Annotated in this window: 102 protein-coding genes, 3 tRNA genes and 2 pseudogenes; 47 read left to right on the top strand and 60 right to left on the bottom strand. The window is 62.5% G+C overall.

The window, feature by feature from the left end:
* Positions 1-122: 122 nt before the first annotated feature.
* Entirely contained in the window at positions 123-803 is a 681-nt protein-coding gene (locus tag ACZYHG_RS20950; protein WP_464610191.1) for a GntR family transcriptional regulator, read from the top strand.
* Positions 804-914: 111 nt separating this feature from the next.
* Positions 915-2087 (top strand): NAD(P)/FAD-dependent oxidoreductase, encoded by a 1173-nt coding sequence (locus tag ACZYHG_RS20945; protein WP_464610190.1) that lies wholly within the window; start codon positions 915-917, stop codon positions 2085-2087.
* A gap of 31 nt (positions 2088-2118) precedes the next feature.
* Here the strand turns inward: ACZYHG_RS20945 and ACZYHG_RS20940 are convergent, their stop codons facing one another.
* Complete coding sequence (locus tag ACZYHG_RS20940) at positions 2119-2643, bottom strand: hypothetical protein (RefSeq protein WP_464614751.1); 525 nt, start codon at positions 2641-2643, stop codon at positions 2119-2121.
* A gap of 163 nt (positions 2644-2806) precedes the next feature.
* The gene (gene tig, locus ACZYHG_RS20935) at positions 2807-4291 is read right to left on the bottom strand and encodes a trigger factor (protein ID WP_464610189.1); all 1485 of its coding nucleotides are present in this window, start codon (positions 4289-4291) and stop codon (positions 2807-2809) included.
* A 377-nt stretch (positions 4292-4668) separates the two neighbouring features.
* On the opposite strand from tig, the gene ACZYHG_RS20930 reads away from it, so the two are divergent.
* Positions 4669-4751: transfer RNA gene (locus tag ACZYHG_RS20930), tRNA-Leu, on the top strand.
* Positions 4752-4805: 54 nt separating this feature from the next.
* Here the strand turns inward: ACZYHG_RS20930 and ACZYHG_RS20925 are convergent.
* Both ACZYHG_RS20925 and ACZYHG_RS20920 read right to left on the bottom strand, forming a co-directional pair.
* Complete coding sequence (locus tag ACZYHG_RS20925) at positions 4806-5390, bottom strand: GDYXXLXY domain-containing protein (RefSeq protein ID WP_464610188.1); 585 nt, start codon at positions 5388-5390, stop codon at positions 4806-4808.
* A complete protein-coding gene (locus ACZYHG_RS20920) occupies positions 5387-6505 on the bottom strand; it encodes a DUF2157 domain-containing protein (protein WP_464610187.1) in 1119 nt (372 codons plus the stop codon). The genes ACZYHG_RS20925 and ACZYHG_RS20920 overlap by 4 nt, the downstream gene beginning before the upstream one ends.
* Before the next feature lie 235 nt (positions 6506-6740).
* On the opposite strand from ACZYHG_RS20920, the gene ACZYHG_RS20915 reads away from it, so the two are divergent.
* From ACZYHG_RS20915 to trmFO, 3 genes are all read left to right on the top strand, one after another.
* Positions 6741-6881 (top strand): DUF1127 domain-containing protein, encoded by a 141-nt coding sequence (locus ACZYHG_RS20915; RefSeq protein WP_013531315.1) that lies wholly within the window; start codon positions 6741-6743, stop codon positions 6879-6881.
* A gap of 49 nt (positions 6882-6930) precedes the next feature.
* Positions 6931-7071 carry a DUF1127 domain-containing protein gene (locus tag ACZYHG_RS20910; protein WP_080680729.1) on the top strand — a complete coding sequence of 47 codons (141 nt, stop codon included), beginning with the start codon at positions 6931-6933 and terminating at the stop codon, positions 7069-7071.
* 583 nt (positions 7072-7654) lie between these two features.
* Positions 7655-9067, top strand: coding sequence for a methylenetetrahydrofolate--tRNA-(uracil(54)-C(5))-methyltransferase (FADH(2)-oxidizing) TrmFO (trmFO, locus tag ACZYHG_RS20905; RefSeq protein WP_464610186.1), 1413 nt, complete (start codon positions 7655-7657; stop codon positions 9065-9067).
* 8 nt (positions 9068-9075) lie between these two features.
* On the opposite strand, the gene ACZYHG_RS20900 is transcribed toward trmFO, so the two are convergent.
* The 7 genes from ACZYHG_RS20900 to yajC form a co-directional block, all read right to left on the bottom strand.
* Positions 9076-11112 carry an SGNH/GDSL hydrolase family protein gene (locus ACZYHG_RS20900; protein ID WP_464610185.1) on the bottom strand — a complete coding sequence of 679 codons (2037 nt, stop codon included), beginning with the start codon at positions 11110-11112 and terminating at the stop codon, positions 9076-9078.
* Positions 11113-11282: 170 nt separating this feature from the next.
* On the bottom strand, positions 11283-12224 hold the full coding sequence (locus tag ACZYHG_RS20895) for a sterol desaturase family protein (RefSeq protein WP_464610184.1): 942 nt from the start codon (positions 12222-12224) through the stop codon (positions 11283-11285).
* A complete protein-coding gene (locus tag ACZYHG_RS20890) occupies positions 12224-12658 on the bottom strand; it encodes a hypothetical protein (protein ID WP_464610183.1) in 435 nt (144 codons plus the stop codon). The genes ACZYHG_RS20895 and ACZYHG_RS20890 overlap by 1 nt, the downstream gene beginning before the upstream one ends.
* A gap of 82 nt (positions 12659-12740) precedes the next feature.
* The gene (locus ACZYHG_RS20885; protein ID WP_464610182.1) at positions 12741-13592 is read right to left on the bottom strand and encodes a phytoene/squalene synthase family protein; all 852 of its coding nucleotides are present in this window, start codon (positions 13590-13592) and stop codon (positions 12741-12743) included.
* A 1-nt stretch (position 13593) separates the two neighbouring features.
* A complete protein-coding gene (locus ACZYHG_RS20880; protein WP_464610181.1) occupies positions 13594-13986 on the bottom strand; it encodes an Mth938-like domain-containing protein in 393 nt (130 codons plus the stop codon).
* 28 nt (positions 13987-14014) lie between these two features.
* Positions 14015-16564 (bottom strand): protein translocase subunit SecDF, encoded by a 2550-nt coding sequence (gene secDF, locus ACZYHG_RS20875; protein ID WP_464610180.1) that lies wholly within the window; start codon positions 16562-16564, stop codon positions 14015-14017.
* A gap of 51 nt (positions 16565-16615) precedes the next feature.
* A complete protein-coding gene (gene yajC, locus ACZYHG_RS20870; RefSeq protein WP_027029287.1) occupies positions 16616-16927 on the bottom strand; it encodes a preprotein translocase subunit YajC in 312 nt (103 codons plus the stop codon).
* Positions 16928-17198: 271 nt separating this feature from the next.
* On the opposite strand from yajC, the gene ACZYHG_RS20865 reads away from it, so the two are divergent.
* A complete protein-coding gene (locus tag ACZYHG_RS20865; RefSeq protein WP_464610179.1) occupies positions 17199-18089 on the top strand; it encodes an ATP-binding protein in 891 nt (296 codons plus the stop codon).
* 172 nt (positions 18090-18261) lie between these two features.
* On the opposite strand, the gene ACZYHG_RS20860 is transcribed toward ACZYHG_RS20865, so the two are convergent.
* From ACZYHG_RS20860 to ACZYHG_RS20800, 13 genes are all read right to left on the bottom strand, one after another.
* Complete coding sequence (locus ACZYHG_RS20860; protein WP_464610178.1) at positions 18262-19779, bottom strand: peptidoglycan DD-metalloendopeptidase family protein; 1518 nt, start codon at positions 19777-19779, stop codon at positions 18262-18264.
* 117 nt (positions 19780-19896) lie between these two features.
* Complete coding sequence (locus tag ACZYHG_RS20855) at positions 19897-20550, bottom strand: protein-L-isoaspartate(D-aspartate) O-methyltransferase (RefSeq protein ID WP_464610177.1); 654 nt, start codon at positions 20548-20550, stop codon at positions 19897-19899.
* Complete coding sequence (gene surE, locus ACZYHG_RS20850) at positions 20547-21305, bottom strand: 5'/3'-nucleotidase SurE (protein WP_464610176.1); 759 nt, start codon at positions 21303-21305, stop codon at positions 20547-20549. The genes ACZYHG_RS20855 and surE overlap by 4 nt, the downstream gene beginning before the upstream one ends.
* Positions 21305-22609 carry a serine--tRNA ligase gene (gene serS / locus ACZYHG_RS20845; protein ID WP_464610175.1) on the bottom strand — a complete coding sequence of 435 codons (1305 nt, stop codon included), beginning with the start codon at positions 22607-22609 and terminating at the stop codon, positions 21305-21307. The genes surE and serS overlap by 1 nt, the downstream gene beginning before the upstream one ends.
* A gap of 103 nt (positions 22610-22712) precedes the next feature.
* Positions 22713-23588: a twin-arginine translocase subunit TatC gene (gene tatC, locus ACZYHG_RS20840; RefSeq protein ID WP_464610174.1), complete on the bottom strand. Its 876-nt coding sequence runs from the start codon at positions 23586-23588 to the stop codon at positions 22713-22715.
* Positions 23585-24361, bottom strand: coding sequence for a Sec-independent protein translocase protein TatB (gene tatB, locus ACZYHG_RS20835; RefSeq protein ID WP_464610173.1), 777 nt, complete (start codon positions 24359-24361; stop codon positions 23585-23587). The genes tatC and tatB overlap by 4 nt, the downstream gene beginning before the upstream one ends.
* A 31-nt stretch (positions 24362-24392) precedes the next feature.
* Complete coding sequence (locus ACZYHG_RS20830; protein ID WP_013895102.1) at positions 24393-24614, bottom strand: twin-arginine translocase TatA/TatE family subunit; 222 nt, start codon at positions 24612-24614, stop codon at positions 24393-24395.
* A gap of 182 nt (positions 24615-24796) precedes the next feature.
* Positions 24797-25561, bottom strand: coding sequence for an SMC-Scp complex subunit ScpB (gene scpB / locus ACZYHG_RS20825; RefSeq protein WP_464610172.1), 765 nt, complete (start codon positions 25559-25561; stop codon positions 24797-24799).
* The gene (locus ACZYHG_RS20820; RefSeq protein WP_015317531.1) at positions 25558-26358 is read right to left on the bottom strand and encodes a segregation and condensation protein A; all 801 of its coding nucleotides are present in this window, start codon (positions 26356-26358) and stop codon (positions 25558-25560) included. Before ACZYHG_RS20820 ends, scpB begins: the two co-directional genes overlap by 4 nt.
* Before the next feature lie 62 nt (positions 26359-26420).
* Positions 26421-27440 carry a beta-N-acetylhexosaminidase gene (gene nagZ, locus ACZYHG_RS20815; protein WP_464610171.1) on the bottom strand — a complete coding sequence of 340 codons (1020 nt, stop codon included), beginning with the start codon at positions 27438-27440 and terminating at the stop codon, positions 26421-26423.
* Between the two features lie 167 nt (positions 27441-27607).
* Positions 27608-31024 (bottom strand): SPOR domain-containing protein, encoded by a 3417-nt coding sequence (locus ACZYHG_RS20810; RefSeq protein ID WP_464610170.1) that lies wholly within the window; start codon positions 31022-31024, stop codon positions 27608-27610.
* 103 nt (positions 31025-31127) lie between these two features.
* On the bottom strand, positions 31128-32885 hold the full coding sequence (argS, locus tag ACZYHG_RS20805; RefSeq protein WP_464610169.1) for an arginine--tRNA ligase: 1758 nt from the start codon (positions 32883-32885) through the stop codon (positions 31128-31130).
* Between the two features lie 62 nt (positions 32886-32947).
* Positions 32948-34162 carry a deoxyguanosinetriphosphate triphosphohydrolase gene (locus tag ACZYHG_RS20800; protein ID WP_464614750.1) on the bottom strand — a complete coding sequence of 405 codons (1215 nt, stop codon included), beginning with the start codon at positions 34160-34162 and terminating at the stop codon, positions 32948-32950.
* 76 nt (positions 34163-34238) lie between these two features.
* Between ACZYHG_RS20800 and erpA the strand changes: the two genes are divergently transcribed.
* The 4 genes from erpA (at position 34239) to ACZYHG_RS20780 (ending at position 36193) form a co-directional block, all read left to right on the top strand.
* On the top strand, positions 34239-34586 hold the full coding sequence (gene erpA, locus ACZYHG_RS20795) for an iron-sulfur cluster insertion protein ErpA (RefSeq protein WP_464610168.1): 348 nt from the start codon (positions 34239-34241) through the stop codon (positions 34584-34586).
* A gap of 4 nt (positions 34587-34590) precedes the next feature.
* On the top strand, positions 34591-34983 hold the full coding sequence (locus ACZYHG_RS20790; RefSeq protein ID WP_464610167.1) for a VOC family protein: 393 nt from the start codon (positions 34591-34593) through the stop codon (positions 34981-34983).
* Positions 34984-34989: 6 nt separating this feature from the next.
* On the top strand, positions 34990-35784 hold the full coding sequence (gene xth / locus ACZYHG_RS20785) for an exodeoxyribonuclease III (protein WP_464610166.1): 795 nt from the start codon (positions 34990-34992) through the stop codon (positions 35782-35784).
* A gap of 91 nt (positions 35785-35875) precedes the next feature.
* Positions 35876-36193 carry a hypothetical protein gene (locus tag ACZYHG_RS20780; RefSeq protein WP_464610165.1) on the top strand — a complete coding sequence of 106 codons (318 nt, stop codon included), beginning with the start codon at positions 35876-35878 and terminating at the stop codon, positions 36191-36193.
* Between the two features lie 104 nt (positions 36194-36297).
* On the opposite strand, the gene ACZYHG_RS20775 is transcribed toward ACZYHG_RS20780, so the two are convergent.
* From ACZYHG_RS20775 to ACZYHG_RS20755, 5 genes are all read right to left on the bottom strand, one after another.
* Positions 36298-37149: a tetratricopeptide repeat protein gene (locus tag ACZYHG_RS20775; protein ID WP_027061147.1), complete on the bottom strand. Its 852-nt coding sequence runs from the start codon at positions 37147-37149 to the stop codon at positions 36298-36300.
* Positions 37136-38860: a dihydroxy-acid dehydratase gene (ilvD, locus tag ACZYHG_RS20770; protein ID WP_464610164.1), complete on the bottom strand. Its 1725-nt coding sequence runs from the start codon at positions 38858-38860 to the stop codon at positions 37136-37138. The genes ACZYHG_RS20775 and ilvD overlap by 14 nt, the downstream gene beginning before the upstream one ends.
* 290 nt (positions 38861-39150) lie before the next feature.
* The gene (locus tag ACZYHG_RS20765) at positions 39151-40374 is read right to left on the bottom strand and encodes an outer membrane protein transport protein (RefSeq protein ID WP_464610163.1); all 1224 of its coding nucleotides are present in this window, start codon (positions 40372-40374) and stop codon (positions 39151-39153) included.
* 363 nt (positions 40375-40737) lie between these two features.
* The gene (locus ACZYHG_RS20760; RefSeq protein ID WP_464610162.1) at positions 40738-41967 is read right to left on the bottom strand and encodes an OmpP1/FadL family transporter; all 1230 of its coding nucleotides are present in this window, start codon (positions 41965-41967) and stop codon (positions 40738-40740) included.
* Positions 41968-42326: 359 nt separating this feature from the next.
* Positions 42327-45110 carry a valine--tRNA ligase gene (locus ACZYHG_RS20755; protein ID WP_464610161.1) on the bottom strand — a complete coding sequence of 928 codons (2784 nt, stop codon included), beginning with the start codon at positions 45108-45110 and terminating at the stop codon, positions 42327-42329.
* Positions 45111-45735: 625 nt separating this feature from the next.
* Here ACZYHG_RS20755 and ACZYHG_RS20750 point away from each other — a divergent pair.
* The gene (locus tag ACZYHG_RS20750; protein ID WP_464610160.1) at positions 45736-46368 is read left to right on the top strand and encodes a bleomycin resistance protein; all 633 of its coding nucleotides are present in this window, start codon (positions 45736-45738) and stop codon (positions 46366-46368) included.
* A 60-nt stretch (positions 46369-46428) separates the two neighbouring features.
* On the opposite strand, the gene ACZYHG_RS20745 is transcribed toward ACZYHG_RS20750, so the two are convergent.
* The 4 genes and pseudogenes from ACZYHG_RS20745 to ACZYHG_RS20730 form a co-directional block, all read right to left on the bottom strand.
* Positions 46429-47292 (bottom strand): PopZ family protein, encoded by an 864-nt coding sequence (locus tag ACZYHG_RS20745; RefSeq protein ID WP_464610159.1) that lies wholly within the window; start codon positions 47290-47292, stop codon positions 46429-46431.
* 273 nt (positions 47293-47565) lie between these two features.
* Positions 47566-48952: pseudogene (locus tag ACZYHG_RS20740) on the bottom strand (TolC family outer membrane protein).
* A 184-nt stretch (positions 48953-49136) separates the two neighbouring features.
* Positions 49137-49805, bottom strand: a complete 669-nt coding sequence (locus tag ACZYHG_RS20735) for a protein-L-isoaspartate O-methyltransferase family protein (RefSeq protein ID WP_464610158.1) — start codon at positions 49803-49805, stop codon at positions 49137-49139.
* A 90-nt stretch (positions 49806-49895) separates the two neighbouring features.
* Positions 49896-49969 (bottom strand) — tRNA-Cys (locus ACZYHG_RS20730).
* A 223-nt stretch (positions 49970-50192) separates the two neighbouring features.
* Here ACZYHG_RS20730 and ACZYHG_RS20725 point away from each other — a divergent pair.
* Positions 50193-50432 carry a hypothetical protein gene (locus tag ACZYHG_RS20725; protein ID WP_464610157.1) on the top strand — a complete coding sequence of 80 codons (240 nt, stop codon included), beginning with the start codon at positions 50193-50195 and terminating at the stop codon, positions 50430-50432.
* Between the two features lie 51 nt (positions 50433-50483).
* On the opposite strand, the gene ACZYHG_RS20720 is transcribed toward ACZYHG_RS20725, so the two are convergent.
* On the bottom strand, positions 50484-50744 hold the full coding sequence (locus tag ACZYHG_RS20720; protein ID WP_464610156.1) for a hypothetical protein: 261 nt from the start codon (positions 50742-50744) through the stop codon (positions 50484-50486).
* 222 nt (positions 50745-50966) lie between these two features.
* On the opposite strand from ACZYHG_RS20720, the gene ACZYHG_RS20715 reads away from it, so the two are divergent.
* A tRNA-Asn gene (locus ACZYHG_RS20715) sits at positions 50967-51041 on the top strand.
* A gap of 118 nt (positions 51042-51159) precedes the next feature.
* Here ACZYHG_RS20715 and ACZYHG_RS20710 read toward each other — a convergent pair.
* On the bottom strand, positions 51160-51393 hold the full coding sequence (locus ACZYHG_RS20710) for a hypothetical protein (protein ID WP_464610155.1): 234 nt from the start codon (positions 51391-51393) through the stop codon (positions 51160-51162).
* A gap of 191 nt (positions 51394-51584) precedes the next feature.
* Between ACZYHG_RS20710 and ACZYHG_RS20705 the strand changes: the two genes are divergently transcribed.
* The 4 genes from ACZYHG_RS20705 (at position 51585) to ACZYHG_RS20690 (ending at position 53977) form a co-directional block, all read left to right on the top strand.
* Entirely contained in the window at positions 51585-52016 is a 432-nt protein-coding gene (locus tag ACZYHG_RS20705) for a cupin domain-containing protein (protein ID WP_464610154.1), read from the top strand.
* A gap of 158 nt (positions 52017-52174) precedes the next feature.
* Positions 52175-52933 (top strand): copper homeostasis protein CutC, encoded by a 759-nt coding sequence (locus ACZYHG_RS20700; RefSeq protein ID WP_464610153.1) that lies wholly within the window; start codon positions 52175-52177, stop codon positions 52931-52933.
* Positions 52930-53418: a GNAT family N-acetyltransferase gene (locus ACZYHG_RS20695; RefSeq protein ID WP_464610152.1), complete on the top strand. Its 489-nt coding sequence runs from the start codon at positions 52930-52932 to the stop codon at positions 53416-53418. The genes ACZYHG_RS20700 and ACZYHG_RS20695 overlap by 4 nt, the downstream gene beginning before the upstream one ends.
* Before the next feature lie 61 nt (positions 53419-53479).
* Positions 53480-53977 (top strand): SRPBCC family protein, encoded by a 498-nt coding sequence (locus ACZYHG_RS20690; RefSeq protein ID WP_464610151.1) that lies wholly within the window; start codon positions 53480-53482, stop codon positions 53975-53977.
* Between the two features lies 1 nt (position 53978).
* Here the strand turns inward: ACZYHG_RS20690 and ACZYHG_RS20685 are convergent, their stop codons facing one another.
* The 4 genes from ACZYHG_RS20685 to ACZYHG_RS20670 form a co-directional block, all read right to left on the bottom strand.
* Complete coding sequence (locus ACZYHG_RS20685) at positions 53979-55001, bottom strand: acyltransferase family protein (RefSeq protein ID WP_464610150.1); 1023 nt, start codon at positions 54999-55001, stop codon at positions 53979-53981.
* Positions 55002-55266: 265 nt separating this feature from the next.
* Positions 55267-56064, bottom strand: a complete 798-nt coding sequence (locus ACZYHG_RS20680; RefSeq protein WP_464610149.1) for an FAD binding domain-containing protein — start codon at positions 56062-56064, stop codon at positions 55267-55269.
* Between the two features lie 12 nt (positions 56065-56076).
* Positions 56077-58428: a xanthine dehydrogenase family protein molybdopterin-binding subunit gene (locus tag ACZYHG_RS20675; protein WP_464610148.1), complete on the bottom strand. Its 2352-nt coding sequence runs from the start codon at positions 58426-58428 to the stop codon at positions 56077-56079.
* Between the two features lie 111 nt (positions 58429-58539).
* Positions 58540-59040, bottom strand: a complete 501-nt coding sequence (locus ACZYHG_RS20670) for a (2Fe-2S)-binding protein (RefSeq protein WP_464610147.1) — start codon at positions 59038-59040, stop codon at positions 58540-58542.
* A 197-nt stretch (positions 59041-59237) separates the two neighbouring features.
* Between ACZYHG_RS20670 and ACZYHG_RS20665 the strand changes: the two genes are divergently transcribed.
* Together ACZYHG_RS20665 and ACZYHG_RS20660 are read left to right on the top strand one after the other, a co-directional pair.
* Positions 59238-60473 carry an FIST N-terminal domain-containing protein gene (locus ACZYHG_RS20665; RefSeq protein ID WP_464610146.1) on the top strand — a complete coding sequence of 412 codons (1236 nt, stop codon included), beginning with the start codon at positions 59238-59240 and terminating at the stop codon, positions 60471-60473.
* 4 nt (positions 60474-60477) lie between these two features.
* Complete coding sequence (locus ACZYHG_RS20660; protein WP_464610145.1) at positions 60478-61818, top strand: hybrid sensor histidine kinase/response regulator; 1341 nt, start codon at positions 60478-60480, stop codon at positions 61816-61818.
* Between the two features lie 123 nt (positions 61819-61941).
* Here the strand turns inward: ACZYHG_RS20660 and ACZYHG_RS20655 are convergent, their stop codons facing one another.
* Complete coding sequence (locus ACZYHG_RS20655; RefSeq protein ID WP_027029384.1) at positions 61942-62625, bottom strand: response regulator; 684 nt, start codon at positions 62623-62625, stop codon at positions 61942-61944.
* A gap of 189 nt (positions 62626-62814) precedes the next feature.
* Between ACZYHG_RS20655 and ACZYHG_RS20650 the strand changes: the two genes are divergently transcribed.
* The 3 genes from ACZYHG_RS20650 to ACZYHG_RS20640 all read left to right on the top strand — a co-directional run bounded on the left by ACZYHG_RS20650 (position 62815) and on the right by ACZYHG_RS20640 (position 65341).
* Positions 62815-63513, top strand: a complete 699-nt coding sequence (locus tag ACZYHG_RS20650) for a fumarylacetoacetate hydrolase family protein (protein ID WP_464610144.1) — start codon at positions 62815-62817, stop codon at positions 63511-63513.
* 10 nt (positions 63514-63523) lie between these two features.
* A complete protein-coding gene (gene maiA, locus ACZYHG_RS20645; protein ID WP_464610143.1) occupies positions 63524-64174 on the top strand; it encodes a maleylacetoacetate isomerase in 651 nt (216 codons plus the stop codon).
* 126 nt (positions 64175-64300) lie between these two features.
* Positions 64301-65341, top strand: a complete 1041-nt coding sequence (locus ACZYHG_RS20640; protein ID WP_464610142.1) for a zinc-dependent alcohol dehydrogenase family protein — start codon at positions 64301-64303, stop codon at positions 65339-65341.
* A gap of 20 nt (positions 65342-65361) precedes the next feature.
* Here the strand turns inward: ACZYHG_RS20640 and ACZYHG_RS20635 are convergent, their stop codons facing one another.
* Complete coding sequence (locus ACZYHG_RS20635) at positions 65362-66225, bottom strand: DMT family transporter (protein ID WP_464610141.1); 864 nt, start codon at positions 66223-66225, stop codon at positions 65362-65364.
* Between the two features lie 105 nt (positions 66226-66330).
* Between ACZYHG_RS20635 and ACZYHG_RS20630 the strand changes: the two genes are divergently transcribed.
* Positions 66331-67749, top strand: a complete 1419-nt coding sequence (locus ACZYHG_RS20630; RefSeq protein WP_464610140.1) for an aminotransferase-like domain-containing protein — start codon at positions 66331-66333, stop codon at positions 67747-67749.
* 2 nt (positions 67750-67751) lie between these two features.
* Here the strand turns inward: ACZYHG_RS20630 and ACZYHG_RS20625 are convergent, their stop codons facing one another.
* Positions 67752-68642 (bottom strand): LysR family transcriptional regulator, encoded by an 891-nt coding sequence (locus ACZYHG_RS20625; RefSeq protein ID WP_464610139.1) that lies wholly within the window; start codon positions 68640-68642, stop codon positions 67752-67754.
* Positions 68643-68769: 127 nt separating this feature from the next.
* Here ACZYHG_RS20625 and ACZYHG_RS20620 point away from each other — a divergent pair, with 127 nt between their 5' ends.
* On the top strand, positions 68770-70218 hold the full coding sequence (locus ACZYHG_RS20620) for an MFS transporter (protein ID WP_464610138.1): 1449 nt from the start codon (positions 68770-68772) through the stop codon (positions 70216-70218).
* Positions 70219-70271: 53 nt separating this feature from the next.
* Here the strand turns inward: ACZYHG_RS20620 and ACZYHG_RS20615 are convergent, their stop codons facing one another.
* The 3 genes from ACZYHG_RS20615 to ACZYHG_RS20605 form a co-directional block, all read right to left on the bottom strand.
* Positions 70272-70769, bottom strand: coding sequence for a MaoC family dehydratase (locus ACZYHG_RS20615; protein ID WP_027029393.1), 498 nt, complete (start codon positions 70767-70769; stop codon positions 70272-70274).
* A 199-nt stretch (positions 70770-70968) separates the two neighbouring features.
* Positions 70969-71397 carry a phasin family protein gene (locus ACZYHG_RS20610; protein WP_464610137.1) on the bottom strand — a complete coding sequence of 143 codons (429 nt, stop codon included), beginning with the start codon at positions 71395-71397 and terminating at the stop codon, positions 70969-70971.
* 98 nt (positions 71398-71495) lie between these two features.
* The gene (locus tag ACZYHG_RS20605; RefSeq protein WP_464610136.1) at positions 71496-72791 is read right to left on the bottom strand and encodes a DUF445 domain-containing protein; all 1296 of its coding nucleotides are present in this window, start codon (positions 72789-72791) and stop codon (positions 71496-71498) included.
* A gap of 341 nt (positions 72792-73132) precedes the next feature.
* Between ACZYHG_RS20605 and rirA the strand changes: the two genes are divergently transcribed.
* Positions 73133-73597 carry an iron-responsive transcriptional regulator RirA gene (rirA, locus tag ACZYHG_RS20600; protein WP_027029396.1) on the top strand — a complete coding sequence of 155 codons (465 nt, stop codon included), beginning with the start codon at positions 73133-73135 and terminating at the stop codon, positions 73595-73597.
* A gap of 28 nt (positions 73598-73625) precedes the next feature.
* Here rirA and ACZYHG_RS20595 read toward each other — a convergent pair whose 3' ends face one another.
* Genes ACZYHG_RS20595 through hemP form a run of 5 tightly spaced genes read right to left on the bottom strand, consistent with a single transcriptional unit; the run spans position 73626 to position 77758 of the window.
* Complete coding sequence (locus tag ACZYHG_RS20595) at positions 73626-74417, bottom strand: heme ABC transporter ATP-binding protein (RefSeq protein ID WP_464610135.1); 792 nt, start codon at positions 74415-74417, stop codon at positions 73626-73628.
* Positions 74418-74435: 18 nt separating this feature from the next.
* A complete protein-coding gene (locus ACZYHG_RS20590; protein WP_464610134.1) occupies positions 74436-75539 on the bottom strand; it encodes a FecCD family ABC transporter permease in 1104 nt (367 codons plus the stop codon).
* Positions 75540-75544: 5 nt separating this feature from the next.
* The gene (locus ACZYHG_RS20585; RefSeq protein WP_464610133.1) at positions 75545-76453 is read right to left on the bottom strand and encodes a heme/hemin ABC transporter substrate-binding protein; all 909 of its coding nucleotides are present in this window, start codon (positions 76451-76453) and stop codon (positions 75545-75547) included.
* Positions 76454-76464: 11 nt separating this feature from the next.
* Positions 76465-77526 carry a hemin-degrading factor gene (locus ACZYHG_RS20580; protein ID WP_464610132.1) on the bottom strand — a complete coding sequence of 354 codons (1062 nt, stop codon included), beginning with the start codon at positions 77524-77526 and terminating at the stop codon, positions 76465-76467.
* A gap of 22 nt (positions 77527-77548) precedes the next feature.
* On the bottom strand, positions 77549-77758 hold the full coding sequence (gene hemP, locus ACZYHG_RS20575) for a hemin uptake protein HemP (protein ID WP_027043821.1): 210 nt from the start codon (positions 77756-77758) through the stop codon (positions 77549-77551).
* Positions 77759-77958: 200 nt separating this feature from the next.
* Between hemP and ACZYHG_RS20570 the strand changes: the two genes are divergently transcribed.
* The 4 genes from ACZYHG_RS20570 to ACZYHG_RS20555 are packed head-to-tail and all read left to right on the top strand — an operon-like array spanning position 77959 to position 82149.
* The gene (locus tag ACZYHG_RS20570; protein WP_464610131.1) at positions 77959-80202 is read left to right on the top strand and encodes a TonB-dependent hemoglobin/transferrin/lactoferrin family receptor; all 2244 of its coding nucleotides are present in this window, start codon (positions 77959-77961) and stop codon (positions 80200-80202) included.
* Between the two features lie 5 nt (positions 80203-80207).
* On the top strand, positions 80208-80651 hold the full coding sequence (locus ACZYHG_RS20565) for a hypothetical protein (protein WP_464610130.1): 444 nt from the start codon (positions 80208-80210) through the stop codon (positions 80649-80651).
* Positions 80652-80685: 34 nt separating this feature from the next.
* The gene (locus ACZYHG_RS20560; RefSeq protein WP_464610129.1) at positions 80686-81774 is read left to right on the top strand and encodes an energy transducer TonB family protein; all 1089 of its coding nucleotides are present in this window, start codon (positions 80686-80688) and stop codon (positions 81772-81774) included.
* 60 nt (positions 81775-81834) lie between these two features.
* Positions 81835-82149, top strand: coding sequence for an antibiotic biosynthesis monooxygenase family protein (locus ACZYHG_RS20555; protein WP_464610128.1), 315 nt, complete (start codon positions 81835-81837; stop codon positions 82147-82149).
* Positions 82150-82155: 6 nt separating this feature from the next.
* On the opposite strand, the gene putA is transcribed toward ACZYHG_RS20555, so the two are convergent.
* A complete protein-coding gene (gene putA, locus ACZYHG_RS20550) occupies positions 82156-85764 on the bottom strand; it encodes a bifunctional proline dehydrogenase/L-glutamate gamma-semialdehyde dehydrogenase PutA (RefSeq protein ID WP_464610127.1) in 3609 nt (1202 codons plus the stop codon).
* A 163-nt stretch (positions 85765-85927) separates the two neighbouring features.
* Here putA and ACZYHG_RS20545 point away from each other — a divergent pair, with 163 nt between their 5' ends.
* Complete coding sequence (locus tag ACZYHG_RS20545) at positions 85928-86380, top strand: Lrp/AsnC family transcriptional regulator (protein ID WP_027029407.1); 453 nt, start codon at positions 85928-85930, stop codon at positions 86378-86380.
* A gap of 1 nt (position 86381) precedes the next feature.
* Here ACZYHG_RS20545 and ACZYHG_RS20540 read toward each other — a convergent pair whose 3' ends face one another.
* Positions 86382-87581 (bottom strand): cytochrome-c peroxidase, encoded by a 1200-nt coding sequence (locus ACZYHG_RS20540; protein ID WP_464610126.1) that lies wholly within the window; start codon positions 87579-87581, stop codon positions 86382-86384.
* A gap of 7 nt (positions 87582-87588) precedes the next feature.
* Positions 87589-88038: a FixH family protein gene (locus ACZYHG_RS20535; RefSeq protein WP_464610125.1), complete on the bottom strand. Its 450-nt coding sequence runs from the start codon at positions 88036-88038 to the stop codon at positions 87589-87591.
* A 151-nt stretch (positions 88039-88189) separates the two neighbouring features.
* Here ACZYHG_RS20535 and ACZYHG_RS20530 point away from each other — a divergent pair, with 151 nt between their 5' ends.
* A complete protein-coding gene (locus tag ACZYHG_RS20530; RefSeq protein WP_464610124.1) occupies positions 88190-89110 on the top strand; it encodes a sugar kinase in 921 nt (306 codons plus the stop codon).
* A gap of 2 nt (positions 89111-89112) precedes the next feature.
* On the opposite strand, the gene ACZYHG_RS20525 is transcribed toward ACZYHG_RS20530, so the two are convergent.
* The 3 genes from ACZYHG_RS20525 to ACZYHG_RS20515 all read right to left on the bottom strand — a co-directional run bounded on the left by ACZYHG_RS20525 (position 89113) and on the right by ACZYHG_RS20515 (position 92828).
* Positions 89113-90135, bottom strand: coding sequence for an aldose epimerase family protein (locus ACZYHG_RS20525; protein WP_464610123.1), 1023 nt, complete (start codon positions 90133-90135; stop codon positions 89113-89115).
* 91 nt (positions 90136-90226) lie between these two features.
* Positions 90227-91684: an NAD-dependent succinate-semialdehyde dehydrogenase gene (locus tag ACZYHG_RS20520; protein WP_464610122.1), complete on the bottom strand. Its 1458-nt coding sequence runs from the start codon at positions 91682-91684 to the stop codon at positions 90227-90229.
* Between the two features lie 193 nt (positions 91685-91877).
* A complete protein-coding gene (locus tag ACZYHG_RS20515; RefSeq protein WP_464610121.1) occupies positions 91878-92828 on the bottom strand; it encodes an AEC family transporter in 951 nt (316 codons plus the stop codon).
* A gap of 111 nt (positions 92829-92939) precedes the next feature.
* Between ACZYHG_RS20515 and ACZYHG_RS20510 the strand changes: the two genes are divergently transcribed.
* From ACZYHG_RS20510 to ACZYHG_RS20475, 8 genes and pseudogenes are all read left to right on the top strand, one after another.
* Positions 92940-95960: a caspase family protein gene (locus tag ACZYHG_RS20510; protein ID WP_464610120.1), complete on the top strand. Its 3021-nt coding sequence runs from the start codon at positions 92940-92942 to the stop codon at positions 95958-95960.
* Between the two features lie 108 nt (positions 95961-96068).
* Positions 96069-96617 carry a histidine phosphatase family protein gene (locus ACZYHG_RS20505; protein WP_464610119.1) on the top strand — a complete coding sequence of 183 codons (549 nt, stop codon included), beginning with the start codon at positions 96069-96071 and terminating at the stop codon, positions 96615-96617.
* Positions 96618-96831: 214 nt separating this feature from the next.
* Positions 96832-97125 (top strand): acyl carrier protein, encoded by a 294-nt coding sequence (locus ACZYHG_RS20500; RefSeq protein WP_027029416.1) that lies wholly within the window; start codon positions 96832-96834, stop codon positions 97123-97125.
* Positions 97126-97180: 55 nt separating this feature from the next.
* Positions 97181-98371: a beta-ketoacyl-ACP synthase gene (locus tag ACZYHG_RS20495; RefSeq protein ID WP_464610118.1), complete on the top strand. Its 1191-nt coding sequence runs from the start codon at positions 97181-97183 to the stop codon at positions 98369-98371.
* A 50-nt stretch (positions 98372-98421) separates the two neighbouring features.
* Positions 98422-99699, top strand: a complete 1278-nt coding sequence (locus tag ACZYHG_RS20490; protein ID WP_464610117.1) for a beta-ketoacyl-ACP synthase — start codon at positions 98422-98424, stop codon at positions 99697-99699.
* A 36-nt stretch (positions 99700-99735) separates the two neighbouring features.
* Positions 99736-100763, top strand: a pseudogene (locus ACZYHG_RS20485) (zinc-binding dehydrogenase).
* A 5-nt stretch (positions 100764-100768) separates the two neighbouring features.
* Positions 100769-101755, top strand: a complete 987-nt coding sequence (locus ACZYHG_RS20480) for a lipid A biosynthesis lauroyl acyltransferase (protein WP_464610116.1) — start codon at positions 100769-100771, stop codon at positions 101753-101755.
* Between the two features lie 151 nt (positions 101756-101906).
* The gene (locus ACZYHG_RS20475; RefSeq protein WP_464610115.1) at positions 101907-102740 is read left to right on the top strand and encodes a class I SAM-dependent methyltransferase; all 834 of its coding nucleotides are present in this window, start codon (positions 101907-101909) and stop codon (positions 102738-102740) included.
* Here ACZYHG_RS20475 and ACZYHG_RS20470 read toward each other — a convergent pair.
* The 3 genes from ACZYHG_RS20470 to ACZYHG_RS20460 all read right to left on the bottom strand — a co-directional run bounded on the left by ACZYHG_RS20470 (position 102725) and on the right by ACZYHG_RS20460 (position 106006).
* On the bottom strand, positions 102725-103930 hold the full coding sequence (locus ACZYHG_RS20470) for an NAD(P)-binding domain-containing protein (protein WP_464610114.1): 1206 nt from the start codon (positions 103928-103930) through the stop codon (positions 102725-102727). The two genes, ACZYHG_RS20475 and ACZYHG_RS20470, sit on opposite strands and share 16 nt — an antisense overlap.
* Positions 103931-104100: 170 nt before the next feature.
* Positions 104101-105129: a carboxylate--amine ligase gene (locus ACZYHG_RS20465; protein WP_464610113.1), complete on the bottom strand. Its 1029-nt coding sequence runs from the start codon at positions 105127-105129 to the stop codon at positions 104101-104103.
* 445 nt (positions 105130-105574) lie between these two features.
* Positions 105575-106006 (bottom strand): L,D-transpeptidase, encoded by a 432-nt coding sequence (locus ACZYHG_RS20460; RefSeq protein WP_464614749.1) that lies wholly within the window; start codon positions 106004-106006, stop codon positions 105575-105577.
* 221 nt (positions 106007-106227) lie between these two features.
* Between ACZYHG_RS20460 and ACZYHG_RS20455 the strand changes: the two genes are divergently transcribed.
* The 5 genes from ACZYHG_RS20455 to ACZYHG_RS20435 all read left to right on the top strand — a co-directional run bounded on the left by ACZYHG_RS20455 (position 106228) and on the right by ACZYHG_RS20435 (position 112785).
* Positions 106228-107505: an acetylornithine deacetylase/succinyl-diaminopimelate desuccinylase family protein gene (locus ACZYHG_RS20455; protein ID WP_464610112.1), complete on the top strand. Its 1278-nt coding sequence runs from the start codon at positions 106228-106230 to the stop codon at positions 107503-107505.
* A gap of 124 nt (positions 107506-107629) precedes the next feature.
* A complete protein-coding gene (locus ACZYHG_RS20450; protein WP_464610111.1) occupies positions 107630-109108 on the top strand; it encodes an ABC transporter substrate-binding protein in 1479 nt (492 codons plus the stop codon).
* Positions 109109-109352: 244 nt separating this feature from the next.
* Complete coding sequence (locus tag ACZYHG_RS20445; RefSeq protein WP_464610110.1) at positions 109353-110300, top strand: ABC transporter permease; 948 nt, start codon at positions 109353-109355, stop codon at positions 110298-110300.
* A complete protein-coding gene (locus ACZYHG_RS20440) occupies positions 110297-111166 on the top strand; it encodes an ABC transporter permease (protein ID WP_464610109.1) in 870 nt (289 codons plus the stop codon). The genes ACZYHG_RS20445 and ACZYHG_RS20440 overlap by 4 nt, the downstream gene beginning before the upstream one ends.
* Positions 111163-112785 (top strand): ABC transporter ATP-binding protein, encoded by a 1623-nt coding sequence (locus ACZYHG_RS20435; protein ID WP_464610108.1) that lies wholly within the window; start codon positions 111163-111165, stop codon positions 112783-112785. The genes ACZYHG_RS20440 and ACZYHG_RS20435 overlap by 4 nt, the downstream gene beginning before the upstream one ends.
* Positions 112786-112800: 15 nt before the next feature.
* Here ACZYHG_RS20435 and ACZYHG_RS20430 read toward each other — a convergent pair whose 3' ends face one another.
* On the bottom strand, positions 112801-113232 hold the full coding sequence (locus ACZYHG_RS20430) for a TerB family tellurite resistance protein (protein WP_027029433.1): 432 nt from the start codon (positions 113230-113232) through the stop codon (positions 112801-112803).
* A 136-nt stretch (positions 113233-113368) separates the two neighbouring features.
* Here ACZYHG_RS20430 and ACZYHG_RS20425 point away from each other — a divergent pair, with 136 nt between their 5' ends.
* Together ACZYHG_RS20425 and ACZYHG_RS20420 are read left to right on the top strand one after the other, a co-directional pair.
* A complete protein-coding gene (locus ACZYHG_RS20425; RefSeq protein ID WP_464610107.1) occupies positions 113369-114151 on the top strand; it encodes a TSUP family transporter in 783 nt (260 codons plus the stop codon).
* 53 nt (positions 114152-114204) lie between these two features.
* A complete protein-coding gene (locus ACZYHG_RS20420; RefSeq protein WP_080680744.1) occupies positions 114205-114375 on the top strand; it encodes a hypothetical protein in 171 nt (56 codons plus the stop codon).
* Positions 114376-114392: the final 17 nt, after the last annotated feature.

Below are 114392 nucleotides of genomic sequence, written 5' to 3'. Positions count from 1 at the left end.
AAGATCAATGATGAAATAGCTTTATATCAAGGTGACTGTCACCTACGCTTGACGCGACAGCCGGAACCCTGCATTCCGGAACGGGTTGTGGCGCGGCCTTTGCGCGGGAAGGTTGATGGGAGATGGCCGGAGCGGCGTTTAGGAAGCCTGGTGTCGAGATCGTGCCCCTGTCCAGGGAGACCCTGCAGGACAGGGTCTATCGCCATGTCACCGAATTAATCCTCGACGGCAGCATCGTGCCGGGCGAGATGGTGACAGTGCAAAGCCTGGCCGACGCCTTCGGCGTCAGCCCGATGCCGGTCCGGGAAGCATTGCGGCGGCTGACCGCGGCCAATGCCTTGATGGTTGTTTCAGGCCGCTCGATCGGCATTCCCGCACTCAGCCGGGCGCGACTCGTCGATCTCAGGAATGTCCGCTTCGAGATCGAGGCGATCGCCGCAGCCTGGGCGGCCGAGCGCATCGACGACCAGGGCATCGTGCAGCTCGGCCTGCATTTGGCAGCACTCGAACAGGCCAATGCGGCGGGAGACGTCAAATCCTATCTGCGCGCCAACTACGCTTTTCATTTCTCCATCTACCGGGCGGCGGGCTCCGAAAACATCCTCAACATCATCGAGAATCTGTGGCTGCAGATCAGCCCCTATTTCAACATGCTGCATGATTCAGGGAACTATTCGACCGCCAACGAACACCACCAGGAGATGTTCGCCGCACTGCGAAATCGCGATGCTGAAGCGGTGCGGATCGCGGTCCGCGCCGACATCGACGCGGCTTTCGACGTGCTGGTCGACCTGCTGAAATAGGGTTACAAAGCCGGCTAAAATAACCGCGCATTTTTGCTCTCTATTGAAGTGAGCCAACTGCCTCCCCAGCATGCGATAGTCGCTACAAAGTATCCAGGATGGACCCGATACATGACCACACAGGCCACCGCGGCTGAAATCGTGATCGTCGGAGGCGGTATCTATGGTGCGAGCCTCGCCTACGAACTGGCGTGTGCCGGCAAGACCGTTGCGCTGCTTGAGGCCGACGACATCGCGGCCGGCGCATCGGGCGGCCCCGGTGAACGGGGCGTGCGTGCAAACAGCCGCGATTTGCGGGAGTTGCCGATGGCGACTGTCAGCTTTCCGCGCTGGGAGAAGTATCAGGAACAATTCGAAGACGGCGTTGGCTACCGCCGGATCGGCGGGCTTCATCTCTTCAACATCCCTCACGGCGCCCATGAGCATGAGGTGCGCGGCAGTATGGAAGCGATGGCCATGGTGCAGAACGCGCTTGGCGTTTCTTCTGAGCTTCTCAGCCGCGACGAAACGCTGGAACGCGAGCCGGAACTGTCGGGGGATATTATCGGTTCCGTCTATTGCCCGAATGACGGCGTGTGCGATCACACCTTCGCCACGCTGGCATTCGCCAAACAGGCGCGCAAGGCTGGAGCGAACCTGCGGGCCGGCGCACGCGTCACCGAAATCCTCCACGACAAAGGGAGGGCAACGGCGGCCAGGCTGGCGAGTGGTGAAATCGTGCCGGTTGGCGAGAAACTCGTTCTCCTGGCCAACAACGGTGTGCTGCCGCTGCTCAAACCGATCCTCCAGCCGCAGGAAATCATGCCCGTCATCAGCCAGATGCCGCAGATGATGTTCGTCACCAACCCACGCGGCAAAAAGATCAATCATCTCCTGGGTCATGCCTACCGCACGCTGTCGGTGAAGCAGCTCCAGGATGGAACGCTGATGCTTTCAGGCGGTCAGAGTGTCGCCCATACGCCGGAGGGCCATTGGAAGGGATCGCTCAGTTCGACAGCGCTCGGCCTCACCAATGCCATCGCGACCTTGCCCTTCATCGACGAGTCCTCCTTCCTCAAGGTCAATGCTTCCCGTATCGAGAGTTGCGCGGTTGACGGCATCCCGATCGTCGACACGCCGGCTGCCTTGCACAACACCATCTATGGGTTTGCCTGGACCGGCCATGGCTTTGCCATCGCCCTTGGCTTCACCAAATACCTTACCGACTGGATCGTCGGCGGGGAGAAGCCGCAAGCGCTTGAGGTCTTTTCGGGAAAACGGTTTCAGGGGCCACTTGCCCACTGATGCATGCCGCCTGAAGCGCCACGAAATCCGGTCAGGGTGGATTCGTCCGGCACGTTCCGGCAATCTGCGTGACCGCCCCTTCAAGCCCGGCAAGGTCGAAATCCGCCTGGCCGCGCCCTGACAACAATCCGAACCGCCAGGAAAGTGACAGCTCGCTTGCGGAGACAAGACGCTTGATGCCGTCGCCGCCGTCGCGCACCAGAACCCTGCCGCGCGGACCGACAGACCAGCTTTCATCAAACTTGCCGCCACCGTTGACAGTGACCGACATGGTGATCTTGCGGCTGGCCGAAACCGCGTCATTCAATTCCAGCCATTCGGTCCAGCGCGGTTCGCCAGCGGCCCGGCAGGCAATGGTCAGCACAGGGCTGTAGCTCAACGCCCCGCCGCCGGTGATCAGTTTGTTGGTGGCATGAAGCGACGCGGTGACGAGGCCGCCATCGTCCGTCCCGAAGCGCCAGTCGCCAGCGATCGCGTCGGCGTGGGCAATGTCACAGGAAAAGGCCAGAACGAGCGCCAGGGCGACAGCACGCCCCGTTTCGAAGAATAAGCTCAACGCCCCCTCCAGGAACCATACGGTTTGCAGCACCAGCGCAGATAATGATCAACGCATGGTGTCGCCAAGTGCCGCCTCCCGCAAAGGCAACCGGCTGTTGCAGTTTCGCAACGAAAAAGGCCGCCTTAAGGGCGGCCTTCGTCGATTCCATCAAATGGGGAGCTTATTCGGCGTCCTTGGCGGCCTTCTTCTTCGGCGCAGCCTTTTTCTTCGGCTCTTCCGTCTCGTCGCCAGCCTCACCAGCCTTGGCCTCAGCCTTCTTGGCCGCGGCCTTCTTCGCCGGCTTGGCCTTGGTCGTGGTTTCGGCTTCCTCGTCGTCGGCCATCAGCTCTTCCTTGCTGACCTTGACGTCGGTGACCGAAATCTGGCCGAGCAGGTGGTCGACCACCTTCTCCTCGAACATCGGCGCCCGCAGCGCATTCAGCGCCTCGGGGTTGCTGCGGTAGAACTCGAAAGCTTCCTGCTGCTGGTTGGCCGGGAAGCGGCGAACCTGCTCGAACAGGCCGCGCTGCAGTTCCTCATCCGATACGGTGACACCGGCCTTCTCGCCGATCTCTGCCAGCACCAGGCCAAGGCGCACGCGGCGCTCGGCAAGACGCAGATATTCGGCGCGGGCTTCTTCTTCCGTCGTCTCTTCGTCAGCGAAGGTACGGCCGGCTGCTTCCAGGTCGCGATTGACCTGTGCCCAGATGTTGTTGAACTCGGCCTCGATCAGCTTCGACGGCGCTTCGAACGAATAGGCCGCGTCGAGCTGGTCGAGCAGCTGGCGCTTGACCTTCTGGCGCGTCATCGAGCCGAACTGGTTCTCGATCTGGCCGCGCACCACGTCACGCAGGCGCTCCAGCGATTCCAGGCCGAGGTTCTTGGCGGTCTCGTCGTTGATTTCAAGCGCGCCGGGCTGGGACACTTCCTTGACGGTGACGTCGAAGGTCGCTTCCTTGCCGGCCAGATGCGCTGCCTGGTAGTTTTCCGGGAAGGTCACGGTGACCTGCTTTTCGTCACCGGCCTTGCTGCCGATGAGCTGATCCTCGAAGCCGGGGATGAACTCCTTGGAGCCCAGCACCAGCGGTTGGTCGGTGCCGGCGCCGCCGGCAAAGGCCTCGCCGTCGATCTTGCCGACATAGTCGATGCTGACGCGGTCGCCTTCAGCGGCCTTGCCGGTCTTCGGCTCGTAGCTGCGCGCCGATTCGGCAACGCGCTTGACCTGGTCGTCGATCTCGGTGTCCGGCACCTCGAACACCTGGCGCGTCACCTTGATGTCGGAGAAATCCTTGATCTCGATCGCCGGAATGACCTCGTAGTTGAGGCGGAACTCGAAGTCGGTGCCGCCGGCCAGGATCTTCTCGGCTTCCTTCTCGTCCTCGGTCATGATGACTTCGGGCTGCATGGCGGCTTTCTCGCCGCGACCCGTGATGATCGAACGGGTCGAATCGTTGAGGATCTCGTTGACCACTTCGGCCATGAACGACTTGCCATAAACCTTGCGCAGGTGCTGCACCGGCACCTTGCCGGGGCGGAAGCCGTTGATGCGGACCTTGTTCCTGGCGTCTGACAGACGCGCCATCAGCTTGGCTTCCATGTCACCCGCCGGCACGGTGATCTTGATCTCGCGCTTGAGACCGGAGTTGAGCGTTTCGGTGACCTGCATCGTAAAACCTTTGTTTTAACCAATGAGACTGCCACGGCCTCTGCCGTTTACAGCCTGCCGGTATATTCTTGCCGGGAATGGCTTTTGGTACGGAACCTGGCGATTTGACCGAAATTACGGCTCAAACTCTCCCAAACTGCGTTCCAAAATGTGAATAAGTTCTTGTTTTTCCTACTTCTTATCACATCTTGTAGAAGCGGATCGTCGCGTCCCGTCACATTTGACACGCCTTTTGTCACAGGCGAGGCTAATTTTCAACAGTCTTCGCGTTTAGGCGAATAACCAACATTTTGGCCATCACCCGACATTTTGGACCTGACCCGACATCTTGAACCTGACATTGACAGAATGATGGCTACATGGGATTGCCGGGCAACGCGGGTATGGCGGAACTGGTAGACGCACCAGATTTAGGTTCTGGCGAGAGATCGTGGGGGTTCGAGTCCCTCTACCCGCACCATCCTTCGCTCTTCGAGCTTCGGGTGGCAGGCCACCTTAGAGCCGACTCCCTGACCTAGTACAGCGGCTCCTCGAACAGCGTCTTGTCGCCGTCGACCAGCGCCTTGATCTGCGCGGTGCCGTCGCTGGCGAGCGCAAGCCGTATCCCGAACGGGCGCACGCGCATGTCGTTCTGGATCGCCATGCCCTGGCCTTCCGGCAGATAAAAGCGCTCGATACCGTAGTCCGGTGCGATCGACGCTCCCTCGCTGCGAAGGTCCCAGCCCTCCGCGACATGGCCTGATATGTCCGCCTCGTCGGCAGCCGCCGGCGCGGACGCCTTGCCGAACCAGGCAGTGGTTGGCGTCCAGTAGCCGTCGGCGCCCTTTTTCAGCCTGACGACAATCGAGGTGTCGTCGCTGGAGAGTTTATCGGCGGGAATGTTGGCGATCATCTTAACCGGTATGCGCGAAATGTCGTAGCCGAGGGTGATGTAATCGCCGCGCAGCAGGTCGCGCGGATCGACGGGTTCGATCTTCAGCAGCACTTCCTTGCCGTCGCGCAGGATCGCCGCCCGGCCGGCGATGATCCAGCTGAGGAAACCTATCTGGACGATCGCCAGCACCAGCGCCGAGATAACAAGCCTCTTTCCGGTCATCATGCCGTGGCTCCCGTGCTGGCTGGACCCTTCATGCGTTTTTCGACGCGGATGATGACGACCGCAAGAATGCCGAGCAGCACCGCGGCGGCAAGGAAGAAGCCGGCCGTGTCGAGCATCGATTGCAGGGTCACGACATAGATGATGGCGAGTTCGAAGGCGAAGCCAAGATAGGCAAGCCAGCGCAGGCCTCGACTTTCTCGCCCCGCGAGCACGATAGCGGCAACGATGCCGGCAAGTGCAGCAACCGAGGCGATGGTGAAACCGCTGTCGTAGGTGCTGTTGTCGGCCAGCTCGAGCTGGATGATGGCGAGGCCGGTGAGGAAGCCGAGTAGCGCGTGCAGGGGTAAGCGCCCGCCAAGCTGCAAGATCCCGTCGACCGGCTCCGGCGCAAAGACGCCAGCCGCGAAGAGCACGATGGAGACAATGACCAGGGGGATCGCCACCGGCAGCGTGGCGTGATTCATCGCCAACAGCACGAGATAGAAGAGCAGCGACAGGATAATCAGGTGTCGCGCAGGCTGGCTGCGGGTCCAGAATGACACGGCAAACAGCACAACCGCCATGACGACGAAGGCATGCGGAAACGCGCTCCGGCTGTAATAATCGAACCCTTTCAGAAACAGCCAGGCATCGGCGATGCCGACCGCTGCGATGGTCAGCGGGTTCGACCGCAGTGCGACCGCCGCCAGCGCCGTGCCGGCGCCCCAGGTGACGAGCGCCGAAGCCTCGTCGCCGGACAAATGATACATCTGGCCGATCAGCGCGATCGAACCGCCGAAAGCAGCCGCCGCCACGATCCACAGCGCCTCGCCAATCGCGGCATGGTCGCGTGTCTTCAAGACCGCGCCGCCGACATAGCCGCCAAGGATGACAATAAAGAGTGCCGCCACGCGCGCCAGGCGCGGGATCGCGTCCCAGTTGGCGGCGACGAAGATCAGGATGGCCGCGCCAAACAGCAGGGCCGCCATCATCGCCAGGATGGAACCGAAGCTGAGCGATTGACGCGCGTTGGCCTCGACGTCACGCCTCAGGGAATCGGCTGTCGCGGCGTCGATCAGGCCTGCCTGCAGCCAGCGCGCAATATCCGACCTCACTCGTGACGAATAGCCCGCCATTCCGCGTCTCCCCCAGTCTGGTCTTTTTTCAGCCGAACCAGCCAAACCGTTGACGTCACGGCACTTTCTGATTCTGGCTTCTTTATGTCAGGTCCGTGAAGCCGCGTTAATGTTGCATTGCACAATTTGCATTGCTGCCATGCAGCCATAGCGCTTTTAAATCGATATAGGCCCGCCTATTTATGGTTCGTACACAAACGGAATGATCCGCAAGAAAGACGAAACGAGAACTACCATGAACCTGATCCGCAACTACCGCAACTGGCGCCGCTACAGGGACACCGTGTCCGAGCTGAGCCGCCTGAGCAACCGTGAACTGACCGACCTCGGCATCAGCCGCAGCGACATTCCTTACGTCGCTCGCAAGGCGGTCTAATTCTTCGGGCCGCGAATGGTCCGAACAAGATTTGAAAAAGAGAACGACAATGAACCTGATCCGCAACTATCGTAACTGGCGCGTTTATCGCGAGACGGTTACCGAGCTGGGTCGCCTTTCGAACCGTCAGCTGCATGATCTCGGTATCGTCCGCGACGAAATCAAGATCATCGCCCGGCAAGCCCTCTAATCAGGATGGCGATCTAACTGAATTTCGCTGGGGTCGACCTCCTCCCCGACCTCCAGCGAACGGTCAGCCCTTATCCTCCTCCCGAGGGTTGACCACCAAAACGGCGCCCGCCGCACCTCCTCCCGCGGCGGGCGCTGTTTCTCCGGAGCAAATTCGATTTGCCCAAAAGGGTTTCGCCCCTTTTCAAAACGCGAAAGAGATTTCGTCGAAGCCGACCTCCTCCCCGGCGATGACGAATAGGCCTAACCTTCACCTCCTCCCGAGGGTTGGCCACCAAAACGGCGCCCGCCGCACCTCCTCCCGCGGCGGGCGCTGTTTCCCCGAGCAAAATGAATTTGCTCAAAAGGGTTTCGCCCCTTTTCAAAACGCGAAAGAGATTTCGTCAAAGCCGACCTCCTCCCCGGCGATGACGAATACGGTCGGCCTTCACCTCCTCCCGAGGGTCGACCCCAAAAACGACACCCGCCGGACCTCCTCCCCCGGCGGGTGTTGTTGTTTTCAGGGCAGGCTTTCCAGATCAGACGTTCCGGTTAACGCCGCGCGACAATTGCAATCGCGGCGGCAAGCGATTATTCCGGCGCTCATGAGCAAAAACCCCATCCACATTATCGGCGGCGGTCTCGCCGGTTCCGAAGCCGCATGGCAGGCGGCGCAAGCCGGCGTTGCCGTTGTGCTGCATGAAATGCGCCCGGTTCGCGGCACCGACGCCCACAAGACCGATAGTCTGGCCGAGCTGGTCTGTTCCAACTCCTTCCGCTCCGATGACGCCGAAAACAATGCGGTCGGCCTGCTTCACGCCGAAATGCGGCTGGCCGGCTCCTTGATCATGAGCGCCGGCGACGCCAACCAGGTGCCGGCCGGCGGCGCGCTGGCCGTCGACCGCGACGGTTTCTCCGAAGCGGTGACGAAAAAGCTCGAAGCGCATCCGCTGATCACCATCCAGCGCGAGGAAGTGCCGGGCCTGCCGCCGGCGGAGTGGGACCAGGCGATCATCGCCACCGGTCCGCTGACCGCGCCTTCGCTTGCCCAGTCGATCGCCGAGACGACCGGTGCCGATGCTCTCGCCTTCTTCGACGCCATCGCGCCGATCATCCATTTCGACACGATCGACATGGACATTTGCTGGTTCCAGTCGCGCTACGACAAGGTTGGTCCCGGGGGCACCGGCAAGGACTACATCAACTGTCCGATGGACAAGGAGCAGTATCTGGCCTTCGTGCAGGCGCTGGTCGACGGCCAGAAGACCGAGTTCAAGCAGTGGGAAGGCACGCCCTATTTCGACGGCTGCCTGCCGATCGAGATCATGGCCGAACGCGGCGTCGAAACGCTGCGCTACGGGCCGATGAAGCCGATGGGCCTGACCAATGCGCACAATCCGACGGTCAAGGCCTATGCCGTTGTCCAGCTGCGGCAGGACAATGCGCTGGGTACGCTCTACAACATGGTGGGCTTCCAGACCAAGCTGAAGCACGCCGAGCAGGTGCGCGTTTTCCGCACCATTCCGGGCCTGGAAAACGCCGACTTCGCCCGCTTGGGCGGCCTGCACCGCAACACCTACATTAATTCGCCGACCTTGCTCGACGCCTCGCTGCAGCTGAAGTCGCGCCCCGGCCTGCGCTTTGCCGGGCAGATCACCGGCTGCGAGGGCTACGTCGAAAGTGCTGCGATCGGCTTGCTCGCCGGCCGCTTCGCCGCCGCCGAGCGGCTCGGCCATGCGCTGTCGCTGCCGCCGCTCACCACCGCCTTTGGCGCGCTGCTCAATCACATCACCGGCGGCCACATCGTTTCCGACGACGAACCGGGCAAGCGCTCGTTCCAGCCGATGAATGTCAATTTCGGCCTGTTCCCGCCAGTGGAAGCGGTAAAGATCGAAGGCAAGCGCCTGCGCGGCAAGGACAAGACGGTTGCCAAGCGGCACGCCATCACATCGCGCGCGCTGGACGATTGCCGGCAATGGCTAGGCTTGCCGGCGCCGGCAGCGCAAGCCGCCGAGTAGAATCCAGCTCAATGCGGCCGCACGTCCGCGACCGTTGGCTGCGGTAGATTGAGCATCGTGCTCGCCGTCGCGAACACTGCATCGGCGATGTGGGAATGGCCTTCCGCGGTCGGATGGAACGGGCCCCCCAAGCAAACCTCGATCAGATCGAGCAAGGCCCATTGCGACGGCGGCGGTGGCGTGCCGCTGGCCTTGGATTGCACGAACAGACAGATGTCGTTGATGGTGCGGAACCAGCGCTCGCGAGGCGCGTATGCACGTGTGTCGCGGGATGCTTTGAAGTCGGTGTCGCGATAGGCGGAAAACGGTTCGAAATCAAACCAGGTCTCCCGTCCCGACCCGTCGAGATAGTAGTAGGGCAGCATCAGACTCTCGGCGGCTGTAACGCCTCCTGACTGCCGCTTTTGCGCACATATGCCGTGCTTCGCGAAGACGTCACGCTGTGCATCGACAAAATGCCAGTTCCCGGCACGAGCAGCATCGCGTGTTGCGGGGTAGAGAACATTGTTGGCAAAATCGCTGACCGGACGCAGCGTCGGCACGTCGATCGACAGCACGCCACCGGCGTTGAAGCCTTCCAGCCTTGCACGCGGAGTGGCTTCGCCGCAGAGCCTTCCATTCTCGTCGAACTCTATCTTCGGGAACGCGGTCAGCACGATGTTGGGCATTCCACCATTGGTCGCGATCGGAAGCGGCGCCAGAGCTTTGCGCAGGGCGGCAAAGCGGGCGGGCAGCTCCAACGCCCGCTGACGCGCAGTGGCAACATCATGGGCCTTTGCCACCCGCGCGACAGTCCGGATGACCGAAGCACCAAGCGCCTCTGCCCGGATCTTGGTATTGAGGTTCGCGTATGGCGGCCTCGTCTTGGTCAAAACGTCCACGATCAGTGGTGTAAAGCCGACATCGTTTCCGCCGATAGATACGATCAACATGTCTATCGGTCGCAAGAACCGGCCGGACTTGCAGTCCAAGAGCTTGGCGCTGCGCAATGTACGTCCCTGCTCATCGGTCAGCGGCGTATCAAAGTTGACAGTGCGCGTTGCCTGGGTGCGTAGAAGATCATCCCGGCACAACTCGACCATCAAACGGTCGATCTGCGGCAAATCCCGACGCTGTCGGCCGCCTGGAGAAAAGTAGGAGCTATTGACCGTCTCAACGCCGGCATAAGGAAACAACAGCCCTTCCGTCACTTCGGCGCCGGAGCACGCGAAGCCCAGAAATGTGACCGCGCTGTGCTTGGGATCAGCAAGCGCGACCTGCAGCGCCGTGCGCAGATGGTAGCTATAGGCCGAACGATGACATTTGCGGTCGGCCGGGACGGATTTGATCGCCTGAGTATCGGGGTCGTAGACGAAAGAGAGGTTGAGGTGCTTTCGCTTCGACAAGGGATCGATCTCGACCGGCGTATCGGGATTGCCCTCCCCCGACGAAAAACTGTCGCCTATGCCGGCAATGAGCCGGTCGCGAACCCAGATGGCGGGTTGTGACAGCTTTGTACCGTCGGGCAGATTTACCGAGACATCGACACCACGTGCCGCTTCCGGGATGTCTGGTTCGAAGGGAACGCGCGCTTTCACGTTCGCGGCGCAGGGTTGCTCCGCTGTCGCCGAAAGCTGCCCGCGCCCAGCGATGAAGATCGGCCGCGCTGCCTCCCATCGGCACATGCCCGAAGGCGCGTCGGTCACCGTGAAGAGCACTGTATGGCCTTGCGGGCGCACATAGTCGGTGCGAAGAGCTGTTCCGAAGCTGTCGCTGGTGCAGGACGAATGCCACTGTTCGCGACTGTCCCAGCAGGTGGAGCGGCGAAGATTGATCGGATTGGCCCAGCCACGCTCGGGCCGGCCCGAGCCCTTTGGATTTGGATAAAGCCCTGTGTCCTGCTTGTACCATTCACGAAGCCAGCGCGGATCGTTGAGCAGCCGCTCAAGATCGGAAACCGCCGTCGCCGTGAAGGCGCCGCCATGCGTCGTCATGACCTCGGCCATGGCCTCGCGCTGCATGTCGAAATCGGTGGTTTCGGTGAAATACCGGAATGGATGCTCCACCCTCCAATCGATAGCTGGTGTCGCGTAAGCCAAAGTCGATATCAATAAAAACAGGCAAGTGATTACAAGACGAAGCATGATCACCACCATAAAATATGACGGCAAATTTTAGTACTTGGACTTCATCGTGTCAAACCAACAAAGGATGGACTTTTACTTTAATCCGCCACTTACCCACTCGGTGCAAGCGGCAACCCTGGCTTGCCTGCCTCACCGGGATTTCGCCTGACATACGCCGCCTTCAGGCTCTCCGAGGTTTCGCGCGAGCCGTCATGGCTCCAGCCGGGCGGCTTGATCAGGTAGTTGACGCGATCGCTGAGCGAAAGGCCCGGCGCGAAAGCGTCCCTGAACATGCCGATCCATTCGTGAAACGCCACTTTCAGCGGGTTGAACGTGCCGAGATTCTTGACGATGCCGTAGCGCGGCCGGTCCTCTTCCAGCTCCGCGACGAAGGTGCCGAACATGCGGTCCCAGATGATCAGCGTGCCGGCATAGTTGGCGTCGAGATAGCGCGGATTGGTGGCGTGGTGGACACGGTGGTGGGAGGGCGTGTTGAAGATGAATTCGAACCAGCCCCACATCTTGCCGATAGTCTCAGTGTGGATCCAGAACTGCCAGACCAGGTTGAAGCCGAAGGTGAAGGCAATCACCGCCGGATGGAAGCCGAGCAGCACCAGCGGCGCCTGCAGCACGAACATGAAAGTGAACAGTCCGGTCCAGCTTTGCCGCAGTGCCGTCGAGAGATTGTAGTGCTGGCTGGAATGATGGTTGACGTGCTCGGCCCACACCCAGCGCACCCGGTGCGCGATACGGTGATAGACATAGTAGCGCAGATCATCGAGCAGGAAGGCGGCCAGAAATACCCAGACCGACAGGCCGAGGTTGAAGACGCGGAACTGCCAGAGCCACAGCAGCGCCCAGTAGGACACGACGCCGAGCAGCAGGCCGGCAACGACATTGCCGGTGCCCATCATCAGGCTGGTCAAGGTATCGCGGGTTTCGAACGAACCCCTTGCGCGACCGGTGCGCACCAGCCAGAGCTCGATCAGGATCGCCGCGACGAAGAACGGAATGGCCAGCTGGGTGACCTGCGGAAAATCATAGCTGTCCATCAGGCGGCCTCCCTGGCGGCATCTGAGTGGCGTGCTTCAAGAGCCTTCAGCAAGGCTTGCGCGTCGGCAGCATTGGCAAGGCGGAAGCGGCCGCCCTTCCAGGTGAAGTCCGTGAGCCGCATCAGAATTGTATTCTTGTCGTCAGAATTGGACACCGAGGCGTCCGCAGCGGTGACGATACGCGTCAAGAAACAGTCACCGACGCTGTGAACGATGCCGATCCGCCCTGATCCAAGGTCCAGAAATGCCGTTTTGGCGTCTGCCGTCAGGCGGACTGTCGCAGCTGCCTCGTCAGGGTAATCCTCGGCGAAGCGGCTCAGAGCCTGATCGCGATCGGCCAGCGTCGCCGTCTTGCTGCCACCGGTGAAATGCACGGCAGCGACAGACAACGCTATGCCAAGGGCGACGATCGCGACCAGTAAAGGCAAGCTCATGGACGGGTATCTCCTCCGATCGGCCTGTCATCTTCGGCGACAGTTCCGGCTCGAGGACTCCTTAACACGATTGACGTTTACGTCAAAGTGCCGGCCAACCCTTGCTCGCGCGACGCAACAGCAGCCAATGCCGGCGCAAGGCCGACAGCCGAACGACGCCGTCGAGCGGTGAATGGCGCGAGCCTTCCATCCTGTCGAGATAGGCGCGCGACAGGGCCAGCGGCAGGAATGCCGGACGCAACGACGCCGGTAGCCCTGCAGCACCCTGCTCGAAAGCGGATAGGTGTTCGCGTGCCAGCGCGATCATCGCCGCCACCGCGCGCTGTGCCCCAGGCCCGCCATCGCCGGCAACAAACTCTTCCGGCGACGAGCCAGCCGCCGCCAGGATGTCGGCCGGGATAAAACACTGCCCGCGCCTGCGGTGCAGCGGCAACAGAAGCAAGAGGCCGGTCATGGCCTGCGCACAGCCCGCCCTGCCCGCCAGTTCGGCAAAGCGCGGCGCCTCGACGGGATCGAGCACCATTGCCGCAAGCTGGATAAGTGCCGCCGCCGTCTCGCCGCAATAGCCTTCCAGATCGGTGCGCGACGGCATCGGATCGTCGTAGAGATCGAAGATGCGCGCTTCGAGCATGTTGTCGAAGGCCAGCTTGGGCAGGCGGTAGGCGGAAATTGTCGCCTTCAGCGCGTCGGCGACCGGATGGCCAATAGCTGCGCCATCATTGTCGGCGGCGATCAGGTCGCGCCACCATTGCAGCCGCACCTCGCCCGGCAACGCTTCATGGATGCGATCGCGAATGCCCGCGATTTCGGCATTGAAAGCATAGAGCGAAAATAGCGGAGCGCGCCTGTCGGCCGGCGCATAGAGCGCCGTCAGATACCGGTCATGGTCGGCGGCGCGCACCGCATCCATGACGATTTCAGCATTCTGCGACATATCAATCGACGGCGATGAGAGCGGCAGCCACTGCGCGATCTTCCGCCAGAAGGACATTGTAGGTGCGCACCGCCGCACCCGTCGACATCGGGTCGGAGGCTATGCCTGCTTCTTTCAGCGCAGCCCGCAGCGCCGCCGGCAACGGCCTCAAATCCCTACCCATGCCCACCAACAGTATTTCGACCTTGTCGGCCTCGGCCAGCAGCCTGTCAAAATCTGCCACAGTAAGCGCCAAGGGATTTGCCGGCTCCCAGCCATGGATGCCGGAGGGCAGGCACAGCAGCGAGCCGCGATGCGACATGTCGGCAAAGCGGAAGCCGCCGTTGCCATAGGCCTCGATCGGCGCGCGGCCGGGAAAATGCGCCTCGCGGATGACGATGCCTTTGCCGGCCATCAAATTGTCACCCCTTCGGGACCGCGCGTCAGGTCGCGACCGCCTTGCCGCCGCTGACCGGCTTCTCCTCGCCGGCCGTGGCCTGCGGCCGCAGCTTGAACAGGATCAGCAGCGGGGCAGCGATGAAGATCGACGAATAGGTGCCGAAGACAACACCGAACAGCATCGCCAGCGTGAAGGAGCGGATCACCTCGCCGCCGAACAGCACAAGCGCCAACAGCGCCAAGCTGGTCGTCACGGAGGTCAGCGTCGTTCTCGACAGCGTCTCGTTGATGGCGTTGTTCAACAGCTGCGGCAGCGGCATTCGCTTGTATTTTCGCAAATCCTCTCGAACGCGGTCATAGACGACGATCGTATCGTTCAGCGAGTAGCCGATGATGGTCAGGATTGCCGCCAGCGATGACTGGTTGAATTCGAGCCCGGTGATGACAAAGAAACCGAGCGTCATGACCACATCGTGCACCGTGGCCACGATGGCGCCGACCGCAAACTGCCATTCGAAGCGGAACCAGACATAGACCAGGATGCCGATCAGCGCGACAATCATGGCGATAGTGCCTTGCTTGGCCAGTTCGCCGGAGACCGTCGGTCCCACCACTTCGACGCGGCGGAAATCATACTGGTCCTGCAACTCGCCGCGTACCTTGTCGATGACGGTCTGCTCGGCATTTTCACCCGCGTCTTGCGTGCCGACGCGGATCAACACGTCGTTAGGTGCACCGAACTGCTGCACCTGCACTTCGCCGATGTTGAGTTCCGTCAATCGGTTACGGATGTTGCCAAGGTCGGCATTACCGGACTTGGCCTGCACCTCGATCAGCGAACCGCCCTTGAAATCGATGCCGTAGTTGATGCCGACGCTCAAGAACAGGACGACGGACAGAATGGACAATCCGCTCGATAGCGCGAACGTCCACCGCCGGATTCCCATGAACGGAATTTTCGTGCCAGGCGGAACGAACGTCACCGGTGCGCGCGGTAATTCCTTCGGACGCGCGCGCCGCAGCCAGATCGAGACCAGCAAACGGGTGAAGGTGAAAGCGGTGAAGACCGTAGTCAGAATGCCGATGGCATAGGTGATGGCAAAGCCCTTCACCGGGCCGGTGCCGAGATAGAACAGCACCACGGTGGCGATCAGCGAGGTCACGTTGGAATCGACGATGGTCGCCAGCGCCTTGGTGAAGCCGGTGTCGATCGCCTGGATCACGGAGCGGCCGGCACGTCGTTCCTCGCGTATTCGTTCGTAGATCAGCACGTTGGAATCCACCGCCATGCCGATGGTCAGCACGATACCGGCGATGCCGGGCAAGGTCAGCGTCGCGCCAAGCAGGGACAGCACACCGACGATCATCGCCACGTGCACCGCCAGCGCGATGTTGGCGAGGAAGCCGAGGAAGCCGTAGGCGACGAACATGAAGGCAACGACGAGAACCGAGCCGATGATGCCCGCGACCTTGCCGGCATGGATCGAATCCTGGCCAAGGCCCGGGCCCACCGTACGTTCCTCGATCACCGTCAGCGTCGCCGGCAGCGCGCCGGCGCGCAAAAGCACGGCGAGATCGTTGGCGCTCTGGGCAGTGAAATTGCCTGATATCTGGCCGGTACCGCCGAGGATCGGTTCACGGATCTGCGGCGCCGAAATCACCTGGTTGTCGAGGATGATGGCGAACAGCTTGCCGACATTCTGCGAAGTCGCCTGGCCAAAGCGCGCGGCCCCCTTCGAATCGAAGCGGAATGAAACCACCGGCTCGTTGTTCTGCGAATTGTACGTTGCTTGCGCGTCGACGAGGTTCTCGCCCGAAACAATGACACGGTTTTCGATCAGGTACGGAACCGGCGGATCGTCCTGGGAATAGAGCACCGACGAACCGGCGGGCGGCCGCCCCTTCATCGCGTCCTGCACCGGCATCGACTGGTCGACCATCTGGAAGGTCAGCTTCGCCGTCTGGCCGAGGATTTCCTTCAGCCGCTGCGGATCCTGCAGGCCAGGCACCTGGACAAGGATGCGGTCGTCGCCTTGCCGCTGCACAATGGGCTCGGTGGTGCCGAGTTCGTTGACGCGGCGCTCGACCACTTCGATCGACTGCGCCAAAGCCGTCGATGTGCGGTATTTGATACCGGCATCGGTGACGGTGAATTTGAGCAGGCCCGGCTCGGATTCGTCCAGCGACATTTCCTGGATCGAGCCGCCGGTGAACAGGCCGGCAGCAACAGGATCGGTCAAGGTCTTCAACGCCGTCTTGGCGGCATCGAGTTGCGTCGGATCCGTGATGCGGACCTGCAAAGTCCTGCCCGTGCCGCCAAGGCCGGTATAGCCGATCTTGGCGTCACGTAGCAGCGTGCGGATTTCGTCGCGCGTCGTCTCCAGCCGATCCTTGATCAGATCGTTCTGGTTCATCTCGAGCAGGATGTGCGAGCCGCCCTGCAGATCGAGGCCGAGCGTCATCTGCCGCTTCGGCACCCAACTGGGCAACTGGGCCAGCACGCTGGCGGGGAACAGGTTGGGCGCGGCGAGGATCACTGTGATGGCCACGGCCACCCAGATCAGGATCATCTTGAAGCGCGAGAAATACAGCATATGGCGTCGTCCGTCAGAGCGTGTCCGCGGATCGCTCCGCCTGGAATTTGGTTATTTCTTGGCGTTCTGGTTGGCCACCGGTTCGCCCTTGACGCGCACATCGGCGATCGTCGAGCGCAATGCCGTCACCTTGGTGCCACCGCCGAGGTCGATCTCGAGCTCGTTGTCGTCGATCACCTTGGTCACCTTGCCGACGAAACCACCGCCGGTGACGACCGTGTCGCCGCGACGGACCGCCGCCAGCATCTCACCGCGCTTCTTCAGCTGCGTGCGCTGCGGGCGGATGATCAGAAAATACATGATCACAAAAATCAGGACAAACGGCAAAATGCTGATGAACATATCGGGAGAGGCGCCGGGCATTGAGGTACTCCTGAATCTTGAAAACGGCCGCGAGCGGCCCCCTTGAAATTTGGCCGGAATATAGTCGGTAAAGTTGTCAATGCAACTGCGCGGCCGGGCAAATCGGCTGCTTTTCCGGCCTGTTGAGGCGTGTTAGAGCATCATCGCGAAAAGCGCGAGCCGGTTTTCCGAAAAGATCACGCTCGAACAAAAGGTTGGAACCGGTTTCGAAGCCGACGGATTCGACCGAGTCCTACTTGCCCACCCCAGGAAACGAACCAAAAGACCTGAAATGACCGACAGCACCATCGACGCCCTCAACAAGAAACTCGACCGCCTGATCGAGGCGGTCGGCCGCCTCGCCCCGCCGGCGGTGCCCACAACCGACCTCACCGAGGCCGACTGCTTCGCCTGGCAGGCCGATCCCGGCTATCTGGAGCCGGTGCGCAAGGTCAACCGCGTCGACATCGGCCTGATCCGCGGCGTCGACCGTGTCCGCGACATCCTCGTCGACAACACCGAGCGCTTCGCGGCCGGCTTTGCTGCCAACAACGTGCTGCTATGGGGCGCGCGTGGCATGGGCAAATCGTCGCTGGTCAAGGCCGTGCATGCAGAGATCAACGCCAAGGCCCAATCACAAAAGGCCAAATCCGACCTGCCGCTGAAGCTCATCGAGATCCACCGCGAGGACATCGACACGCTGCCGAAACTGATGGGCTTGCTGAAGGCAGCCCCCTTCCGCTTCATCCTGTTCTGCGATGATTTGTCCTTCGATCATGACGACACGTCCTACAAGTCGCTGAAGGCAGCGCTCGAAGGCGGCGTCGAAGGCCGCCCGGCCAACGTCATCTTCTACGCCACCTCGAACCGCCGCCATCTGCTGCCCCGCGACATGATCGACAATGAGCGCTCGACCGCCATCAACCCATCGGAAGCGGTCGAGGAAAAGGTCTCTCTGTCCGATCGTTTCGGGCTTTGGCTTGGCTTCCACAAATGTTCGCAGGACGAATATCTCGAGATGATCAACGGTTATGCCAGCCATCATGGCCTCGACATCGACCCCGAGCAGCTGCGCGCGGAGGCGCTGGAATGGGCGACGACACGTGGCGCCCGTTCGGGCCGCGTCGCCTGGCAGTTCACGCAGGACCTGGCCGGCCGGCTCGGCAAGCCGCTGAAGGATTGATGCATTGCCCCAAGGCGTGGTCTCAGTCTTGCGACCACGCCTTTGGGAACAAAGACTTCGGTGAAGAACTGAAAAAGCCCGCTCCTTGCGGAACGGGCTGAGCCGACGGGCCGGACTGGAGGTCAGACGGCCCGCAAATCGCTTTTTTTATTCTATTCGAGATAGCCCCCGACTATTCGAGATAGCCGGAGGGATCGACCGGAGCCGAATTCTTGCGCACTTCGAAGTGCAGCTTCGGCGAGTCTGTCGTGCCGCTCATGCCCGACAGCGCGATTTCCTGGCCGCGCTTGACCTTCTGGCCGCGCTGCACCTCGATCGAGCTGGCGTGGCCGTAGACGGTGACCAGGCCGTTCTCGTGGCGCACCAGCACCGTGTTGCCGAATTCCTTGAGCCCGTCGCCGGCGTAGATGACGACGCCATTCTCCGCCGCCTTGACTGGCGTGCCCGTGGGCACCGCGATGTCGACGCCGTCCTTGCCAGCTCCGAAACTCGAAATCACCCGGCCACGCACCGGCCAGCGCATCTTGCCGATACCCGTTGCATCGGGCGCTACCGCATCATCATCCTCGGCCTGCTGAATGACCTTCGAATCTTTCTTCGGCGGCGTGTACGATGCCAGCGTCTCCGCAGGCGTCGCCTTCGCGGCCGGTTGCGTAGTGGCAGTGGTCACCGGGTCGACCTTCGCCGGCTTGGCGCTGGCGACTGTCGCCGTTCCGCCGGCCGGCACTTTCAGGGTCTGGCCGATCTTGAGCGAGCCATCCTTCATGCCGTTGGCCTGCTTCAGCGCAACGACGCCGACGCCGGTCTTCCTGGCGATCGAGGACATCGTGTCACCCGACTGGACCGTATAGGTGCCGGCAGCACCCGTTGCCTTGGCCACCTGTACGGGCTTGGGCTCCTTGGGCTGGCTTGCTGCGGCCGACGCATCGACCTGAGCGGCGGCCTTGCCCTCCTTGAGCTTCGGCTGCTGCGGCAGGACGGCGACCTTGTCCGGCGCGGTGGCCGGCAGGTCGTGCTTGCCATCCTTCGCCGGCTTGGCATCGGCAACCTTGGGCTCTGCCTTGCTCGAATAGGCATAGGCAGGGATGACCAGCTTCTGGCCGGTCTTCAGCCCTTTGGTTGCGCTCAGGCCGTTCACTTTCATGATGACGTCGGCCGGCACCTTGTAGTGCTGCGCGATGCCATTGATCGTTTCACCGTCCCTGACGACGATTTCGGTCGCATGCGGCCTGCCCGCCTCGGCCATCTTCGGCGCGTCGGGCTGGGCATTTTTGAACGGCTTCGCGGCCGGTTCGACAGTGCCGGTTGCCGTCCTGTCGAGATGGGGAGCGGGCCGAACCATGGCTGGCGCCGACGCGACGCGCACCGGATTGGCGGCCGCGGATTGCGCCTGGGCTGAAACTGGCGGCGGCAACGGCCGGCTCGAAACCGGCTCCAGGCTGGAGCGGCTCACCGACTGCGTGTGGGCGCCGTCAAGCGGAGCAGCGGAGACATCGCCCGGATAGGGCTGCACGGCATCCTGCTTGTTGATGATGGCGCGCTGATTGTTGGTCGAGGACGTGAAGACATCATCGACGCTGTTGAACCGCGAAGCCTGGGAACTGCACCCGGCGGCCGCGCCTGCAATCATGAGAACAGCGCAGCCCCGCGCCAGATTGCGACTGTTTGTCTTCAAAACACTGAGTTGCATCGCACTAACCCGCACAAACTCTCACCAACTGAGACAGGATTAAAGCGCGTTAATGTTACTGGGCGGTTAACCCATTAGAATCCGACGCAAATTTTCTTAAAATATTAGAGGGCCGGCCTAGATGACTGCCGCGACGCTGTGCAGAATCGGCTGCAGCCGGACCATGCCGATGTCCTCACGCTCGAAACGGCTGCCGACCTTGGTCAACTTGGCCAGCACCTGCTCGCCCTCCTCCGGTCCGATCGGCGCGATGACGATGCCGCCGCTCGACAGTTGATCGAGCAGGAAGCGTGGCAGGCTGTCGAAGGCCGCCCAGGCGACGATGCGATCGAACGGTCCTTCGGCAGGCAGTCCGCCGGAACCGTCGGCCTGGCGCGCGATGGCGTTGCCGATACCGAGCGCTTCGAAGCGGTGTTTCGCCTGCTCGGTCAAGGTCTTGTAGCGGTCTATGGTAACGATGCGCGCGGCGAGCCGCGACATCACCGCGGCCGTGTAACCCGAGCCGGTGCCGATCTCGAGCACGCGATTGCCGGGCTCGATGGCAAGGGCGGCGATCACCGCCGCTTGCATGTCGGCACCTTCGATCGCCTCGCCACATTCGATCGGCAGCATGCGATCCGACCAGGCGATCTGGTGGAAGTGGGGCGCCAGGAAGCCGCGCCGTGGTGTCGCCTCGAAAGCCGCGATCAGCGCTTTCGGCACGGTTCCCCTGCCGCGCAGGCGCAAAAGGAAAGCGGCAAATCCCTCGCGATCATCGACTGGGTGGTTCATGCAAGCGCCTTGCTCAGCTGGTCACGGATCTCATGGGCGGTGAGGTCGAGCTGCAACGGCGTCACCGACACCAGACGGTTGCGCAGCGCATAGAGATCGGTGCCTTGCTTGCCTTCGACCGGCTCGCGGCCGAAGCGCAGCCAGTAGTAAGGCAGGCCGCGTCCGTCACGGCGCTCGTCGACCCAAAGGCTGTGCACGAGCTTGCCTTGCGAGGTGACCACCGTGCCGGCGACCTCTTCGGCAAGGCAGTTCGGAAAATTGACGTTGAGCAGCACGCCGTCCGGCAGCGGCGCGGCGACAAGCTTCTTCAGCAGTCCCGGCGCCAGCGCTTCGGTGGTCTCATAGGGAACAACGCGATCCTCGCCGACGTAAGAGTAGCCCTGGCTGAGCGCGATCGAACGGATGCCGAGCAGCGCGCCTTCCATGGCGCCGGCGACGGTGCCGGAATAGGTCACATCATCGGCGATGTTGGCGCCGGAATTGATGCCGGACAGGATCAGGTCGGGCGCGCCAGGCAGAATCTTCTTCACGCCCATGATAACGCAATCGGTCGGCGTGCCGCGCACGGCAAAATGTTTCTCGCCGATCTTGCGCAGCCGCAGCGGCTCGGAGATCGACAGCGAATGCGCATAGCCGGACTGGTCCTGCTCCGGCGCCACCACCCAGACATCGTCGGACAGCGTGCGGGCGACGCGTTCGAGCGACGCTAGGCCCTCGGCATGAATGCCGTCGTCATTGGTCAGAAGAATGCGCATTATTTCGCTTCGATCTTTTCCAGACCGCCCATGTAAGGCCGCAGCACTTCAGGAATGGTTACGCTGCCATCCTCATTCTGGTAGTTTTCGATGACAGCTATGAGTGCGCGCCCGACAGCGGTGCCCGAACCGTTGAGCGTATGGACGAAGCGGTTGCCCTTGCCATCCCTGTCCTTGTAGCGGGCGTCCATGCGACGCGCCTGGAAATCGCCGCAGACCGAGCAGGACGAAATCTCGCGATAGGCGTTCTGGCCTGGCAGCCAAACCTCGATGTCGTAGGTCTTGCGCGCGCCAAAACCCATGTCGCCGGTGCACAGCACCATGGTGCGGAACGGCAGTTCCAGCCGCTTCAGCACTTCCTCGGCGCATTGCGTCATCCGCTCATGCTCGGCTAGCGAGGACTCCTGGTCGGTGATCGACACCAGCTCGACCTTGTAGAACTGATGCTGGCGCAGCATGCCGCGCGTGTCGCGGCCGGCCGAGCCGGCTTCAGAGCGGAAGCACGGCGTCAGCGCGGTAAAGCGCAGCGGCAGTTTCTCATGCGCCGTGATCTCCTCGCGCACGAGATTGGTGAGAGGCACTTCAGCGGTCGGGATCAGGCCAAGCCTACCCTCCCCGTGCTGCACAAAGAACAGGTCGTCCTCGAATTTCGGCAGCTGGTTGGTGCCGAACAACACTTCGTCGCGCACCATCAGCGGCGGGATCACTTCCTCATAGCCGTGCTCGGTCGTGTGCAGGTCGAGCATGAACTGGCCGATCGCGCGTTCCATCCGCGCCAGACCGCTTCGCAGCACGGTGAAGCGCGCGCCTGACAGCTTTGCCGCCCGCTCGAAATCCATCATGCCGAGCGCTTCGCCGATCTCGAAATGCTCCTTCACCCAGTTCGGCCGCGTCGGCACCTTGCCGACAATGTGTTTGACCACATTGTCGTGCTCGTCCTTGCCGACCGGCACATCCTCGAGTGGCACGTTGGGCAGCACCGCCAGCGCATCGTTCAGCGCCTTGTCGAGCTCGCGCTCACGCGCCTCGCCATTCTGGATGAAGGTTTTTATCTCGCCGACTTCGCCTTTCAGCTTTTCGGCAAGGGCGGCATCACCAGAACGCATGGCGTTGCCGATCTCCTTCGAGGCGGCGTTGCGGCGCTCCTGCTTGGTCTGCAGCTCGGTGACATGTTCGCGCCGCGCCTCGTCCCTGGCGATCAAATCATCGACCGTGGACTGCGCCTCGTCAGCCGACCACGAGCGCTTGACCAGCGCCTCGACAAGGGCCTTCGGGTTGTCGCGAATCCATTTGATGTCAAGCATGGTTTATCCGTCCTCAAGCTAGGCCAGAGGGCGTAAACCGCATCCTTGATTGATGCAAGATAGGCTGGGCAGCGACTGTCTTTTTCCGTAGCTGCCCGTTGCCTTACGAAGCAGCCGGCGGTGGAGGCTCGTCCGGCGTTTTATCCGCCACGGTCTCCCCGGCTTCTTCCTTCTCGCGCGCCACCCGCTGTTTTTCCTGATCCCGCTCGATCCACCGCGCGGCCCAGATCGAGACCTCGTAGAGAAGGATGGTTGGAATGGCCAGACCGATCTGGCTCATCGGATCCGGCGGCGTCAGCACCGCGGCAACGATGAAGGCAATGACGATCGCCCATTTGCGTTTTTCCGCCAGCGCCTTGGACGACAGCATGCCGACACGCGTCATCAGGCTGGTCACCACCGGCAGCTGGAACACCAGGCCGAAGGAGAAGATCAGCGTCATGATCAGGCTGAGATACTCGGACACCTTCGGCAGCAGCGAAATCTGCACCTGATCGTCGGTGCCGACCTGCTGCATGGCGAGGAAGAACCACATCACCATCGGCGTGAAGAAGAAATAGACCAGCGAGGCGCCCATCAGGAACAGGACCGGCGACGCAATCAGGAATGGCAGGAAAGCGTTGCGCTCGTTCTTGTAGAGGCCCGGCGCGATAAACTTGTAGATCTGCGTCGCGATCAGCGGAAAGGCGATGACCATACCGCCGAACATGGCGAGCTTGACCTGCGTAAAGAAGAATTCCTGCGGCGCGGTGTAGATCAGCTCGACCTTGTGCGGATCGAGCCCCGCCCATTTCGTCGCCCATTTGAACGGAACGACCAGAAGGTTGAACAGCCGCTTGGCGAAGAAGAAGCAGACCAGGAAGGCAACGAAGAAGCCTCCCAGCGACCAGATCAACCGCCGGCGCAGCTCGATCAGATGCTCCATCAGCGGAGCGGACGATTTTTCGATCTCGTCCTTGTCCTTGTCCGAAACGCTCACTTGGCGGCTCCCGCCGTCTTCTTGGACGCCGGCTTCTTCACTGGCGCGGGTTTCGGTTCGGCTTTCGCCACGGCCTTTGTAGCCGCTGTCTTGGCCGCAGGCTTCGTCACAGCGGCTGGTTCAGGCTTTGCTGCTGCCAGGACCTTTGTCGATGCCTTGGGCGCGGGTGCGGCCTTTGCCGTCACCACGGGCGCGGCTTTTGCCGTCACGATCTTCGCGGAAGTCGCAGCCTTGGGCAGTGCCTTTGCCGCCGGAGCCGTCTTGGCACCCTTCTTGGCGGCCTTTGGCGCCACGGCAGGTTCCTTGGATGCCATCACCACCGATTCATCGGTCATCGCCGGGAAAATCGGCGTTGCGGGCGCGGTTTGCGGCCCGCTGACGCCAGGCATTTCCGTCGCGCCGTTCTTCAGCGGCTCGGCCGCCTGTGGGGTCGACGCAGCGGGCGTTGACGGATCGGCGGCCGGCTTCGGCTTCATCGCAGCATCCACACCGGCACGCACATCGGCTGCCGCCTGCTGGAACGGATCAAGCTGCTTCTTGATCTCGGCAACCGGGCTGAGACCCCTGAGCTCATCGACCGACTTCTTGACGTCGTCGAGCTCGGCTTCCTTCAACGCTTCATTGAACTGTTTCTGGAAATCGGCCGCCATGGCGCGCAGCTTCGCCGTCGTGCGACCGAAGGTGCGCAGCATATTGGGCAAATCCTTCGGCCCGACGACCACGATCATGACGATCGCAATCACCAGCATTTCGGTCCAGCCGACTTCAAACATGGCAATCTGTTCCGACTAGAACTTTTTTAGCTCAGCTCTTGCTGGCTTTTTCCTTCACGGCCGAAACGGTCTCGTCGGCACGGTGTTCGACGGTGCGCTTGTCCTCGGCGACGTCGTCGTCCGCCATGCCCTTCTTGAAGCTCTTGATGCCCTTGGCCATGTCGCCCATCAGCTCCGGAATCTTGCCGCGGCCGAACACCAGCAGCACGATCACCAGCACGATCATCCAGTGCCAAATCGAAAATGAACCCATAGCAAAATCTCTCTCGAATGTTTTCCCTGGCGATGATCTATGCGTTTTCGCGTTGGGATTCAAACACAACAGCGACAGAGTTTCTGAAAGGGTGACGGATGTCACGCTTTTTCGAACTCGCTGGCCCGCTACCAATCGGCGCATCTACGACCTATCGGCGCTCTTGGACAGAGGCCGACGGGTCAATCTTCCGTGACGCGCGGCGTCAGCAGGCCAAGTTCCTCAAGATCGATGTCGGTCAGCGGATCTTCGTCCTCGGTCAATGCATCCGGGTCGGCCGGCGGCTGCGGAATGGAGAAGTTCGACGGCATGCGGCCCGATAGCAGGCCGGCGCCCTTCAGCTCCTCCATGCCGGGAAGATCACGGATTTCCTCGAGCGCAAAATGGTCGAGGAAGGTTTCGGTGGTGCCATAGGTAACCGGACGGCCGGGCGTTTTGCGGCGGCCGCGCATGCGCACCCATTCGGTCTCAAGCAGCGTGTCCAGCGTGCCCTTCGAGGTCTCGACACCTCTGATGTCCTCGATCTCTGCGCGCGTCACCGGCTGGTGATAGGCGATGATCGCCAGCACTTCCAGCGCTGCCCGCGACAGCTTGCGCTGCTGCACCGTGTCGCGGCTCATCAGGAAGGCAAGATCACCAGCGGTGCGGAACGCCCAGGCATCGCCGACCCGCACAAGATTGACGCCGCGCCGCGCATAGATCTGCTGCAAATCAGCCATCGCCGCCGCGATGTTGATGCCGTCGGGAAGGCGCGCCGCAAGCTGCTTTTCGCTCACGGGCTCAGTACTGGCGAACACGATCGCCTCGGCCATGCGCACGGCTTCGGCCATGTGCAGCCGCTCACCAGGGTTCTGCACCTGCTCGGCCGGCTCCTCGGAAAACAGCTCCTGATCCGGCTCGTCCTCGACCTTGAACGGGATCACGGACGCGTTGGCGCGTTCGCTCATGATGCCACCTCGACTGCCTTGATTGCCTGCGTGCGGCCGCGCAGATAGATCGGCGCAAACGTCTGATCCTGCCGCACGTCCATCGTGCCGTCGCGCACCAGTTCCAACGTTGCCGCGAAGGAACTGGCGATAGCCGTGCGCCTCTCCTCGGGACTGGTCATGTAGACGATCAGGAAACTTTCCAGCGTCGTCCAGTCGCTTACGGCCCCAACCAGCCGGGTCAGGATGTCGCGCGCGTCCTTGAGCGACCAGACACCGCGCCTGGCGATCGTCACATTGTTGATCGCCTGCTTCTGCCGCTGCTGGGCATAGGCGGTCAGCAAATCATAGAGCGACGCCGAATAGGCGTTGCGCTTCTCGATGATGACCATTTCGGGCATGCCACGCGCGAAGACGTCGCGGCCGAGCCGGTTGCGGTTGACCAGCCGCGCCGACGCATCGCGCATGGCCTCCAGCCGCTTCAGCCGGAACTGCAGCACCGCCGCCAGTTCCTCGCCGCTTTCGCCCTCTTCGCCCGGCTGCTTGGGGATCAGGAGCTTCGACTTCAGGAAGGCCAGCCACGCCGCCATCACCAGATAGTCGGCGGCGAGTTCGAGCCTGAGCGCCCTCGCCGTCTCGACAAAGGTCAAATACTGCTCGACCAGCGCCAGGATCGAAATGCGCGCCAGATCGACCTTCTGGGTGCGGGCAAGATGCAAGAGAAGATCGAGCGGGCCTTCGAAGCCGGCCACGTCGACGACCAGCGACGGATCGCCGGTGACGCGTGAATCGTCATTCTCGGCCCACAGACGGTCCATCGGTGCGGCCTTCGCGGCCTTGCTTTCCAATGTTTCCGCCACGGCCCTGTTACTTCCTCTGGTTAGGCCACCGCATCGAAATAGGTGGCAAATTCAGCGCGTATCTCGGTTTCTTCAACCGCATCATGTTTCTTTATATAGGTCAGTGCCCGCTTTGCGCGCTCCAGTGACTTGCCTTCAAGCCCCTTGGTGTGCGACGCAATGCCCGCCATCTCCTCGAAAACGCCATTGCAGTGAAGGACCAGATCGCAGCCCGCCGCAAGGATCGAGGCCGCCTTTGTCGGGAAATCCCCAGAAAGTGCCTTCATCGAGGTGTCGTCGCTCATCAGCAGCCCATCGAACCCGATCTCGCGACGGATGATCTCATCGATGACCTTCCCAGAGGTGGTCGCCGGATTGTTGGGGTCGATGGCGCTATAGACGACATGCGCCGTCATTGCCATCGGCAGATGGTTGAGCTCGCGGAACGGGGCAAAATCATGCCGCTGCAGATCGCTCAGCGAGGCGTTGACCACCGGCAGCTCGAAATGCGTGTCGGCAAAAGCCCTGCCATGGCCGGGAATGTGCTTCATCACAGGCAGCACACCACCCGCCATCAGGCCCTCGGCCGCCGCCCGGCCGAGTTCGATCACCGGTCTCGGCTCCTTGCCATAGGCGCGCGCGCCGATGACGTCGCTGGCACCTTCGATCGGCACGTCGAGCACCGGCAGGCAATCCGCCGTGATGCCATAGCGCAAGAGGTCGAAGGCGTGCAGCCGCGCCATCAGCCATGCGGCACGGGCGCCGGCGTCATGATCGTCGCGCCACAGCGCGCCAAGCGCCCCGCCCGCCGGATAGTTTGGCGCCAAGGGCGGCCGCAGGCGTTGTACCCTGCCGCCTTCCTGGTCGATGAAGACGAGAGCGTCCGGACGCCCGATACAATCACGCATCTCTGCCACTAGGTCCCGGATCTGCTCGGTCTCGCTGATGTTGCGGGCAAACAGGATGAACGCCCACGGGCATTCATTGCGATAGAAATTGATTTCCTCGCGGGTGAGCGATTTCCCGGCACAGCCTAGGATCATGGATTTTGATTCGGTCATACTTGGAGTCTAGAGCTTCGCGCGATCAAAGGGAATCGTCTCGGACCCAGACTGTCCAGTGCCAGAATTGCTTCCACATGAAAAACTTCAGGCACATGAAAAACGCTGGGCACATGAAAAAGCCGGCGCGGTCCAGGACCACGCCGGCTTGATTGGTTGAACCGCGTCTAGCGCGAGACGAAGCAGTTACCGCCGGCAGCCTTGTAGCTGGTGCACAGATTGATGGCATCGTTGCGCGACTGGGCCACGACGCGGACGCGATAGAACGTGCCCTTGCCGGCGATCTCGGCCTTGACGATGTTAGCGGTGCGGCCAGCAAGCACGCTGCCATAGCGGCGCTGCAGATCCTGGTAGCTCGACTGGGCGCTTTCGATCGTCGGCTGCGACGCAACCTGCATCGACCACGAACCGCCACCGGCGGCGGCCGGATCGATGGAAGCGACCTGATCGGGCTTGACCTCGCCGACGACGTCGACCGGCTGGTCTGACGGACGCTGCGGCGCGACCGCAACCTTGGCCGGCGTGTTGGCGGATTGTGCCTTGGCGGTGGCTTTGGGCGCGGCAGCGGGTTTGGCCGCCGGCTTTAGGGCCGGCTCGTCATCCGCCTGGACGGCAGCGGTCGGTACCGTGCCGGTCTGGTCGGCATCGGCCTGCGCCGACGGAGCGACATGCTGCGGTGCCGGATCGGTCGGCTCGGTGGCGGCCGCTTGCGGGGCGGCAGGTGCCGGATCCTCGCGTGGCACCAGCGAACCGTCCGACTTGACCACCATGGTCCTCACCTTGCGCGGCGCAACGGCGACGACATCAGTGCCGTTACCTTTATCGGTGTCCTGAAGGACCTGCGCAATGCGATCCTCGGATTTCGGCGCGGGTGCTGCATTGTCGGCGGGCGCGACGCCAGCGGTCGACACGGCATTGCCGTCATCCGTTCCGCCTGCGGCAGCGCTCTGGTCAGCGGAAAGATCGATGGCACGGGCCGGGTCCTTTGCCTGCACATCCACCGGCTGTTCGCTGCTGGTGACCAGCTTTTGCTGAACCGGCTCGGCGGGCTTGGCGCCCTTGATCACCGCGTCGTAGACCTTGTTGTCCTGGTTCGGCACCACCGTGCCGCCCGGATTTTCCGGCTTGACCTTGATCGGCGAATTGTCGGCCTTGACGATGACAGGAGCTTCGCTGCCGTGCTTGCCGCCGAAGGACAGGGCGAAGGCACCGAGGCCACCGGCAACAACGACAGCGCCAACAATCCCGGCCATCAAAAGATCACGCCGTCGCGCGGGCTTGGCCGCCTCGCGTTCGCCGAGCCCCGGAACGGACATTGCCTCGTCCAGTTCGGGATCATAGTCGAGCTCGTCGACAGTGAAGTCATCCGCCTGCGAAACCGGCTGGCTGCCGGGCAGATTATCGAGATCGAAGCCGTCGGAGGCATCGGCATAGCCCGTGTTCGCAGCAGCACGGGCAGGCATTTCCGCCGGCCGTGCCGCATAGGTCCGCGCTTCCGGCTGATAGGCCGGTTTGACCCCGTCATAACCCGGTTTGGGCGCTTCATATGCCTGTGTCTCATAGCCCGGATTGACCGCGTCATATCCCGGATTGACCCTGTCATATCCCGGAATGAATCCGGCATTGTAGAAGTCGTCGGCATAAGCAGCATTGCTCGCGGGAGCAGCAGGCGCGACTTCCACCGAATTCATCTCCGTCAGCAGGCTGGCGAATTCGGCGTCGAGATCGTCATAGCCTGATGCGGCTGGCTCATCTTCCTCGAAATGCAGTTCGGGAATGTCGAGATCGTCCGCCAGCGCCACGACACGCTCCGGCACATCGACCGTCTCGACATCGGGCACCTCTTCGTAGCGCGAGGACTGTCGCGGCTGCGGTGCGGATACGGGGGCTGCATAGGGGACGGCCGCAACCGGCTCGGGCGCACGGTAGGGCGGCACCACAGCGACTGCCGAGGCGACCGCTGGAGCCATTGCCGGCTCGACGGTCCTGGCCGCCATCGAAGAGGCCGGCTGCGCGGCAAATGCCGGCTGCTGGGGAACCGGCGTCACGCGGCTCCACGAACGGGTCGGCTCCGTCGGCGCGGAGCGTTCCGCCAGCCAATCTAGAGAATCAGCCTGGTCCTGCCGGGAGGCTGCCGCGTCGCGCGGATCGAGGCTCCTGGCCAAGGCCGCATCGAATGCGTCATTGTCGAAATCGACATCAGCGGTATCGGCGCTAAGATCATGGCCCTGGAGCTCATCAAGCAGCAGATTGTCGAGATCGACATCTGTGTGAGCGGTGCTGGAGGCATGCAGATCCCCGGGCGCATGCTCATCGAGATCCCAGTCGAGATCGCCAACAAGATCGGCAGGTTCCTCGGCAGCCCTTGCAGGCACGGCGACAGGCGCCTGGACAGGAGCAGCAGCCGGCTGAGCCACAACGGGTTGAACCATGGCTGGCTGAGCAACGGCAGGCTCCTTGGCCGACGGCAGCGTGCGCGCGGTCATGGCGCCCAGAAGCGCATTCAACTCGTCCTCGAGGCTCCGCTCGTTGGCCACGGGCGCCCGCACCGGCTCGGCCATGAATGCTGCCGGAGCCTCTGGTGCCACCGGCTGGACCTCGGCGGCGGCAATTTCGGCGACCGGCTCTTCGGCGAACGCGTCGTCGAGGTGCAGATCGAAGGCATCATCCAACACGGCTTCAGGGTCTGAAATCGCGGCCTTCGCGTCCACGGCATCGGCGAGCACTTCGTGCATTTGCGCCCCGTCAAAAGCCACCGGCTCGTCCGCCTGAACGTCGAAATCCATATCGACATCCGCCAGGGCGTCGTCGAAGTGACCCGCGAAATCCTCGTCGGAAATTGCCTGAGCCTCATTCGTGGCGGCCGGCGCCGGCTCCGGATAGTCGACCGCGGTCGCCGCCGCATGGCGCTGATCCGCTGAGTGGTGGTCAAGTGAATGGTCGTCAAGCATCAGCTCGTCTTCGAGCGAAATCGCGACCGCGTCGTCGAATTCATGATCCGAGGCGGCAGCCACCGGCACTTCGGCGCCAGCCTGCTGGGGCTCTTCGGCCTCGACCTCGATATGGAAATCGTGGTCGAGCGACGCGGCAAGCTCGTCCTCCATCGGCAGATCGTCTTCGAAGGGCGACACGTCTTCGAGCGAACTGGCGACGGCATTGTCGAAATCGACGTCGAAGGCAGGTTCGACAACTGGCGCGGTTTCTACCGCATCAGGGCTCGCATGGCGGGCGTCGGCCGCATGGCCGTCGGCACCCGTGAAGTCCAGATGATGAAAATCGTCGTCGAGCGACACGGCAAAATCATCGTCCGATGCGGTGGCGGCCGCTTCGAATGCCGGCTCATCAGCCTCGACAAGCGGAGCGGCGGCGCTGTCACCAGCGTCGAACTCGCCCATCATTTCCTTTTCGAGGTCGATGTCGAAATCGCCCTCTTGTGCCAACTGATCGGCTTTCGGCTGAGCGGGCAACTGCGGCTTGACCGGCTGGCGTGGGTCGAAGCCCATGATCCTGGTCAGTTCCGCAAACGGATCATCGGCGGCGATGTCGTTGTTGTCGGCTATTCTCAGCTGGGTTCTGTCTGCCATTATTGTTCCCGAACTCGCACTCATTCGGACGCCATGGACGTCGCGCAGGGTTGGCCCATACCAGCGCAATGTGGGCAAAAGGTGACAGGTTTTTTAGTCAAACCTAACGCATTTCGGTGGGCGCAGCGGCTCCGATCAGCGTCAGGCCGGACGTGAGAACGTCCGAAACAGCCTGCACCAGCCCTAGTCTGGCATGCGTCAATTTACGATCGTTAACCTTAACAAAACGTAAGTCCGGATTTTCCGTGCCACGGTTCCAGTGTCCGTGGAGACTGGAAGCCAGATCATAGAGGTAAAATGCCAGCCTATGCGGCTCCAGCGCAAGAGCGGCGGACTCGATTAGGCGTGGATATTCGGCGAGTTTGCGGATCAGGCCAAGCTCGCCTTCGTCAGTCAGCAAATCCACCGCGGCCGCCAGGCTGCTGCGATCGAAATTTGCCTCGCCCAGCTGCTCGCTCGCCTGCCGAAACACCGAATGGCAGCGCGCCGAGGCGTACTGCACATAAAACACCGGATTGTCCTTGGACTGCTCGGTCACCTTGGCAAAGTCGAAGTCCAGTGGCGCATCGCTCTTGCGATAGAGCATCATGAAGCGGATCGCGTCGCGACCCACCTCCTCCACCACTTCGCGCAACGTGACGAAATCACCGGACCGCTTCGACATGCGGACCGGCTCGCCATCGCGAAACAGCTTAACCAGATTGCACAACAGGACGGTGAGCTTGACCTCGTCGCCGGCAATTGCCCGCGCCAGCGCTTCCAGCCGTTTGACGTAGCCGCCATGGTCGGCGCCAAGCACATAGATCAGGTCGACGAAGCCGCGATCCACCTTATCCTTCAGATACGCCACGTCGGCCGCAAAATAGGTGAAGGCACCATCGGACTTGACCAGCGCCCGGTCCATGTCGTCGCCGACCGCGGTCGAGCGGAACAGCGTCTGCTCGCGGTCTTCCCAATCGTCCGGCTTCTCACCCTTGGGCGGCGGCAGCTTGCCCTTGTAGATATGGCCCTTGAGCGTCAGATCGTTGATCGCCGAGCGGATCTTCCTGGCATTGTCGGCATGCAACGTGCGCTCGGAGAAGAACACGTCGTGGTGCACGTTGAGCAGCGCCAGATCCTCGCGGATCATCGCCATCATCGCGTCGATGGTCCGGTCCTTGACGATGGCCATCGCCTCGTCATCGGGCATTTGCAGCAATTTGCGGCCAAATTCCGCGACCAGCGCCTGGCCGACCGGCATCAGGTAATCGCCCGGATAGAGACCGGCCGGTATTTCGCCAATGTCGTCGCCCAGCGCTTCGCGGTAGCGCAGAAAGGCCGAGCGCCCGAGCACATCAATCTGCGAGCCGGCGTCGTTGATCACGTATTCCTTGGTCACGTCGTAGCCGGCAAACGCCATCAGATTGGCGAGTGCATCGCCAACCACGGCACCCCGGCAATGGCCGACATGCATCGGCCCCGTCGGGTTGGCCGAAACATATTCGACATTGGTTTTCCTGCCGGCGCCAACAGTCGAGCGGCCATAATTGCGCCCTTCGCCCAGAAGAGCCGACAGATGGGCGTGCCAGAAGCCGTCCTTGAGCCTGAGATTGACGAAGCCGGGACCGGCGACGTCGGCACCAGCGACATCTTCGTCATCCCGCAGCGCCAGCGCCAGCCTTTCGGCCAGCGCGCGCGGGTTCTGCCCGGTGGGCTTGGCCAGCACCATCGCCGCGTTGGTCGCGAGATCGCCATGGCTGGCGTCGCGCGGCGGTTCGACGGCAATACGCGACAGATCGGGCGAAACGCCGTCCTTGTCTTTCAGATCAAGCGCTTCGACAGCCTTTATGACTCGCGCGGTGAAATCGGCGAAGATGTTCATGGGTATTGCTCTGGCGGCTTTATGGCGAATCCGGCTCGTTGGCCGGCAAAATCGCGCCCGCCCTAGCTCAAATCCGGCGTATGGTCAAACAAACGCCGGTGTTCCTTGAGCGCGTAGGTGTCGGTCATCCCTGCCAGGAAGTCCGCAACGCTGCGCGCCTTGATGCGGTCCTCGGCCCGATCCAGCCCCTCGCGCCAACCGTCCGGCATGGCGCGCGGGTCGGCGAAATAGACCTCGAACAGGTCCTGGACAATCCGCTCGGCGTCGGCGCGCACGCGCATGACCTCTTTGTGCCGGTAGAGGTGCTTGTAGAGGAACGCCTTCAGTTCCTTCTCGGCTGCAGCCATCTTGGCGGAAAAGGTCACCATCGTCTCGCCCGCCGCCCTCACCGCATCGGCGCTCCGCGGCCCGACGCGCTCCAGATTGGCAGTCGTGGAGACGATGACGTCCTCGACCATGGCGGTGATCTGCCGCCGCATCAGCTCATGCCCGGTGCGCACATCATCGAGCGCGGGATAGCGCTCGCGCACGCCGGCCAGGATCGTTCCCGGCAGCGAAACCGTCTCCAGCATGTCGAGCGTCAGCAGTCCCGCCCGCAAGCCATCGTCGATGTCATGCGTGTTGTAGGCAATGTCGTCGGCGATCGCCGCACACTGCGCCTCGATGCCGGCAAACCGGTCGAGCTCGAGATCCTGCAACTCCGAATAATCGCGGATCGCCTGCGGCACCGGCCCTTTCAGACCCTTGCCGCCAGCGTCCGTCAGGGGCCCATTGTGCTTGACCAGGCCCTCCAGTGTTTCCCAGGCCAGATTCAACCCATCGAATTCGGCATAGCGGCGCTCCAGCCGCGTCACGATGCGCAGCGACTGCGCATTGTGGTCAAAGCCACCCCAGGCGGCCATCCTCTCGTTCAGCGCGTCCTCGCCGGTATGGCCAAAGGGCGTGTGGCCGAAATCATGCACAAGCGCCACCGCCTCGGCGAGATCCTCGTCGCCGCGCAGCGCTCGCGCCAAGGCACGCGCGATCTGCGCCACCTCAATCGAATGGGTCAGCCTTGTGCGATAATGGTCGCCTTCATGGGCGATGAAGACCTGCGTCTTGTGCTTCAGCCGCCGGAACGCGGTCGAATGGATGATGCGGTCACGGTCGCGCTGGAACGGCGTGCGGGTTGGGCTTTCGACCTCATCGAACAGCCGCCCGCGCGAGCGCGCCGGATCGGTGGCATAGGCCGCGCGCGGCCGGTAGCCGAATCCGATGTCGCCCAACTCATTGGTCATGGCTGATGCTGCCGCAGTTGACTTGGCCCCTTGCGCTTCATACCTATCATGTGAAACCGAAAGCAAGGTGACGCCCATGGGCGCTGATGCCAAGACCGCCATGAAAGTCGAAATGACCAACTCCGCCGCCAAGCGGATCGCGAAAATCGTGTCGGGCGAAGCCGGCAAGACGGCGCTGCGCGTTTCCGTCGAAGGTGGCGGCTGCTCCGGCTTTTCCTACAAGTTCGATCTGGTCGATGCGCGCAACGACGATGACGTCGCCATCGAGAAGGACGGCGCCACGGTGCTGATCGACGATTTGTCGCTGGTCTATATGGGCGGCTCGGTGATCGACTTCGTCGACGACCTGATGGGCCAGTCGTTCCAGATCCGCAATCCCAATGCGGTCGCCTCCTGCGGCTGCGGCACCAGTTTCTCCATCTAGTGGCATGCCTGCCATCGGCGCGGTCCGTCAGGTCGCGCTGTCGGCCGGACGCAACCTTGATTCGACGCTGGCCTTCTGGCGCGATGTGCTCGGCATGGGCGTTGACGCCCGCTACGATCCCCCCGGTATTGCCTTCATCATGGCGGGCGACGTGCGCCTGCTATTCACCGACGGCGTTCCGGCCGGCACGGTCTATCTCGACATTACAGGCCTCGAAGCCTTCCACGCCGACGCCAAGGCATCGGGCGTCCCCTTCACGGCGCCGCCTGCACTTGTCCATCGCGACACCGAAGGCACATTCGGTCCGGCGGGGGAAAGCGAATGGATGGCCTTCCTAAAGGACCCGGCAGGCAATACGATCGGCTTGGTCGAACGCCACCCGCCGCAGGAAGAATAGGCCGTCATGAAAATCGTCACCTGGAACATCAACGGCGTGCGCGCCCGCATCGGCAACCTCACCCACTGGCTGACCGAAAGCGCGCCCGACATCGTCTGCCTTCAGGAGATCAAGACGGTCGACGAGCAGTTCCCGCGCGCCGAGATCGAGGCGCTTGGCTACAATGTCGAAACCCACGGCCAGAAGGGTTTTAACGGCGTGGCCATCCTGTCGAAGCTGCGCTTTGATGAAGTGAACCGCGGCTTGCCGGGTGACGACACCGACGAACAGGCGCGTTTCATTGAAGGCGTGTTCTCGACCGACAAGGGCGCGCTGCGCGTCGTCTCACTCTATCTGCCCAACGGCAACCCGATCGATGACGAGAAAAAATTCCCCTACAAGCTGTCGTGGATGGCGCGGCTGGAGCGCTGGGCCGAAGAGCGGCTGAGGCTGGAAGAGGCGCTGGTGCTGGCCGGCGACTACAATGTCATTCCCGAGCCGATCGACGCGCGTTTTCCGGAGAACTGGCTGGGCGATGCGCTGTTCCAACCGCAGACGCGGCAGGCGTTCCGTAGGCTGCTCAACCTTGGTTTTACCGAAGCGGTGCGCGCGGTCACCGATGCGCCGGACACCTATACGTTCTGGGACTATCAGGCCGGCGCCTGGCAGAAGAACAACGGCATCCGCATCGACCATCTGCTGTTGTCGCCGGAAGCCGCCAACCGATTCTCGTCGGCCTCGATCGAAAAGCATGTGCGTGCCTGGGAAAAACCATCAGACCATGTGCCAGTGGCGATCGACCTCACCCTGCAGCCGGCCTGACGGAAATCCTTCTGCCGGCGAATCGCCCGGACCCTGTATCGCCACAACGACCTTGTATCGCCACAAATCGGGCGCATGATGGGCAATCATCATGGCGGCCGGGGTTCCCATGACCATTCGATTTGCTCTTTGTCCGGTCGGCGTGGCACTTGCCGTGGCCGCGATCGTGCCGGCCTTTGCCGCCCAGGAATGTCTCGCCAATGGAAAATCCTATCCCGTTGGTCAAGTTGCATGCCTGACGATCGCCGATCAGAGCCATCTGGCCCGCTGCGAGATGGTGCTCAACAACACCTCATGGACGAAGGTCGGCGACAGCTGCCCTGGAAACACGATGGCGCCGCACCTGCACGTCACCCCGATCTCAACGCCCGCGCCCAGCATGGTGCCGACGGAGCCGACCGAGAACTGATTTATCTGATCAGCTGATTTCTCTGAAGAAATGTCCGGCGCACAGAGACGCGCGAAGGATCGCTTGCCCGTTTTCGCCAGGAACCAGCAGCGGGACGTTAGCGCCTACTGGTCCGTGTTGGCGGTGCCCTTGGTCAGGATGTCGTCCGCCAGCGATATCGCGGTACGGCGGTCGGCTTCGCCGGCGGCAGCGAAGGCCTCTTCCTGCATGCCGCGGATCCAGGGCTGGTCCGCCGGCGACGCACGTTCGAGCGCCGCGGTCATCATCGCCAGTCCACGAACGATCTTGCCGCTCTGGAACAAGAGATGACCAAGCGTCGCCTGCGCGCCGGCATGGCCTTTTTCGGCGGCGAGCTGGAACCAGCGCCCGGCCTGCTTGACGCTGGCCTTCACGCCGCCCTCGCCCTTCAGGAACATCTGGCCCATCTCGAACTGGGCGTTCGGATTGCGGTAGTTGGCGGCGGCGCGCATGTAGTATTCCTGGGCCGCCACCTCGTTTTCGGTGACCGGGCTGCCGGGGATGCCGGTGCGCAGATAATCGCCGAGCGCCACCAGCGCGTCGGAGACGTAACTTTCTTCCGGCGAACCCGGCTCGACATCCTGGTCGACGATCTCGGAGAAGAACTTGAACGCCTCGTAGTCGTCGCGGGCCACGCCGTCGCCCTCGGCATACATGCGGGCAAGCTTCCAGGTGGCGCCGATCTGGCCGTTTTCGGCGGCGTACTTGTAGGCTTCGGCGGCCTGTTCCTTGTGGCCGCTCTTGTAGGCGGAGAAGCCAAACTGGAACACCGCCCACGGGCTCGACTGCGGCTTCACGCCGGTCTTGTCGTCAAACACCTTGTCGTCGAAGGCCATGGCTTGGCCCACGGCGCCAAAGATCGCAACAGCGACCAGTGCCGAAAGGACAGATGACCTCAACAACTCTGGTGTTGACTTCAACAACTCAGATATCCGCATAGCAGTGTGTTTCTTTCGCACCGCCCGGATGGGTGACCGCGCCGTCGCGGGCAGACCCGACCGTCTGTGCGTATTTCCATATCGCGCCCGACTGGTAATCGGTCGTGCGCGCCTTCCATGTCTTTGCCCTCGCCGCCAGTTCTTCATCGGACAACGCCACCTCGATCGTGCCGTTCACGGCGTCGATCGAGATCACGTCACCATCCCTCAGCAAACCGATCGGACCGCCCACGGCTGCTTCCGGCCCGACATGGCCGATGCAGAAGCCGCGTGTCGCGCCCGAGAAGCGGCCATCGGTGATAAGCGCCACCTTGCCGCCCATGCCCTGGCCATAGAGAGCCGCCGTCGTCGACAGCATCTCGCGCATGCCCGGACCGCCGCGCGGTCCTTCGTAGCGAATGACGAGAACCTCGCCTTCCCGGTAGTTGCGATGCGTCACCGCCTCGAAACATTCCTCTTCCGAATCGAAGCAGCGCGCCGGGCCGGAGAATTTCAACTCCGTCATGCCCGCGACCTTCACGATCGCGCCTTCGGGGGCGAGGTTTCCCTTCAACCCCACGACACCGCCGGTTTGGGTAATTGGTCTGTTGGCCGGGCGGACCACGTCTTGCTGTTCATTCCAGGCAACGTGTTCCATGTTTTCGGCCAAAGTGCGGCCAGTGACCGTCAGGCAGTCGCCATGCAGGTAGCCGTGGTCGAGCAAGGTCTTCATCAACAGCGGAATGCCGCCGGCCTCGAACATGTCCTTGGCGACATACTTCCCGCCCGGCTTGAGGTCGGCGATGTAGGGCGTCTTCTCGAAGATTTTCGCCACGTCGAAGAGGTCGAACTTGATGCCGGCTTCATGCGCGATCGCCGGCAGGTGCAGCGCTGCGTTGGTCGAGCCGCCGGTGGCCGAAACCACGGTCGCCGCGTTCTCCAGCGCCTTCAGCGTGACGATGTCGCGCGGCCGGATGCTCTTGGCGATCAGCTCCATGATTTTTTCGCCGGAAGCGAAATTGAAGCGGTCGCGCATCTCGTAAGGCGCCGGCGCACCGCAGGAATAGGGCAGCGCCAGACCAATCGCCTCGGCGACCGTGGCCATGGTGTTGGCTGTGAACTGGGCGCCGCAGGAGCCGGCCGACGGACACGCGACCTGTTCGATTTCAAGCAGTTCGGCATCACTGATCGCGCCGACAGAATGCTGGCCGACCGCCTCGAACACATCCTGCACGGTGATCTGGCGGCCGCGATAGCTGCCGGGCAGGATCGAACCGCCATAGATGAAGATCGACGGCACGTTGAGGCGCACCATGGCCATCATCATGCCCGGCAGCGACTTGTCGCAGCCGGCGAGGCCGACCAGCGCGTCGTAGCAATGGCCACGCATGGTGAGTTCGACCGAATCGGCGATCACCTCGCGCGACACCAGCGACGACTTCATGCCCTGGTGACCCATGGCGATGCCGTCGGTGACGGTGATGGTGCAGAATTCGCGCGGCGTGCCGTTGGCGGCAGCGACCCCCTTCTTGACCACCTGCGCCTGGCGCATCAGCGAGATGTTGCAAGGGGCCGCTTCATTCCAGCAGGAGGCAACGCCGACCAGCGGCTGCGCGATCTCGGCGGCGGAAAGCCCCATGGCATAGAGATAGGACCGGTGCGGCGCACGTGCCGGACCGACAGTCACATGGCGGCTAGGGAGCTTAGCCTTGGAAATGACTTTGGCGTCCATTCTCTTCCTTGCCGCGGGCGGTGCGGCCTGCCCCATCGCCGAGCCTTTTGGCGCGTGTCCCGAGACAGGTTCGAGGTGCGCCGGGTTTATGGCGGGAAATGGGCAATTTCCCCGGCCTGACTGCTAGCGCAGGGGTTGTTCAGAAAGTGTTGCCAAAACGTCACAATCGCAGGAGGCGACCACAGTGCGGCTTATATGCAACGCAGCTTGTATGACGGGAGCATCGGCGACGCTGGCGCAAACGAAAAAGGCCGGGCAATGCCCGGCCTTTTATTAGCACTTTCAAAAGCTTAGAACTTGATCTTGACGCCGCCCGATATTGCCGTGACCAGATCGTTGCCGAAGTCGTAAGCGACGTCAGTGCCGGCCGTATAGCCATTCTGGTCGGTCAGCGTACCCGAATGGCCGCTGGTCAGTACACCGATAGCGCCGGCAAGACGAAGTTCGATATTGGGAGTTGGCGTGTAGGCAACACCACCGCCCAGCGTCCAGGTATCGGTCTGATCGCCATAGCCATGCGAGGTGCCACGATCCCACGATATCTGCGCGGCGCCGCTCCACTGCTCGTTGAACTTGTGGCCGAGGCCCGCGGTGACCGTCCAGCCGTCACGATACATCAGATCAAGCGAAGTCGGCCTGATAAGCGGATTCGTAACTCCACTTGAGCACGGAAACGGTTGGGACGCTGTCGTGCAAATCGGAACGCTCTGCAGCACACTCCAATTGACCCATTTGATCGAACCGAAGGCGAGCCAGCCGGGCGCAATGCCGGACTGGAGTTTCAGTTCCAGTGAATCCGGCATCGACTGTGTCGGAGCGTAGATGTTGTTGACGACACCGCCGACGTTCAGGGTGCCCGCAATATTGTCGAGCTTCACCTGCGAATTGTAGACGAGGCTGGCACGCAGCGCGATGTCGGGGATTTCGTAGGCGATACCGGCGCGCCAGCCCCAGCCACTGCTGGTCAGGTCCACACGGCCAATTGTGGTGCCAAGGAACGGGCTGGCGTAGCTTTCCTTGAAGCCATAGACCTCCTGGTAGAAAACGCCGCCAATAAAGCGGAGCTGCCCTTTGCCGGCATCCATCTTGTAGGAGCAGGTGCCGGCGTAATTGTTGCTTTTGATTTGGGTGTTGATGTTGGAATAGGAGCCGTTCCAGATGCCGGGGTTTGAACTCGCGCCCCATGGCTGCGAATAATCCAGCATACAGTCCACGCCATAACCAATCGTCGCCTTGACGCCGACGTACGGCACCCAATAGCCCTCTGTGTTACGGGCAGTGCTCTTGCCTGTCAGTCCGCCGCCGGACGTATCCACCGCGTTCTTGAGATCGCGCTGAGGCATGACATAAGTCCCGCTGACGTCCGAAGCGAATGGGGCCGGATCGAACAACAGGTCGATGTCGTAGCCACCACGTTCCAGGCCGCCGGCATGCGCCGCGTTCATCGCCGTCCCGAGCAAAGTCAGCGAAAAGCACCCCGCCCCCAGCAGCGCTTTAAGACGCAGATTGTTCATGAGTCTCTCCCCGAATTCGAATACAACCCAAGCAAGAACCAATTGCCTGGGTAGTGCAACAACGATTTCAAGAGGCGTACATGTACGTATTTGGGGAAAATGAATTCTGAGGCGGCGAGCATCGACGCGGCCGCACTCGAGACGCCTTCCAGTGTGCAAGGCAGCCGCGAAAACCCTACAAAACCGGCCCAAATGGCCAAATAACACCATCGCCGAAGGCAATGGGCTCACTGTTACATTACGGCAACAATGCGGCAAAAAACTTCCGTTTACGTCAACGTGACGCAGCGGAATTCTTGTCATGAGAGGCGGCAAAAAAAGGCCGGGCAATGCCCGGCCTTTCGCGCAGACTTTTCTAGACGCTTAGAATTTCACTTTGACGGAAGCCGAGCCCGCCAAGAGTAGATCGTTGCCATAAGTATACCTTATGGCATTTGCCGTGTCGCCCACACCAGTGAAGGTCGACGAACCGCTGGTCAGCACGCCGATCGATCCGCCAAGCCTGACTTCCACTTTGTCGTTCGGCGAATAGGAAATGCCCGTCGCCACCGCATATGTGTCCGATTGAAAACCGGATGTCGTCGAAGTCCCACGATCCCATGTCAGCGAAACAAGGCCCGATAGCTGGTCAGTAAACTTGTGACCAATGCCACCCGAAATCGTCCATCCATCGCGATAGAGCAGATCGAACGAAACGGGTGAAGGAGCACCTGTCACGGGACTGCGAACGCCAGTAATTGGGATAATGCCCAGCTTGCTCCACTGCTGCCAACGCACCGAGCCAAAGGCAAGCCAACCTGGAGCGATACCGGTCTGCAGCTTGAATTCGAGAGCTTGGGGTATCTCGGCGGAGGCGGACACCGGATATATTCCGGTCGAGCCCGGTACGAGGTTCGCGGGAAACGTTCCGCTGAAACCTGTCGTATCGACAGTGCCGGAAAGTCCGTCATATTTATAGCTCGAATAATACATCAGGCTCGCACGCAGAGCGATGTCCGGGATTTCATACGCGGCGCCCGCACGCCATCCCCATGCTGAGTCCGTAAGGTGGAATTTCCCGAGGCCTGTATTGCCAAAAGCCAACAGCGTCTGACGAGACAAGAATGCATCGACATCCTGGTAAGAAACGCCGCCGATAAATCTAAAGGCGCCTTTCCCGACGTTGAACTTGTACGAGCAAGTGAGGCCGTAATCGTTCGTTTTGACGGAGTATTTGGTTGCGGTCGGCGAATAAGCGTTGTTCGTTCCATAGTCCGCGTCAGCGCCATAGGGCTGAGAATAACTCGCGAGACAGTCGACAGGCTCGAAAATGTTGGCCTTTATCCCGATACGCGGAACTGCATAGTCGCCGCCAACATCCACAGACGAAGATGACAGAGCGACCGGGTTCGGTGGTGAATCCAGGCGCTGCACATTTTTGAGCTTGCGCTGTGGCGACACGTACGTGACGCCGGCGTCGAACGAATAGGGCGAAGCATCAAACAGCTGGTCGATGTTGACACCCCCACGATCGAAGCCACCAGCGCTCGCCGCCGATACCACCAGTGAAAAGCAGCCTGCCCCCACCAATGCTTTCAGTCGCAAATTGTTCATGAAAATCCTCCCCGAACATCAGTGCACCAACCTAGAACCAATTCAGGTTAACGGTGCAACAACGAATTCAAGAGGCGTACACGTACAGGTTATCTGAACGTATTTTCGACAAAGTGCAGGCGCTCGCTATAGGCCTAAAAACCGGCTTTTGAGCGCAAATCGACAGATTAAATCAGCGAGAACTGCCCAAAACAGGCCAGGAAAAGGCTGTTTTGGCAGATATAACGCCCCATTGTTACATTATGGCAACAATGGGGCGCAAACTTCCTTTTACGTCAAGATTACCGTAACGGAATGCCTGTTTTGAAGGCAGAAACAGCCTGTCTCGAAGGCAGGCTGAAAGCTCCGAATCTGCCCGTTCAACCGGCGTCGCGAACCCTGGTCGAAGCCACCGAGAGCTTCTCCTGGGCGTCGCGGTATTCGGCGAGCTTTTCACGCTCGGCGTCGACGATCTCGGCCGGCGCGCTGGCGACGAACCTTTCGTTGGAGAGCTTCTTGTGCAGGCGCGCGATTTCCTCGGTGACCTTGGCCAGCTCCTTCTGCAGCCGGGCCGCCTCGGCGGCGAGGTCGATCAGGCTGCCGAGCGGCAGGCAGATCGTCGCCTCGTTGAGCACGATCTGCGCCGAGCCCTTGGGTGCCGCGTCAGCCAATGAGATGTCGCCGACGCGCGCCAGCCGCTTGATCGCGGACTCCTCGCGGATCAGCCGCTCGCGCGTCAAATCGTTGGCGCCAACCACGACAAGCGGCGCGATTGCCGCCGGCGGCACGTTCATCTCCGAGCGCACCGAACGGATGCCGGAGACGAGATCGACCAGCCAGTTGATATCGGCGGCCGCTTGCGCGTCCTCGAAGTCCGGCGACGGCCAGGCGGCATGGCAGAGCAGCGAGGAGCGCTCCTTGCCCTCGCCCGCCGTCTGCGCCCACAGTTCTTCCGTCATGAACGGCATCATCGGATGCAAGAGCTTGTAGATCTCGTCGAGCACGAAGGCGACGCAGGCACGGCTTTCGGCCTTGGCCGCCTCGTCCGTACCCATGAAAACCGGCTTCAAGAGTTCCAGGTACCAGTCGCAGAACAGGTTCCAGACGAAGCGGTAGGCAGCCCCTGCCGCCTCGTTGAAGCGGTATGAGGTGATGCCGTCGGTGATCTCGCGCGCGGCGCGTGTCAGCTCGGTCAGGATCCAGCGGTTGACCGCCAGCTTGGCGTCGTTCAGCCAGAAATCGTCATTGCGGGCAACTTCGTTCATCTCGGCAAAGCGCGTGGCGTTCCAGAGCTTGGTGCCGAAATTGCGGTAGCCGGCGATGCGCGCCGGATCGAGCTTCACGTCGCGCCCCTGGGCCGCCATCACCGTCAGTGTGAAGCGCAGCGCATCGGCGCCGAACTCGTCGATCAGATCGAGCGGGTCGATGACGTTGCCTTTCGACTTCGACATTTTCTGCCCGTTCTTGTCGCGCACCAGCGCATGCACATAGACGGTGTGAAACGGTTCCTCGTCCATGAAGTGCAGGCCCATCATCATCATGCGGGCAACCCAGAAGAAGATGATGTCGAAGCCGGTCACCAGCACGTCGGTCTGGTAGTAGGTCTTCAACTCCGGCGTCTGATCCGGCCAGCCCAGCGTCGAGAATGGCCACAGCGCCGAGGAGAACCAGGTGTCGAGCACGTCCTCGTCACGGGTCAGGATCTCGCCCGGCTTGAAGTTCTCCAGCTTGTCCTCGACCCAAGCCTTCCAGGGGCCTTCGAGCGCCAGATAATATTCGATCGCCGCGCCCAGAGCCTCTTCCTCGGTCTTCTCGACGAAGACACGACCGTCCGGCCCGTACCAGGCCGGTATCTGATGCCCCCACCACAGCTGGCGCGAGATGCACCAGGGCTGGATGTTCTCCATCCAGTCGAAATAGGTCTTCTCCCAATTCTTCGGCACGAAATTGGTGCGGCCCTCGCGCACCGAGGCGATCGCCGGCTTGGCGAGTTCGGCGGCATTGGCATACCACTGCTCGGTCAGGAACGGTTCAATCGGCACGCCGCCGCGGTCGCCATGCGGCACGGCGTGGCGATGCGGTTCGATCTTGTCGAGGAAGCCGCCGGCCTCCATCAGCGCGACGATCTTCTTGCGCGCGACGAAACGGTCGAGCCCATCGAGTTCGTCCCAAATGGCCTGGCGCTCCGGCGTCACATCGAGGCCAGCGAGGAAGTCCTCATTGTCCTTCAACTTGATGGCGGCTTCGATGGTGAGGATGTTGATCGCCGGCAGCTTGTGGCGCTTGCCGACCTCGAAGTCGTTGAAGTCATGCGCCGGCGTGATCTTGACCGCGCCAGAACCTTTTTCAGGATCGGAATACGCGTCCGCCACGACCGGGATTTTCCGACCGACGATCGGCAGGACGATGTTCTTGCCGACCAGATGCCGGTATCGTTCGTCGTCCGGATTCACCGCGACCGCCGTATCGCCGAGCATCGTTTCAGGACGCGTCGTCGCCACGATGATGAAGGTTTTCGGATTTTCCGGGTCGAAGGCCTCGCCTTCGATTGGATAGCGGAAGTGCCAGAGATTGCCGTTGACCTCCTGCTGCTCGACCTCGAGATCGGAGATCGCGGTCAACAGTTTCGGGTCCCAGTTCACCAGGCGCTTGTCCTTGTAGATCAGGCCTTCCTTGTAGAGGGTGACGAACACTTCGAGCACGGCCTTGGACAGGCCTTCATCCATGGTGAAGCGTTCGCGCGACCAATCGGCCGAGGCGCCGAGCCGCTTCAGCTGGTTGAAGATGGCGCCGCCGGATTCGGCCTTCCACTCCCACACCTTCTCGATGAACTGCTCTCGCGTCAGATCGCGGCGGTGGATCTGCTTTTCCATCAGCTGGCGCTCGACCACCATTTGCGTGGCAATGCCGGCATGGTCCATGCCGGGCTGCCACAGCACGTTCTTGCCGCGCATGCGCTCGAAGCGGACCAATATGTCCTGCAGCGTGTTGTTGAGCGCATGGCCCATATGCAGCGAGCCGGTGACGTTGGGCGGCGGGATGACGATGGTGAAGGCCTCGGCCCCCTCCTCGGCACCGGCACCGGCGCGAAACGCGTCGGCCTCTTCCCAGACTTTGGCGATCTTCGGCTCGACGGTCTTTGCGTCGTAGGTCTTTTCAAGCATGGGGAAACGGTCCGCGCTGTCGGGATTTTTGCTGGTTCGGTGTAAATCGGAAGGTCTTGGCCAAGTCAACCGCAAGGGCCGCCCCGGGGCATGAGAAGCAGATAGGCGTGGCCTTGGTCATTTCAACGGCAGGCCGTGCCCGCATTCGGCGCAGAACCTCGCCCTTGGCGTTCGGTAGGGCTTTCCGCAGGAGGGGCAGTCGGGGCCGTAATCGGAGCGGCGAACGTAGAACACGTCATATACGGTCCAAAGTTTGAAGCCCGTGAGTTCTGAAATATCTATCTGCCGACGGGTTGGGTAGAGCCGTCCGAGCTTCGTCCAGAGATGCACCGGTTTTGGCTCGATAAGCCATGACCGCGTCTATCGTGGCATGCGCATCGCGCACGACGTCGGCATGCTCCTCATCTGTGAGCATAGGAACCTCTACTCCGAGCCTGTAACTATAGGTCCGCTGGCGATCCATCGATAAACGATAGCAGGACCTTGTTGCCGAGAAAAAGGCGTGGCGCTCGCGCCTTGACCCAAAGGCGTCACGACAATACTCTGCTCACGCTGCTGTAGGGCGCATCGGCTTCCGGCCGGAGGGGCATTGCCCGCCTACGCCATCTCAACTCGCAATGCGCCCATGACGACACTCGAACACCACAAGAAACAGGCCAAGCTCTATCTCAAATGGCACCGCGAGCGGTATTATCCGGTCGCCGCCGTGATTGGATGGCTCTTGCCGCGTTTTCACCATCTCAGCGACAGCCAAATCCTCGATCACGGCTTCAAGCTTGTCGATGCCCAGGAACTCGTTGCCAAGAAGTCAGGTTTCGAGAGCTGGCAGGCGCTGAAGGAAGGCCTTCAAACCGTGACTGACCGCGCAGCACCAGATCTTACAAAACCGCACCTAGCCTTTGCCGAACCGCAGCTCTTTGTCTCCGACATCGAAGCGGCCTGCGATTTCTACCGGCAAAAGCTCGGCTTCCAGACGCGCTTCACCTACGGCGAACCGCCCTTCTACGCACAGATCATCCGCGATGGCGCGCGGCTCAATCTGCGCCATGTCGACAAGCCGCCATTCGCCGGCAGTTCGACCGATGACCTGCTGGCGGCGACGATCATTGTCAACAACATCAAGGCGCTGTTTCTGGAGTATCAGGCGGCCAACACCCCGCTCCATCAGACGTTGCGAACCGAACCGTGGGGTGCCCGCACGTTCATCGTCGGGGATCCCGACGGCAACCTCGTTTGCTTCGCGACCAGCGCCAGCTGACTTCCGCATGAAAAACGCCGCCTCGTGAGCGGCGTTTCGTCGGGTGATCGGGTCCGGAAATTACTGTGCGCCGCGCGCCACGCGCTCGATTTCCTCGCGCACCAGCCTTTCGACCAGCGTCGGCAGATTGTTGTCCAGCCAGTCCTGCAGCATCGGCCGCAGCATTTCCTCGGCCATCTCGTCGAATGTCTTCTTGCTGCGGCTGGCGAAGGCGTCGGACAGCTCGCCGAAGGCCGCGGCAACTTGCCGACCCGTGTGCTCGGAAAGGATTGCCGGACGCGCCACGGGCGCCTCGCTTGCCGCCGCGCGCGCCTGCGAGGTGCTTTCTGGAGCGTCGCTTGAAGAAGGCCGCTCGAATGCAGCCTCCACAACCGGTTGGCTCGCCGGCGCCTCGGGCTGGGCGACCGGCTTGCGGATGTTCCGGTCCGGTATCGCTTTCGCCTGCTCTCCGACCGCCGCGATCTCGCGCCGCCAATCGGCAACGATGGTATCGCTTGTCGCGCTGGCCTGTGGCGCACTGGCCTGCGGCGCCTCAGCCTGCGGGATCATTGGCGCCGCGGTCCTGGCGGCAGGCGCCGGCTCGGCGGCGATCCTGGCGCTGACCTCGGCAAGCGTCATCGACGGCTTGACCGGCGCAGGATCGATGCGCGGCTGCGATTCCATGCGCGCTGGCTCGGGCGACGGCGCCTGGACTTCGGCAAGAACGACCGGTTTCCGGACTTCGGAGGCTGCATGCAGTTCGGCGCGAAAAGCGTCGACGTCAGCGCCTTGAGCGGCGCCCAACGCCGGCTCCAGATCCTGCCGCAGTTCATCGGTCTCATCAGGCTGCTTGCGGCCGTTGTCGCTGTCCTCGATGATCCTCCGGATGGAAGCCAGTATCTCTTCCATGGAAGGTTCGCGCTGTGCGCTGCTTGCCGTTGCCATCGTCACATCCGCCGCCCTTGTGACCTCTGTAGTCTTCCGCTCCGGCAAAAGCCGGATTCGAATCATGGCGACAGCGTAGCCGACGGATCGCCGCGCGAGAATCCCCAATCTGGGGACTTGTGGGATTTCAACAGATTAGAGCAATTTCAGCATAGGCGTGTGACAGGTTTCTGTCCGCGATTGCGTAAAAACACGCAATTGGCCGGGCTAGCCTTTTCTATCAAATGCCGAGCCGCTTGCGACGATGCGATCCGCGCCGTCGCCTACCTGCGGTCAGCGGCCATCCGGTGTGCGCAGGCCGATCCACTTGTCCTTGACGGCGTTATAGTGCTCTTCAGGCTTGTACTTCGTCACCTGCAAGGCGAGCCGTTCGACCGACAAGCGTCCCATCGCCGACAGGATGGCATAGCTCGCCACCACCACATCGTGCTCGGAATTGGCAGAACTGATCTTGGCGGTGATGACAGTGGCCTGCGCGTTGAGCACGTCGAGCGTGGTGCGCTGGCCGACATTGCGCTCTTCGATGACGCCGTTCAACGCCAGCTGCGCGGCGTCGACCACCTGCCTGTTGGCGGAGACGCTCTCTTGCGCAGCGGTGTATTGCGACCATGCCGTGGCAACGGCCTGGCGAACCTGGTCACGGCTGACATCGACCTGGATACGGGCTTCGCCCAGCGATTCCTTGTTCTGCCGCACGACCGCGGAGGTGCGGCCGCCCGAATAGATCGGAATGGTCAGCGTCGCGCCGATATTGGCCGAAGTCGAATTGCCGTTGGAACCGGTGGAGTTCTGGGATTGCGTTGCGATAATTCTCCGAAACACCAGCCGATGCCGACAGCTGCGGCAACAGCGCGCCTTCGGCAGATTTCACAGAAAACGCGGCGGCGTCGACAAGATGCTGGGTGGCGAGAATGGCCGGATGTTCCCTCGATCCGATCTCGATCGCAGCATTGAGGCTCGACGGCAACAACCTGCCCAAGGGCGAAGCCGGCTTGAGCTTGCCCGGCTCGTCGCCGACGACCTGGTGATAGGTTGCCGCACTGGCCAAGGCTTGCGCGCGGGCGGCGCTCAGCGAGGCTACAGCCGAAGCGCGCGACGCATCGGCCTGGGCCACGTCGGTGCGCGTGCCTTCGCCAACCTCGAAACGCGAGCGCGCGGCGCGCGCCTGCTCGGTCAGGAACTGCAGGTTCTGCTCGGTCAAGACAGCGATCTGGCGGTCGCGAATCACGTCCATATAGGCCGTAGCCGCGTTGAACAGCGTGTTCTCTTCAGTGTTGCGCAGGCTTTCCACCGACGCTTTGACCTGCGATTCGGCGGCCGCCACGTTGTTCCTGGTCTGGAAGCCGTCGAACAACGATTGATTAATCTGAATGCCGTAGCTTCCGCTCGTCAGCTTCGAGCTGCCGCCGCCATTTGCCTGGCGGGTGTTGGTATAGTCGATGTTGGCCGATCCCGTTATCGTCGGGCGCCAGCCCGACTTGGCGATGGCGACGCCCTCGTCGGTGACACGCACGCCGGCGCGGGATGAATTCAGCGTGGAATTGTACTGGTAGGCCTTTGCAAGCGCGCCGGAGATGGTTTCGGCTGAGGCGGCCAGGGGCGACAGCGCGGTCGCGGAAACGAGGACGGCGGCAAAGAGACTCTTGGATACAGACGGCACGGGTATATCCCTCATTCGTTTTCCATGAGAACCGCGCCGCGCCAGCTTCTCCCTGGGAGCAGCCGGCGTGGCGTGTTTTAATGTTCCCTGTCGCTCGGTCCCAAAGTGCCCCCAGTCTGGGATGAGCAACGATTGTTCAAATGCAAGCGACCATGACAAAGCCTTCGCTGCAAGGCCAAATCATTCAGAATTCGAAAGCATGCTCACGTTCGAACCCGGGTAGTGGCTTAATTGCCGCATTAAACGCCCGTCTCCCGGTTACAACCCCCCCAGCCTTGAAAAAGAGTCGCGCGACGCCGGAATTGCCCTGCCCTTCGACCGCGACCAGGCGGCCGCCTTCGGCGAGCTGATCGAGCAGCGGCACCGGCACTCTCTCGACGCTGCCGCCGATGAAGATCACGTCATAAGGTGCCTTGGCCGGGTGACCATGCGCCAGTGGGCCCTGGACAACGGTCACATTGCCGTAGCCAAGGCCGGAAAGGGTCGCGGCCGCGGTCTGCGCCAGTGCAGAATCGCTTTCGAGCGCCACGACGGACTTTGCCAACCGCGACAGGATGGCCGACGCGTAGCCGGTGCCGCAGCCGACATCGAGCGCCGAATCGGTTGGGTTGATCTCGGCCAGTTGCATCAGCTTGGCCAGCGGCGATGCTTCCATGAGGTAGCGTGCGCCGTCGGCGCTGTCGGCAATGCGGATGTCTTCGTCGATATAGGCAAGTTCGCGCTGGCGATCGCCGACGAAGAGCTCACGGGGCACGGACAGCATGGCGTCCAGCAGGGGCGCGCTGGTCACGTCGGTGGTGCGGACCTGGCCATCGACCATTTTGACGCGAAGCTCGGAGAAATCAGCGCTCATGTCCCAACCAATCCGCTTGCCGCGTCAACAACGCGGTACACTTCGACCGGAACTTCAAGCTCCAGCGCGGCTGCGCGGGAGCTCGGGTATTGGAGGCCTCGCCCGGAATCGAACCGGGGTGCAAGGATTTGCAGTCCTCTGCGTAACCACTCCGCCACGAGGCCTCGTTGCTCCCGGCGTTCCACCCGGTTCCAATAGGTTGCGGCGAAAATGGCGTCAAGCGGCCACCACGCATTCCCAGCGGTTTCCTCAGCATGATTTCGACCCTCCGCATCGAGCGTCGCGAACCTTACGGCCACGAAGCATATTAGCAGAACGTTAGGTATAGCCGGAGATCGCGAGAAACTCCACGCCGCTGCCGCCGTTGGAAGCGGAAAGGAGTGCGCGATGCGGCCGGCAAGCCCGAACAACGGAACCAACGCCTGGAACGGCTTGTCGCGATCGGCATGCGAGGCGTTGTTGCGCTACGCCATCGACTGCCTTGCAATAGAAGGCAAGCTCTCGCCGCGCGACCGCGCGCGACTTGCCTCGGCTGCCGCCATTCTCAAGGAAATCCGCGAGGATCTGGAAAAAGACACCGGCCGGAAAGCGGATTCGCGAAAATCAGAAACCCGAACAAGGGCATAACACGGGGGGCATAACACGGGGAAGGACAGTGCGGTCGATGTGGATTGGCGTTCAATCCGACCGTCGCCGCCGCTCCCACCAGACGACAAAGCGGCGGCGGTGGCGGCGCACCATGGCGAATTCGTAGGAGAGCACCAGCAACCCGATTGGAACCATCCAGAAGCCAAGAATTGGCAGGAATCCGAGAATGCCGCCGATGGTCAAAAGAATACCGATCGTGATTCTGAGGCCGCGCGATTGCGGCATGGTAAACTCGCGCCCGAAAATCGAGAGCTTTCGTGCCGGTATCCGGTTTTCGTCTGCTGCCGTCATCGCCAATAGCTGCCCGTATGGTCGCTCGAAAATACCTCTTTACGAAATCCGCAACCGCCGTTTCGGTTCCGCGCCCGTCGCCAAGACGGCTAATATGAGGGCGGACCCCGCCGATTGCGAGAAACGCCTGAGCGAAAAAGTCTCGGAAAAATACGAAATGGTTCTTTGCAAAGCCGAAAGGTGTTTGCTATAGGCTGCGCCACTTGCTCAAAGAGCCTCCGTTCCCCGGTAGCTCAGTGGTAGAGCAACCGGCTGTTAACCGGTTGGTCGCTGGTTCGAATCCGGCCCGGGGAGCCAAATATTTTCAAAGACTTACGACTTCTCTGCAATCCCCTTGAATTGCCGTGCCTGCCGTCCAGGGCAATGCCTGGGCAACATCAGGCCGATTCAGATCCTGTGATCCGCAATCAAAGTTTCAGAAGCCGAACTGTTCCTTGCGAAGCGCGTCTTCGTATTTTCTCTTCAATTCCAGAACCTTGCCGCGCACCTCATCCTCGTTGAAATGCGCTGCTTCCCATTTGTCGATCTCGGCCAGCGAATGATTGACCGAGGCAAGTTCTTCTTCCTGCCTGATCGCCGCTATCCATTCCTCCACAGCAGCCTTGTAGGCGCTCTGGAGCTGATCGAGATCTGACGTATCGACTGACATGGCACGCTCCACCGTTGCTGCCACTTTGTAGGTCACCCCAATGAACAAACGAAGACAGCCGCCAGCACCAGTGTGCGGGGGCCGGCGTCTTCCGGTTGATATTTCGGCCCTGTATAGCTGTTGCCGGCAACCGCTCGCCGGCCGCTTGCTCGTGACAAATAGCCGGGCAATGCTGCGCCTCTGGAGGAATCATGCGGAAAATCCTGGTATCGGCGCTGCTGCTTGCAACCGCGCTTTACGCAAACTGCGCTCTGGCACTCGACAGCAGCGGCACGCCTGTCGTCGTCACGCCGCTTGCATCACGCACGACCACTGCCTCCGGCCAGCCGATCACGCTGCCACAGAAGAACGTGCAGGTGCTGGTGTCGACCTACGACATCGCGGTCGGCGCAACCTTGCCGGTGCATAGGCACCCCTTCCCGCGCTACGCCTATGTCGAGGCCGGAACGCTGAAGGTCACCAATGTCGAGACCGGCAACAGCAACACCTACAAGACCGGCGATTTCATCATCGAAATGATCGGCCAGTGGCATCAGGCCACCAACATCGGTGATATCGAGGTCAAGCTCCTGGTGATCGATCAGGTCGAGGAAGGCGCCAAGAACACGGAATTGCGCCAGTAGCCACCAAGCCTATGCCCGCAACGAAGGCGGCGGGAAGGCACTGCACCTCCTGCTTTCCCGGGCTGCTGCCTGGCCCAATGGCGGTGCACCGTTCATGCTTTCCTGGCAACCGGTCCGATGCTAGGGCTTTGCGCAACCATCATGAACAGGATCGCCCCTTGACCGCAGAAACCCGCCCGCCGCTGATCGAAATCTGTGTCGAAGGCATTGATGGCCTGCTCGCCGCGCAGGCCGCCGGTGCCGACCGGGTCGAACTGTGCGCCAGCTTGATCGAAGGCGGCATCACGCCGAGCCTTGGCACGGTGCGCGCCGCGCTCGACCAGGCGACCGTGCCGTTTCACGTCATGGTGCGGCCGCGTGGCGGTGATTTTCTTTACAGCGAGTCCGAATACCGTTCGATGCTGGCCGACGTCGAAGCACTTCGCGATCTGGGCGTACCCGGCGTCGTGTTCGGCTGCCTGAACGCCGACGGAACCATCGACGAGAAGCGCATGGGCGAGTTGACGCAAGCGGCAGGGCTTTTGAATGTTACCTGCCATCGCGCTTTCGACATGACGCGCGATCCGGCCGAGGCGCTGGAAGCGCTGATCCGCTGCAAGGTCGGTCGTGTGCTGACCAGCGGCCAGCGCGACACCGCGATCGAAGGTTTGCTGTTGCTGGCGGCTCTGGTGCAGCAGGCCGGCGACCGCATCATCATCCTCGGTTGCGGCGGGCTCGATCTCGCCAACATCGCCGAGGTGCGCGGAAAGACCGGGCTGGCCGAAATGCATTTCGCGGCGCTGAAGGACGTGCCGAGCGCCATGCGCTACCGCAATGCCAAGGTCGGCATGGGCGGCTCCGATCTCGACCGCGAATACCGCAACACATTGACGGACACACCGCTGGTGGCAGCGACGATCGCGGCGGCCAAGGCATGACCTCCGGGATAGAGCGCATAGCGCCAGGCGACGAAGCAGCCATTCTGGCGCTCAACAATGAGCATGCCGCCGAACTGTCCTGGCTCGAGGCCGAGCGGCTGTCGTTCCTGCTCGGCGAGGTGTTCTATGCGCGCCGCATCGGCGATCTCGAAGCCTTCATCATGACCTTCGACCAGGAGGCGAACTACGACAGCCCGAATTTCATCTGGTTCCGCGAACGGTACGAAGGCTTCATCTATGTCGATCGAGTCGTCGTGGCGGCGCATGCAAGGGGTCGCGGCCATGCACGGCGGCTCTATCAGGACCTTTTCGAGCATGCGAAGCGCGCCGGCCACACGCTGGTCACCTGCGAGGTCAACGCCGATCCGCCCAACCCCGGCTCGGATGCCTTCCACGCCGCCCTTGGTTTCGCCGAAGTCGGTGACGCGGTGATCCATGGCGGCAAGAAAGCGGTGCGCTATTACGCCAGGCAGATCACTGCCTGACCGCTAGAAACATAAAGAAGCTCCACCTAATATAAGGGTTCCGCCAACAGGAGGAACCGCGATGCCAAGCAACGTCTTCCGCTTCGACGAAAGCTGGCACATTCCCGAAGGTACGCCCCAGCAAGTGTGGGACGTGCTCTCCGACGCCGAATTGCTGCCGCTGTGGTGGGGCGACGTCTACAAGGAGGTCGTGCCGCTCGACAAAAAGGGCAAGGCGTCGGTCGGCTCACGGGCAAGGGCACGAGCACGTGGCGCCCTGCCCTATGAATTGAACTTCATCATCGAGGCGGCTGAACTCGACCCTGGCCGGTTGGTCGTCGTGAAAACCTTTGGCGATTTCGACGGAGTGTGGCGGGCGGAATTGTCGCCGTCGGGCGCCGGCACCCATGTTCAGCTGACCTGGCAGGTCACGGTCGAGAGGCCGATCCTAAGATTTCTCGCACCGCTGCTGTGGCCGGCCTTCGCTTGGAACCATCGCTGGACAACACCGCGCGGCGAAGCCGGCCTGCGGCGCTATCTCAGGCTCGGAACAACAGTGCCACGGCGCGATGAGGCCTGAATCACCAGTTGCGGTTGAGCCATTCACGCGCCGGGCGCTCGATGAGGTAGTAGCTGCAGAACGCGCAGGCAAAGACCCCGGCCAGCATCGGCCATGGGTTGCTGCCTTGCTCGTAGACGAATTTGTAGAACGGCTGCTGCCATAGGTAGAGCGAATACGACCACAGGCCCAATGTCGCCATCGGCCAGGACGACAGCAGACCGGAAAAAACCGGAGTGCTGAAATCGAGCGCGTTGACGGCCAGCGCCAGCAGCGGCACCGCCAGGAGATAGTGGATCGGCGTCGGCACCGGGTCCATAAACAGCAGCACCGCGCCAGCCGCCGCTGCCAGGGCGACATAGGGCCCCTTCAGCACCGCCGGCAGTTTGCCTTCGGCCTTGAGCAGGCAGATCGAAGCCGACAGCAGGATCGAGGCGATGTGCACATCGGTGCGCCAGTAAGTGGCCTCATAGTCCAGCTTGAACACCCAGTACGAAATCGCGCCGTTGGCCATGGCGAGCAAGGCCAGCGCCACCAGCAACGGGATGATGCGGTTGCGGCTGGTCACGGTGGCGCTGATCAGCGCCAGGATCACATAGGCATGCTCCTCGACGCAGAGCGACCAGATATGGTCCAGCGCCCCGGCACGGGTGACCAGGATTCCGGCGTAGTTGTAGGTGAAGGTCAGCGCCGTCAGCGCCGCCTTCCATTTGAAGGCGATGAAGGTGCCGGATAGCGCGACCATGGCGATGACGACGAAGACCAGAAGTGCTGGATAGATGCGCGAGAAACGGCGTTTGAAGAATTTCTTCAGCGGATAGCGTTCGATGAACAGGATCTCGCCCATCAGCCGGCCGCTGAGCACGAAGAAGAATTCGACGCCAAGCACGCCGAGATTGATTCCGGGAACCGGAAAAAAGTGCCCGATCAGCACCAGGGCGATCGACAGACCGCGCCAGCCATCGAGATAGGCCAGTCTTGTCCTGGCCGGTCTTTCAGCGACGGACCGGGACGGAACCATATGGGTCGCGGAAATTTCGGACATGCCGATCCCTTCGCATTGGCATGCGAAAGGGCACGGCGATACGCATCCGAACCCGGCTCGCATTCCCGCCCCAGTCCATACTGCAGTGCAATATAAATTTGTGCAAGTGCGAGATTACTGCCAAGGCAGTTCCTTGGGCAGCAAGCCGCCGGATTTGCTTCAAGCAAACGGATGGTGCGCTGACGCAATTCTGGGCAGTACAGGCCGCCGCATGCGAAAAAGGGGCCACGATGGCCCCTTTCCTTGTCGATAACTGCTCGTCGCGTCAGGCGTTGGCTGCCGCGACGGCACGCTTGGCCATGACCGCGATCAAATTGGCGCGGTAGTCGGCGGAAGCGTGGATGTCGCTCATCAGGTTCTTCGCCGGCACCTTGACGCCGGCCAGTGACGCAGCGTCAAAATTCTTTGCCAGTGCTGCTTCGATTTCTTGGGAGCGGAAGACACCGTCGTCGCCGGCGCCGGTTACGGCAACGCTGACACCGTCCTTGCCCTTGGCCACGAACACGCCGACGATCGCGTAGCGCGAGGCCGGATTGCGGAATTTCTCGTAAGCCGCCTTTGCCGGCGCGGTGAAGGTAACCGCCGTGACGATCTCGCCATCCTTCAATGCCGTTTCGAACAGGCCCTTGAAGAATTTGTCGGCCGGTATCTCGCGCTTGTTGGTGACGATGGTGGCACCGAGCGCCAGCAGTGCGGCCGGATAGTCCGCCGCCGGATCGTTGTTGGCGATCGAGCCGCCGATCGTGCCCTTGTGACGCACCGCCGGATCGCCGATCAGCGATGCCAGATGGGCAACCGCCGGACAGGCCTTACGCAGCTTCTCGTCATTGGCGACATCGAAATGCGTGGTGGCAGCGCCGATGGTGACCGTCTTGCCCGACACTTTTATCCCCTGCAAATCCCTTATGCGTGACAGATCGACAAGGTCGGAGGGTGCCGCCAACCGCGTCTTCATGGCTGGGATCAAGGTCATGCCGCCGGAGAGCAGCTTGGCGTCGCCACTCTTCACGAGCTTGGCGGCGTCAGCGACCGAGGCGGCGCGGTGATAGTTGACCGAGTACATGGTTGTTCCTCCTCAGTGCTTCGTCGCGGCGCGGATCGCTGCCCACACGGTGGACGGCGAAGCAGGCATGGCGAGTTCATTGCTGCCGATGGCATCGGTGATGGCGTTGATCACCGCCGGCGGCGAGCCGATGGCACCCGCCTCGCCGCAGCCCTTGATCCCCAACGGATTGCCCGGGCATGGCGTGTTCGAAGTCGAGACCTTGAATGACGGCAGATCGCCGGCGCGCGGCATTGTGTAGTCCATGTAGCTGGCCGTCAGCAGCTGTCCGCCGGCGTCATAGTGAGCCCCTTCCAGCAGCGCCTGGCCGATGCCTTGGGCAATACCGCCATGCACCTGGCCCTCGACGATCATCGGGTTGATAATGTTGCCGAAATCATCGGCGGCCACGAACTGTATGATCTCCGTCGTGCCGGTCTCCGGATCGACCTCGACCTCGCAGATGTAGCAGCCCGCCGGAAAGGTGAAGTTCGACGGGTCGTAGAACGCCGTCTCCTTCAAGCCGGGTTCCATGCCGCCCGGCAGATTGTGAGCAGTGTAGGCGGCAAGCGCCATCTGGAACCACGGCACATTCTTGTCTGTGCCGGCGACCTTCAGCGCACCATTCTCGATGATGATGTCGCCCTCATCGGCCTCGAGCAGGTGGGCGGCGATCTTCTTGGCCTTGGCCTCGACCTTGTCGAGCGCCTTGACGATGGCCGACATGCCGACCGCGCCCGAGCGCGAACCATAGGTGCCCATGCCCATCTGCACCTTGTCGGTATCGCCATGGACGATCGAAACCGAATCGATCGGTACGCCAAAGCGCTCGTTGACCAGTTGCGCGAACGTTGTCTCGTGGCCCTGGCCATGGCTGTGCGAGCCGGTCAGCACCTCGATCGTGCCAACGGCGTTGACGCGCACCTCCGCCGATTCCCACAGGCCGACACCGGCGCCAAGGCTGCCTACCGCCGCCGAGGGCGCGATGCCGCAGGCCTCGATGTAGCAGCTCATGCCGATGCCGCGCAGCAGTCCCTTTTTGGCGGCGGCTGCCTTGCGCTTGGCAAAGCCGGCGTAGTCCGAAGCCTTCATGGCCGCATCGAGCGAAGCCGCATAGTCACCGGCGTCGTAGCACATGATGACCGGCGTCTGGTGCGGAAACGAGGTGACGAAGTTCTTGCGTCGTAAATCCGCCGGCGAAACGCCGAACTGGCGTGCGGCAGTCTCCATCAGGCGTTCCATGACGAACGTCGCTTCCGGCCGCCCTGCCCCGCGATAGGCATCGACGGGTGCGGTGTTGGTGTAGATCGCCTTCACATTGGCGTGGATCGCCGGGATGTTGTACTGGCCCGACAGCAGCGTCGCGTAGAGATAGGTCGGTGTTGCCGACGAGAACAGCGACATGTAGGCGCCGAGATTGGCCTGCGTCTCGACCTTGAGACCAAGGATCTTGTGATCCTTATCGAAGGCCATTTCGGCATGGGTGTGATGGTCGCGGCCATGCGCGTCGGTGAGGAAGCTTTCAGTGCGGTCGGCCACCCATTTCACCGGAACGCCGGTCTTCTTCGAGGCCCACAGGCAGACCAGCTCTTCCGGGTAGATATAGATCTTCGAGCCGAAGCCGCCGCCGACATCCGGCGCGATGACGCGCAACTTGTTTTCCGGCGCGACATTGTAGAAGGCGCTCATCACGAGCCGCGCGACATGCGGGTTCTGCGACGTCGTCCAGCAGGTGTAGTGGTCCTCGGCCTTGTCGTAATGGCCAAGTGCGGCGCGCGGCTCCATGGCATTGGGAACCAACCGGTTGTTGATGATGTCCATCTTGACGACATGGGCTGCCTTCTTGAAGGCGGCGGCGGTGTCGTCGGCATTGCCGATGTCCCAGTCGAAGATCAGGTTGTTTTCGGCCTCCGGATGGATCTGCGGCGCGCCCTTGTCCATGGCCTTCGAGGCATCGACGACAGCCTTCAGTTCCTTGTAGGTGATCTCGACCGCCTCGGCCGCGTCGCGGGCCTGGCCCTTGGTCTCGGCGACCACGATGACCACCGCGTCGCCGACATAGCGGACCTTGTCGAAAGCGAGCGGCGACCACGCCCCCATCTTCATCGGCGAACCGTCCTTGGAATGGATCATCCAGCCGCAGATCAAATTGCCGATGCCGTCGGCCTTGAGCTCCTTGCCGGTCAGCACGCCGATGACGCCGGGCATGGCTTGCGCCTTCTTCACGTCGATCTTCTTGATCTGCGCATGCGCGTGCGGGCTGCGCACGAAGGCCGCATGCTTCATGCCGGGAACCACCATGTCGTCGACATAGCGGCCGGCGCCGGTGATGAACCTTTTGTCTTCTTTGCGCGCGACCCGAGCGCCAACACCTTCAATACCCATAGAAATTCCTCCCGAGATTGTAGGGGAGTAGGTGGGTAGGGCAGTACCGCAGAGGGAAAGATTGGCTCCGGTTCCCTGCTGCCCTACTGCCTTACTGCCCTACTGCCTCGTTCACGCTGCTTGTTTCGCCTTGCTCTTCGACACCTTCGCCATCGTCTTCGATGCGGCGAGGATCGCCTTGACGATGTTGTGGTAGCCGGTGCAGCGGCAGATGTTGCCCTCCAGCTCGGCGCGCACCGTGGCCTCGTCGAGGCCTTCGGGATGGCGGTTGATCATGTCGGTCGCCGTCATGATCATGCCTGGCGTGCAGAAGCCGCATTGCAGGCCGTGATGTTCCTTGAAGGCTGCCTGCACTGCATGCAGGTCGGCACCGTTGGCGAGGCCTTCGATCGTCACAATGGTCGACCCGGAGGCCTGTGCAGCGAGCATGGTGCAGGACTTCACCGCTTTGCCGTCGACATGGACGACGCAGGCCCCGCATTGCGAGGTGTCGCAACCGACATGCGTGCCTGTCAGGCCGAGATTCTCGCGCAGGAAATGAACCAGAAGCGTTCGATCCTCGGCGGCGCCGCTGATTCGCCTTCCGTTCACAACAAACGAAATATCAGACATGAATCCTCCCTGGGTATCAACCTTGGTCGTCACGCTGCCAACGCGCCGCTGGCACTTCGGCCATGCGTTATTCGTACACTGCATAACGGGCAAAAAACAGCGCGCCGAAAACGCTGAACCTTGTACTTTCGGTCATGGCCAAGCCCAAAGTTGCATTGCCAGTCGACCCATTGCCAAAGCACGGATTGGGGGCAACAATGCCGACCGACGCTGGCGCGCCCGACGCGCACAAAAATGCGTCGGAGGAATTTCGGAGAACGCCGCTGGCCAGTTCACGGACACGCTACGCATGCGGCTTGTCGGCGCTGACCACGGACGAGCCCGACCCGGATGTTTTCGCACGCGCGGTGGCCATCGAGGCCGCCGCAATCAACGCCGGCTTTGCCCTCGTCTTCTTTTCCCAGAGCCTTGTCGAGGCCGGGGCCCTGTCGCGGGCACTCATGGCCCACGCGCCAGGACTCCATCATGCCGGCTGTTCCACCGCCGGCGAGATCACGCCGCAAGGGCTCGAGGAAGGCCATATGCTGGCGATGCTGCTTCCCTCGGTCGCATTTACCGCGGTCAGCACCATGGTCGACAATTTGTCCTCGTCGGGCATGGACAGGATCACGGGCGAGGTCGAGGCCTTGCGGCGCACGCTGCGCGGCCGGGTTGACGTGGAGCAGACCAGCAACACCTTCGCGCTCTGCTTCATCGACGGGCTGTCCTATGCCGAGGAAGCGGTCAGCTCCGCCATCCATTGGGGGCTCGACGACATACCGCTGCTCGGCGGCTCGGCCGGCGACGATCTGAAATTCGAGACGACGCGCCTGATCTCCAACGGCAGGGTCACCTCGGATAGTGCCATCATCGTGCTGATATCAACGGAAATTCCGTTCCACGTCTTCAAGACCGACAATTTCGTTCCCACCGACGAAAAGCTGGTGGTGACGGCGTCCGACGCCGATCACCGCATCGTGCGCGAGTTCAACGCCACCAATGCGGCGGAGGAGTATGCCGCTTCCGTCGGCATCATGCCGCAGACCCTGACGCCGTTGAGCTTCGCCTCGCATCCGGTGGTGGTGAAGGTGGGCGGCGAATATTACTGCCGCTCGATCCAGAGGATGCATCCGGACGGCTCGCTGTCGTTCTTCTGCGCCATCGATGACGGTGTCGTGCTGTCGATCGCCCAGCCCAAGGACATGGTCGAATCGACACGCGCGGCCCTGCGCGAAGTCGAGGAGAGGCTGGGCGGGATCGACATGATCCTCGGCTTCGACTGCGTGCTGCGCCGGCTCGATGCGCGCAACCGGCAGGTCTTTCGCGACATTTCGGAGCTCTACCGGGTCAACAAGGTCATCGGCTTTGGCACCTATGGCGAACAGTACCGGTCGATGCATTTGAACCAGACCTTCACCGGCATTGCCTTCGGCGAACGGCAAGCAGCGGAATGACAAGATGCCGCTCAAGGACATAAACGACCTCGAAAAGCTGAAGAAGATCAACGCCGCCCTGGTCAGCCGCGTCGAGCGCTCGATGGACCAGCAAGGCAATGCCTTTTCGCTGTTCCAGACCGCGATCTCGCTGGAAAACCGCGTGCGTACGCGCACGGAAGAGCTGCACTCGACGCTGCGCCGGCTGGAACAATCCAACATCGATCTCAGCGCCGCCAAGGAAAATGCCGAGCTGGCGAACCTCTCCAAGACGAGGTTCCTCGCCGCCGCCAGCCATGACGTGCTGCAGCCGCTGAACGCGGCCCACCTGTCCGTGTCGGCACTCGCCGAGGTCCAGACCAGCGACGAAGGCCGGAAGCTGGTGCGCCAGGTCGAACGCTCGCTGGAAACGATGGAGGACCTGCTGCGCACCTTGCTCGACATCTCCAAGCTCGACGCCGGCGTGGTGCAGCCCGATATCGGTGATGTCAGCCTGGAGGCGCTGTTCTCGTCGCTGCGCTCTGATTTCCAGCCGGTCGCGGAAATGAAAGGCCTGTCGTTGAAGTTCCGGCCGGTCGGTGCCGTCGTCCGTTCCGACCGCACGCTGCTGCGCCGCATCCTGCAGAACATCCTCTCCAACGCGCTGGGCTATACACGTTCGGGCGGCGTCCTGGTCGGCACGCGCCATCGCGGCGACACGATCCGCATCGATGTCGCCGATACCGGCTGCGGCATTCCCGAGGACCAGCGCGAGGCGGTGTTCGAGGAATTCCATCGCGGCACCTCACCGGCCGGTTCGGAACGTGACGGCAACGGTCTCGGGCTCGGGCTTGCCATCGTGCGCCGCATGGCCGGCGCGCTCGGCCATCCCGTGACCTTCTCGTCGAAGGTCGGGCGCGGTACGATCTTCCACATCGATGTCCCCGTCGGAATCGGCGCGCCCGCCGACGCCATCGCCAGCGCCACCAGCCTGGAGCGGTCGCGCGGCTACGGCCTGTTCGGCACCAAGGTGCTGCTGGTCGAGAACGACATCGAGGTGCTGGAGGCCATGACCTTCCTGCTCGAGCGCTGGCAGTGCCTGGTGCGGTCCGCGACCTCGACCGACGATGCAATGGACCTGCTCGGCGACACCGACTGGGTGCCCGACATCGTCATTGCCGACCAGCATCTCGACGGCGGCGATCTCGGCACCGCCACCATATCGGAAGTCCGCGACTACCTCGGCCGCGCCGTGCCGGCGCTGATCGTCACCGCCGACAGTTCCGAGGAAGTCGCCAAGGCAGCCCGCGCCGGCGGCATCGAACTGATGCGCAAGCCGCTGAAGCCGGCGCAGCTAAGGGCGCTGCTGGCGCATCTGCTGGCTTAGGGGCTTACCCTGCCCTTGATGGGGAGGGTCGGCGCGGCGCGCGGGGGTGGGGTGCAGCGCTAAGCTCCCCCACCCCGCTCCGCTTCGCAGATCGACCCTCCCCACAAGGGGGAGGGTAAAAGATTAAAACCCCGCCTGATCCCGAAACAGCTCGGCATTATCCAGCTTCGAAACCTCGATCACCGCCTGCGTGCGGCTGTACACATTGAGCTTGCGCAATATCTCCGAGACATGCGCCTTCACAGTGGTCTCGCCGACCTGCAGCTCATAGGCGATCTGTTTGTTGAGCAGGCCCTGCCGCAGCATCTGCAGCACCCGCAATTGCTGCGGCGTCAGCTTGGACAGGCGCTGGACCATGTCGGCTCGGTCGACGCTGTCGGCGTCCGCCGGCTGGCCTTCATAGGTTTCCGGCACATAGATCGCGCCGTCCATCACCGAGCGGATGGCGGCGGCCAGATCGCTCTTGCGCGCCGATTTCGGGATGAAACCGGCAGCACCATAGGACAAGGCCTCGGAAATGATCTTGGGCTCCTCATAGCCCGACACGATGACCACCGGCAGGCGCGGATAGCGGGTCCTGAGCTGCAGCAGCCCGTCGAAGCCGTGCACGTCGGGCATTGAGAGATCGAGCAGCGCAAGGTCGAACGGCTTGGCATCGGCCAGAAGTTCAAACGCCTCGGTGATCGAACGCGCCTCCACCGTGTCGACCTCCGGATAGGCCATCTGCACGGCGCTGTGCAGCGCCTCGCGAAACAGCGGATGGTCGTCGATGATCAGGAACCGGGCGCGATCGTTGGCTGCTGTCATGTGGCTCGTTCCGGTTTACCCGCCACACCATAGTCCCGTGACCATGGCCGGATTATTGCCAAATAGTATACCGCCGCCATCCGGATTCCTTGCACGATCTTTTGCTAATCGCTGCTGCGCCAAATGCGACGCTTGCCCGGCCCCCGAAATCGGTCAAAGGTGCCCGTGACCTTCCTGCAGAGACAGACCATGACCGACTTTGTTCTTCCCGCCCCGCCAACGCCTTCGGTCGCCATTGCGGGCTCCCGCGAACGTTTCGCCGTCCGTCGAATTTTTTGTGTCGGCCGCAACTATGCGGCGCATGCCCGCGAGTTCGGCAATGATGAACGCGATCCGCCCTTCTTCTTTACCAAGCCGGCCGACGCGGTCGCCGATTCCGGCAGCGAGATCCCCTACCCGCCGCTGACCGAAAACCTGCATTTCGAAATCGAACTCGTGGTGGCGATCGGTACGGCAGGTTTTCGCATTGCCCGCGACCAGGCGCTTGATCATGTCTGGGGCTATGGCGTCGGCATCGACCTCACCCGCCGCGACCTTCAGGATATTGCCAAGAAGACGGCACGGCCATGGGATTGGTCGAAGGCCTTCGACCGCTCCGCGCCCTGCGGCCCGCTCGTTCCCGCGCAGAAATCCGGGCACCCCGCGAAAGGCCGCATCTGGCTCGCCGTCGACGGCGCGGTGAAACAGGACGCCGACCTCGCTGAGCTGATCTGGCCAATCGCCGACATCGTCTCGATCTGCAGCGAGGGCGTCGAATTGCAGGCCGGCGACCTGATCTTCACCGGCACGCCGGCCGGTGTCGGCGCGGTCAAACCGGGCGAGACGATGACCGGCGGTGTCGACGGCATCGGCACGATTGAAGTGACGATCGGCCAGCCCCGGTTATGAGCGACATGCCATGAACGACATCGTCCTGCACAATTACTATCGCTCCTCCACCTCCTATCGGGTTCGGATCGCTCTGGAGATGAAGGGGCTGAGCTATGACTACGTCCCGCATCATCTGCGCCATGGCGAGCACCTGGAACCATCCTATCTCGCGGTCAATCCGCAAGGGCTGGTGCCGGCATTGGTGCTCGACGGCGGCACGCTTCTGACGCAGTCGCTGGCGATCATCGAATATCTCGACGAGATCCAGCCCAAACCGCCCTTGCTGCCCAGGGATGCACTCGGCCGGGCGCGTGTGAGGATGCTGGCGCAGATGATCGCCTGCGACATCCACCCGGTGAACAATCTGCGTGTGCTGACCTCGCTGCGCACCCTGTTCGGCGCCGGCGACCAGGACGTCATCAACTGGTTCCGCCACTGGGTGAACGAAGGTTTTCAGCCGCTTGAAAAGATCCTGGCTTCCTCGCCGCAGACCGGAACGTTCTGCCACGGCGAGGCACCGGGTCTCGCCGATATCTGCCTGGCAGCACAGATCACCAGCAACGCCCGCTTCGGCGTCGACCTCGCGCCCTACCCGACGATCACGCGCATCAACGCCGCCTGCATGGCGCTGCCGGCCTTCCAGAAAGCCGCGCCGCAGAACCAGATCGATGCCGAGTAAGCTCATTGGTCCACGTAGCATCAGCATCCAGAGCAGCATGTCTGGCGGAATCGATTTCCGCTTGACCAGCCAAGGAATCGGCTATCGTTTCCGGCAATGCGTGCCGTCTAAAGGGTGGAGTGACCAATGAAAGCCGTCGTCTTCGAAAAGTTCGGCGAAGCGCCGACGATCCAGACCGTCCCCGATCCGAAGCCGGCTGCCGATGGCGTCGTCATCAAGGTCGAGGCGACGGGGCTGTGCCGTAGCGACTGGCATGGCTGGATGGGCCATGATGACGGCATCACGCTGCCGCATGTTCCTGGCCATGAACTGGCCGGCATCGTGGTTGCAGCCGGCAAGCAGGTCACCCGCTGGAAAGCCGGCGACCGCGTGACAGTGCCGTTCGCCGTCGGCTGCGGCCGCTGCTTCGAATGCACCTCGGGCAACCATCAGGTCTGCGAGCACCAGACGCAGCCGGGCTTCACCGGCTGGGGCTCGTTCGCCGAATATGTCGGCATCGAGCATGCCGACACCAACCTCGTGCGCTTGCCTGATGAGATGGAATACGCCACCGCCGCCAGCCTCGGCTGCCGTTTCGTCACCTCGTTTCGCGCCATCGTTGACCAGGGCCGGGTCAAGCCGGGCGAATGGGTGGCGGTACATGGCTGCGGCGGTGTCGGCCTGTCGGCCATCATGATCGCCAGCTCGATGGGCGCCAATGTCATCGCCATCGACCTCACCGTCGAGAAACTGGAGTTTGCCAAAAAGATCGGCGCCGTCGCCACCATCAATGCATCGACGACGCCCAATGTGGTCAAGGCGGTCAAGCAGATCACCAATGGCGGCGCGCATATGTCGATGGACGCGCTCGGCCACCCGACCACCTCGTTCAACTCGATTGCCAATCTGCGCCGGCGTGGCCGCCATGTGCAGGTCGGGCTGATGCTGGGCGAGCACGCCCGCCCGCAGGTGCCGATGGACAAGGTCATCGCCTTCGAGCTCGAAATCCTCGGCAGCCACGGCATGCAGGCCTACCGCTACCAGGCGATGATGGACATGATCCGAAACGGCAAGCTGAAGCCCGAACTGCTGGTCGGCAAGAAGATCAGCCTCGACGAAGCGCCCGCGGCCTTGATGGCGATGGGTGGTTTTGAGGGGATTGGTATTGGGGTCGTAACGAAGTTCTAGGCGCGGCAGTCCCTCCCGAACTACCGCGCGAACTTCTTCGCCCCGAACACACACGTCACCACACCCAGCGTAACGACCACCATCATGGGGCTGACCTGCTCATGCAGCAGTGTCGCCGCCAGCGCCAGACCGAAGAAGGGCTGCAGCAACTGCAACTGGCCAACGGCAGCGATCCCGCCTTGCGCCAGGCCACGGTACCAGAACACGAAGCCGATCAGCATGCTGAACAGCGAGACGTAGGCGAGCCCGATCCAGGCGTGGGAGCCGACGGCGGCAAAGGATGGCGGCAGGGTCGCAAAAGTCAGCACCAGCATGATCGGCAGCGACAGCGTCAGCGCCCAGCAAATCACTTGCCAGCCGCCGAGCTTGCGCGACAGCGCGGCGCCCTCGGCGTAGCCCAGGCCGCAGACGACGATGGCGGCGAGCATCAGGCTGTCGCCAACCGGCGAGGCCGTCACCCCTTGCATCAGCGCGAAGCCCGCGACCAGCGCGCTGCCTATGCAGGAAAACAGCCAGAACGCCGGTCGCGGACGCTCACCGCCGCGCAGCACGCCGAAGATCGCGGTTGCCAGCGGCAGCAGGCCGACGAAGATGATCGAGTGAGCCGAGGTGACGTGCTTGAGCGCAAGCGCTGTGAGCAAGGGGAAACCGACCACCACGCCAAGTGCGACGATCACCAGTGACACCAGGTCCCCGCGCTGCGGTCGCTTCTGGCGAAACAAAAGCAGCATCGCCAACCCAAGCAGTCCGGCAATCGCGGCGCGGGCCGACGTCACGAATGTCGGATCGAAATCCATCACGGCCACGCGTGTCGCCGGCAGCGAGCCTGAGAAGATCAGCACGCCGATAAATCCGTTCAGCCAGCCGCTCGCGGTCTTGTCCATCCCAGGTTCCCTATCTTTCGTCCTGTATCGGGCAGATGCCATGGCGCAGCCAGAGACAATGGGGTACAATTCAGGGAAACTGTAATGGCCTGATGAGCAGTACGGATGACGGACTTCGCTTTGAAAAAGGACGATGCGCGGCCCCTGGGCGCCGCCACCCTCGTCGAAAGCGTCATGGCGACCATCCGCCAGCGGATCGCCGCACGCAGCCTGACACCGGGAGCCCGACTGCCTTCGATCCGCGCCTTCGCCCAATCCATGCAGGTGTCCAAATCGACGGTGGTCGAAGCCTATGAGCGGCTCGCCGCCGAGGGCACGATCCGTTCCCGGCCGGGTTCGGGTTTCTATGCCGCCGGCACGCTGGCGCCGTTGTCGCTGGCTGAGATCGGTCCCCGGCTCGACCGCGCCGTCGATCCGCTCTGGGTCTCGCGGCAGTCGCTGGACGCCGGCGACGAGACCCTGAAACCCGGCTGCGGCTGGCTGCCGGCGTCCTGGATGCCGCAGGCCGGCTTACGTCGCTCACTGCGCACGGTCGCCCGCGCCGACGATGTCGCGCTTGCCGATTACGGCACGCCGCTTGGCCTGCCGGCGCTGCGGCAATTGCTGGCGCGGCGTATGGCTGGGCATGGCATCGAAGCCTCCCCCGAACAGATCATGCTGACGGAATCGGGCACCCAGGCCATCGACCTCCTATGCCGGTTCCTGATCGAGCCCGGCGACACCGTGCTGGTCGACGACCCCTGCTATTTCAATTTCCACGCTTTGCTGCGCGCCCACCGCGCCAAGGTCGTCAGTGTGCCCTATACGCCGTCGGGGCCTGATATCGAGCTGTTCGCGCAAGCGCTGGCCGAGCACCGGCCGCGCCTCTACATCACCAACTCGGCCATCCACAACCCGACCGGCGCGATCCTCTCGCCGGTGACCGCGCACCGTTTGCTCAAGCTCGCCGACCAGTCGGACCTGACCATTGTCGAGGACGATATCTTCGCCGATTTCGAGCACACCCCTGCCCCAAGGCTGGCGGCGTTCGATGGTCTCAGCCGCGTCGTCCAGATCGGCAGCTTCTCCAAGACGCTGTCGGCGTCGGTGCGCTGCGGTTTCATCGCCGCGCCCCGCGACTGGATCGAGGGCCTGACCGACCTCAAGATCGCCACCACCTTCGGCGGCGGACGGCTGGCGGCCGAGCTGGTGCTGACGCTGCTGAAGGACGGCAGTTACCGCAAGCACATGGATTTGCTGCGCGCGAGGCTCGCGCGCGCCATGGTCGAGACCAGCACCCGGCTGAAAGCAATCGGCATCACGCCCTGGATCGACCAGCCGGCCGGCCTGTTCCTGTGGTGCGGCCTGCCGGATGGCATCGACGCAGCCGAAGTCGCACGCCGGGCTCTTACCGACAATGTCGTGCTGGCGCCCGGCAATGCGTTCAGCCTGTCGCAATCTGCCAGCCGCTTCCTGCGCTTCAACGTCGCCCAGTGCGAAGACGCGCGAATTTTCAAGGTAGTCGAGGCGGCAATGGCGCCTTGATCTCAGCGGCTCGCACAGACCTCCCGCACGCAGTCGCGCAGCCAGCGTTGCGCCGGGTCGGCATCGAGGCGCGGATGCCAGAGCATCGAGATGGTGACTTCCACTGTGGCGACCGGCAGCGGAAAACTGTGCATGCCTGCGCGCGCACCGGCCGTATGCCGCTCGGGCACGCTGGCGACCAAGTCCGAGGCGCGCGCCATGGCGAGCGCGGCCGAGAAACCCGAGACCATGCACACGACCGTCCGCTGCAAGCCAAGTCCGCTCAAGGCCTCATCGATCGGCCCTCTCTCGCGACCACGCCGCGAAACACTGATATGCCGGCCCGCCGCGTAGCGCTCGGGCGTCACCGTGCCTTCGCTTAAGGGATGGCGCGCTCCAACGGCACCGATGAAACGGTCGCGAAACAGCGCCTGGATGCGCACTTCGGGCCCGGTTTCGCCGGCCACGCCGATCTCCAGGTCGATCGCCGCTTCGCGCAGCGACATTACATCCTTGTCGGACTTCGGCGCGAAACGCAGCCGCACCCCTGGTGCATCGGCCCCGATGCGGGCGACGAGGCGAGGCCCGAATTCCTCGACGAAGCCTTCGTTGGTGCGCAGCGTGAAGACCCTGTCCAGGCCTGAGAGATCAAGCAGCTCAGCAGGGCGCAGCAGCACCTCCGCGTCCTGAACGGCGCGGCCGACTTGCCGCCGCAATTCCTCAGCGCGTGGCGTCGCCACCAGGCCGCGCCCGGCGCGGACCAGCAGGGGATCGCCCGTTGCCTCGCGCAGCCGCGCCAGCGTCCGGCTCATCGCCGAAGGGCTGAGCCGCAGACGGCGCGCGGCGCGTGCCACACTGCCTTCCGCCAGCAACGCGTCGAGGGCGAAAAGCAGATTGAGATCGGGCGATGTCATCCGCGGATCATAACATGATGTGGCGTCTGATGCACTGATATGATGCAAATGCTGCGCCTTTCGCCACACCAAGCGCAGGATTAGATCTCCGAGAGCTCCGTTACGGGCCAACGAAAAGGAGATCGCCATGACAGTCGCCGAGCAAAATCTGGATGGGCTGGTGTCAGCCCCGCAACAGAACCGATCGGTCGGCTGGGCGCTGGCAAGCCTGTCGCTCGCCACGCTGCTGTCGTCGCTCGGAACCAGCATAGCCAGCGTCGGGCTGCCGTCGCTGATGCAGGCGTTCGGGGCGTCGTTCCAGGCTGTGCAATGGGTGGTTCTGGCCTATCTCCTTGCCATCACCACGCTGATCGTCAGCGCCGGGCGGCTAGCCGACATGTTCGGGCGCCGGCCGTTGCTGCTCGGCGGCATAGCGCTCTTCACCTCGGCATCGGTGCTCTGTGGCCTCGCGCCGACGCTATGGCTGCTGATCGCCGTGCGTGCCGTGCAAGGGCTTGGCGCGGCGTTGATGATGGCGCTGACGCTGGCCTTTGTCGCCGAAACGGTAAGCAAAGAGCGGACCGGGAGCGCCATGGGCCTGCTCGGCGCCATGTCGGCGATCGGCACGACACTCGGCCCATCACTCGGCGGCCTGCTGATCGCCGGCCTCGGCTGGCGGGCGATCTTCCTGGTCAATGTCCCGCTCGGCCTCCTGACCTTCGCCCTCGCCTGGTATGCCTTGCCCGCTCGCAGCAAGGCGGCACAGGCCGCTCAAGGCAAGTTCGACGCGATGGGCACTGGCCTGCTGGCGCTGACGCTGGCGGCCTATGCACTGGCCATGACGCTTGGCCGAGGCAATTTCGGCGCGCTCAACGTCAGCCTGCTGGCCGCGACCGGCACAGGCGTTGTTCTCTTCGCCGCCACGCAGGCGAGAGTGAAAAACCCTTTGGTTCATCTCGCCAGCTTCCGGGATCCACGGCTCAGCGCCAGTCTGGCCATGAACCTCATCGTCGCCACGGTGATGATGGCGACCCTGGTGGTTGCCCCGTTCTATTTGTCGCGAGGGCTGGGACTCGATGCCGCGATGGTTGGCTTGGTGCTTTCGACCGGGCCGCTCGTCTCGGCCCTGTCGGCGCTGCTGGCCGGACGACTTGCCGATCGCTTCGGAGCCAACAGGATAATGGTCGCCGGCCTCACCAGCCTTGCAACAGGCACATTCCTGCTCTCGCTGGCCATGACAAGCCTCGGCATTGCCAGCTATGTCGTTCCGATAGCCGTCACCTGCTTCGGCTATGGATTGTTCCAGACGTCCAACAATGCGGCCGTCATGAGCGGTGTAGGTGCCGGCGAGCGCGGCGTCATATCGGGCCTGCTCAACCTGTCGCGCAATCTCGGCCTCATCACCGGCGCATCCTTGATGGGGGCGGTATTCGCGATCGCATCAGGTGAAGGGCATCAAGGCTTTGGCCAGCAGCTTCTGAGTTCCGCGGACACCGCCCACGGGATGCAGACCACTTTTCAGACGGCAACAGCACTGGCGCTTACTGCACTGGTCCTCGCGCTACGCTCAGCACGCGCCGTGAGCAGAGGCCGATGATCAAAACAACCGTCGCGAAATTCCTTGCGACTGCCGGGAAACGGAACGCCCGCTTAGGCCCCTGCCCGTTTGCGGCGCTCATAAAGCATGACCAGCGTTTCCGCCACGAGCGCCGGCTTTTCCTCGCCTTCGATCTCGACTGTGTTGGCCGCTTTCATCAGATATTGGCCAGGCCCCCTGACCTCCATGGAAAGCAGGACCGTGCGCAGCCGGATGCGCGCGCCGACCTTGACTGGCGCCAGGAAACGCACCTTGTCGAAGCCATAGTTGAAGGCGGCCTGCGTGTTTTCCGGCACGATCCCCATGCCGAGCGCCAGCGCGCCGATGATCGACAGCGTCAGGTACCCATGCGCGATCGTCGTGCGAAACGGGCTTTGCCGCCGCGCCCGTTCGGGATCGACGTGGATCCATTGATGGTCGCCAGTGCACTCGGCGAACTGGTTGATACGGTCCTGGTCGACCGTGGTCCACTCCGAGACGCCAAGCTCCTGCCCGGACATCGTCCCCAACTGCTCGTAGGTCGGCGGCGTTTTAGGCCGTACTTCAGTCATTCCTGCTTTCCCGATACTTGCAGCGCCTCCGGACCACGAACGCACGGCCCCTGTCAATTCGCCTTGCTAGAATCCGTTCCGCCGAATTCCGGCCGAATCGTGCCATGCCGCCTATCGCGTGGCGCGGATGCAACTATGCTGGGGTAACGAGTATCGGCCAAATTGTGTGGGGGAATGCGGGACAACGGGCCACGCAGACCTATCTCTTCTCGTAGCCGGCGCGGACTTCCTCCATCGCGTCCTTGATCCGCGCGCGCAGGATATCAATCGATTCGGTGCCGGATTTCCGTGCCAGTTCAGCCACTTCACCGGCATTTTTAAGTGCGGCCTCGAAGGATTTCCTGGCGAACTCCGTCTGCTTGGTCAGGAGTTCTTGCGGATTGCCGGGCGCCCGGTAGCTCTGCGCCACTTCGGCAACCTCGCGCAGCGTGTCCTGCAGCATTTCGCGTTGCCTTGATAACAGCGAGGTTGCGCCAGTGGCACTGGCTCGCGCCGCCTTCTCCAGCGCTTCGAGGTTCTTGCGATGATGGGCGAGGATTGCCTCGACATCGACATTGGGCACCTTCAGGTCGCGGCCAAACTTGCCGAACATGTCCATGAAGGAATCGGATTCCGGTTGTTTTGCCATGGTGTCTTCTCCCCTGTCGCCGCGGATGCGGGTGCCCTCATGGCGAGGATAGCACTCGGGTGGCGTATGTCCATTTCGAACCTGGCGATCGATCCGCATCAATTGACCGGGAGCAGCAGCTCGACCGTATAGAGCACGATACCCGCCAGCCCGCCGATGATCATGCCGTTGAAGCGGATGTATTGCAGGTCCCTGCCGATGTTCATCTCGATCAGCCGGGTCAGTTGCGCAAGGTCCCAGCGCTTGACCTGATCGGCGATGAACTTCGACACCCCGCTCTTCTGGCTCTCGACGAAGGAGGCCAGCGCCAAGACGAATCCCCCGTTCATGTCGGCCCTGATCTGCGGATCGCCGGCGAGATGGCGGCCGACCTCGACGAACATGTTGGCAAGATGCGTGCGGATGATCGACTCGGGTGCCTTGGCGTCCTGCTCTATAAACTGCCTAAGGCTCGCCCACATGTCGCCGGCCAGCGCCCTGACTTCGGGCCTGGCCAGAAAATCGTGCTTCAGCTTCTCGGCGCGCTTGGCATATTGCTTCGATGTCCTGAGCTTTTCGATGAAGGCCAGGGCGAAACTGTCGAACTCGGCACGCATCGGGTGGTCGGGATCGGCCCGCACCTCGTCAAGCAGAGAACCGGCCGAGGCGACGATCTTCTTCAGGAGATAGGCGTCGGCTCGAAACAGGTTGAACAGCGACGGCAGCTCCTCGCGGATTTTTTCGCGCATTGTCGCCAGCGCCTGCTCGTCGTTGAGAAACCGGCCGATCACCTTGATGAACTCGTCGAACAGTTTCTGGTGACGGCGGTCATCGGTGAGCGCCGACAACAGTTCCGCGGCCAGCGGCGCCAATGGCACCTTTTCGACCTGCTCCAGCATGCGGCTCGTGACGAAACCGCGCAGGCCGGATTGTTCGACCGCGGCCAGTGTCTGCGGCACCAGCCGCACGACGAAGCGCGACAGGCCGGCGGCGCGTTCGGCATCAGTCAGCCAATCCGCGACGAGCGCCGCAAAATCGACCTCGGCCAGTTTTTCCCGCACCGGCTCCGGTGCCAGGAAATTGGCCTCGATGAAACGGCCGAGATTGTCGGCGATGCGGTTCTGGTTTTCCGGGATGATGGCGGTGTGCGGGATCGGCAGGCCAAGCGGCCGCCTGAACAGCGCAACCACCGCGTACCAGTCGGCAAGGCCGCCAATGGTCGCCGCCTCGGCGAAGGCAGCAACGAACCCCAGCCATGGATGGGACTTCTCGAACGACTTGGCCAAGGCGAACACCAGCACGCAAAGCGCCAGCGCGGCCATGGCGATGACTTTGGTGCGGCGCAGCGCCGAGAGCTTGGCGGCCGCATCGGCATCGAAACGGACAGGCGCCAGGTACGGAGCCGATTGGGACATGGATGAGCCGCTCCTCGCCAATCTCTGGTCGACCTCTGGTCGATCTCTGATCGATCCCCGATCGATGCCTGGCCGATCTCTGGGTCGATCTCGGACCTATCTAGTGTTCCGACCGCCGAAATGCCCGTGATATCAGGTTCTCCCAGCGCTTTGCCCGGTTGCGCACATAAAGTTGACGAGAATATTCATCTATTATGCGAAGCTAGTCTGGAATTATTCCAAGGTATAGGCCATATTCGGCCAAGGCCAGTGTGGCGAATCCGAAATTCCGGATGAGCGCCGCGCCAACAAAGTTCTGGAATCTGGCGTGTTGCACCGCGTCAGCGCCTAGTGAGGACAATATGCGGCTTACCCGCCAGACCAATTACGCCATGCGCATCCTGATGTACTGTGCCGCCAACAATGACCGGTTGAGCCGCATTCCCGAAATCGCGGCCGCTTATTCGGTGTCGGAACTGTTTCTGTTCAAAATCCTGCAGCCGCTGGTCGAGCATGGTCTGGTCGAGACCGTGCGCGGCAGAAATGGCGGCGTCCGGCTTGGCCGCGCCGCGGAATCCATCAACCTGTTCGACGTAGTGCGCGTGACGGAAGAGAGCTTCGCCATGGCCGAATGCTTCGAGAACGATGCCGCCGAGTGCCCGCTGGTCGACAGCTGCGCGCTGAATTCGGCGCTGCGTGAGGCACTCAACGCCTTCTTCGCCGTGCTTGCCCGCTACACGATCGCCGATATGGTCGCGGCACGGCCCAGTGTGCGCAACCTGCTTGGCATCGACATGCTGGTCGAACGCCGCGCTCCGGCTGCCTAACCGCACCGATTAAAGCCTCACCTGAATATCAGCTGACCGATGATTGCGGCAGCACGAACGGAATATTCCCGGCCGGCAGCACGCCGACGCGGAGCCGGCAATCGAAGACCTTTTCGATCAGATCATCACTCAACACGTCCTGCGGTGACCCCGTTGCGGCCAGCCGCCCACGATGCATGACGAAAATCCGGTCGGCATATATGGCCGTCAGGTTGAGGTCGTGCAGGATGGCGACCACTCCACCGCCCCTTCTGGCGAAATCGCGGGCGATGTTCATGATGATCAGCTGGTGCTTGATGTCGAGGCTGGAAACAGGTTCGTCGAGGAACAGGTAGCGCGGCTTGCCATCCAGCATCGGCGCCCAGACCTGGCACAGGATGCGCGCAAGCTGGACGCGCTGCTGCTCGCCGCCTGAAAGCTCCTGGTAGAAACGCCCGGCAAAGCCATCGAGGTCGACGCGGGCCAGCGCCCGTTCCGGCAGCCGCGCATCCTCGCCCGGCAAGGCACCCGAGCGGCCGCCGACAAGGCCGAGCTTGACCACCTCGCGCACGGTGAACGGGAACGACAGCGTCGTCGCCTGCGGCAGCACCGCCCGCTGGACGGCAATCTCCACCGGCTTCATCGAAGACAGGTCACGGCCATTGAGAGCTACGTGCCCAGTATAGGCGAGTTCGCCCGACAGGGCCTTCAGAAAGGTCGTCTTGCCGGAGCCGTTGGGGCCGACGATGGCCGCGATCTCGCCGGGTCGTGCATCGAAATCGACGCCGCCAACGATACGCTTGCCGGAAATCGCCACGGAAACGTCCCTTGCCTCGATCATCCCAGCCTCACAGAAGTCTTACAGATCAACCACGCCGCGTTTGCGCAGCAGGATCCACAGGAAGAACGGCGCGCCTGATATCGCGGTGACGATGCCGATCGGCAGTTCGGCCGGCGCCACGATGGTGCGGGCGACCGCATCCGCCAGAAGCAGCAGCGAGGCCCCGAGCAGCGCCGAGGCCGGCAGCAGATAACGGTTGTCCGGACCGATCAGCAGGCGCAGCAGATGCGGCACGACGATGCCGACGAAGCCGATGCCGCCGCTGACGGCGACGGATGCACCGACCGCGGCCGAGACACCGATGATGGCCGTGTACTTCAGCCGCTGAACCGGAATGCCGAGATGGCTGGCGGTGGCCTCGCCCAGCGCCAGCGCGTTGAGGCCCCGCGACAGGAACGGCATCGCCGCCAGTGCCATTATGATGATCGGCCCGACAGAACCGATCTTCTGCCAGGTCGCGCCACCGAGCGACCCCAATTGCCAGAAGGTCAGGTCGCGCAATTGGCGATCATCCGCCATGAAGATGAGGACGCCGGTCAGCGCGATGGCAAGTGCTGCCAGCGCGATGCCGGCGAGCAGCATGGTGGCAACCGAGGTTTGCCCGCGTCGCGTGGCGACCTGATAGAGCACCATTGTCGTGGCAAAGCCGCCAAAGAAGGCGGCCAACGGCAGTGCAAGCGCGCCGAACAAGGCCGTTACCGGAGCCAGCACCGTGGTGCCGAGCACGATGACGGCCACCGCGCCAAGGCTGGAGCCGGCGGAAACGCCGATCAGGCCGGGATCGGCCAGCGGATTGCGGAACAATCCCTGCATGACGGCGCCCGATACCGCGAGCGCAGCGCCGACCAGCATGCCGAGGATGACGCGCGGCAAGCGGATGTCGTAGACGATCAGGCTGTCACGGGCGCTCAGCGCTGCATCACGGGGAACGGCTCCAAGCAGCCAGTCCTTGAGAACGTTGGCGGCCGAGGCATCCGAGGCCCCTGAGGTGAGCGAGAAGAGCACGGCGGCGGCAAGCCCCAGGCACAGAAAAAGGATGACGATGCGGGCGCGACCCGAGCGGTCGCCTTCGGATGCACTCGCCATCACCTTCACCGGGCCGGCGATCGATTGGTCGACCATGATGCTCAGTCCGTGACTTCAGCGCCATAGAGCGAGACAGCGAGGTCGTGGATCGCTTCAGCCGTGCGCGGCCCGAAGCCGAGCAGGTAACTGCCATCAATGCGGATCACCTTGCGCGCGGTTCCGGCCGGCGTCGAGGCGACGGACGGAATGCCGAACAATTCATCGTCCGACACCGGCTGTCCCGCATTGCTCATCATCAGGATCACATCAGGCCTGGCGGTGATAACAGCCTCGTCGGACAACTGCTTGTAGCCGGAGAAGCCTTCGACGGCATTGACCCCACCCGCCAGCTTGACCATGCCGGCGGCGGCGGTATCGCTGCCAGCTGCAAGAATCTTGCCGCCCTGTATCGACAGCACGAACAGGATGCGCTTGCGCTCCTTGATCGAGGCGGTCTGCTTTTCGGCTGATATCAGCTTGGCATCGAGCTCCTTCGCCAGCACCTCGGCCTTGGCGTCGACGCCGAGCGCCTTGCCGACGACACGGACCTTCTCGAGGATACCCTCGCGGGTATAGTGCTCGGGCACTTCGATGAACGGAACGCTGCTCTTCTTCAGCACGTCGAGGGCTTCCTTGGGACCGCTGCCATGCAGCGCCAGAATGCCGGTCGGATTGACCGACAGCACGCCTTCCGGCGACAGCGCGCGCATATAGCCGACATCAGGCAGGTCGAGCGCCGCTTTTGGATAATTGCTGGTGGAATCGCGCGCCACCAGATGTTTCTCCTCGCCAAGCGCATAGACGATTTCGGTGATCGAACCGCCTATGGCCGCGATCTTCGACGGATCGGCGAAGACGGAGATGCCTTCGGTGGCGCCGGCCGGCTGCAGCGCCGCAAAAGCAAGGGACAGGCCGATCATCGGCCCAAGCATCGATCCGCGCATGGCCGATCGTGTCGGGAAGAAACGCATTGCACTGTTCCTCAGGCTGCCGTCGGGTTCGGGATTCGCGGCAGGTTCTCGGCCAGGAAGCGCCAGTCGTCGCGCTCGCTTTCGCCTTCGTGGCGTTTGCCGAAGAACTGGATGATCATCTCGCCGTTCGCGGCGTAGACCTCGAGCGAGGTGACATGGCCGTCCTTGGTCGGCTTGCGCACCGCCCAGACTTCATGGATGTGGTCGATCCGCAGGTGCAGATGGAAGGTCTCATCCAGCACATTGATCCAGGGCCCCATCGGCTTGATCGATTTGATCGGGCCGGAATGGATCTGGATGCAGCCGCGGTTGCCCACAAAGCACATGATCGGCATCTCGCCTTCGGCTGCGTGATGGAACATGGCCCGGACCGCGTCATTGTCGAGCAGCCAGGCATAGTCGGTGCCGACCATGCGCACCGCCTGGCGGCGGCTGAGCTTCAGCGTCTTCAGCATGCCGAAGAACTGGTGCACGTCGGTCAGCCGACTCCAGCGGTCGCGCAGATCGTCAAGGTTGGCGGTCGTGCCCGTGGCCTCGCCCTCATAGTCGAAGCCTAGCCCTGAAATGTCGACCGTCGATTCCTGGTTGGACGATTCTAGCGACGCGACCAGCTTCTGGTAGGCATAGAGGCTGGAGGCCGGCCGCAGATGCACCTTGTGCACGGCCTCGCCGGCCGCATCGAAGAACTGCAGGCTGCGGCGGATCTCGTCGCCATCGCGCTTTTCCACGGCAAAGCCATGTGCCCAAACTTTTGGGAAGATGCGCAGGTCGATATTCTCGCCAAGCACCATGGCATTGTGGTTACCGGTGACGACCTTGTCGTAAACGCCGATCTTTTCGTGCACGGCGCTTTCATTGCGGGTCAGCGCCATCACCTCACCGACGGCTTCGAGGCCGGTCAGAAGATCGTTGACGCGCGGTTCGACGCGCACGACGCCGTCGCCGCAATGCGCGGCGACCAGCTCGGCTTCCGAAATGCCGAGTTGGGCAGCCATGTCACGCTCGCGCGTTTTCGGATTTTCCGTCCGTGCCCGCCGGATTTCATGCGGGGCGGGTTTTACGCGCTGGTCCATGTCTCGTCCCTACTGCCTTGCCTTACTTGTTGAGAATGAGCTTGCCCTGGCGGGTGATCTTCAGCCGGTAGAGCGCGCCATGATGTTCGATGCCGATCTCGTGCTCGCCCTGGAACAGCGTGTTGCTGGACAATGTTCTGACCGCCAGCGGAACCCGATCGAAACGGGTGACGGGGGCTTCGTCGGAACGGCGGACGCGGTAGCGAAAGTCATTGGGATTGTGCGTGTTCATCTGGGTCGATCCCTTTCCTGTGCCGGGCGTCTGGCTAGGCGTTGCGAAGATCCGATTCATTTCTTGACTTGAATAATCATGTTTATTAGTCAGTGCAATACCGGATTAAATGAGTCAACATTTAACACGCCGGACACCATCAAAAATGCCAGCGAGCCCCGGGCCAGCCAGCACGAAACCTGGAATTCTGGAGTTGGGGCATGGGGTTGATGATTTGGGAACGGCGCGGCCAGTCGATGGCGAGCGGCGTGGCAGCTTTGTTGGCAAGCGTGGCGGCAATCGCCTTGTCCGCGCCATCAGCCCACGCACAGCAGGCAACGCAGCCGGCAGGCCAGCAGACGGATCAATCGAAGAAGGCTAATGAGAAGAAAGCCGCCCCGGCAGGTGCGACGCTGCTCGACAAGATTCTCGTCATCAGCCGCACCGGCGAGACGGCGATCGAATCACTGGCGTCGGCCAGCCATCTCGACAAGGAACAGCTCGACCGCCGCATGGCGACAACGCCCAACGAGATGCTGTTCGGTGTACCCGGCGTCGCGGCACAAGCCGATGCCAGGCGCGTCAGCACCAGCATCAACATTCGCGGCCTGCAGGATTTCGGCCGCGTCGCGGTCATCGTCGACGGCGCGCGCCAGGATTTCCAGCGTTCCGACCACGGCACCCAGTCGACCTTCTACATCGACCCCGAGCTCATCAAATCCGTTGACGTGATCCGGGGTCCTGTCGCCAACACCTACGGCTCGGGCGCCATCGGCGGCGTTGTCTTCTTCGACACCAAGGACGCCGCGGACTTCCTCAAGCCGGAAGAAACATGGGGCGCTTCGCTAACCGGACGCTATGAGAGCAATGGCAAGGGTTGGACCACGAGCGCAACCGGCGCGTACCGCGTCAACGAGAACTGGGATGTGCTCGGCAACATCGTCTACCGCAACTATGACGACTACAAGGACGGCGGCCGCGACACCGTCAAAGGCACCGGCTTCGACGTGCTGAGCGGCATGCTCAAGACCAGCATTCGCCCAACCGAGAACAGCGAATTGAAGCTTGGCTGGGTCGGTTCAAGCGATGGCTGGAATGAAATCAGCGGCGGCATCCCGGTCAATGACGTCGACCTGAAGTCGAACACCTTCACAGCCCGCTACAACATCACGGACGAAGACAAGAGCTGGCTCGATCTTCATATCAACACCTCGTACAACAAGACCAATCTCGATCTGACCACGCTTGTCCCCCAGTCCCGGTTTAATCCTTCGACCGGTCTGCCGGTGATCCTGCCGGCGGGTTCGCAGTCGACGTTCGATGTCGGCACGACCTCAATCGACATCTGGAACACATCGCGATTCGAGACCGCCGGCATCGCGCACGAGCTGACCTATGGCGGCGACTGGGTGGGTGATGACGTCGAGACCGGCGGCGCCGCCGGTGGCGACAGTTTCTACACGCCTTCCGGCAAGCGCAACGTTTCCGGCGCCTATGTCCAGGACAAGCTCAGCTGGGAGTGGCTCGAAGTCATCGCCGGGCTGCGCTACGACAATTACAGCCTCAAGGACAGCAACCACGAGACATCGGGCGACCGGCTGTCGCCGCGCATCACCGTCGGTGTCACGCCGTTCGAAAGCGCCGGCCTCGATGGGTTGCAATTCTACGGCACCTACGCCGAGGGCTATCGCTCTCCCTCGCTGACGGAAACGCTGATCAGCGGCCGCCACCCGGCAGGCGTCACCTTCCCGTTCCTGCCCAATCCGAACCTCAAGCCCGAGACCGGCAAAACGGTCGAGGCTGGCATCAACTACAAGCAGAACGATATTTTCGAGGCCGGCGACGCGCTTCGTATCAAGGCGGCCTATTTCAATAATGACGTGGATGACTACATCCAGGGCGTGTCTTTCCCCGCGTCATTCACGAACCCCGCAAGCGCCTGCCCGGTTGACTTCAGCCAACTGGGAACCAATCCCGGCTACATCCCGATCTGCTTCCAGTATCAGAACTTCGCCAAGGCCAAGATCAACGGCATTGAGATCGAAAGCGTCTACGATGCCGGATGGGGCTATGCCGGGCTCTCGGCGTCGATCACCAATGGTCACACCATTTCCTATGCCGGAGTGCGCGGTGAACTGCTCACCACCCCCTCCTCGCAGGTCACCGCTCAGCTCGGCCTGCGCTTCCTCGAGGACAAGCTGACCGTCGGCGGCGAAGTGCAGTACAACGGCAAGCCGAAGGGCAATCCGATCGCCGAGGACTACACGCTGGTCAATGCCTTCGCCAGTTACCAGGCGACCGACAATCTGAAGATCGATTTCCGCGCCGACAATCTGTTCGACGTCAAATATGCCAACCCACTCAACGTCGTCCCGGCCACGACGCCCGGCGCCCTGTCGACATTCGCGGCCTACGAGCCCGGCATAACGTTGAAGCTGGCGGCAACAATGCGATTTGGAGGCTGATAACCATGAAGAGCTTGACGACATCCCTTCGTCTGCTGACCTCGACGTTTGCGATGTCGCTGGCGATGGTTCCGGCGTGGGCACAACAGTCCACGCCGGTCCCCGCACTGACCCTCGAACTCAACGCGGCACAGCCATCCGACAAGGGTTGCCGGTTGACCTTCCTGGTCAACAACAACCTTGGCGCCGACCTCTCCAAGGCGGCGTTCGAGATCGCGCTGTTCAACGAGGCCGGCGTTGTCGACCGGCTGACCGTGCTCGACTTCAAGGACCTGCCAGCGGGCAAGACCAAGGTGAAGCGCTTTGATCTCGCCGGTACCGACTGCACCAAGGTCAGCCGCTTGCTGATCAACAGCGCCACCGAATGCGCCGGCACCGGTGTCGAACCGACCGCCTGCATGCGCAAGCTGAAGACCGACACCAAGACTGGTATCGCTTTCGGCGTCTGAAGTGGGACTGCATCGCGCATTCCCGGGAAGGACCGTGGCAGGACCGCTGGCCGGCTTCGATTTGTCGCCGTTTGAGGCAACCGATCTTGATTTGACAAGTCTACGCGCCTCGCTGCAGTTTCCCGCCCGCGACATGCAGGAAATCAGTCCCCTCCCCGACGCTGGCAGCGAGCTGGCAATAGCGCCGGCCGAGCGGCTCGCGCCGGCGCGGCCGCCTGCCTGGAGTGGCAAGTGGACGACGGCGATCGCTATCTCCTGCGTGCTCCATGCCGCGGTGGCGGCGGCCTTTCTGATCTCGCCCGCCGGCAGATCCGCTTTCCAGGACACCACGCAGTCGGAAGGCAGCGATCAAACCGGCGACAAGGTCGCCGGCAGCGCGCTGGACAAGGACCCGGCGGCAGTGAATGTCCGGCTGGTGCCCAATCCGCAGCCGGCCAAACCGGAGCTTGCAAAAGCAGTGCCGCTGACAAAACCGTCGCAGCCCACACAGGAAGCCGTGAACCAGACTCCCGAGCCCGAAGCAGCGAAGCCGCTGCCCAAGCCCTTGCCGGAAGTCGTCAAACAGCAAGCGGTCGCGCCAGACATATTGGTGGCGGCGACCCCGCGCCCCGATGACCAAAGCGTGGCTGCCAAAGCCGAAACGCCGACACAGCCGAGCGCCCAGGCCGAAACTGTCGAAAAGCCTGTCGCCGTTCCAGAGCAACCGCCGATCCCAAGCGCCAGGCCAACGTCGGCGGCCGTCCCTTCAAAAGCTGTGGACGAGAAGCGCGGCACCGCTGACGGCCAGGACCGGCTGGCTCAGGCGGTCAGCAGGGGCAAAAAACAAGAAGAGCCAGGCAGCGCCGCGGAAGACAACTACCGCGGCGACGTGATCAGAAAGCTCGGTCGTGTCAATCGAGCCGTCCCGCCTTCCCTGCAACTGACCGCGCGCAACAATGCCGTTGTGACCTTCGTTATCAGCAGCAAAGGCGGCATTGATGACCTGCGTATCCTGGAAAGCTCCGGGTCGCAGACCTTCGACCAGATCGTGCTTGGCATCGTTCGCAAGGCAGCGCCTTTCCCGCCTATCCCACCCAAAATCGGCAGCAGCCTGGAGTTCACCGGCGCCATCGGACCGTTTTGAATGTCCCCCTTCGAGCCATTAGAAATCCCTGCAATCCATTGATTTGAAAAGGAAAGCCCAATGTACATCGCCATGAACCGCTTCAAGGTGCAGACCGGCTCGGAGGCCGATTTCGAAGCCGTCTGGAAAAACCGCGATTCCAGCCTTGCCGAGATGAAGGGTTTTCGCGAATTCCACCTGCTGCGTGGCCCGGTCAACGCGACCGAGGGCTATACGCTGTATGCCTCGCACACGGTGTGGGCGAGCCACGATGATTTCGTCGCCTGGACCAAGTCGGAGAATTTCCGTGCCGCCCACAGGAATGTCGGCACGACCAAGGTCCACTATCTCGGCCACCCGCAATTCGAGGGCTTTTCCGTCGTCGAGGGCGCGTAGAGCCGATCAGGCACTGGCGAGCAGGCTCGCATTGCCGCCGGCCGCCGTGGTGTCGACGCAGACGGCGCGTTCATGCGCATAGGCCGCCGGATTGAGAACCTCGCTGACCAGGGGCACGATCGCTCCGCTACGGTCGGCGATGACCTTGCGCACGACACGCGCTGCTTCGGGCGTGCCCGAAAAAGCAACGACATCGACGCGCAGCGAGCGCGCTTCCACCGGATCAGGGCGACCATCTATTGCCGCAAGCGGCAGTCCCTTGCCTGTCAGCGCCAACAATGCAGCCGGTGCACCTGGAGCCACAGCCAGCACCGCATTGCCTGCGGCAAGCGCCTGGATCGTCTGGGCGAGCAGCGTGTCAGCGTCGGGACCGAGGCACAGCACCCGCCCACGCGGCGACAGCGACAGCGTGTTGGCTTCGCCGGTTGGTCCGGGCAGATCGACCTGGCCGAAATCGATTGCAGCGGCGGCGCCAATGGCCGCCGCCCCCTTGCCGCGCAGATGTTTTCTCAGGATCGCAATTCGATCCGGCCGCGTCGACCAGCCGCCAAGCGCTGGATCGGGCAGATTGTCGGCAAGTTCGGTCGCGGTCACCTTGTGGCCTTCTCCGACATGCGTGCCGGCCTCCGGCCCCTTGCGGAAGCGCCTGAGATAATGCGGGCCGCCGGCCTTTGGTCCAGTGCCGGACAGTCCTTCGCCGCCAAATGGCTGCGAGCCGACGACGGCGCCGATCTGGTTGCGGTTGACATAGATGTTGCCGGCATGGATGCCGTCGACAAAATGCTGCACCCGGCCCTCGATGCGGGTGTGCAATCCGAAGGTCAGGCCATAGCCCTTGCGGTTGATCTCAGCGATCACCGTATCAATCTTGTCGGCATCGAAGCTGGCGACATGCAGCACCGGCCCGAACACCTCGCGCTCCATCTCCTCGATGCCTTTGACGCGGAAGACATGTGGCGCGACGAAGCGGCCATCTTTCGGCGCCTCGAGCTTGGCGATCAGCCGGCCCTGCAGGCCCATTCTAGTGCAATAGTCCCGGATCGAGCTTTGGGCCTCATCGTCGATGACCGGACCGACATCGGTCGAGATTTGCCAGGGATCACCGATGTTGAGCGCCTCCATGGCGCCTTTCAGCATCTCCAGCATCTTTTTCTCGACATCCTTTTGCACGTAGAGCACGCGCAGCGCCGAGCAGCGCTGGCCGGCACTCTGGAAGGCCGAGGCGAGGATATCGCGCACCGCCTGTTCGGGCAGCGCCGTGGAATCGACGATCATCGCATTCAAGCCGCCGGTCTCGGCGATCAGCATCGCATCGGGCGCGGCGGTCTCGGCCAATTGCTTTTCGATCAGCTTGGCAACCTCGGTCGAGCCGGTGAAGCAGACACCGGCAATGCGTGGATCAGCGGTCAGCGGACCGCCGACCGAAGGGCCGTCACCGGGCAGAAGCTGGATGACGTCTTCCGGCACGCCGGCCTCACGCAAAAGTTCGACGGCGCGGAAGGCGATCAGCGGCGTCTGCTCGGCCGGCTTGGCGATCACCGAATTGCCGGTGACGAGTGCGGCAGCGATCTGGCCGGTGAAGATGGCGAGCGGGAAATTCCACGGCGAAATGCAGACAATGGCGCCGCGCGCCTCGGTGCCGGCTTCGTTGTTGGCCGCCTCGGCGGCGTAGTAGCGCAGGAAGTCGACGGCCTCACGCACCTCGGCAACGCCGTCGGCCAGCGACTTGCCGGCCTCGCGGGTGGCGAGCGCAAAGAACTCGACCGCATTGGCTTCATAGAGGTCGGCCGCGCGGTTGAGGATGGCGGCACGCTCGGTGACGGGTCGCTTGGCCCAGGCCGGCTGGGCCTCCACGGCAAAGCGCACGGCGGTCGCAACCTGCTTGGCGGCGGCCTCGTGAACCGTGCCGACCACTTCGTCGGGCTTGGCCGGATTGACGACCGGGCGCTGTTGGCCATAGCCGGCAGCCCGCGTGATCGGCTTGGCATGCCAGCGATCCGACCCCGCGAATGCCGCCTTGGCCTTGTCAATCGCCGCCAGCGTCACCGTGTCGGTGATGTCGAATCCCTTCGAATTATGGCGGCCGGCGCCAAAGATCTGGGAAGGCCGGGCAATCGCCGGATTGGCGGCAGGGCCCTGGCGCTCGACCGTCTCCAGCGGATCGCGGGCAATGTCCTCCGGCTCGACATCCTCATCGGTCAGTTGGTGCACGAAGGAGGAATTGGCGCCGTTCTCCAGCAGCCGGCGGACCAGATAGGCCAGCAGGTCGGAATGCGCGCCGACCGGCGCATAGATGCGGCAGCGCGTGCCTTCGGCCCGGCGCACCGTCTCGTGCAGAGCCTCGCCCATACCGTGCAGGCGCTGGAACTCGAAGGAGTCGCGATTTCCGGCCATCGACAGGATGGCGGCGACGGTGTGGGCGTTGTGGGTTGCGAATTGCGGATAGATGCGGTCGGTCATGCCAAGCAGTTTTTTGGCGCAGGCCATGTAGGAAACGTCGGTGTTGGCCTTGCGGGTGAAGACCGGGTAACCGCTAAGCCCCAGCGTCTGCGCCCGCTTGATCTCGGTGTCCCAATAGGCGCCCTTGACCAACCGCACCATGATGTTGCGGTCATACTTCTTCGCCAGCGCGTAGAGCCAGTCGATGGTGAAAGCCGCGCGCGGGCCATAGGCCTGGACGACGACGCCAAAACCGTTCCAGCCGGCGAGCTCAGGATCAGCCAGAACCCGCTCGATCACGTCGAGCGACAGATCAAGCCGGTCGGCCTCCTCGGCGTCGATGTTGAGGCCCATGCGCGAATGGCGCGCTGCCAGCGCCAGCGACAGCAATCGTTCGGCCATCACAGGCAACATCTCTTCCTTCTGCGCCACCTCGTAGCGCGGATGCAGCGCCGAGAGCTTGACCGAGATGCCGTGGTTCTGGCGGATGTCAGGGCCGTTGGAGCCGGAATCGAGCGAGGAGATCGCATCGGCATAGGCCTTGAGGTAGCGCAGGGCGTCAGCCTCGGTCCGAGCCGCCTCGCCCAGCATATCGAAGGAATAGAGATAGCCCTTCTGAATCATCGGCCGGCCGCGCTTGACGGCTTCCGCGATGGTCCGGCCAAGCACGAACTGTTCGCCCATCTCGCGCATGGCGGCGGCCACCGCCTTGCGGATGACCGGTTCGCCCAGCCGCCGCACCATCGAGCGCAGCGTGCCTTCAATACCGCCCTCGCCCTCATCCAGCACACGGCCGGTCAGCATCAGCGCCCAGGTCGAGGCATTGACGAAGATCGAGCTCGAACCGCCGGAATGCGCCGACCAGTCGTGCGGCGCGATCTTGTCGGCGATGAGGTCGTCCATTGTTTCGGTGTCCGGCACGCGCAGCAGCGCCTCAGCCAGGCACATCAGCGCCACGCCTTCCTTGGTCGAAAGACCGTAGGCCGAGAGAAACACCTCCATCAGCCGGGGATCGGACGAGCCACGCACCGCCCGCACCAGGTCGGCGGCACGCGCCGAGATCGCATTGCGGTCTTTCGTCGAAAGCCCTGTCGCCTCGGCCAGTCGCTTCACGGCCTCATCTTCGTCACGCAAATAGTTGGCGCGGATCTGCTGGCGGATGGCATCGAGCGGCATGGCGGTCCCGTGGATCGAGCAAAGGGGAGCGGGCCGGCGGTCACCGGACCGAATGGCGCAAGCTAGCACAGCTCCGAATTTTCAGCCGGTCCAAAGAAATCGACATGGCAGGTCATTCGAACTATCGTGGAGGCCTGAGATAAGCATATGGACTGCAATTTAGATGACAGAAGACCAATTGGACCGCATCGACCGGAACATCCTGTCGGCGCTGGCAAGCGATGGCCGGCTTTCGATGTCGGAACTCGCGGCAAAGGTCGGTCTGTCCAAGACACCGGTGCAGGCGCGGGTGAAGCGGCTGGAGAAGGATGGCTATATCAGGGGCTATCAGGCGATCATCGACCGCGAGCGCATGGGTGAAGGCCACGTCGCCTTCGTCCAGGTGAAATTGTCCGACACCAGGTCGGCAGCGCTCGACGCTTTCAACCGGTCGGTGCAGGCCGTGCCGGAGATCGAGCAATGCCACATGATGGCGTCGAGCTTCGATTATCTGCTGAAAGTCCGCACCCGGGACATTGCCGCCTATCGCCGCGTGCTCGGCGAGCGCATCTCCGCCCTCCCCCATGTCGCCCAGACTTCGACCTTCGTGGCGATGGAGACGGTCAAGGATCGCTGACTTACTCCGACAGCGTCTTCAAAAACGCCACCAGCGCAGCGCGCTCGCGGTCCGACAGCTCCAGCGGATGGATTTCGGAAATCCCCTCCACACTCGGCGCCGCCTTGGCGTAGTGCGCCACCACCTCGTTGAGCGACGAAAACTGCCCTGCATGCATGTAAGGCGGCCGCGTTGCCGCGCCGCGGAGCGACGGCGTCTTGTAGGCGCGGATCAGTTGCGGCGCATCCTTGACCATGAAACGCAGTTCGCCGCATGCGCTGGCATCGCCATCGCGATAGGCGCCAAAACAGTTGAATGGATCGGCTTCGACCTGAGCCACCGCATCGATCCGCCCACGATCCGGCGGCAAGTCCGCTACGGGGGGCACGCCGGTGTTGTGAAAACTGTTGTCGGTGAAGCGCGGGCCGTTGTGGCAGGTCACGCAGTTGGCCTTGCCGATGAACAGTTTCAGCCCGAGGATTTCTTCCCGCGTAAAGACCGCATCGTCCTTCGGCTCGGCGCCTGTAGCAAGGTCCAGCGCAAAGCGGTCGAAGCGCGTCTGCGCCGGCTCGATCGAGCGTTCGAAAGCCGCGATCGCCTTGCCGATATTGGCAAAGACGCGGTTTATCGCGTCGCGTTGCGTCTCGCTCATCGCATTCCAGGCAGCCCTTTCGGCATCGTTTCCAAGCGGGCTGGCATTCAACGGCATGCCGGAAAAATCGGGCAACGGCCCAAAAATGCGCTCATAGCGCTCGCCGAAGCGCGTCTTGATGTAGTGCGCGTAGGCGGTGCGGTTTCCCGCCTGCTCCAGCGGGTTTTCCAACGGCGTCACCGCTTGCGCCCACAGGCTGTCGCGGCGGCCATCCCAGAAGAACCAGGGGTCGCGTGCCACGCCGGCCAGCGCCATGGTGCGCCGGTTGGTGCGACCGACGCCGACAGCTTGCGGCAGATCGTCCTGAAACTGGCGGTCGATTTTGTGGCAGGTCGAGCATGACACCGTGCCGTCGCGGCTCATGCCCAGATCGAAGAACAGCGTCGAGCCAAGGGCGGCAGCCGCCGGCACGTCTGCAAAGCGGTTGGTGGTGTCAGGCTTCAGCGCCGGCAATGTGTTGAGCGCCAGCGAAGCGATGGTTTTCTTCTCGGCGTCGGAAAAATCCGGCTTGCCGCAGCCGACGAGGATGACGGCCACCGTCAGCGCCAGAAAGCAGAAAAGGCGCTTCATCGGCCGCTCACAACAGCACGTTGAACAGCACCGTGTCGGAGCCGGCAGAGGCCGAGATGGCGAAATGCAGCTGCCACAAACCACTCATGGTGAACTTCACCCCTTCGATCCGGTAGCGTCCGTCGCCGAGATAGTCCGTCGCCTGCGGGCTGGTCGGCAGGCCGTGATTGTGCTGCGGCATGCCGCCGGAGATCGCGATCGCGGCTCCTTCCACCGGCGCGCCGGCCTTTGTCTTCAAGGTGAGCAGCCAGGATTCCAATTCGCCCTGCCGCACGACGCCTTGCTCCGGCGAAAAACTTGCCACGAACAACCCGTTGTCGCTGTTCCTGGTGCGCGAGACATCCGGGCCGACGGTCTGCGCCGATTGCGGCGCCGTCAGATAGACGACCGCCAGAATGCCGACCAGCAACGCAGCCAGACCAAGACCCGCCAGGAGATAACGCCATAATGATGCCAAACCGGTTCCTCTTCTGCGGACAACGTTCCGCCGGGCGGATCGCGTCCCGTCGGCCTGTGGGAAAACGCTGTGGCGCAAAAATGCCTGCTTGCCAAGCATGGCGCTGCCGCTGGCAAAAAGCTACAGCACCGAAATCACTGGAGGATTGCAGATGGCGGGAAACGGCGTCGCCTCGATCGGCGAATGCATGCTCGAACTGTCGGGCCAGACTGGCCCGAACTGGCGCATGGGTTTTGCCGGCGACACGTTCAACACGCTGTGGGCGCTGCATGCGTTGAGCGGCGACCGCCCTGCAACCTATGTCTCGGCCTTCGGCGACGACCCCTTCTCGCAGGGCCAGATCGGATTCTTCGCCGAAAACGGCATCGGCGTCGGCTCCAGTCCGGTGATAGCGGGTGCAAGGCCTGGCCTCTACGCGATCACGCTGACCGGCGCCGAGCGTTCGTTCACCTACTGGCGCGGCGACGCCGCCGCGCGGCAGCTCGCCTCAGATCCCGCTGCACTGTCAAAGAACCTGGAAAATCAGGCGCTTGTGTACTTTTCCGGAATCACTTTGGCAATTCTGGACGATGCCGCACGGGCCACGTTGCTGGTGGCTATCGCCAAGGCACGCGTGGCAGGCTCGAAGATCGCCTTCGATCCCAACTACCGGCCACGGCTGTGGCGCAACCGCGAGGACGCGCAAGCCGCGATCGTCGAAGCGCTTGCCGTCACCGACATCGCACTGCCGACCTTCCCCGACGAGCAGATGTTGTTTGGTGATGCAACGCCGCAGGTGACCGCCGAGCGGCTCCGGCAACGGGTCGGCGAGGTCATCGTCAAGAACGGCGAACAGCCGGCGCTGATTGCCGAAAACGGCACACTGCACGACGTGCCGGCGATCTATGTCGCGGCCCCCGTCGACACGACCGGCGCTGGCGACTCCTTCAATGGCGCCTATCTCGCGGCTCGACTTGCCGGCCATGGCCCGCGGGAAGCGGCAAGCAGAGCCCATCGCGTCGCCGCCGCCGTGGTGCAGGTTCGCGGTGCGCTGGCGCCGTTCGAGACGCTACGGGCAGCGTTCGCGGGATAACATCAAGGAAGGCGGAACCGATATTCCGTCACATGGTGATAGATCGCGCCAGGCCACAGCGTCGCCTGTGGAAAATACGGCCGATTCGGTGCATCCGGCCAAATCTGCGGCTCAAGGCAGAAGCCGGAAAAAGCCTTGTAGTCCCGCCCTTCCAGCCCCTTGCGCGGCGTCACATACTGGCCGGTATAGAGCTGAACGCCGGGCTCCGTGGTCCAGACCTCCATCTCGACGCCGGAACTGGCTCCTTGCGCCCATGCCGCTTGCCGCAACGGTCCGCGCGTCGAAGCAAGGCAGAAATTCTGGTCGTAGGGCAGTTGCTCGCCCTCGGTCTCCATGCGCAGCGGCCGCGCCTGGCGAAAGTCGAAAGGCGTGCCGTCGACCGGCTTGACCACCCCGGTCGGGATCATGTCGCTGTCAACAGGCAGGTAGGCGCCGGCATTCAGCATCATCCGGTGATCGAGAATGTCGCCTTCGCCGCCATCATCGAGGTTGAAATAGGAATGCTGGCTGAGATTGCACAGCGTCGGCTCCTCGCAGGTCGCCGTCAGTTCGACACTGAGCGTGCCGGGGATCTTCAGCCGGTAGGTGCAGGTGACGTCGAGCGCGCCAGGAAAGCCCATCGTGCCGTCGGGATCATGGAGCGTCAGAGTGACGAAATCCCTGTCGTGCAAGGAAACTGTCCACGGCCGGTGCGAATAGCCTTGCGAGCCGCCATGCAGCGTATGCTTGCCGAGGAAATTTGGTTCGGTCTGGTAGCGGTTGCCGGCGATGGTGAAGCGGCCGTCGCGGATGCGGTTGGCATAACGACCGACCACCGCGCCAAAGAAGGTGTTGTTGGTCTCATAGGCTTGCAGATTGTCGTAGCCGAGCACCAGCGGCGCATCGTGCCCAGTCAGGCGCAAATCCTGGATGACAGCACCGAGCCCGATGATGTTGGCGGTGATACCGCCGCCCCTGATGGTGAAGCGGCGCACCGCCTCGCCCGCCTGCGTCGTGCCGAAAACCTCGCCGTCCTTCATCGCCATGCCCGCAAATGCCAGTAGATCCAGAGGACTTCGGCTGGTTTCTCATGAGAGATGGGCAGGCCAGTGGCCTCCCCACCTCAGGAGCAGTCTATCAGACGCCGAGGCCGCCGATGCACACATATTTGGTATCGAGATAGTCCTCGATGCCCTGATGTCCGCCTTCCTTGCCAAGACCCGATTCCTTGACGCCGCCGAACGGCGCTTCGGGCGTGGTGATGAGGCCTTCATTGACGCCGACCATGCCGTATTTCAGGCCTTCCATGACGCGGAAAGCGCGGCCGAGATCGCCGGTGTAGAAATAGGCGGCAAGGCCGAACTCGGTGTCATTGGCGAGCGCGATGGCTTCTTCCTCGGTCTCGAATTTGAACACCGGGGCGATCGGGCCAAAAATCTCTTCCTTCATGAAGCGCATGTCAGGCTTCGCATTGGCGATCACGGTCGGCTGGAAGAACGAGCCGCCCAGCGCGTGGCGCTTGCCGCCGGCAACGACCTTGCCGCCCTTGGAGGTGGCGTCAGCGATGAATTCCTCGACCTTCTCGACGGCCTTCTCGTCGATCAGCGGTCCCTGCTGCACGCCCTCTTCCAGGCCCGAGCCAACCTTCAAGGCATTGCTGGCGGCGACCAGCTTCTCGACAAACTTGTCGTAGATGCCGGCCTGCACGAGGAAGCGGTTGGTGCACACGCAGGTCTGGCCTGAATTGCGGTATTTGGCCGTCATGGCGCCGGCGACGGCGCGATCGAGATCGGCGTCGTCGAAAACCAGGAACGGCGCGTTGCCGCCGAGTTCCATCGACACTTTCTTGACGGTCACAGACGATTTCTGGATCAGAAGCTTGCCCACCTCCGTCGAGCCGGTGAAAGTGATCTTCGATATCAGCGGATTGGCGCAGATTTCGTCGCCAATCTCGCTGGCCGAACCGGTCAGGATGTTGACGACACCCTTGGGAAAGCCGACTTCCTCGGCCAGCGCGCCCCAGGCGAGCCCGGAATAAGGCGTCTGCGAGGCAGGCTTCACCACGGCCGTGCAGCCTGCGGCGAGTGCGGGACCAAGCTTGCGGGCCAGCATCGAGGATGGGAAATTCCACGGCGTGATGGCGGCGATGACGCCGACCGGTTCCTTGGTCACCAGGATGCGGCGGTCCGCCCATGGCGACGGCACAACGTCGCCATAAGTGCGGCGGCCCTCTTCGGCGAACCACATGATGTAAGCCGCGGCCGAGCCGATCTCGCCCTTCGATTCGAACAGCGACTTGCCCTGCTCGATGGTCAAGAGTTCGGCCAGCACGTCCTGATTGTCCATCATCGCGTCATGCAGCTTGCGCAGCAGCTTCGAGCGTTCGAGCGCGGTCGTCTTGCGCCAGGTCTTGAACGCTTCGGCGGCGGCTTCGATGGCGCGGCGGGTCTCGGCCTTGCCCGACTTTGGCACGGTGCCGATCTTGAGGCCGGTGGCCGGGTTGTTGACGTCGACCGTCTGGCCGCTGTCGGCCTGCACCCATTCGCCGTTGATGAGATTGGCCTGCCGCATGAAATGGCTGGTTTTCTGAAGCATGGTCTAGCCTCCGCTCGGCGCACTGACGGGCCGGTATCTGGATTTTCTTCGATGAACGTGCCCGATGGTAACGAGGCCGGGACACTGGAGCCAGTGCTCTTTACCTAGGGCAAGCCACGCAATCAATTGCAAGATGGCATATAGGCTTTGGGCCAGCGCGAAACCAGTCGAGGACGAACTAGCCGTAGACAAACTAACCGTAGACATGGAGAACCACGGTCAGCCAGAAAGCCGTGGTGACGGCGGCACACGCCGTGGCGATGGTCATCTGGTTCGATGCGAGCGCCTGGCCGGTGTTGAACTGCACGGCGATCAGATAGGAATTGATGCCGGAGGGCAGTGCCGCGACCACGACCGCCACCTTGGCCGTCATCGGCGGCAGGCCGAGCAGCCAGACGAAGGCGAGAACCAGCGCCGGCATCAAAAACAGCTTCAGCGCCGAAAGCGCCAATGCCGGCCGGACATTGCCTGATATGCCGAAGCGGCGCAGGCTGAGCCCCATGGCAAACAGCGCCACCGGCCCGGCGGTATCGGCCAGCGCATCGACCAGCCGCATGACGAGATCCGGCAGGGGCACACCGGTCAGACGCCATGCAAGCCCCAGCAGAATGCCAATGATCAGCGGATTGAGGAAAAGCCGCCTCAGGAAACTGCGGACAACACGCAAGGGATGCACGGGTTCGCTACCGCTGCGGCCGAACATCTCGAACAGCACGATCGAGGCCATCATCATGATTGGCAGGTGCACGGAAACCAGCAGAGACAGCACTTCGAAGCCGCTCGGGCCAAATATGCCAAGGATGAACGGGGCGCCGAGCAGAACCACGTTGGAATAGGCGGACGAGACGCCGCCGACTACCCCGGCGCGCGCGTCGCGCCCGAATATCCGCGTGGTGACGACATGGCCGGCGGCCCAGGTGATGGCCACTGCCGCGAAATAGGCGCCCCACAGCGGCCATGGCGCGACGCCGTGGAAGTCGGAATTCACCATGGTCTGGAACAGAAGCAGCGGCATCGCCACCGAGACCGCGAAATCGGATATCCCCTCGCCGCTTGACGGTTTCAGGTAGCCCGTGAATCCGGCGAGATAGCCGAGCGCGACGAGGCTGAAGACGAAGAGGACCGTTTCGGTAAGCGGCGACATTGTTCAGGGATAGGCGAGCCACGGTCGCGGCGCAATCACGCCCGAATTTGATCATGGTCCACTGGCAGCGTTATAGAGGGTTTGGAGCATCAGGGCGGAAACGAACGACAAATGACCTTTGTCGAAACCTCAGGATCCAATTTTTTTGCACGGATGTGGCTGACGGCTTTCGTCGCCGCACTGTTTTGTCTTGCCGCGACGGAGCTTGCATCAGCTGAAACGAAAAGCCTCAAGGGCGTGGCGCTGATCATCGGCCAGTCGCACTACCTGCACGTTGCTGCCCTCTCCAACCCGGCCAACGATGCCCGCGACATGGCCAAGATGCTGACCGATCTCGGCTTCGACGCCCGCAACGTCGCCGATCGCGATGCCGCGAAGCTGAAACGCGACCTCGAACGCTTCGTCGAGGATGCTGAAGGCGCCGACGTCGCGTTCATCTACTATTCCGGCCACGGCATCGAGGCCGGCGGCGAGAATTATCTGGTTCCGGTCGATGCCGACGTCTCCTCGCTGAAAGACGCCGACAATACATTGGTGCCTATTTCCGCCGTGATGGACGAGCTGAAAAAGACCGTACCGGTGACAATCGTGCTGCTCGATGCCTGCCGCACCAATCCGTTTCCGCCGGATGCGGTCGTGCGCCAGGCGCCCACCGCTTCCGCCGAGCCGATCGGCGCTGGCGGGCTGGAGCCGGTGCGCGGCGCAAAGGCGCTCGCCAATGCCTCGGCGGAAGATGCGAGCCTCGGCACCGTAATCGGCTTTGCTGCCGAGCCGGGCCGCCCGGCGCTTGATGGTGCTGCCGGCCAGAACAGTCCCTATGCGGCCGCGCTGCTGCGCCACCTCGCGGCCATGAAAGGCACGGAGTTCGGCTCGGTCATGCGCATGGTGACCGAAGAGGTCTATCTCGACACCAAGGCAAAGCAGCGCCCCTGGGTGAATGAGAGCCTGCGCCGGCTGCTTTATTTTGGCGTCGCACCGCCCGAGCCGACCGGCGATGACGCGCTGATCACCGGCGAACGGCGGCAGCTGCTGTTGACCATTTCCGACTTGCCGGACCCCAAGAGGGCACAGGTGGAACTGGCATCGTTGCAAGAGGGCGTGCCGCTCGACGCGCTCTATGGCGTGCTGAGAGCGCTCGGCACGGAAAAAATCCCGGAAAATCCAACCGAGCTGCAAAAGGTGCTCAACGCCCAGGCCGAGCGCCTGAAGAAGATGATGGCGGAACGCAATGCGCTGCGCACCGACGATCCGGAGATCACCCGCCTCGTCTCCTCGGCCGACAAGGCCATCGGCCAGGGCGCCATGGTGACGGCGCGCAAATTCCTTGATGACGCGGTCGGCAGGGTTGAGCAGAGCAGCGGCGCTGTCGATCAGGCCGAGGAACTGGTCAAGCAGAAACGCATCGCCGACGCCGCCATCTATGCCAAACGCGGCGACGCCTCGGCGCTGATCTTCGATTACAAATCCGCCGCCAGCGACTACGCCAAGGCATTCTCGCTGGCCGAAAAATGGGACGAGAAGCTGCGCTGGAACTACAAGAACCAGGAAGCCGAAGCCCTCAACGCTTACGGCTATGCCAGCGGCGATCTCGATTCGCTGCAGCAGGCGATCGAAGCCTACCGCATCATCCTGAACTTTATTCCCAACGGCGAACAGAACCGCGACTGGGCGATCACCCGCAACAACATGGCGGTGGTGCTGCAAAACATCGGCGAGCGCGAGACCGAGACCGCGCATCTCGAAGAGGCCGCACAGATCTTTCGCGATTTGCTTGTCGTCTTCGAGCGCGAGAAAGACGATCGCAACTGGGCCGCGGCACAGAACAACCTTGGCAATGTTCTGCTGAAGCTCGGCGAGCGCGAGAGCGATCCCAAGCACTTGAATGAAGCGGTGGCGGCGATGCGCGCCACACTCGACAAGCGTCCGCGTGACAAGCTTCCGCTCGACTGGGCATCCTCACAGAACAATCTCGGGCTCGCCCTCTATGCGCTCGCCGAGCGTGAACCCGTCGGCGAGCACCTGAAGCAGGCCGAAGCCGCCTACCGGCTGGCGCTTGAGGAATACACGCGCGAGAAAGCCCCGGTAGAATGGGCGATGGTCGAGAACAATCTCGGCAACACGCTGGTGACGCTTGGCATTCAGCTCAACGACAAGGCGAGGATCAACGAGGCAGCCGATGCGTTCCGATCCGCGCTCGAGGTGCGAACCCGTGAAACCTTTCCGGTGTCCTGGGCGACCAGCCGGCTCAACCTCGGCAACGCCCTGAGCGGCGTCGCCCGCTTCGACATGGGCACAAGCACGCTCGACGAGGCAGCGACGGCCTATGATGATGCGCTGACGGTGTTTACCCGGCAGCGCTTCCCGTTGGACTGGGCGTCGGTGCAGAACAATCTCGGCTCGATCTATCAGACGCTCGGCCAGCGCACCCGTGATGCGGCCAAGTTGGAGCAGTCGGCGGCAGCCTTCCAGGCGGCCCGACAGGTCTATGTCAGGCGGAAATTCCCGCAGGACTGGGCGATGAGCTACTACAATCTCGGCAACACGCTGCAGCTTCTCGGCGGCGTGACGGACAAGCCCGAGCACTACAGCGAGGCCGAAGACGCCTACCGCAATGCATTGCGCGAATACAAGCGCGAGACGAATCCACGGCAATGGGCGCTGACCGAGGCTGGCCTGGGCTCGACGCTGCACTGGCTGAGCATGAGCAACGCCGATCCCAAGATCCTGCAGGATTCGATCGCCGCGCGCAGGGCGGCACTCGAAGTGCTGACCATCGAAGCGGCCCCGATCGACTGGGCCAACGCCCAGAACGGCATCGGCATGAGCCTGCTCAACCTCGGCAACCTCCAGCGCACTGGCAAATACCTCGACGAGGCCGAGGCGGCTTTCACGGCGACGCTGAAGGTGTTCACCAGGGAAACCCAGCCCCTGCAGTGGGCCTTCGAACAGAACAACCTTGGCGACGTCTACTGGAGCCGCGCCAACTATGGTGGCGGCAAGCCGGAATACCTGAAAGCGATCGCCTTTTTCGAGAATGCCAAGCAGGGCTTTACTGAAGCCGGCTACACCATCCCCATCCCGCTTACCGACCAGAAGATCGATCTGGTGAAAAAGCAGATCGCCAAAAAGTGAGCCTTGAGACGCGGCCGGCTGCCGGCTTGTCTTTGTGCCCGCTTTCCAATCCCTATATGCGATATGCGAATGGTCGGCGCCTGATGCCAGGCTCCTGGAAGGACTGCGATGATCCGATTTGCCCTGGCCTTGTTCCTGCTCGTCGTTCCCGTGGCCGCCCATGCCACGGATGCCGGTTGGGCGCTGCTGCGCGATGGTGGCCATGTAGTGCTGCTGCGCCATGCCATGGTCACCGGCACCACCGATCCGGCCAATTTCGACATCGACAGCTGTGCCACCCAGATCAACCTGTCGGCGCGTGGCAAGCAGCAGGCGAGCAAGATCGGCGCCTTGTTTGCCGCACGCGCGGCCCCCATCGAGCGCGTCCTGTCCAGCCGCTATTGCCGTTGCCTCGACACCGCGCGCATCGCCTTCGAGGCCGAGCCGGAGCTTTTTGCGCCGCTCGATTTGCTGAAGGGCGACGAGACGCAGAAGGCAGCACAGATCGCCGCCATCATGAAAGAAATCCGCGCCTATTCCGGCTCCGATAATCTGGTCATGGTCACCCATCTGGAAGACATCGTGGCGCTGACCGGCGTTTCGCCGCGCGAGGGCGAAGCCGTGGTCGTCGAGCCGCAGGGCGATGGCCTGCGCGTCCTCGGCCGGGTCACTTTTTGAGAACACGCAAGAGGTTGGCGAATAGCTATTGAAGGCAGCTTACGTAACGGTAACGGGAAGGGCCGCCGGGTTGACCGGTAGCCCTTCTTGCGTTTCTTGGGCACGCTTCCCATCTGCGCCCGGACTATCAGGCCTTTTCCTGCCGGGAAAAACCGATTAGACAGCGCCCAAACAAGATGCGGACAGATTCCGCCCGCAAAGAAGGAAAAGCCCGTTGTCCACCACGAATTCCACCACGTTCGACAAAGTCGCGAAGATCATTGCCGACACCAGCGAGATCGATATCGACACCATCACGCCCGAGAGCCACACGATCGACGATCTCGGCATCGACAGCCTCGATTTCCTCGACATCGTCTTTGCCATCGACAAGGAATTCGGCATCAAGGTGCCGCTGGAAAAGTGGACCCAGGAAGTCAATGACGGCAAGGCTTCGACCGACGATTACTTCGTCATGAAGAACCTGTGCGCCAAGATCGACGCGCTGGTCGCCGCCAAGACCGCCTGATATCGGCCGGCGTGCGGCCTTGACGGGCTGCGCTGCCTGACCCACAAAGCCGCTCATGAGCAGCCCCCGCGACGTCGTCATCACTGGTATCGGCCTTGTCTCCTCCTTGGGAGAAGGCCCTGACGCCCACTGGCAGAAGCTCGCGCAACCGGGCCTGCAGCCGGTGCTCGAAACCGCGCGCTTCGCGCCCTACACCGTCCATCCGCTGCCGGAAATCGACTGGAACCTGCAGATCGCCAAGCGCGGCGACCAGCGGCAGATGGAGACATGGCAGCGGCTCGGCACCTATGCCGCCGGACTTGCGCTCGACGACGCCGGCATCAAGGGCAATGACGAGCTCTGCACAACCATGGACATGGTGGTGGCCGCCGGCGGTGGCGAGCGTGACGAGGCGGTTGACGCGGCCATCCTCGCCGCTTCGGAAAGCCGCAACGACCGCGACGTGCTGCTGAACGAGAAACTGACCACCGAACTGCGCCCGACGTTGTTCCTCGCCCAGCTCTCCAACCTGCTCGCTGGCAACATCTCCATTGTCCACAAGGTGACCGGCTCGTCGCGGACCTTCATGGGCGAGGAAGGCGCTGGTGTTTCCGCCGTCGAAACGGCCGCCGCGCGCATCCGCTCCGGCCAGTCGACGCACATCCTAGTCGGCGGCGCCTTCCAGACCGAACATTCCGACATGCTGCTTGGTTACGAGCTTGCCGGCTATTTGCATCGCGGCCCCTGGAGACCTGTGTGGCAAAGACAGGGTGCCGAGGGCGGCGGCATCGTCACTGGATCCGGTGGTGCGTTCCTGGTGCTGGAGCAGCGCGAACACGCGACAAGCCGCGGGCGCAAGATTTATGCCGAGCTCGGACCGGTGGTCTCCGGCCGCGCCAGACGGTCGCGCGGAGAGCTCGACGCCGAGATCGCCACGCTGCTCGGCCAGGCGGCGCTGCCGAACGGCAAGCTTCTTGCCCTGTCGGGCGCTTCGGGAGCGCATGCCGCAACATCAGCCGAGAAAACAGCGCTCGACGCCAATCCGGCGATTGCCACACGCGGCTTCTCGACGCTGACCGGGCATATGAAGGAAGCGCAGTTTCCGTTCGCGGTAGCGCTGGCGGCACTCGCCGTCGACCGCAAGGCCGCCTACCCTGTTTTCGATGCCGCAGCCGAGAAGCCGTTCGAAGGCGTTCCCGCGACCGTCCTTGCAACGGCGATCGGCTATCACCAATTCGAGGGCATGGCGCTGGTCAACGCCGCGTAAGGCGGCGCTGCGCGATCCATGCCGCAACGATAAACGCTCGAGGGCTCCAGATGGCCAATCTGAACGATCACATGGGCAGGCCAATCGTCGCCGTCACCGGCATCGGCGTGGTCACCTCGCTTGGCGTCGGCAAATCAGACAATTGGACGGCGTTGACCTCCGGCAAGTCGGGTATTCACCCGATCACCCGCTTTCCCGTCGATCAACTGAACACCCGCATCTCCGGCATGGTCGATTTCCTGCCGTCGAGTTCGAAAGGTGCCAGCCCGCTCACCTATGAGCTAGCCGAGCTTGCCGGCCTCGAAGCGGTGACTGAAGCCGGTCTTAATTCCAGCGATTTCGGCGGACCTCTCTTCCTTGCATCGCCGCCGGTCGAACTCGACTGGGCCGAGCGCTTCTCGCTCTACAATTCTGATAAGGACAAGGATGACACCGCCGCCGAAAGACTGCTTCGGGTGGCGCGTAGCTTGAAAGAGCTGGATATTTTCGAGACCACCCAGTTCGGTTCGATCGCCGACCGCCTTGCCGATCGCCTTGGCACACGCGGTCTGCCGATCACCCTGTCGACGGCTTGCGCTTCGGGAGCCACCGCGATCCAGCTCGGTGTCGAGGCGATCCGGCGCGGCGAATGCGACCGTGCGCTATCGATCGGCGCGGACGGTTCCGCCACCGCCGAGGCATTGATCCGTTTCTCGTTGCTTTCGGCGCTCTCCACGCACAACGACATTCCCGAAAAGGCATCGAAGCCTTTCTCCAGGGATCGCGACGGCTTCGTGTTGGCCGAGGGATCCGGGGCGCTGGTGTTGGAATCGCTTGAAGCGGCATTGGCTCGCGGCGCGACTATTCTCGGCGTCCTGGGCGGCTGCGGCGAGAAGGCCGACGACTTCCACCGCACACGCTCGAAGCCGGACGCTTCGCCGGCCATTGCCGCGGTTCGCGCCGCCCTCACCGATGCCGGCCTGAGTGAAGACGAGATCGACTATGTCAACGCCCATGGCACGTCGACCCCCGAGAACGACAAGATGGAGCATCTGGCGCTGTCGACGGTGTTCGGCGAGCGGATCGGCTCGATGCCGGTCTCGTCGAACAAGTCGATGATCGGCCACACACTGTCGGCCGCAGGCGCCGTCGAGGCGGCGTTCTCGCTGATGACGATGCGCGAAAGCGTCATTCCGCCGACCATCAACTACGATAACCCCGACCCGGCAATCGTGCTCGATGTGGTGCCCAACAAGAAGCGCAATGCCGAGGTTCGCAGCGTTTTGTCGAACTCCTTCGGCTTCGGCGGCCAGAACACTTGCCTTGTCATGGCGCGGGAACCGGTCTAAGCGACCTTTTTCAGCCCCACTGAACCGACAGGCCCAATGCGCGCATTGCAACTCATCGAGGACCGCCGTCTTGAAACGGTGGACCTGCCGCCCCCCCACCGCCCGCACTCGGCGAAGTCACGCTGCGCATCAAGGCGGTGGCACTTAACCACATCGACGTCTGGGGCTGGCGCGGCATGGCCTTCGCCAAGCGCAAGCTGCCGCTGGTCGTCGGCGCTGAAGCTTCAGGCGAGGTCGACGCTGTCGGCCCCGGCGTCTCCAGCCTGCAGCCTGGACAATTGGTGTCGATCTATGGCGCGCGCACCTGCGGCCTTTGCCGGGCCTGCCGCGAAGGCCGCGACAATCTCTGCGAACATGTTTCGGGCGTTCACGGCTTCCACCTCGACGGCTTCGCGCAGGAAAAGATCAACCTGCCGGCGCGCCTGCTGGTCCCCGCCCCGCCCGGCGTGACCGACATCGGCGCAGCTGTCGCGCCCGTCACCTTTGGCACCGTCGAGCACATGCTGTTCGACAATGCCAAACTGCAACCCGGCGAGACAATCCTCGTCCATGCCGGCGGCTCCGGCATCGGCTCGGCGGCGATCCAGCTGGCCAAGCGCATGGGCTGCACCATCATCACCACGGTGGGCTCGAACGAGAAGATCGACAGGGCCAAGGCGCTCGGCGCAGACCACGTTATCAACTACCGCGAAGACCGTTTCGAAGGCGTCGTGCGCAAGCTGACCAAGAAGAAGGGCGTCGATGTCGTCTTCGAACATGTCGGAGCCGACACCTTTGCCGGCTCGATGCTGTGCCTGAAGCGCGGCGGCCGCCTGGTGACCTGCGGCTCGACATCCGGCGTGTCGACGCAGATCAATCTAATGCAACTGTTCCAGCAGCAGTTGAAGCTGCTCGGCTCCTTCGGCTGCCGTATGGAGAACATGGCCAATGCCATGCAGAAGATGGCCGCCGGACAGGTCGCGCCGGTCATCGACACCGAAGTCGGCTTCGACGATATCGATGCCGCGCTGAAGCGCATGGAAGGCCGCGACGTCTTCGGCAAGATCATCCTGCGCGTCGGCTAAAGCCTGTGTTCAAGAAGTTTCGCCGGGACTTGAGGTATCGCTACGGCAGGCAGCTGCGCCAGCTGAACTACTGGCTGGTTGCCCGCGCGGCGATGATCATCATCTCGATACTGCGCCTGCTGCCTGCCGACAGCGCGTTGAATTTCGCCGACCGCATCGCACGCCTCATTGGTCCCAGGGTCGGACGCCACCAGGTCGCCATCGACAATCTGCGCAAGGCCTATCCGGACAAGAGCGAGGACGAAATCCAGGCCATCGCTTCCGACATGTGGGGCAACATGGCTCGCCTCGCCGCCGAATACATCTTCCTCGACGCCCTGTTCGACTATGACCCGGCTGCCAGCAAACCCGGCCGCGTCGAGGTCAAGGGAATAGAGCATTTCGTCGAGATCGCCGCCGAAAAGCAGCCGCACATCGTCTTTACCGGCCATCTCGGCAATTTCGAGCTGCTGCCGGTGGCGGCAGCCACCTTCGGCATGAACATCACGGCGCTGTTTCGCCCGCCCAACAACCCCTACCTCGCCGACTACATCCTTTCGACGCGCCGCTCGACCATGGGCTCGCTGCTGCCGTCGATGGCCGGAGCCTCATTCGCCCTGGCAGGTGTCCTGGAGAATGGCGGCAATATCGGCGTCCTTGTCGACCAGAAATTCTCCAACGGCCTCGACACGATCTTCTTCGGTCGTCCCTGCCAGAGCAACCGGGTGCTCGGCACCCTTGCTCGCCACTACGACTGCGACGTCTATCCCGCGCGTTGCATCAGGCTGCCGGGCAACCGTTTCCGGCTCGAGATCGAGGATAAGCTGGTCTTGCCACGCACGGCTGACGGCAGCGTCGACGTCCACGCGACCACCCAGATGCTGAACGACGTGGTCGAACGCTGGGTGCGCGAGGATCCCGGCCAGTGGATGTGGTTCCACAAAAGGTGGGAGATCAGCAACTGGCGGCGCAAGAAGCGGGCGCCGGCGAAGGCGCCTGCCGCGACCAGCTGACCAGCTTCATTGCAGTGCGTGTAAGCGCGCCTTCCCAGAGCCCGCGAAGCTCGTGATCCAGACATTCTTAACGTTGCTGGTCAGGGAATCTTAAACGACCGGGGTACACATACCCCGGAAGACGTTCATCGACTGGGATGGAGCCCGTGGCATGACGAATATCGAGATGCCGCGCCTGGATCGGGATGGCCTCGAAGATCGTTCGTTCGGCCGTTTTGGCCGGGCGTGGTCCCATATCCGTCAGCATGGCCTGCTGGAACCAGTCAGGCTCATTCGCCGGCATGGGCTGGGCACAAGCCTTGGCTTTGTCCAGCGCAACATCAGGCATATCGTCGCCGACCGTCTCGCCCGGAAATGGGATCGCCGGCACGGTGTCGATACGGCAGGCTCGATCCAGCTCGACGCCCTGGATGTCGTCGGCCCGCACCGCGCCAAGGGCAACGAAGCCGTCGGCACCTCGCCCAGAACTTTCGACTTCATCATGAAGTCGCTGCCCCGCGATCTCCATGGCCATACATTTATCGACATCGGCTCTGGAAAGTCGCGAACGCTGTTGCTGGCGTCGCGATATCCATTCGCCGAGATCATCGGCGTAGAGTTTGCACGCGAACTCGTTGATATCGCCCGAAGCAACATCGAGCGTTTCCGGGATCCGTCGCGAAAATGCCAGTCACTCAGCATCGTCGAGGCCGATGCGGCGGCTTACGATTTTCCCGAAGCGCCCCTGGTGGTCTATTTCTACAATCCCTTTTCGAAGGACGTTTTCGATATCGTCCTGAAAAATCTCGTGTCGTCGCTCAAACGCCGCCCACGGGATTGCTTCATCGTCTATGGAAGCTCAAGCCACCGTGCCATCGATTGGGCGCGGCCTGCCATCCGCGAAACCGGCATTTTTACCGAGCTTGCCGTGCCAGAAATGCCCGGCTTCCTCGATGCGATCCGCACGATCGAGTACGCGGTCTTTCAGGTTCAGGCCGCCGCGTAACTTCTGTCTCTGGCCTTCTGAACGAAACGCGCCACGGTGCGCGCGGCAAACGGCGTGCCGGCGGTGAACCGCATCAGCGGGCCAAAACTGCCGACCGCGCTCGCGCCAACGAAATGCAGGCCTGGGATGCTCGATTCGAACCCTGCGGAAAGCACGGGCAATCCCTCCCGGCGCGCAATCGCGGCAAGCATGTCGGGCGTGAACAGGCCGAGCCTGGCGATATCGATCCGGTAGCCCGTGCCGAGCAGGACGTGATCGAAGGTCGCGGCATCCCTCTCGAATCGCAGTTCGATGGCGCTGTCCTTGGCGGACGCACCGATGATCCTGTTGCCGGCATTGACCTTTATGCCGTCGAAATCGGGCTTCAGCCAACCCGTCGCGCCGGCGCCAAGGCTGCGCCTGTTGAGCCCGGCCCGGGCTGCCTCCGGAAACCGGTGCACGAGGCCTGGGACTTCGACCAGCCAGGAAATCGGGAACGGGCCGACCCTGGAAGGCGATGCGAGCCGCTCCGAAACGAAGTCGCGCAAGCTCCAGCTCTGCTTGCCCGACAGCGCCCGATAGCCCAGCCAATGGATGTCGCCATGGCAGACGAGCTCGACATCGGCCCCGCTGCGTTTGAGCAGCACGGCGGATTCGCAGGCGCTTTGCCCACGCCCGATGACAGCGACGCGCTTGCCGCGGAATGCCTCATAGCCAGTATGCTCACTGGCATGGCTGACCAGCTCGCGCGGAATCCCGTCAACCACTGCGGGGATCAATTGCTGGTTCATCAGGCCGGTGGCAACGACGACGCGGCGCGCCTTGACTGCATCGCCGTCGGCCAGGGCCAGACGAAATCCGCCATTTGCCTTCTCGACATTGTCTACCCTGCGCGTATCCAGATCCGGAACCGCTTGCGCCTGGATCCACAATCCATAGTCGACGAAGTTTTCGAGCCGCAGCGGTTCGCTCGACGAGATTCCAAGGACTTTCGCGTAAGAATCAAGCGACAGCGGACCTGTCGTGTGGCCGATATAGGTCGCGTGCCACGGCGAGCGCAGCCTCATGCCTCTCGGCATATGGTCGCGCCAGAAGGACATCGCGCCGCCGAGTGTGAGCGTATCGACGCCTGCTGCCTTGAGCGCGGAAGCGACGGCCAGCCCGAACGGCCCAGCGCCGATCACGGCCACCTCGCAATCGGATCTGGGCATGGAACCGGTCATGTCATCGGTCTCGCGGGTCTGTTTCTCGACGTCCGGTCCCAGGTGGGAACTCGATCGGACGCATCGCCGTCCTAGACGCGCCTGAGTTAAGAATGCGGAAAATATCCGCACCCTGCTGCCTCGATGGCAGATCGACCGGTGCTGTCAGTTAATTGTTTTCATCGGAGACGAAGTATCCGCCTCGTCAGCACTCTCCACACCGTTAATGGTATGTCGATCAGAGCTGGCACGGGGTCACTTGCCGTGAAGTCAGCCCATGCCTTGACGGTGGCGAATGAGCCGAGATAGGCCCGCTTCGTCAGCCGGCCGCTTGAGATCAGCTTGCCGGCCGCCACCATGTCCCGAACCAGATACATCCAGGATGTGTTGGGCCGCGCTGAAGCTGCCTGCACCGTTTGGCCCGACCTGATAGCCCAAAGCATGGCGCCGAGGTCGACGCCGGCGGCGGCGCCCAACCCAAACCATGTCCAGGGCCGTGGATTGACATCGAGCACCTTCATCGAGCCATCGCGCGCGTCGCGCTTGAATTCGACCTCCACCAGTCCGTGATGCGCGATTGATCCAAGCAGCCGGCGCGCGGCGTCGATCAGTTGCGGTTCGTCAATGACTTCCACGAAGGTGCTGGTGAAGCCGAAGTCGACCGGATATTGCCGCGTGCGGCGGGCAGTGAATTCCGCCACTGGCGCGCCCTGGTTCCAAAGCGCCGCGTAGGAGAACTGGCTCTCGCCTCCTCCCGGTATCATTTCCTGGACGACGACATTCCCGCTGCCGATCTCTTCGGCAGCCCATCTGAAGGCTGTCAAAAACGATGTCCGGTCACTGGTGAGAACGGCCTTGGCGCGCGCGAAACGGCTGCGCCCGCCCATGTTCGGCTTCAGGATAACCGGGAAGCGAAGTTCGGCTGTCCTTGCCTGCTCAAGCGACGTGATCTCATAGGTCAGCGGAACGGCAAGCGCCAGTTCGCGCGCCCGGCGGTAGAGAAGCGGCTTTTCACAAACCCATTTCAGCTGCTGCCAGGGTGGCAGCACCACGTCGAATACGGCGGACAGCTGGTCGATCGATTGCGAGACGAAACGAACTTCGGGGTCGCCGCCAGCGATCAGCAGAAAACCACCTAGACCTTCGACCTTGGCCAGATTGAGCAAAAAAGCGACGGCACCATCATCATCGGGGCCGGGCCACGTCATTATCCGATGCGCATGTCGCGAAAAGCTGGGCAATGGGGTGTCGTTGCTCACCAGCCAGACAGGCACTTTCTGAATGCCAAAGCTCCTGGTCAGCGCCAACGTCCCGTGCGCCCCACCGAGAATGACCACCCCTGCGGGCCGACTGGGAACACGATCGTCCATCTCTGGCTCGGGAGGCATCTGTCAATTCCGGCAAACGGCGCGCAATGGCAAGTTTCCCGGCGAACCGATTGACCGCCTGCAATATTTAAGCGAACTCTAATAATTCAAACCGCCCGGTACTGCTGATTGTCCTCAGTCAGGCAATGGCATGGAAAGCATACCCCTTATCCCTCGGCAATAGCCATCCATACCGGAACAGGTAAAACCTTGGCCGATTGTTGTTGCCGTCAGTGGAAAGTCTCGCGCCGGGCTCCGGCCCGGCAACGAGAATTCGCGCTTGCTGCTAGTTCGTCACGACAATGCGCGTGTTGCCGAAGCCGACTTCCTGCACCATCGAGTAGAAGGTCGCGGCATTGGCCGTGTGCAGCCGCACGCAACCATGCGAGGCCGGGCGGCCGAGTTGCCTGACGGCGCCCGTGCCATGGATGGCATAGCCGCCATGGAAGAACACGGAATAAGGCATCGGCGACATATGGTACTTTTTCGAATACCACATCCGCGCCGTGCGCTGCGGCCGGTACGTGCCGCGCGGCGTGAAATAGCCGGGACGCGCGGTGGACACGGTCCACCGATAGACCTCCAGGCCATATCTGACCGTCATCGTCTGCGACGACACGTCGATATTTGCTTCCAACATGGCCGCGTAACTTGCGGCCGGCGCACCAAACAGCGCGGTTGCCAACATCGCAGCTGCGACTAGAAAAGACTTCTTCATGCGACCAAACCCCTTTGATTGCCCTTGCCTGTCTGCCCTCACGATGTTTTTCATCTTTTTAATGGCAGGTGAACTGGATACCACACACTCCTTGATCAATTTGCCAATCCGATGCAGCGAATTTGAACGATTTCCCGCAATAGTTGCCGCAACGACACGTCGCACGGACTTGATTGCTGGCGGGCTTGCAATGCAACGTCGTTCTTTGCTCAACTCTCCTGATGAACGAACGACTCCTTCAAGCAATCGATGACAGGCGCGACGATGTCGTCGCGCTGACCGCCGACCTCATCCGGTTTCCGACCATCAATCCGCCCGGCGAAGCCTACCGGCCATGCGCCGAATATCTTGGCGCGCGGTTGAACAAGAGCGGCTTCGAGACCGAATTCATCCGCGCCGAAGGCACGCCCGGTGACAGCGATCGCTACCCACGCGTCAACGTCGTGGCCCGATTCGACGGCCGATCACCCGGCGCCTGCGTCCACTTCAACTCGCATATCGACGTGGTCGAGGCCGGCGACGGCTGGACCGTCGATCCCTTTGCCGGCGTTGTCAAAGACGGCAAAGTCTACGGCCGCGGCGCCTGTGACATGAAGGGCGGCCTGGCGGCGTCCATCATCGCGGCCGAGGCCTTCATGGAAGTCTATCCCGATTTTCCCGGTGCCATCGAGATATCGGGGACGGTGGACGAAGAATCCGGTGGCTTCGGCGGCGTCGCCCATCTGGCCGAGCTCGGCTATTTCTCGAAACCCAGGGTCGACCACGTCATCATCCCGGAGCCTCTCAACAAGGACCGCATCTGCCTTGGCCATCGCGGCGTCTGGTGGGCCGAAATCGAGACTAAGGGCGAGATCGCGCACGGCTCGATGCCGTTTTTGGGTGACAATGCGGTGCGCCATATGGGCGCCGTGCTCAGGGCTTTCGAGGAAGAACTGTTCCCGGCGCTCGACCGCAAGATGACGCGCATGCCCGTCGTGCCCGAAGGTGCAAAACGCTCGACCATGAACATCAACTCCATCCATGGCGGCCAGACCGAGGATTTCCGGCCCGGCCTGCCCTCGCCCAACGTGCCCGATTCCTGCCGGCTGACCATCGACCGCCGCTTCCTGCTCGAGGAAGATCTCGCCACGGTCAAAGGCGAGGTGACCGGCATTCTCGAGCGGCTGAAGCGCGAGCGCAAAAAGTTCGACTACGAGATCCGTGACCTGATGGAAGTCCTGCCGCTGATGACAGAGCGCGACGCGCCAGTGGTCAAGGCTGTTGCGCAAGGCATTCATGCGATCTTCGACCGCGAGCCCGACTATGTCATCTCGCCCGGCACCTACGACCAGAAGCACATTGCCCGCATCGGCCATATCTACGACTGCATCGCCTATGGACCCGGCATTCTCGACCTTGCCCACCGGCCGGACGAATGGGTCGGGATTTCGGACATGGTGGAATCGGCCAAGGTGATGGCGATCGGGCTCAACGTGCTGCTGCGCGGCACAACCGGATGAGTGGCCCGCGGCGCAAAAACATTTCTCCTGGCGCGGCGCGACAGCACGAAACACAATTTACTCCCACGCGAAATCACGCTTCTATCCCAAGGCTTGAGCATTTGAGCACATGGGGAGTTCAGCGATGAAACTGTGGAAGACCCTTCTGGCCGCTGCCGTGCTGGCGGTCGCAACCGCGACCTCGGCGTTTGCCGCCCGGACCGAGCTCGTCATCGGCATTCCGCTTGAACCCCCGCATCTCGACCCGACGGCGGGAGCGGCCGCGGCCATCAGGGAGGTCACCTACGCCAATGTCTTCGAGGGCCTTACCCGCATCGGCCCCAGCAGCGAAGTCCTGCCGGATTTGGCCGAGAGCTGGACCATTTCCGATGACGGCAAGGTCTACACCTTCAAGCTGCACACCGGCGTGAAATTCCACGACGGCGCCGATTTCAGCGCCGACGACGTGAAGTTCTCGCTCGACCGTGCCCGCGCGGAAAACTCCCTCAGCGCGCAAAAGCAGCTGTTTGCCGCCATCGACAAGGTCGAAGTGGTCGACCCCGCCACCGTGAAGGTGACGCTCACCCACCCGCAGGGCTCGTTCCTCTACAATTTGGGCTGGGGCGACGCGGTGATCGTGTCGCCGAAAACCGCCGATACCAACAAGGAAAAGCCTGTTGGCACCGGCCCCTTCAAGTTTGACAGCTGGGCCAAGGGTTCATCAATCACCCTGGTGAAAGCTGAGCATTACTGGGGCGCCCCTGTTTTCCTTGAAAAGGTCGAGTTCCGCGTCGTTCCCGATGCAGCAGCGGCGGTGCCGGCACTGCTTTCCGGCGACATACAGGCTTTCCCCTTCTTCGATCCCGACAGCGTCGCTCAGGTCAAGGACGATCCGCGCTTCAAGGTCGTGGTCGGCGCGACCGAAGGCGAGACCATCCTGTCCATCAACAACAAGAAGGCGCCTTTCGACAAGCTGCAGGTGCGGCAGGCGATCTCCTACGCGCTCGATCGCAAGGCCATCATCGACGGTGCCTCGGCCGGCCTCGGCCTGCCGATCGGCTCGCATATGTCACCGGCCAACAAATATTATGTCGACCTCACCGGCCGCTATCCGCACGACGTGGCCAAGGCCAAGGAACTGCTGAAGGAGGCGGGACTGGAAAACGGCTTCAAGGCCACGTTGAAGCTGCCACCGACGTCCTATGCCCGGCTAGGCGGCGAGATCATCGCCTCGCAGCTCCGCGATGTCGGCATCAACCTCGAGATTATCCCCGTCGAGTGGGCCCAGTGGCTGGACCAGGTGTTCACGAAGAAGGACTACGACCTGACCATCGTGTCCCATACCGAGCCGAACGACATCGATATCTATTCGCGCAAGGACTACTACTTCAATTACGACAACCCCACCTTCAACAAGGTCATTGCCGATCTGGACCTGACGTCCGACGAGGCCAAGCGCAAGGAATTGTATGCGCAAGCGCAAAAGATCCTGGCCGACGATGCCGTGGTCGGCTTCCTCTACGAACTGCCCAAGGTCGGTGTCTGGGACGCCAAGCTGCAAGGGCTGTGGGAAAACGCGCCGATCCCCGCCAACGACCTGACCAAGGTGAAGTGGAGCGAGTGAGGCTCCCTCGGTTTCGTCATCCTAGGGCGAAGCAGGCGCGCAGCGACTGCGTAGACCCTAGGATCCATTCCGTGACTTGCGAGCGCCGCTGCGGTGCAGAATCGGGAGACGTAGTAGTGAAGACAGAAAGAGGCGACGCTGGTTTTGAACCGTCGCACTCTTCGAATTCCGTCACGGCATGGATCCTGGGGTCTTCGCGACGGAGCTTCGCTCCTGCTTCGCCCCAGGATGACGAAGAGCATCCATGACCGCCTATCTCCTCAAGCGCCTGGCCATCTCGCTTGCCACGCTGGTGCTGGCTTCCATCGTGGTGTTCGCCGTGCTCGAAATCCTGCCCGGCGATCCGGCGCGGCTGATGCTGGGCATGAACGCCAGCGCCGACCAGGTCGAACTCTTGCGCAATCAGATGGGCCTCAACGCGCCGCTGGTCTGGCGTTATCTGCACTGGGTCGGCGGCCTGCTCAGCCTCGATTTCGGCCGCTCCTACACCTATTCGGTGCCGGTCATCGATCTCGTGCGCGAACGGCTGGCCGTGTCGCTGCCGCTCGCGCTGATCGCGCTTGCGCTCTCCACCCTCATCGCCATTCCCGTCGGCCTGTTTTCAGCCAGCCGGCGCGGCCGGGCCGGCGACACGATTTCCATGGGCGCGGCGCAGCTTGGCGTCGCCGTCCCCAATTTCTGGTTCGCGCTGATGCTGATCTATGTCTTCGCCGTCTGGCTGCGGCTGGTCCCGGCCGGCGGCTTTCCCGGCTGGGGAGCCGGCGCCTGGCAAGCCTTGAAATCTCTGCTTCTTCCTGCGGTGGCTCTAGCCTTACCGCAAGCAGCCATCCTGGCGCGCGTCACCCGCTCGGCGCTGATCGAGGTGCTGAACGAGGATTATATCCGCACCGCCCGCGCCAAGGGCCTGCCCTACCGCACTGTCCTGTGGCGGCACGCGTTGCGCAACGCCATGATCCCGGTGCTGACCATTCTCGGCCTGCAATTCGCCTTCCTGCTCGCCGGCACCATCATCATCGAGAATGTCTTTTATCTCCCCGGCCTCGGCCGGCTGGTGTTCCAGGCGATCACCCAGCGCGACCTGATCGTCGTCGAAAGTGTCGTCATGCTGCTGGTCGCCGCCGTCATTGCCGTCAACCTCATCGTCGACCTTTCCTATGCTGTCGTCGATCCGCGCCTTAGAAGCCGGCAATGACCCTCCACATCGACATCCCCGAAGAGACATTCAGCTCCATCCTGGCCAAGGCATTCAGGAACACAGCTTTCGTCACCGGCTTCGTCATCAGCTTGCTGATCCTGGCGATGGCGGTCGTGTCCTACATCTGGACGCCTTACGACGTGACGAAGCTGGTCATAGCGGACAAGACGCAAGGCCCTTCGCTGGCGCATTGGTTCGGCACCGACCATTTCGGCCGTGACATCCTGTCGATGATCATGGTCGGCGCCCGCAATTCGATCGCCGTGGCGCTGGTCGCGGTCGGCATCGGCATGGGCGTGGGCGTGCCCCTCGGCGCCTTTGCCGCCGCACGCGGCGGCTTGGTCGACGAAGCGCTGATGCGCATCAACGATCTCGTCTTCGCCTTCCCCGCGCTGCTGTCGGCCATCATGATAACGGCCATCTTCGGGCCGGGCGCCGTCAACGCCATCATCGCTATCGGCATTTTCAACATTCCGGTCTTTGCCCGTGTCGCCCGCGCCGGCGCGCTGGCGATCTGGCCGCGCGAGTTCATCCTTGCCGCGCGCGCCGCGGGAAAAAGCAGCACGCAGATATCGATCGAACATGTACTGCCCAACATCGCCACGCTGCTGCTGGTGCAAGGCACCATCCAGTTCGCGCTCGGCATCCTGGCCGAAGCCGGGCTTTCCTACCTCGGCCTCGGCGCGCAGCCGCCAATGCCGAGCTGGGGCCGCATGCTGTTCGACGCGCAGACCCGCATGGTGGTGGCCCCGTGGATGGCGATCTTTCCCGGCATGGCGATCGTCATCACAGTGCTCGGCCTGAACCTGCTCGGAGACGGTATTGCCGACATTCTCGATCCGAAATCGCGGCGGCAGCGATGAGCCTGCTGGAGATCGAGAACCTGTCGCTGACGATCGGCGGCACGCAAATCCTGAAAGACATGGAGCTCTCCGTCGCATCAGGCGAAGTCATGGGGCTGGTCGGCGAATCTGGCTCCGGCAAATCGATGACCGCGCTGACGGTGATGCGGCTTCTGCCGCACGCCGCGCGCGCCACCGGTCGCGTCACCTTCGACGGCATCGACATCCTTGCCGCAACCGAGGACCAGATGTGTGCGCTGCGCGGCGACGATATCGGCATGGTGTTCCAGGAGCCGATGACGGCACTCAATCCGGTCAAGACGATCGGCGAACAGGTGGCTGAGGGCATACGCTGGCACACCAAGGCCACGCGGGCGGCGGCCGAAGAGCGGGCGCGACAAATCCTAGACCGCGTTGGCCTTCCCGAAGCGAAATTCCCGCTGTCGCGCTATCCGCACGAACTCTCCGGCGGCCAGCGCCAGCGCGTCGTCATCGCCATTGCCTGCGCGCTGAAACCCAAGCTCTTGATCGCTGACGAGCCGACGACGGCGCTTGACGTGGTGCTGCAGGCGCAGATCCTCGACCTCTTGCGCGATCTCGTCGCGGAGAGCCGCATGGGCCTGCTGCTGATTTCGCACGATCTCGCCGTGGTGACCGAGATGGCCGACCGCATCACCATCCTGCGGCGCGGCGAGGTGATGGAGGCCGGAGACACGGTACGCACGCTGTCGGAACAGCTTCACCCCTACACACGCCAGTTGGCGCAGGCTTCGATGCATGTGCCGACGCGCGGCCGGCCGCATGGCGCTGGCCAGGGCCAACCCTTGCTTCAAGTCGAAGGCGTGACGCGCGATTATCCGGGCCGGCGCATCTCTCTGTTCCAGCGCCCCCCCGCTATCCGCGCCGTCGACGATGTCTCCCTGTCGATGGCGCCGGGCCAGTCAGTGGCGCTGGTCGGCCGCTCCGGCTGCGGAAAATCGACACTCGCGCGCATGATCCTGGCACTGGACCGGCCGAGTTCGGGCACCATCCGGTTTCGTGGAGAAACCATCAGCGGCAAGAGCGAAGCCGAGTTGAAGCCGGCCAGGCGCGACATGCAGGTCGTCTTCCAGGACCCCTACGGCTCCTTCGACCCGCGCCAGAAGGTCGAAAAGCTGGTCGCCGAGCCCTTGCATGTGCTGGAGAAGAAACCGACGCGCGCCGAGCGTCGCGAAATGGTGGCGCATGCGCTGCACGAAGTCGGTCTCGATCAGCGCGACATGGACAAGTACCCACACGAGTTTTCCGGCGGCCAGCGCCAGCGCCTGTCGATCGCCCGCGCCATCATCACCCGACCGAAACTGGTCGTCGCCGACGAGCCGGTCTCGGCGCTCGATGTCTCGATCCGCGCGCAAATCCTCGATCTGTTCGCCGAGCTCAACCAGAAGCTCGGCATCGCCTATCTCTTCATCACCCATGACCTGACCGTCGCCCGCGCGATCACCGACGAGGTCTTGGTCATGCATGACGGCAAGATTGTCGAGCGCGGCAAGACGAACGAGGTGCTCGACCATCCGCAATCCGAGGCCGCCAAGGCACTGGTAAATGCCGCGCCTGACCTGCACCGGGCGATCGCCCGAAAGATTCAAGAGCAAGGGTGAGTGAGGTGTTAGGCTCTATTCTTCCGGCTTCACCACATCGACGGGACTGATATCGAGCAGGTCGAGCGTGCGGCGCAGCAGGCGCACCTCGCTCTCGGCCAGTTGCGAATCCGCCTTGGCGATCTCCGCCATATGCTGCGCCAATTGCTTGCGGCGTTCGATGTCGAGATCGCGAAACAGCGCAATCGCCTGCGAGCCATTGGTCTCGTAGCCGAACTCGTTGAGATATTCGATGACCGCATCGATGCTGGTTTCCGGAATGTCGAACGCATCCTTGCAGATGCGCCGAAAGGCAATCATCTCGCTCTCGCTGACCGTTCCGTCGGCCAGGATCATGCGAAACAGCATCAGCAGTTCCGCCGAGAGCACCGGATCGTCCGCGACCTTGCGCACGCCGGGGTCGCCGTCGAAGATCGAGCGTATCTGGTCCAGTAATGCGAATGCCATCAGGGCCTCTTTCCGGGCTAATACAAATCCAGGCGCGACGCGCTGGAATAGAAGTAGCGCGGAATCGGCCTTGCGCAAACAGGGCGGTCGTGGTCGAACGCCACTATCCAGCCGACCGGACGTCTCCGCATATCAGATGATCGACCTCACCACCCAGACAATCGCCATGCTCGCCTTCGCCGCCTTTGCCGCGGGCTTTGTCGATTCGATTGCCGGTGGCGGCGGGCTGATCACCATTCCCGCACTGCTGCTGGCTGGGTTCTCACCGGTCGAGGCGCTTGGGACCAACAAGCTGCAAGGCATGTTCGGCGCGGGGTCGGCGACCATCCACTATGCCTCCAAGGGTCATGTCGATTTGCGCCGGCAATTGCCGTCGGCGCTGCTGGCACTGGTCGGGAGTGCTATCGGCGCCTTGCTGGCAACCATCGTGCCGGGCGACGTCCTGCGTGCGCTCCTGCCCCTGGTGCTGATCGCCATTGCGCTCTATTTCGCGCTCAAGCCGAACATGAATGTCGACCGGGCCGAGCGCCTGTCGCCATTCCTGTTTGGACTGACCCTGGTGCCGGCGATCGGCTTCTATGATGGCCTGTTCGGCCCCGGCGCCGGCTCCTTCTATATGCTGGCCTTCGTCGCCCTTGCCGGCTACGGCGTGCTCAAGGCGACGGCGCACACCAAACTGCTCAACTTCGCCTCCAACATCGGCGGCTTCATCGTCTTTGCCGCCGTCGGCGTCATCTCCTGGAAGATCGGGCTGATGATGGGCGTTGCCCAGTTCCTCGGCGCCCGCCTCGGCGCCAGCCTTGCCATGCGCATCGGCGCCAAACTGATCAAGCCGCTGCTGGTGGTCGTCTGCCTGGCTCTGGCGGTGAAGCTGCTGGCCGATCCCGCCAACCCCCTGCGTGTCATGATTGGTGTGTGATCACGCGCCTGTTACAGTGCCGCTGTTCGAATCATGTTGAGGAGGAGCCAAACATGAATCTCAGCGCACCCACACAGATCGTTTTCATCATTGCAGTTGTTATCGCCATCATCGGCGTTCTGGCAGCTCTCGGCATTGTGGCGTTCATTCCCCTGGCCTCGGTCTGGATCGTGACCATCGCATTCGTCGTCCTGGCCATCGGCTGCTTGATGCGCGGCGCCTGACAAATTTCCCTTGGAGT

The organism is Mesorhizobium subarcticum (assembly GCF_055456085.1).
The sequence above is the reverse complement of the archived record's forward strand: the minus strand, read 5'-3'. Positions and strand labels throughout refer to the sequence as shown.

Coding starts and splice junctions, on each gene's coding strand:
- ACZYHG_RS20775 (WP_027061147.1), bottom strand. CDS start 37,149: ATGCGGATATCTGAGTTGTTGAAGTCAACACCAGAGTTGTTGAGGTCA.
- ACZYHG_RS20720 (WP_464610156.1), bottom strand. CDS start 50,744: ATGACGGCAGCAGACGAAAACCGGATACCGGCACGAAAGCTCTCGATT.
- serS (WP_464610175.1), bottom strand. CDS start 22,609: ATGCTTGACATCAAATGGATTCGCGACAACCCGAAGGCCCTTGTCGAG.
- ACZYHG_RS20665 (WP_464610146.1), top strand. CDS start 59,238: ATGCCGACCGACGCTGGCGCGCCCGACGCGCACAAAAATGCGTCGGAG.
- ACZYHG_RS20430 (WP_027029433.1), bottom strand. CDS start 113,232: ATGGCATTCGCATTACTGGACCAGATACGCTCGATCTTCGACGGCGAC.
- tatB (WP_464610173.1), bottom strand. CDS start 24,361: ATGTTTGAAGTCGGCTGGACCGAAATGCTGGTGATTGCGATCGTCATG.
- ACZYHG_RS20465 (WP_464610113.1), bottom strand. CDS start 105,129: ATGACGTGGCCCGGCCCCGATGATGATGGTGCCGTCGCTTTTTTGCTC.
- argS (WP_464610169.1), bottom strand. CDS start 32,885: ATGAACATCTTCGCCGATTTCACCGCGCGAGTCATAAAGGCTGTCGAA.
- ACZYHG_RS20860 (WP_464610178.1), bottom strand. CDS start 19,779: ATGCAACTCAGTGTTTTGAAGACAAACAGTCGCAATCTGGCGCGGGGC.
- trmFO (WP_464610186.1), top strand. CDS start 7,655: ATGAGCAAAAACCCCATCCACATTATCGGCGGCGGTCTCGCCGGTTCC.
- ACZYHG_RS20495 (WP_464610118.1), top strand. CDS start 97,181: ATGAGCAGCCCCCGCGACGTCGTCATCACTGGTATCGGCCTTGTCTCC.
- ACZYHG_RS20615 (WP_027029393.1), bottom strand. CDS start 70,769: ATGACTGAAGTACGGCCTAAAACGCCGCCGACCTACGAGCAGTTGGGG.
- ACZYHG_RS20885 (WP_464610182.1), bottom strand. CDS start 13,592: ATGTCGCAGAATGCTGAAATCGTCATGGATGCGGTGCGCGCCGCCGAC.
- ACZYHG_RS20525 (WP_464610123.1), bottom strand. CDS start 90,135: ATGGCGATGAAGGACGGCGAGGTTTTCGGCACGACGCAGGCGGGCGAG.
- ACZYHG_RS20660 (WP_464610145.1), top strand. CDS start 60,478: ATGCCGCTCAAGGACATAAACGACCTCGAAAAGCTGAAGAAGATCAAC.
- ACZYHG_RS20520 (WP_464610122.1), bottom strand. CDS start 91,684: ATGCTTCAGAAAACCAGCCATTTCATGCGGCAGGCCAATCTCATCAAC.
- rirA (WP_027029396.1), top strand. CDS start 73,133: ATGCGGCTTACCCGCCAGACCAATTACGCCATGCGCATCCTGATGTAC.
- ACZYHG_RS20510 (WP_464610120.1), top strand. CDS start 92,940: ATGACCTTTGTCGAAACCTCAGGATCCAATTTTTTTGCACGGATGTGG.
- ACZYHG_RS20515 (WP_464610121.1), bottom strand. CDS start 92,828: ATGTCGCCGCTTACCGAAACGGTCCTCTTCGTCTTCAGCCTCGTCGCG.
- erpA (WP_464610168.1), top strand. CDS start 34,239: ATGGGCGCTGATGCCAAGACCGCCATGAAAGTCGAAATGACCAACTCC.
- ACZYHG_RS20670 (WP_464610147.1), bottom strand. CDS start 59,040: ATGTCTGATATTTCGTTTGTTGTGAACGGAAGGCGAATCAGCGGCGCC.
- ACZYHG_RS20545 (WP_027029407.1), top strand. CDS start 85,928: ATGACAGAAGACCAATTGGACCGCATCGACCGGAACATCCTGTCGGCG.
- secDF (WP_464610180.1), bottom strand. CDS start 16,564: ATGCTGTATTTCTCGCGCTTCAAGATGATCCTGATCTGGGTGGCCGTG.
- ACZYHG_RS20950 (WP_464610191.1), top strand. CDS start 123: ATGGCCGGAGCGGCGTTTAGGAAGCCTGGTGTCGAGATCGTGCCCCTG.
- ACZYHG_RS20505 (WP_464610119.1), top strand. CDS start 96,069: ATGATCCGATTTGCCCTGGCCTTGTTCCTGCTCGTCGTTCCCGTGGCC.
- ACZYHG_RS20925 (WP_464610188.1), bottom strand. CDS start 5,390: ATGATGACCGGAAAGAGGCTTGTTATCTCGGCGCTGGTGCTGGCGATC.
- xth (WP_464610166.1), top strand. CDS start 34,990: ATGAAAATCGTCACCTGGAACATCAACGGCGTGCGCGCCCGCATCGGC.
- ACZYHG_RS20710 (WP_464610155.1), bottom strand. CDS start 51,393: ATGTCAGTCGATACGTCAGATCTCGATCAGCTCCAGAGCGCCTACAAG.
- ACZYHG_RS20420 (WP_080680744.1), top strand. CDS start 114,205: ATGAATCTCAGCGCACCCACACAGATCGTTTTCATCATTGCAGTTGTT.
- ACZYHG_RS20895 (WP_464610184.1), bottom strand. CDS start 12,224: ATGGACAGCTATGATTTTCCGCAGGTCACCCAGCTGGCCATTCCGTTC.
- ACZYHG_RS20435 (WP_464610108.1), top strand. CDS start 111,163: ATGAGCCTGCTGGAGATCGAGAACCTGTCGCTGACGATCGGCGGCACG.
- ACZYHG_RS20580 (WP_464610132.1), bottom strand. CDS start 77,526: ATGGACCAGCGCGTAAAACCCGCCCCGCATGAAATCCGGCGGGCACGG.
- ACZYHG_RS20705 (WP_464610154.1), top strand. CDS start 51,585: ATGCGGAAAATCCTGGTATCGGCGCTGCTGCTTGCAACCGCGCTTTAC.
- ACZYHG_RS20570 (WP_464610131.1), top strand. CDS start 77,959: ATGGGGTTGATGATTTGGGAACGGCGCGGCCAGTCGATGGCGAGCGGC.
- ACZYHG_RS20685 (WP_464610150.1), bottom strand. CDS start 55,001: ATGTCCGAAATTTCCGCGACCCATATGGTTCCGTCCCGGTCCGTCGCT.
- ACZYHG_RS20725 (WP_464610157.1), top strand. CDS start 50,193: ATGCGGCCGGCAAGCCCGAACAACGGAACCAACGCCTGGAACGGCTTG.
- ACZYHG_RS20755 (WP_464610161.1), bottom strand. CDS start 45,110: ATGCTTGAAAAGACCTACGACGCAAAGACCGTCGAGCCGAAGATCGCC.
- ACZYHG_RS20635 (WP_464610141.1), bottom strand. CDS start 66,225: ATGGACAAGACCGCGAGCGGCTGGCTGAACGGATTTATCGGCGTGCTG.
- ACZYHG_RS20910 (WP_080680729.1), top strand. CDS start 6,931: ATGAACCTGATCCGCAACTATCGTAACTGGCGCGTTTATCGCGAGACG.
- yajC (WP_027029287.1), bottom strand. CDS start 16,927: ATGCCCGGCGCCTCTCCCGATATGTTCATCAGCATTTTGCCGTTTGTC.
- ACZYHG_RS20915 (WP_013531315.1), top strand. CDS start 6,741: ATGAACCTGATCCGCAACTACCGCAACTGGCGCCGCTACAGGGACACC.
- ACZYHG_RS20690 (WP_464610151.1), top strand. CDS start 53,480: ATGCCAAGCAACGTCTTCCGCTTCGACGAAAGCTGGCACATTCCCGAA.
- ACZYHG_RS20640 (WP_464610142.1), top strand. CDS start 64,301: ATGAAAGCCGTCGTCTTCGAAAAGTTCGGCGAAGCGCCGACGATCCAG.
- ACZYHG_RS20455 (WP_464610112.1), top strand. CDS start 106,228: ATGAACGAACGACTCCTTCAAGCAATCGATGACAGGCGCGACGATGTC.
- ACZYHG_RS20765 (WP_464610163.1), bottom strand. CDS start 40,374: ATGAACAATCTGCGTCTTAAAGCGCTGCTGGGGGCGGGGTGCTTTTCG.
- ACZYHG_RS20595 (WP_464610135.1), bottom strand. CDS start 74,417: ATGATCGAGGCAAGGGACGTTTCCGTGGCGATTTCCGGCAAGCGTATC.
- scpB (WP_464610172.1), bottom strand. CDS start 25,561: ATGAGCGAACGCGCCAACGCGTCCGTGATCCCGTTCAAGGTCGAGGAC.
- ACZYHG_RS20750 (WP_464610160.1), top strand. CDS start 45,736: ATGACGACACTCGAACACCACAAGAAACAGGCCAAGCTCTATCTCAAA.
- ACZYHG_RS20890 (WP_464610183.1), bottom strand. CDS start 12,658: ATGAGCTTGCCTTTACTGGTCGCGATCGTCGCCCTTGGCATAGCGTTG.
- ACZYHG_RS20920 (WP_464610187.1), bottom strand. CDS start 6,505: ATGGCGGGCTATTCGTCACGAGTGAGGTCGGATATTGCGCGCTGGCTG.
- ACZYHG_RS20780 (WP_464610165.1), top strand. CDS start 35,876: ATGGCGGCCGGGGTTCCCATGACCATTCGATTTGCTCTTTGTCCGGTC.
- ACZYHG_RS20610 (WP_464610137.1), bottom strand. CDS start 71,397: ATGGCAAAACAACCGGAATCCGATTCCTTCATGGACATGTTCGGCAAG.
- ACZYHG_RS20440 (WP_464610109.1), top strand. CDS start 110,297: ATGACCCTCCACATCGACATCCCCGAAGAGACATTCAGCTCCATCCTG.
- ACZYHG_RS20460 (WP_464614749.1), bottom strand. CDS start 106,006: ATGAAGAAGTCTTTTCTAGTCGCAGCTGCGATGTTGGCAACCGCGCTG.
- ilvD (WP_464610164.1), bottom strand. CDS start 38,860: ATGGACGCCAAAGTCATTTCCAAGGCTAAGCTCCCTAGCCGCCATGTG.
- ACZYHG_RS20695 (WP_464610152.1), top strand. CDS start 52,930: ATGACCTCCGGGATAGAGCGCATAGCGCCAGGCGACGAAGCAGCCATT.
- ACZYHG_RS20630 (WP_464610140.1), top strand. CDS start 66,331: ATGACGGACTTCGCTTTGAAAAAGGACGATGCGCGGCCCCTGGGCGCC.
- putA (WP_464610127.1), bottom strand. CDS start 85,764: ATGCCGCTCGATGCCATCCGCCAGCAGATCCGCGCCAACTATTTGCGT.
- ACZYHG_RS20855 (WP_464610177.1), bottom strand. CDS start 20,550: ATGAACCACCCAGTCGATGATCGCGAGGGATTTGCCGCTTTCCTTTTG.
- ACZYHG_RS20540 (WP_464610126.1), bottom strand. CDS start 87,581: ATGAAGCGCCTTTTCTGCTTTCTGGCGCTGACGGTGGCCGTCATCCTC.
- ACZYHG_RS20590 (WP_464610134.1), bottom strand. CDS start 75,539: ATGGTCGACCAATCGATCGCCGGCCCGGTGAAGGTGATGGCGAGTGCA.
- ACZYHG_RS20585 (WP_464610133.1), bottom strand. CDS start 76,453: ATGCGTTTCTTCCCGACACGATCGGCCATGCGCGGATCGATGCTTGGG.
- ACZYHG_RS20680 (WP_464610149.1), bottom strand. CDS start 56,064: ATGTACTCGGTCAACTATCACCGCGCCGCCTCGGTCGCTGACGCCGCC.
- ACZYHG_RS20945 (WP_464610190.1), top strand. CDS start 915: ATGACCACACAGGCCACCGCGGCTGAAATCGTGATCGTCGGAGGCGGT.
- ACZYHG_RS20650 (WP_464610144.1), top strand. CDS start 62,815: ATGACCGACTTTGTTCTTCCCGCCCCGCCAACGCCTTCGGTCGCCATT.
- nagZ (WP_464610171.1), bottom strand. CDS start 27,440: ATGACCGAATCAAAATCCATGATCCTAGGCTGTGCCGGGAAATCGCTC.
- hemP (WP_027043821.1), bottom strand. CDS start 77,758: ATGAACACGCACAATCCCAATGACTTTCGCTACCGCGTCCGCCGTTCC.
- ACZYHG_RS20425 (WP_464610107.1), top strand. CDS start 113,369: ATGATCGACCTCACCACCCAGACAATCGCCATGCTCGCCTTCGCCGCC.
- ACZYHG_RS20450 (WP_464610111.1), top strand. CDS start 107,630: ATGAAACTGTGGAAGACCCTTCTGGCCGCTGCCGTGCTGGCGGTCGCA.
- ACZYHG_RS20745 (WP_464610159.1), bottom strand. CDS start 47,292: ATGGCAACGGCAAGCAGCGCACAGCGCGAACCTTCCATGGAAGAGATA.
- ACZYHG_RS20605 (WP_464610136.1), bottom strand. CDS start 72,791: ATGTCCCAATCGGCTCCGTACCTGGCGCCTGTCCGTTTCGATGCCGAT.
- ACZYHG_RS20475 (WP_464610115.1), top strand. CDS start 101,907: ATGACGAATATCGAGATGCCGCGCCTGGATCGGGATGGCCTCGAAGAT.
- maiA (WP_464610143.1), top strand. CDS start 63,524: ATGAACGACATCGTCCTGCACAATTACTATCGCTCCTCCACCTCCTAT.
- ACZYHG_RS20555 (WP_464610128.1), top strand. CDS start 81,835: ATGTACATCGCCATGAACCGCTTCAAGGTGCAGACCGGCTCGGAGGCC.
- ACZYHG_RS20865 (WP_464610179.1), top strand. CDS start 17,199: ATGACCGACAGCACCATCGACGCCCTCAACAAGAAACTCGACCGCCTG.
- ACZYHG_RS20820 (WP_015317531.1), bottom strand. CDS start 26,358: ATGGACCGTCTGTGGGCCGAGAATGACGATTCACGCGTCACCGGCGAT.
- ACZYHG_RS20800 (WP_464614750.1), bottom strand. CDS start 34,162: ATGACCAATGAGTTGGGCGACATCGGATTCGGCTACCGGCCGCGCGCG.
- ACZYHG_RS20735 (WP_464610158.1), bottom strand. CDS start 49,805: ATGAGCGCTGATTTCTCCGAGCTTCGCGTCAAAATGGTCGATGGCCAG.
- ACZYHG_RS20470 (WP_464610114.1), bottom strand. CDS start 103,930: ATGCCCAGATCCGATTGCGAGGTGGCCGTGATCGGCGCTGGGCCGTTC.
- ACZYHG_RS20490 (WP_464610117.1), top strand. CDS start 98,422: ATGGCCAATCTGAACGATCACATGGGCAGGCCAATCGTCGCCGTCACC.
- ACZYHG_RS20880 (WP_464610181.1), bottom strand. CDS start 13,986: ATGGCCGGCAAAGGCATCGTCATCCGCGAGGCGCATTTTCCCGGCCGC.
- ACZYHG_RS20655 (WP_027029384.1), bottom strand. CDS start 62,625: ATGACAGCAGCCAACGATCGCGCCCGGTTCCTGATCATCGACGACCAT.
- ACZYHG_RS20620 (WP_464610138.1), top strand. CDS start 68,770: ATGACAGTCGCCGAGCAAAATCTGGATGGGCTGGTGTCAGCCCCGCAA.
- ACZYHG_RS20810 (WP_464610170.1), bottom strand. CDS start 31,024: ATGGCAGACAGAACCCAGCTGAGAATAGCCGACAACAACGACATCGCC.
- ACZYHG_RS20675 (WP_464610148.1), bottom strand. CDS start 58,428: ATGGGTATTGAAGGTGTTGGCGCTCGGGTCGCGCGCAAAGAAGACAAA.
- surE (WP_464610176.1), bottom strand. CDS start 21,305: ATGCGCATTCTTCTGACCAATGACGACGGCATTCATGCCGAGGGCCTA.
- ACZYHG_RS20625 (WP_464610139.1), bottom strand. CDS start 68,642: ATGACATCGCCCGATCTCAATCTGCTTTTCGCCCTCGACGCGTTGCTG.
- ACZYHG_RS20445 (WP_464610110.1), top strand. CDS start 109,353: ATGACCGCCTATCTCCTCAAGCGCCTGGCCATCTCGCTTGCCACGCTG.
- tig (WP_464610189.1), bottom strand. CDS start 4,291: ATGCAGGTCACCGAAACGCTCAACTCCGGTCTCAAGCGCGAGATCAAG.
- ACZYHG_RS20565 (WP_464610130.1), top strand. CDS start 80,208: ATGAAGAGCTTGACGACATCCCTTCGTCTGCTGACCTCGACGTTTGCG.
- ACZYHG_RS20830 (WP_013895102.1), bottom strand. CDS start 24,614: ATGGGTTCATTTTCGATTTGGCACTGGATGATCGTGCTGGTGATCGTG.
- ACZYHG_RS20530 (WP_464610124.1), top strand. CDS start 88,190: ATGGCGGGAAACGGCGTCGCCTCGATCGGCGAATGCATGCTCGAACTG.
- ACZYHG_RS20790 (WP_464610167.1), top strand. CDS start 34,591: ATGCCTGCCATCGGCGCGGTCCGTCAGGTCGCGCTGTCGGCCGGACGC.
- ACZYHG_RS20760 (WP_464610162.1), bottom strand. CDS start 41,967: ATGAACAATTTGCGACTGAAAGCATTGGTGGGGGCAGGCTGCTTTTCA.